Source organism: Pseudoalteromonas phenolica (assembly GCF_005876835.1).
GTDB classification, from domain to species: domain Bacteria; phylum Pseudomonadota; class Gammaproteobacteria; order Enterobacterales; family Alteromonadaceae; genus Pseudoalteromonas; species Pseudoalteromonas phenolica_B.
Genome location: NZ_PPSW01000003.1, coordinates 1 through 103,978 on the forward strand (window position 1 = coordinate 1; position 103,978 = coordinate 103,978).

Below are 103,978 nucleotides of genomic sequence, written 5' to 3' on the forward strand. Positions count from 1 at the left end.
GAGCTATACTCGCGTTCCATGTTGCTTTTTAATCCAGCTTAATAACACAAAAGTTTGCCTTTAACTTTTATTAGCTGAGTTATACTCGCATTTAATTGATTCTAAAATCAATGGTGCCCGGGGCCGGACTTGAACCGGCACGTCATTACTGACGAGGGATTTTAAATCCCTTGTGTCTACCAATTCCACCACCCGGGCATCGGGCTGCTTACGCATGTGGAGTGTTGAGAAATGGAGGCGGAACCCGGAGTCGAACCGAGGTAGACGGATTTGCAATCCGCTGCATGGCCACTCTGCCATTCCGCCGACGTATAAAAGATTGGAGCGAGTAACGAGGTTCGAACTCGTGACCTCGACCTTGGCAAGGTCGCGCTCTACCAGCTGAGCTATACTCGCATTCCAAAGTAAGTTATTCACTCACTTCTTTTATCGTTTTGAGGCATGCTGCCCTCTCAACACGGACGCATTCTACAGATCTTTAATAATGCGTCAATATAAAAAATGAATGTTTTTAATCGTTTGCTCAATTTTTATCTAAACTGCTGCCTATATAGCCGTAAAATATCAAGATTTAATCAATTCAGACTTTGCCGCATTCAAATATGCCAGCATTGACGTCACAGTTAATAGCGTTGCAATCGCCAAAAGGGCATAACTTAACATGGTCATCCAAGGCGCATGTTGCCAAATCAAACCAATAATGGCTAACATTTGTGCAGCAGTTTTAAACTTACCCATATTACTCACTGCTACATTGCCACGTTTACCTTGCTCGGCCATCCACTCTCTTAGTGCTGATATCACAATTTCGCGGCTTATAATGATAAGCGCAGCCAAAGTAATAAAAATGTTTTGATAGTGAGTGGCTAAAACAACGAGAGCCACACTGACCATAACTTTATCTGCAACAGGATCTAAGAACGCCCCAAAAGGCGTTGATTGATCGAGTTTTCGTGCCAAGTAGCCATCAAGAATATCGGTTACCGATGCTAGCCAGAAAATAAAGGCGGCAGCAAAAAAAGCCCATGAGTAAGGCAAATAAAACACCACTGCAAAAACAGGGATAAGTAACAATCTAAATGTTGTTAAGGTATTAGGAATATTCCACATAACTACTTTGTGTATCTTTTTTTATAGTGTTGCATGATCAATTAGGCTTTGTCATGCAAATGATTAAATATCTTTTCAGCCATATCTTGGCTGATCCCAGGCACTTGATTTAACTGCGCTATAGTAGCCGATTTTACACCTTGCATACCACCTAAGTATTTTAACAAGGCTTGTCGACGTTTCTGCCCTACTCCTTCTATTTCTTCTAACAGAGATTGAGTTCGCTGTTTTTGCCGTTTATTTCTATGTCCTGCTATGGCAAAACGGTGTGATTCGTCACGTATATGCTGAATTAGATGTAAAGCAGGTGAATCAGAATCCAGATTCACGGTTCGTCTGCCGCCATCTATGAGTAAAGTCTCAAGACCGGGCTTTCGGCTTGTGCCTTTCGCAACACCAACTAATAATGGCATTTTGCTGTGCGGCCAATCTTCAAAAAATGCTTCTGCTTTATTAAGCTGACCCTTACCACCATCTATAAAAATAACGTCTGGAATTTTTTCTTCATCTTTTAACTTGCCATAGCGCTTATTCAAGGCAAATGCCATTGCAGCATAGTCATCACCAGGTGTGATCCCCGTGACGTTGTAGCGACGATATTCTTTATTATTTGGTCCACTACCATCAAATACCACACATGAAGCAATGGTATTTTCACCCATAGTATGACTGATATCGAAACATTCCATGCGATTGATATCGCTAAGTTGTAATGCTTCTTTTAATAACGCATAGCGTTTAGTAATCGAATCTTGCGCGTTTTGTTTTACAACAATGCTATTTAAAGCGTTTTTATTTGCAAGTGCGAGGTACTGCGCACGTTCAGAACGCACCGATGCCTTTAACTCCACTTTTTTATCAGCCAGTTGCGATAGCGCATTGATGAGTTCGATTTGCTCTTGTAGTTCAAAAGGCAATACGATTTCTTTTGGGATCTGTCGTTGTGTACCCGCGCCTACATAGTATTGTCCAATAAATGACGTGACAATTTCGTCTTGCTGCGAGTCTTTAGGTACCTTAGGGAAATAAGTTTTACTACCCAATACTTTATGGTCTCGCACCATTAATAGGTGAATGGCACAAATGCCGTTTTGCTGCTGGAAACCAACTATGTCTATTTCGCCTAGGTTACCGGCCACAAACTGCTGCTCTTGCATTTGTCTTAAAATTGCAATTTGATCTCGTACTTTTGCGGCGAGTTCAAAATTCAAGGCCATACTGGCCTGCTCCATCTTTTCAACTAAGGTTGCGATAACTTGATGTGATTTACCTGATAAGAATTGTTTTACCAGTTCAACCTGCTCTTTATATTCACCATCAGAGACTTTTCCCACACAAGGCGCAGAACAACGCTTTAATTGGTATTGCAGACATGGACGACTGCGGGCACGGTAATACGCATCTTCACATTGGCGCACGGGGAAAATCTTTTGCATTAAGCGCAGACTTTCAGACACGGCTGCACTGCTCGGGTAAGGGCCAAAGTAATCCCCTTTTTGTTTTCGGCTTCCTCGGTGAAAAGCTAATCTGGGATGTTTATGCCCGCTTAAGAAAATATAAGGATAAGATTTATCATCTCTCAATAAGATGTTGTATCTAGGTTGATACTGTTTAATGAGGTTGTTTTCGAGAAGAAGTGCTTCGGTTTCAGTATTGGTGAGCGTTACCTCTATATTGGCAATGTTACTTACCAGTACTCGGGTTTTAGCGTCGGGAATGTTGCTTCGAAAGTAACTCGAAACACGTTTTTTTAAGTTTTTCGCCTTACCAACATAAATAACCTGATGCTGCGCATCGTACATACGATAAACACCAGGTTCTGTAGATAATGTTTTTAAAAAGGCTTTTGAATCAAATACTGCCATTAAAAATGATTAGTTCGATGTGTCTATATCGATCATTTTATGGCGAATGGCCAAATGTGTCAGCTCTACATCACCGCCAACATTTAATTTTTCAAACATTCGATAACGATAGCTGTTCACTGTTTTCGAACTTAAGTTAAGTCTGTCTGCAATATCTTGTGCTTTTTCACCTTTGGTGATCATCAGCATGATTTGCAGTTCACGTTCAGACAAAGACTGAAATGGGTTCTCATCATTACGACCACTAAACTGCGCAAGCGCAATTTGTTGAGCAATTTCAGGCGCGATATATCGCTGCCCTGAATTTACAGCACGAATGGCATTGATCATTTCGTCAGAGCCCGTCCCTTTGGTCAAGTAGCCCTGTGCACCCACTTGCATCACTTTGCTTGGGAACGGATCTTCACAATGAACCGTTAATACAATTACCTTAATATCAGGGTTGTATCGACAAATCTTTTTCGTCGCCTCAAGACCGCCAATCCCCGGCATATTCATGTCCATTAATACAATATCAGGGTTATTGTCACGGCAAAATTTAACTGCCTCTTCACCCGTTTTAGCTTCGCCGATGACTTTAAAGCCACGAACATCATCGAGAATTCGTTTGATGCCGGTTCTAACTAACTCATGATCATCAACTAATAACACATTAATCAATGGCACACCCTCACAGAAAATTTGGTAATCGCAATCACTAAAAATAGCAGTTCGAGGTTAACACATAATTATGTAAAAAATAACGATTAAACTTTTGTATTAGTTAAAAAACCATACTAAAGAACCAAAAAAGGCCAGAATGTGACTCCTGACCTTTTGGTATTCAAAAACAAATAATTGTTAGGTTATTTACTCTGCTCTGAGAACTTATTTACCCATAAGGCAATCACACCATCACCGGTGACATTACAAGCTGTACCAAAGCTATCTTGAGCAAGGTAGAGTGCAATCATAAGTGCAACTGCTCCCTCTGAGAAACCAAGCATTGAAGTCAGTAAACCCAGAGCCGACATTACCGCTCCACCCGGCGCGCCAGGCGCCGCGATCATCACCACACCTAACATAAAGATAAATGGCAAAATACTGGTAATACTTGGCATTGACATTTCTGGTGACAGTAACATCACCGCCATTGCACAAGTCACGATCGTAATTGTTGAGCCAGATAAATGAATCGTCGCGCACAGGGGCACAGAGAAGTTAGCAACCTCATCTTTTACGCCATTGGCCTTACTCGCTCGTAAAGATACAGGAATTGTCGCAGCACTAGACATAGTACCTATCGCAGTAAAATAGGCTGGTAACATGTTTTTGACTAATTCAATTGGGCTACGCTTTAACAAAATACCCGAACCAATAAATAAAACAGATAACCACAACCAGTGCATCACAACTGCAGCAACTAAAACAATACCAAACGTGCTCAAAGTATCAGCCACTGTGCCTGCAACCGCCATTTCAGCGAATACACCCGCAATGTAAAAAGGAAGAGCAGGAATAATTACTTTTGCCAGCAAGGCATCAATAACGTCACGGCCTTGATCAACCACATTCTGTAAGTCTTTCAATGCCAGTTGACTAATACCAATACCAAATATGAATGCAGCTGCCAGCGCAGTCATTACGCCCATCAAAGGTGGGATTTCAATATTAATAAAGCTTTTCAGCTCAGTCGCCTGAACGGCTTGGTAAGTCGTTGTACCTTCGAAAAATGGCACAAATGCGTTTACCAACAAAAAGGCTAAGGTGCCCGCTAAAATAGTTGAGCCATAAGCAAAGCCGACTGTTTTACCTAAAAGATGTCCTGCACCTTTAGGTAAACCTGCGATACCTGAGGCAATAAAAAACAAGATAATTAAAGGAATGGTAAAACTGATTAATTGACCTACAATCACTTTAAATGTGTAAAGTAGCTCTACTAGCGGTAAAGGTAGATATGAGCCCACCACAATACCTGCGGCGATACCGGCAAGTAACTTCAAAATTAACGACATAAATTATCCCTGATAAAAACGATGCGCCGTTTTAACATGTTTTACAACGAATTTGTTATAAATTCGTTATTCTTCATCACTATTACCAAATTAGGTACATTCTGTACGCACTTAACTTAAAAATAAGTGCCTCTAACGATTATGTATTGTTAACAAACCTCGAGTGCTATTTAATTTATGCTAATTTCTGGTGTTACAAATTACCGCAATAATGTTAAAAACTTCTCTGTCGATTATCAGTGCAGCATTACTCGCTGCTTCTAGTCAATCAATTGCTTCTGAGTCACTGCCTTTTGTTAACGCTAAGGCTGAAATAGATGGCAAACTTGACGAAGCCGTTTGGCAACAAGCTAAAAAAATAACCATTAACAATGTTACATGGCCGCAAGAAAACATTGCGAGTCCAATTGAAACAACGGCTTACGTATTTGAAAATGGTACCTCATTATTCATTGCTTTCGATGCAAAAGACCCGAACCCTGAACTTATCCGCGCCTTCTATCGAGACCGTGACAGTGCATGGAATGATGACCTTGTTGGTATCAAAATTGATTCATTTAACAATAGCTTGAGTGCTTATCAATTATTTATTAACCCGCTCGGCGTACAACAAGACTCTATCGAAAATGAACTAACGAAAAGCGAAAATAGCTCTTGGAATGGTATTTGGGATAGCGCTGGGACCATCCATGAGGGTGGTTATTACGTGGAGGTTGAAATTCCTTTAAGGGTTTTGAACTTTGATGACAGTATAGATACAAAAACCATGGCGATGGAGTTTTTAAGGTTCTACCCACGAGACCAACGTCTTCGTATTTCGAGTATGCAAATTGAACATGCCAATAATTGTTGGATCTGCCAAATGCCTGAATACACAGGCTTTGAGCAAGCCAAACAAGGCAACAATTTTGCACTTATTCCCTCTCTGGTTGCCGGTAAAGAACAAACACGTGATATTGATGGTAATGAAGCTGGAGAATGGATTGATGACGATAATGTCGAGCCAAGCTTAGATGTAAAGTGGGCTATCACCCCTGATATGACACTTAATGCGACTCTAAATCCTGATTTTTCTCAAGTAGAAGCCGATACAGGCCAGTTGAGTGTTAACAATAGCTTTAGTTTATTCTTTCCTGAGAAGCGGGCTTTCTTTTTAGATAATGCAGACTACTTCTCGTCACATTTAAACCTTATTCACACTAGAAACATTGCTGCACCTGATTATGGCATGAAGTTTACCAGTAATAAGCAAGGTCATACTGTCGGTGCCTTCATCGCTAACGATGAAAAGCTAAATGTGATGATCCCGGGTAACTTAGGCTCTCGCGTTGTTTCATTTGACCAAAAAAGCGAGAACTTAGCATTAAGGTACCGCTATGACTTTAATAATACGTTATCTGTCGGTACCACAACAACGGCAAGGCAAAGTGATGATTATAGTAACCAAGTTGTTAGCTTAGACAGCAAGTATAAGCTTACCAATAACGATATTTTCAAAGCTCAAGTGTTACTTTCTGATACCGACTATACGCAAGCTTTTGTTGATGAACTCTGTAATGGTGAACAAGGTGACTGTCAAAAGCCATCTCAACCAGAATGCAAAATCAATTCTGATTGTGACTTAAATGAAAGTACATTGCGTGTGCTTAATAAAGAAGATACTAAAGGGCTGGGTTACTTATTAAATTATGAGCATAACGAAAAGCATTGGCGTGCTTTTACCAGCTATCAATACCGAGATAAAGGCCTGCGTTCTGATTTAGGTTTTATGTCACAAATCGACTTCAATAAGTTTTTGGCCGGTTATGAGTATCGCTGGTATGGCGATGAAAACACTTGGTGGAACCGTGCTAATTGGTACACGGATTGGGACATTACGCATAACGACAATGACGAGTTGTTAGAGAAAGAAGTACAAACTAACTTCTCTATAAATGGTCCACTGCAAAGTCATATTAATACAGGTGTAGAACACAGAAAACGCACTGGTCTTCGCCATAATGAAGCGAGTCTTGCCATTGACGGAAACACAGACTTGTTCACCGAAAACAACCTGTGGACCTATATGGAAATGAAGCCGGTATCTGGTGTCTTTACCAGCCTTAATATTAGCACTGGTAACAAAGTTGACCTTGCTAACAACCGTCTAGGTGAACAGTTCAGGGTACGTCCTGTCATTAATTTGAATTTAGGCAAGCATTTTGAACTGCGATTCAGACATACTTATCAAACATTAGAAGCTGATGGGGCTGATGTATTCACTGCCAATTTGACTGATGTACGAATGACCTATCAGTTTAATTTAAATAGCTATTTAAGATTAGCTGTGATTAAAACAGACATTGAACGCAACCCAAGTAATTACATTGACTCGGTTGATGCCACTTATAAAGGATTAAGCACACAGCTACTTTATTCTTATAAGTTAAACCCTCAAACCGTGTTCTTTGCCGGCTTCTCTGATAGTGGCTATCAAGATGATGAATTAAAAGAAATTACAAAGGATTCAAAGACTTTCTTTATGAAGTTTAGCTATGCTTGGTTAATGTAATGTAAAGCATATAAAACAAACTTTTTATACTTTTCGGCTATAAGCATATTTGATATATCTTATAGCCAATCTTTCCTTCTGTTTTTGCCCGACCTCAGTAAAGTGAACACTAATTAAATCTAGATCATGAAAGAGAACACAATGTCTAAAATCTTTGCAGATAATAGCCTAACTATTGGCAACACTCCGATCGTTAAATTAAACCGTGTAACGGGTGGTAACGTTTTCGCTAAAGTTGAAGCACGTAACCCAAGCTTCAGTGTTAAGTGTCGTATTGGCGCTTCAATGATCTGGGAAGCTGAAAAAGCAGGCACTTTAACTGAAGGCAAAGAAATCATCGAGCCAACATCTGGTAACACAGGTATCGCACTTGCGTTTGTTGCCGCATCTCGTGGTTATAAATTAACCCTAACTATGCCAAACACAATGAGCCTTGAGCGTCGTAAGCTACTTAAAGCGTTAGGTGCTAACTTAGTTCTGACTGAAGGCGCTAAAGGCATGAAAGGTGCTATCGAAAAAGCGAATGAGATCCTAGCGAGCGATCCAGAAAAATACGTATTACTTCAGCAATTCGAGAACCCAGCTAACCCGAAAATTCACTTCGAAACGACAGGTCCTGAGATTTTTGAAGCGATGGAAGGTAAAGTTGACTTCTTCGTTGCTGGTGTTGGTACGGGTGGTACAATTTCTGGTACTACACGTTACCTTAAGCAAGAAAAAGGTCTTGATGTAAAAGCTATCGCGGTTGAGCCTGTTGATTCTCCAGTTATCACGCAAACACTTGCAGGTGAAGAAGTTAAGCCTGGTCCTCACAAAATCCAAGGTATTGGTGCTGGTTTCATCCCAGGTAACCTTGACCTAGAACTTATTGATGGTACTGAGCTAGTTTCAAATGAAGATGCAATTGAAATGGCACACCAACTAATGCGTGATGAAGGTATCCTAGTGGGTATTTCTTCAGGTGCTGCTGTTGTTGCAGCTAAACGCCTTGCTGAGAAGCCTGAGAACGCTGATAAAAACATTGTTGTTATTTTACCAAGTGCAACAGAGCGTTACCTATCAAGCCCTCTATTTGCAGACAAGTTCAGCGATCAAGAATTAGTTCAGTAATTCAATTGCTGACTTTTTGACACATAGGAAAGCCGACAATTGTCGGCTTTCTTTGTTTTTGCCTTTGCGTTTTCATCTGGGCTTCCTAAACTTAGAATTAAGTTTTTATCAAACTAACGCCTTCATGCGACTATTTATTTTTATACTTCTCCTTTTTAGTGCCAATGCTGTTGCCGGCATGAATGTTGGCTACTTCAAAGATAACATCTATCAAGTTATTCAAGGCAAAACATACAAAAATGGCTTGTTGTTTAATGCTAATGACTCAGAACCTGTTCACATCGTAACACTTGATTGGCCGCCTTATATTGGTAACCAACTATGTAATAAAGGCTGGGTGTTTCAATTTACCGTCGCTTTACTTATTGAGAGAGGTTACAGTGTTTATATCGAGTTTTTACCTTGGGCTAGGGCTGTAAGAGCCGCTGAGCTCGGCAAAGCTGATATTCTCATGCCTGAGTACTACATTGAAGATTCAGCCCCTTCAGACACTGTTGAGGGCAAAACTAGGCGTGAACTTCTCGCGCTTTCAAACCCCTTCCCCGGCGGGGAGATTGGTTTTTTAAAACGCAAAGGCGATGCTGATAGGTTTACCGGAAACTTACTGTCACTTAAAGGGCAAAAAATTGGAGTTGTCAGAGGGTATCAAAATACCCCTGAATTTGATGCCATGATGGACAACAATGAGTTTACTATAATTGAAGCTGTCGACGACTTACAACTGGTCAAGTTATTGGTTGGCAAACGTGTTGACCTAATCATTGGCGACCCCAAAGTGCTTAAATTCACCGTCAGTTACTCTGAACTTCCACGACCAGAAAAAGCGACCCTGTTAAGGAATATAGAACGTGAAACCCATTCGCTTCAGTACAATAACCTCTATTTTGCATTGAGCAAGCAATCTTCTCGCTGGCGAACATTGCTGGGCGACATCAATAAAAGCCTATATCAATTCAACAACAGTGGTGAAACAGAGCGGATCGTCGATATGGGGATCACTGAATGTTACTAAATTCCATATTTGCTGACATTTAGTTCGATTAAAGCTGTCTTTAAGTACTTTTTTATAAAATTTTATTTAACTTTAACTATTCATTATTTAAACTAAACAAAATTTCAGTTTAATAGGAATAGTATGAAAAACTTTCTCGTTATTTTTTCACTGATCTCACTTTTATTCGCAACTAGCTTCGATGCTGAAGCACGTAAGAAGTTCGGTAAAAAGAAATCAGGAAAAACGCACAGCACTTCAACTACTCAGCAAAAACAACAAGTTGATACAAAAAGCCTTCCTGCCAAAACAGCTGGCAAGTCAAGTAAGAAAGGCATTATGGCCGGTGTACTTGGTGGTTTATTAGCTGGTGGTTTAATTGCAGCCATGATGGGTGATGATTTTGAAGGCTTCCAGTTCTTAGAAATGATCCTGCTAGCGATTGCAGCATTTGTTATTTTCAAGCTAATTAAAGGCATGATGGCAAAGCGCCAGCAGCCACAAATGGCAGGTGGACCTCAGTTTGGTCAGCAGCAACAATTCCAACAGCAGCCGCAGCAGTTCCAATCGCAGCAGCCTCTTCAGTCTTCGGGTGGTTTCGGACAGCAAAATGATGTGCCATTTAACCTGCCTAAAGATTTCGATGTTAACGGCTTCTTACAAGGCGCACGTGACCACTACCACACAGTACAACAAGCGTGGAATGACAAAGACTACAACAAAATGGCTGAGTACCTAAGCCCAGCATTAGTTGAAGAGTTTAAAGCTGAACGTGAACAACATGACAGTGTTGCAACTGAAGTAATGTTTGTTGATGCACAACTTGTTCGTGCAGACACGAACCCACATGTTTGGGAAGTGAGCATTATGTTTAAAGGTAAATACCGTGACCTTGGTGACAATCAAGAAGAGCCAATTCATGAGATTTGGCACTTAGAGCGCCAAACTCAAGGTGATGCACCTTGGTTGATCGTTGGTGTTGAAGACCTGATTGATTAATTTATCAAAATTCTAAAAGCGCCTCTTAATGAGGCGTTTTTTTATGCCTGAATTTTAGGTCTGTTCTAGTCATTCAACTCTTATAGCTCGTTATTCTATGTTCTAGCTTTTAGCTTTTAGCTTTTAAAAAATAAAAAACCCCAGCTTACGCTAGGGTTTTCTTTATAAATCAGGTGAGACTAGATCAGCTATTCTTTGCTTGTTCCCACTTCTACACGTGTCTTCAACTTCTGCCCAGGGCGGAAAGTTACAACACGACGCGCAGAGATTGGAATATCTTCTCCAGTTTTAGGATTACGTCCTGGTCTCTCTTTTTTGTCTCTTAGATCAAAGTTGCCAAAACCAGAAAGCTTTACCTGCTCTCCTTTTTCCAGCGCTGAGCGGATTTCTTCAAAAAACGCTTCAACTATGTCTTTGGCATCCTTTTTGTTCATCCCCAATTTTTCAAATAGGTGTTCAGCTATGTCTGCTTTAGTAAGCGCCATATCTAGTCCCTCAACGATGCATTAAATTTGTTGGCAAGTTCTGCCACCACGTTTTCTACAAGCGTATTGATATCATTCTCTTCGAGCGTTTTATCAGCAGCTTGCAATGTAAGAGCTATCGCTAGGCTCTTAAAGCCTGGCTCAATACCTTTGCCCTTGTACACATCGAATAAGTTTAGGTCAACTAATTGATTTCCGCCAACTTTCTCAATGCTATTTAAAATATCGCCTATTTTTACGTCATCCGCAACTAAAATAGCAATATCTCTGCGATTTGATGGGAATTTTGACACGCTAACCGCTTCTGGCAGCTTACGAGCAACTAATGCATCTGCTTCAATTTCAAATACAAACGCCGCATTATTTAAACCAAGGGACTTTTGAAGCTGAGGGTGTACAGCACCAATAAAACCAACTTTCTTGTCATCAAGGTAAATTGCAGCAGATTGACCTGGGTGAAGACCATCATTTGCTTCAGCTTTAAACGAGAAACGACTTACGTCATTTGTTAAAGCGATAAGCGCTTCTACATCGCCTTTAGCGTCAAAGAAATCAACAGGCTTAGACTCAATTGACCAATGCTCGTTATGGGTATTACCGTAAATGATACCACCAAGAACCGCGATTTGGCTCACACCGTTTTCTGCAGTCTCATCTTTTAAGAACTTTAAGCCATGCTCAAAGAAGCGTAAACGTGATTGCTGACGGTTTTGGTTATATACAACCGTATTGATTAAACCTGTCAGTAAGCTTACACGCATTGCCGACATTTCAATCGAAATTGGGTGCGGTAAGACTAACGCGTCACTTTGCGGGTGAAGTTGCTGCTGTACTTTAGGGTCAACGAAGCTGTAAGTAATCGCTTCTTGGTAGCCACGCGCAACGAGCTCATTTCTGAATTTAGCAACCGGAAGCTTAGCTTCTTGGTGCGTCGTCATCTTAAGCGCTGCAGTCGGTGCTACATTTGGAATGTTGTTATAACCAAATACACGCGCCACTTCTTCGATTAGGTCTTCTTCGATGCTGATATCGAAACGGTAGCTTGGCACTTTTGCGTTCCAAGTGTCGTTTGCAAATTCAACCGTTAGACCTAAGCGAGTTAGGATATCTGTTACCTTAGCATCTTCAATGTGATAACCGATAACACGGTCTAAACGCTCACGACGAAGTGTTACTGACTTCTCAGCAGGCAAGTCTGCTTCAGATACTGCTTCAACAACTGGACCCGCTTCACCACCTACAATCTCAAGAAGTAACGCTGTTGCGCGTTCCATAGCATCGCGTTGCAGTTTAGGGTCAACACCACGTTCATAACGGTGTGATGCATCTGTGTGTAAGCCATAGCTACGCGCTTGACCTGCAATCGCCAGTGGTGCGAAGAATGCACTTTCAAGTAAGATGTCTTGCGTACCTTCTTTAACACCTGAGCCTTCGCCACCAAAAATACCTGCCATTGCTAGCGCTTTATTATCATCCGCGATAAGTAACGTTGAAGGCTTAAGTTTTGCCGTATTACCGTCAAGTAACACTAGCTCTTCATTTTCGTTTGCGTTACGAACCTTAATACCACCTTCAATAGCTGCTAAATCAAATGCATGCATTGGGTGACCAAGCTCAAGTAACACATAGTTTGTAACGTCAACAACTGGGTCGATTGAACGTACGCCAGAACGACGAAGTTTTTCAACCATCCAAAGCGGTGTTGTCGCTTCAAGGTTAATACCTTTAATGATACGGCCTAAGTAACGAGGACAAGCTTGGCTGTTCACTAGCTCAATATTAACCGTATCTTCAATTGTTGGCTCAACAGCTGCAATCTCAACTTCTGTCACGTCTTGGCTGTTCAATACACCCACTTCACGTGCAAGACCTTTAATGCCTAAACAGTCACTGCGGTTTGCTGTTAGGTCAACGTCGATTGTCACGTCATCAAGGTTAAAGTATTCACGAATACATTGGCCAATTGGTGCGTCTGCTGGCAGTTCTAAAATACCTTCAGAGCTTTCAGCCATGCCTAGCTCTTCAAATGCACACAACATACCATGAGAAGGTTGACCTCGAAGCTTTGCCTTTTTAATTTTGAAGTCACCCGGTAATACCGCACCAACTTTAGCAACTGCAACTTTTAGGCCTTGGCGACAGTTTGCTGCACCACACACGATGTCTAGCAGCTCGTCTTCACCTACATTGATTTTTGTTACGCGTAATTTGTCAGCATCAGGGTGTTGACCACACTCAACCACTTCACCAATCACAACGCCACTGAAGTCTCCGGCAACGGCATCCACACCATCAACTTCAAGGCCAGCCATTGAAAGTTGTTCAGAAAGAGCCTCGGTATCGATAGCTGGATTTACCCACTCACGTAACCACTTTTCACTAAATTTCATATTTCTTTCGCTCTTATCTGAATTGGTTTAGGAATTTCATGTCATTTTCGAAGAACGCACGTAAGTCGTTCACACCGTAGCGAAGCATAGTTAAACGCTCAACGCCCATGCCGAATGCAAAGCCAGTGTATTTTTCTGGGTCGATGCCAACAGACTTGAGTACGTTTGGATGCACCATGCCGCAGCCTAATACTTCTAACCATTTACCGTTTTTACCTTTTACATCTACTTCAGCTGAAGGCTCTGTAAATGGGAAGTAAGAAGGACGGAAACGGATTTCCATGTCTTCTTCAAAGAAGTTGCGTAAGAAGTCGTGCAAAATACCTTTCAGTTCAGTAAAGCTCACATCAGTATCAACCATTAGGCCTTCAACTTGGTGGAACATTGGCGTGTGTGTTTGGTCGTAGTCGTTACGGTAAACACGGCCAGGAGAGATAATACGAAGCGGTGGCTGTTCAGTTTCCATAGTACGGATCTGTACACCACTTGTTTGCGTACGTAAAACTAACTTAGGATTAAAGTAGAAAGTATCGTGATCAGCTCGTGCTGGGTGATGCTCAGGAATATTTAGTGCATCAAAGTTGTGGAAGTCGTCTTCAACTTCAGGACCAGATTTAACAGCAAAACCTAACTCGCCAAAGAAAGTTTCAATTCTTTCAATTGTACGAGTTACTGGGTGAATGCCACCTGTCGGCATTACTCGACCTGGTAAAGTCACATCAATTGTTTCTGCAGCCAGTTTCTTTTCAAGCTCAGCAGCAACCAGTGCTTCTCTCTTTTCGTTGATTGCGTCTTGTACTTGCGTTTTAGCTTTGTTGATCACTGCACCCGCGTCTTTACGCTCTTCTGGTGCTAATTTACCTAAAGTCTTTAAAAGACCTGTGATCTCACCTTTTTTACCAAGGTATTTTACGCGTACATCTTCAAGATGCGCAATTTCGCTCGCGCTCGAAACGGCTTCAAGCGCTTCGGCTAAGATATTCTCTAAGTTCATTTTCTACCTGATCTTTATTGAGGTAATTTGCTGTTTATTAATCGACAATGATAACTGAAAGCAAGGGCTGGATTCTAGCCCTTCTACAGTTTTAAAGTGGCTTTTATGAAAGGAATTGTGAGTTTTCTTTGTGCAGCCATGGATGCATGATCGAGTCTGTCTAAAATATCGAGTAAAGTGCGCATATCACGGCTTAATCTGGTTAGTAAAAAGCGCGCACATTCATCGGTTAACTCAAGACCGCGCATGTTAGCGCGTTTAACTAATGCTTCTGCTTTATCATCATCACTCATAGAGCGAATTTGGAAAGTTGTGCCCCACTTTAGACGAGACTCTAAATCAGGTAAATTGATATGTAGCATGTCTGGCAGTAAATCTGCCGTGACCACTAAACACTTACCTTTTTCATTAAAACGATTGAAAAAGTTAAATAGCGCTTTTTCCCACACATCAACACCAGCAACTAAATGCACGTCATCTATACACAGTACATCTAAAGACTCCAGGCCATCGAGTACTTCAGGGCCAAAACTGATCACTTCTCTAAGACTCAACAACATAGTCGATAAGCCTAACTCTTGTGCCGCAATGCAAGTAGCATAGAGTAAGTGAGATTTTCCTGAATCAGCTAAGCCACATAGATAAGTAAAATGAAAATCTTCATTGCGATTTTCTAATGTCGCCTTTAAGTGGTTCACCTCAAGAGACTCTTCCCCACCAAAATAGGCACTGAATGTTTCATCATCAGGTAAAGTTACTGGCAAAGCCATTTGCATTGGCTCTAGTTGCATTATTCGCCTACCCATGAATACTTGAGGTTGTGGCTATCTTCAAGTTGATAAAAAGCTCTTGGGTCTACAAACGGTGTAAAGCTTTGTTCAAGTTTAATCGCTTTAACTAAGTCTGTGACATCAGAGGTGTGCTCAACTAAAAACTTTACCGCATCGTTCGTGCGTTCGATGACGTCAACTTCAACAACGGTACTGATACTAATAAGCTGCCTTCTCGCCTGCTCTATGGTCACAAAGTCAGAGAGTTTATCGACTGTCAGTACTGAGCTTGCTGATGCGTAAGTTTTATTTGGATCAATAGCAAACTGCTTAACCAAAGCATCAGAAAAATTATTAACCATTTGAATCAGTACCTGCTGCTTGTCGCCTACCAATTGATTCGATTCAAATAATTCAGCATCGGTATAGCGCCACTCAAGTTGCCAGAAATCACTGGCTTCTGGTTTGAACATTCTCGCTGTGATCACGCGCTCTGCTTGATAACGCATCGACGCAATCTCAACCGGTTCTGAAAAATTCCCCCACACTTCAGCTATACCGACTTTGCTTCTATCTTCTAAATCCATTAGTGGCACAACCACTGGGACGCCCCAATCCTGGGACGTATCATAAATAAGACGTTCTAACTGAGGGTAGCTTTCTTGGGTCACGAAATCTCGACGAAAGCCATCTTCAATCGCAAGCCAAATGGCAATCTTTGGTCGCCTATTACCCCATAAAGGTAGATTGGCATCTTGCACTAACTCTTCTACTTTTTGCGCTTCGAATTTTACTTTTATCTGTAGTTCACCATCACGCGTTTCTAGATACTCATACTTCAACATATAATCAGAAATTGAGCGCATTGCTTGGCGGATTAAAGGGTGTGAATTTACTTCAGACTTACCTGTGAGCTTTTTGATCACATTATTAAGCGCCGCTTTACTGGCATCTACGCGACTGGCACGCGTTTTATCATCGATATAGAGCGTACTCTCATAAAGGTCTAAAACCTCTATCGCCTTAACTAGGCTTGGAGAGAGTAAACAACATAGAAGTAACAGTCTTAGGATCATATCAAGATATTTAAAAAACGTTTGAGTTTGATCCTAAAGCAACTAAAAGATAAAGCAAGTTAAACCTATTGCTCATGACTCATGGCAAAGTGAACTTGGTTTTTGCCTTTGTTTTTAGCTGCATACAAAGATTGATCAGCTTGATGAAGTAAATTTTCAGCGGTAAATTGCTGAGTGTAATTCCCTGCCACACCAATGCTACAGCCACAATTAACGACTTGTTCAGACTCTAATTGTATCGGCTGTTGAATACTACGTAGTAATCGCTGACAAAGCTGTTCAAGCACACCAAAGTGTAACGGCTCCATCAGTAAGACCACAAATTCATCCCCACCAATTCTGGCAACCAAGTCATACCCTCTCACTTCACTGGTCAGCCTTTGTGCAACGGTTCTTAACACTAAGTCACCACTTTTATGACCAAACTCATCGTTTATTGGTTTAAAGTCATCTAAATCTAGATACAACACATATACTTCAATTTTGTTTCGTTCAGATTTAGAGGCTAACCGTGACAGCTCTTTGAATAGGTATTTCCGATTCGCCAAGTTTGTGAGGTTGTCATGTAGTGATTCATATTCTAGTTGTGATTGCAGCTTTTCGCTTTTCTCGACCTCATGCTGCAAGTCTTCTAAGCTTTGCTGAAGCTCTTGTGTTCTGGCTGCAACATGCTTTTCTAATTCGGCTTGGTAATCTTGCAAGGTTTGATTGGCTTCGAGCAACGCTTGTTGGTTATTAAATGCATCTAGCGCAGAAGAGATGACATGACTAATGGTGTAAAGTACATCAACAATAACACCAGAGTATTCATCATTACGACGGTAGGATTGAATTATGAAGGCGCCGAGAAAGTGATTTCTATTTTTCAGTGGAAAGCAAAGCCACTGTTGAGGAATTGTGCCTAGCACTTGTAATGTGCCAGCATCAATTAACTGCTGTATTTCTACATCAGTAAAATTACAGATTGTCTTTTGCTCTAACGCATAGGCTGTAAGTGTCTTTTTAATTTGTTCAAACTTAATATCTTCTAAATCTTCTGCCCGAATATCGTCTTTGACATCATGAAAGTACGGAAAAGACAGCTCACCATTATTTTTGAATAACACTACATAGAAGTTATCTGCGTAAGTCACTTTTTGTAAAATACAATGGATGTCGAGTAGAAATCTCTGAATTGAGTCACTGGTATTTAAGCATGCAACAATATCAGTCATGCTATCTATGACATTGTTATCACTGGTAATGGTTAATTTGGCCATTTATATCCCTTGCATACTCATCTGGGCTACCCTAGATAAGTATAGTCCGTTAAGCTACGCGTCGTATTTAACTTAACTTAGAACATTTAACTGATTTTTCAAACCAACCTGAGACTTTATTCGTTTAATGAGGTCTGTCACAAAGTTGATTAGGAGCAATGATGGAATTTTTACATACTATGGTGCGCGTTAAAGACCTAGACGCATCACTCGCATTCTACAGTGATCTATTAGGCCTTCATGAAGTGAAACGTTATGACAGTGAGGCTGGCAGGTTTACGTTAGTTTATTTAGCAGCACCTGGCCAGCTTGAAACGGCTAAGCAAACGTTTAGCCCCACAATTGAGCTAACTTACAATTGGGATACTGAAGAATATACAGGCGGCAGAAATTTCGGGCATTTAGCATTTGCAGTTGAGAATATTTATGCGCTTTGTCAAAAACTCATGGATGCAGGTGTCACCATAAATCGCCCACCTCGTTGCGGCCATATGGCATTTGTTAAATCACCGGATGGTATTTCTATTGAGCTTTTACAAAAAGGTGACTCTCTACCACCCCAACAGCCATGGGTAGATATGGAAAATACAGGTACCTGGTAACTTCAACACAATTGAAGGGGTTAACTGATCCCTTCAATTGTATCTGTCTTACCTAGCACCTGAATTGACAGTAAATCTTCTTTGCATGCATCAAGTGGGTCCTCATTCAAGACAAGGTAACTTTGAAAATCTCCCTCACTCCCTGAAGCCTCAGTGCTAAAGGCTTGCATACTGGTAATTTGTTCTTTGTCCCACTTTTGGGCTTTCATCTGCGAGAAAAGCTCTCTAAAAGGAGATAAAGGCTCAATTGGATACTCTGGGGCCATTTTAACCTTATAGTTTTCTTTATTAGTTGCCTGTTCAACACTTTCTATTTTTACTGGCGATAAGTTGTCTTGGTAAAAATCAATAATCGCTCTAGAAAATGTGTGTGTGTCATTCACCAATATCGAGCTGAACCCTGCTTCTTCACTTTTACATAAAGTATCATCTATGGTTGAGAGTATATGAGATACTTGCAGCAGTAACTGCTCTTCTGGGAGAATATCAATTAGCCACAGTAGTTGCTTATCAAACAACCCCCCTTGTTCATCTAATTGATTCTTAAACGCAGCAAAATCCGTATAGGGTGAATCCCCTCTCTTTTTTAACCCATTAAAAACCAAATCAGCACAGATATCATTAATATAAGCTATCGGTAAATGTGCATCCAAAATACAAATTGGTCGACATATATCCAAGCTATCCATGATTTGTTGTATTGCTGGCTGATTGCCTGAAATAGGTATTAAGTTCGAATGTAGTCCATAACCAAGTAACCACTCTTTTTCAGATAAGCTTTTATCTAGATAAAGTAATGCCCTAGTAATATAACTGTCATTATAGTTTGGCATTTCTTTAAGCCATTCAATATGAAAACCAAATGGACCAAAGTTAAACCATTGCAGCAACAATGAAGCTGTCACTAAATTCATATTCGTTTTTTGAAAACTAGGGATCACTGTTTGGTTTGGTGCCAGCTCAATAAAAGTGGCATTCATATTATGCTTATTTAAATGAGACTGTATTTCTTCCAGCGAAGTAAACCAATGTTCATTTTTATCATTTAACAGCAGAGCTTCATAAAGGGCATCAGTGCCATCACATGCTTTGTAGAACTTTCCTCCATAAAACACTCTCTGACTAGGTTGTTGTGTCTCTTGAGGTTGCTCTCTAAACTCATGATAATGGAATTGAGTCAGAGAATTTACAGAAATCAGTGCTGAAACTTTGTCGAGTAATGCATCAAAAAACGCATGCTGCAAATCAAATTGAAGACGGGCATTTACAACCATAATAACACTCCTTCCTTGTTGGTATACAAACTCTAATACTTCATGCAAAATTTGCAATTACACGATATTACAGGCGTAAAAAAACCAAGCGAATGCTTGGCTTTTTAAAGTATGTAGAGCAAGAAGTAACTGAAGTTAGATATACTCAACTTCAATAATTTCGAATTCAACGTCACCGTTTGGTGTTTTGATAGTTACTGCATCATCTAATTCTTTACCAATTAAGCCACGCGCAATCGGTGAATTAAACGAGATAAGATTGCTCTTGATGTCTGCTTCATCATCACCAACAATTCTGTAAGTTGTCTCTTCGTCTGTATCACAATTCACGATTGTCACTGTTGAGCCGAAAATAACTTTGCCGTTATTTTGCATCTTAGTAACGTCAATGATTTGTACAGTCGACAGTTTTGCTTCAATTTCTTGAATACGACCTTCACAGAAACCCTGCTCTTCACGAGCAGCATGGTATTCCGCGTTTTCTTTTAAGTCACCGTGTTCACGGGCTTCCGCAATGTCAGCCACGATTTTAGGACGACGAACTGTTTTTAATTCGTTTAGCTCTTCACGTAGTAGTTGCTCACCACGTACTGTCATCGGAGTTTGTTGCATTGTCATTCTTTCCCAGAAGTACAGAAGTAAAAGCCCGGTAAAACCGGGCTTTAATATTTCAATTAATTGACTAAGTCTATATCACGATGCATAGACTAGGCAATGCTTCGACAATTAATTTACGCGCTTGTGTAGCTCTTGTACTGAAGAAACCGTTGCACGGTCATCAGCAGCGTTAGCTTTACAGTTAGCAAATGCTGCATTAAGCGTTGTTGTGTAGTTCACTTTGCCTTGTAGTGCACCACGACGAAGTACTTTTGAGTCTTCGATTGCTTGACGACCTTCCGTCGTGTTTACAATGTAGCTGTACTCACCGTTCTTAATACGGTCAAGAATATGAGGACGACCTTCAAACACCTTGTTTACGCGACGAACTTCAATACCAGCATCTTCAAGTGCTTTTGCTGTACCGCCAGTTGCATCAAGCTCAAAGTCAAGTTCACGCATCTTACGAGCAAGCTCAACAATACGCTTTTTGTCACCGTTGCGAACTGACAGTAATGCACGACCAGCACGAGGTAATACGTTACCCGCACCAAGCTGCGCTTTAGCAAATGCTTCTGCGAATGTGTCACCCACACCCATTACTTCACCTGTTGAACGCATCTCAGGACCACGCATTGGGTCAACGCCAGGGAACTTAGCGAACGGAAGTACAACTTCTTTTACGCTGTAGTATGGAGGAATGATTTCTTTCGTCACGCCTTGACTTGCAAGAGACTGACCCGCCATACAACGTGCAGCTACTTTTGCAAGTGCAACGCCTGTTGCTTTTGACACAAATGGTACTGTACGCGCAGCACGAGGGTTCACCTCGATTAAGTATACTTCGCCATCTTTAACAGCAAATTGTGTATTCATTAAGCCAACAACGCCAAGCTCTAATGCCATACGTGTTACTTGGTCACGCATACGGTCTTGGATCTCAGGGCTTAATGAGTAAGCTGGTAGTGAACATGCTGAGTCACCTGAGTGAACACCTGCTTGCTCGATGTGCTCCATGATACCGCCGATGATCACTTGCTCACCGTCACAGATTGCATCTACGTCGATTTCGATAGCATCATCTAGGAAGCGGTCAAGTAGAACTGGCGCTTCGTTTGATGCTTGAACTGCTTCTGTCATATAACGGCGTAAATCGTCTTCGTCATATACGATTTCCATCGCACGACCACCAAGTACGTATGAAGGACGTACAACAAGTGGGAAGCCGATTTCTTGAGACTTAGCGACCGCTTCTTCTAGTGAAGTAACCGTTGCATTCTCAGGCTGAAGTAGGTCTAAACGCTCAACCATTTGCTGGAAACGCTCACGGTCTTCAGCACGGTCGATTGCATCTGGAGAAGTACCAATGATTGGCACACCATTCGCTTCTAGCTCACGCGCAAGTTTAAGTGGCGTTTGACCACCGTACTGCACGATAACACCTTTTGGCTTTTCAACACGTACGATTTCTAATACGTCTTCTAGCGTGATTGGCTCGAAGAATAAACGGTCTGATGTGTCGTAGTCGGTAGAAACTGTCTCAGGGTTACAGTTAACCATGATAGTCTCATAACCGTCTTCACGCATTGCAAGGGCTGCGTGTACACAACAGTAATCGAATTCGATACCTTGACCGATACGGTTAGGGCCACCGCCGATAACCATGATCTTGTCTTTGTCAGACGGGTTCGCTTCACACTCTTCATCGTATGATGAGTACATGTAAGCTGTGTCTGAGCTAAATTCTGCCGCACACGTATCTACGCGCTTGTAAACAGGAAGAACTTCTAGCGTATGACGCTTCTTACGTACTTCAGACTCGCTTACACCTAGTAGTTCTGCGATGCGTGCATCCGCAAAACCTTTACGCTTTAAGCGGCGTAAGAAATCTTTGTTAAGACCAGCCATACCGCCTTCAGCGATTTTTGCTTCATCTTTGATGATGTCTTCGATTTGAACTAGGTACCAACGGTCGATCTTCGTTAGCTCAAACACATCTTCAACGCTCATACCGTGACGCATTGCATCTGCAACGTACCAAATACGCTCTGCACCTGGTTCACGTAATTCACGAACGATTTTTTCTTTCGCGCTAGGGTCATCTAATGCAACAACTGGGTTGAAACCTGTTGCACCAACTTCTAAGCCACGAAGTGCTTTGTGGAGTGATTCTTGCTGGTTACGGCCGATTGCCATCACTTCACCTACCGACTTCATCTGAGTCGTTAGACGGTCGTTAGAGCCTGCGAATTTTTCGAAGTTGAAACGAGGGATCTTAGTTACAACATAGTCGATTGACGGCTCAAACGATGCAGGTGTTGCGCCACCAGTGATGTCGTTTTGAAGCTCGTCTAGCGTGTAACCAACCGCTAATTTTGCAGCGATTTTCGCAATTGGGAAACCAGTTGCTTTTGAAGCAAGTGCAGATGAACGAGATACACGTGGGTTCATCTCAATGATAACCATACGGCCATCATCAGGGTTTACACCAAACTGTACGTTTGAACCACCTGTTTCAACACCAATTTCACGAAGAACCGCCATCGATGCGTTACGCATTAGCTGGTATTCTTTGTCAGTTAGTGTTTGTGCTGGTGCTACTGTGATTGAGTCACCTGTGTGAACACCCATTGGGTCAAAGTTTTCGATAGAACATACGATGATACAGTTGTCGTTTTTGTCACGAACAACTTCCATCTCGTACTCTTTCCAGCCTAGTAAGCTTTCATCAATAAGAAGCTCGCTTGTAGGTGAAAGGTCAAGACCACGGGTACAAATTTCTTCGAATTCTTCCATGTTGTACGCAACACCACCACCGGTACCACCCATGGTGAAAGAAGGACGAATAATACATGGGAAGCCAATACGCGTTAGTGTGTCACGTGCTTCATCTATTGTGTGTGCAATTTCTGCACGAGGACACTCAAGGCCAATTGCCTTCATTGCCGCGTCAAAACGCTCACGGTTTTCTGCTTTGTCGATTGCATCTGCTGTTGCACCGATTAGCTCAACGCCGTGCTTTGCAAGTACGCCGTGCTTGTCTAAGTCAAGTGCACAGTTAAGCGCAGTTTGACCACCCATAGTAGGAAGGACTGCATCTGGCTTTTCTTTTTCAATGATACGCTCAACAACTTCCCAGTGAATTGGCTCGATGTATGTTGCATCAGCCATTTCTGGGTCAGTCATGATAGTTGCAGGGTTTGAGTTTACTAGGATAACTCGGTAACCCTCTTCTCTAAGTGCTTTACAAGCTTGCGCGCCTGAGTAGTCAAACTCACACGCCTGACCGATAACGATCGGGCCTGCACCTAAAATTAGAATACTTTGTATGTCGGTACGTTTTGGCATGGTTACTCCGCTCTAATTACGCTTTACGTGCTTGCATTAGTTCAATGAAATGGTCGAACAGTGGCGCAGCGTCGTGAGGACCTGGGCTCGCTTCTGGGTGACCTTGGAAGCTAAATGCTGGCTTATCAGTACGGTGAATACCTTGTAATGTGCCATCGAATAACGATACGTGAGTAGCACGTAAGTTTTCTGGTAGGCTTGCTTCATCCGCTGCGAAACCGTGGTTTTGCGCAGTGATCATCACAACATTACGGTCTAGGTCTTTAACCGGGTGGTTACCACCGTGGTGACCAAACTTCATCTTCACCGTTTGCGCGCCTGAAGCTAGGGCTAAAAGCTGGTGACCTAAACAGATACCAAAAATTGGCGTGTCTGTTTCAAGGAAAGTTTTGATTGCTTCGATAGCGTAAGTACACGGCTCTGGATCACCTGGGCCATTTGAAAGGAAGATACCATCTGGGTTTAATGCTAACACGTCTGCAGCGGAGGTTTCTGCAGGAACAACTGTTAGTTTACAACCACGGTCTACTAGCATACGAAGGATGTTTTTCTTCACACCGAAGTCATAAGCAACAACGTGGAATTTTGCATCTTCATCTGCAAGTGTTTTAAAGCCCTCGCCAAGCGTCCAGCTTGTCTCGTTCCATGTGTACTGCTCTTTTGTACACACAACTTTGGCTAAATCCATACCTTTTAGGCCCGGGAAAGCTTGTGCAGCTTCTAGTGCCTTTTGCTCGTCAATATCACCAGCGATGATACAACCGTTTTGCGCGCCTTTGTCACGTAAAATACGCGTTAACTTACGTGTATCGATATCTGCGATACCTAAAATATTGCGCTGCTTTAAGTAATCATCTAGTGATTGCTCGTTACGGAAGTTACTAGCAAGCAAAGGTAAGTCACGAATTACTAGGCCTTTCGCCCAGATTTTGTTCGCTTCTTCATCTTCGCTATTAGTACCCGTATTACCGATATGTGGGTAAGTCAGAGTTACGATCTGTTCTGCGTACGATGGATCAGTCAAAATTTCCTGATAACCAGTCATCGAAGTGTTGAATACAACTTCACCAACTGACATACCGTCAGCACCGATAGCTGTACCGCGGAACACTGTGCCGTCTTCTAGGACTAACAGAGCGGATTTAGTCAAGTTAACCTCCTAATGGTAAAAAACGGGACCCAGCCAACAAAGCCAGAATACCCGTTTAAAAAGCGCTTGGTAACACGCCACTTATGAAAATTTGGCAAATTCCAGGTATTTTAGATGAAAACTTGAGAAAGGTCTATGATAAAACCTTAAAAAATTAAAAATATCCCCTTTAACTGTTTTTTTACTTGAAACGGTTAAAAAAGTAACTTTTCTATCTAAATCCTAGCACATCTTGCATAGTATAAAGTCCAACTGGCTTGTCTTTTAACCAAGCTGCAGCCCTTACAGCGCCTTTAGCAAAGGTCATTTTAGAGCTTGCTTTGTGGGTTAATTCAAGTCTTTCGCCTTCTGCAGCAAAATAAGCCGTATGTTCACCTACTATGTCACCGCCACGCATCACTGAATAGCCAATCTCTTTTTGAGATTTTTCATTTTCGTCTTGACTACGATCAAAGATAGCAACTTCATCATGCTCCCAGCCTTTGGCCTGGGCAATCGCTTCACCAATCATTAAAGCAGTACCCGATGGGGCATCGATTTTATGCCTGTGGTGCAACTCAAACACTTCAATATCTACGTCATCGCTCAGCGTTTTTGCAGCTTGTTTTACAAGGTTTTCTAATAAGTTGATGCCCACAGAGAAATTACGAGAGAACACGATTGGAATATGTTTCGCCGCTTGTTCAAGCTCTGTCATATCTTCAGTGGTTAAACCTGTTGTGCCAATAACTAAAGGCGTTTTACACTCTAGCGCTGTTGCTAAATGCTTTTTCATACCCGCAGGTAAAGTAAAATCAATTGCTACATCAACGTCTTCGGCAATCACAGCTTCTGTTGAGAAAGCAACGTCCGTTTCACCCTGATTAATAAAATGCTGCACTTTCGTGCCAATTAAATCATGTTGGTCACGTACATAAGCCGCTGCGAGTGAAGTATTACCGGAAATTAGCGCTGCTTCACACAACACTTTGCCCATTCGGCCATTGGCACCAAAAATTGCGATGTTAGTCATATTCATCCCCATTCAAATTTTCTGTGTTTATACAGAGTTTGTAGTCATAAATCATCTTTAAAAATTTCATATGCCATGCAATTAAGTTGTTTCAGCTTGTTTTGGATATACATTGCGGATAAATCGACGAACAATAAAACTAAATGCAATAAACAAGGCTGTACAAACCAATGTATAAGGCAGAGTAAGAGAAAAGTTCACAAACACAGCCCCTAGTGCATAACCTAAAGTGTGTGTGGTAGTAATGTAGTTGGTATATTGTTTACCTGCTTTTGCCACAATGACATTGGTATACGCCAAGGTTGCACTATTAAGCGCTACGAAGATCAAAGAGACTGTGATACACATAACCACTATATGGTGTGCCATACTGCTCGCCCCAGCCATGACAAATGCAACGGCTAAACTCAGTACCAGTAAACGTTCTGAATCTACTTTTTGTTTTTTAATAAAATAAATCTGATTAATGGTACTTAGACAGGCTGTGATAGCTAAGTTAATTGCCACCCATTGACTGACCTGTGCGCTATTATCAGGAATGAAGCGTGTAAGCACCTGAACCAAGCTAAACTGACCAAAACACAAACTAAACGCGCAGATAAATGCCACAACAAGCAACCCCCAATGCTGGTGTGGTGAGCCGCTTACTTTTTCTTTGCTTTTGCCTTTTGACAAACTTGGGGTAATCAAAAGCACGTATAAACCTAGTAATAAAGGCAGTGCAAACACCCAGGTCGGTGAAACCATTAGGAGTCCGATACAAGCTAAAGGCGTCAAACATCTTGCCAGCGTTCCCCCTAGACTCACCTTAGCAAGTGCGCCAATTGTGTTTTGTGGATACAGCATCAAGGCACTGATCTGCAACTGCGGCACAATTCCACTACTAAAAAGACCGTGCACAATACGACTGACTATAAATATCCCTAACATGACTTCCACTGACAGCCAGTCATACTCGAGCCATAAAAACAGCAGAATAAGATTACTTAATAAGAAGCCTGCAGTTGTCAATTTAACCACATATGAGACGCCTTTTTTGGCCATAGTTTTGGCCCAATAGACACTGGAGAATAAAAACAGGAAAGACCCTGCAGCCTGCCAATTAACCAAGGTTTCATAAGGCACCGACATGATGTCGGCTAGTAAAGGTAGTACCACCAACGCAATTTGCTGGCTGACACCAAGCAAACCGCCCCCGACAACTAGCCATGAAATCTGTTTATTCATTATGTTCTTAACTTAGGGTCAAATTTTTGTTGACACGATAATGCAAACCGTTATCATTCGCAACCAGTTTTATAACCCAAGGATTGAAACGGTGTTAAATAAAAGCTTTAGTTGGTCGAGTTTTGCCAACGCCTATTTACGAGAAAATACCAATTGGGCGCACACCCAATTTCAGCAGCATCCTGCTATTACGATTTCGCTTGATGATCATCATGATATCTTGCTACCCATTCATTATTTTTCAGAAGTTGGCATCCATCATTTTACTGGAGAGATCCTATTAAAAGATGCTCAGTCTGCTTCAATTGAAACCATCTCATTTGAAAAAGCCCTGCATTTACTGCTGCCTCATGCCGATAAAATTGCAGCCTTCTCGCGCCCTCAAATTGAACAGTTCAGTACACAGGTATTGCAAAGCCAAAAGTTTATTGAGGCCTCATTGCAAAATCACCCAAATATCTCGCACTTAACAACTGGCCCTTTGAATTTTATTGAAGCTGAGCAAGGACTGCTCGCTGGACATAACTTTCATCCGGCAGCCAAGAGTCGCCAGCAATTAGCACATGACGAATGGGCCAAATATAGCCCTGAGTTTGGCGCAAAATTTCAGTTGGTTTGGTTGCAGGTATCTCGCACTGTGTTAGTGGGCGATGCTGAGGGTCTATCACTTGAAAGTTATTTAGACACCCTTGTGACACAAAGCGCACCTAAATTAGCTGAAAACGTAAACAACGATTTTGCTGTCATTCCTATGCATCCATGGCAATGGCAATACCTGCAAGGTCTAAGCAGTATTCAAACTCTGCTCAGCGATAAGTTAATCTGTGAATTAGGTGAACATGGCCTTGCCTGGTCAGCGACATCATCTGTGCGTGCTATCTGCCAGCCCGAAGTAGACTACCAGCTGAAATACTCTTTAAATATTAAGCTGACTAATTCAGTCAGAACGCTATCAGTCAAAGAGTGCAAACGTGGTCTAAGGGTTTTTGATGCCTGCCAAACTGACTCCTTTAAAGACTGGCAGTCACACTACCCTGAATTTGTGGTAATGCAAGAACCGGCTTGGTGCGCACTGAGCTTTAATGATGAGGTGATCGAGGAAAGCATTTTCTTATTTAGAGAGAACCAACAACTTAACCAAAATAGCGAGAGCTTAGTGCTTGCTACGCTTGGTCAGCTTCCTATTGATGATGAAAATCACTTGTTACTCGAGCAACTCAAATGCGTTAGCAAGAATTATCAAGTGACTTTAGAAGAAGCCGCTGAGCTGTGGTTTAAAGATTTCAGTCAAAAAGTCATCTTGCCTCTGTGCGACCTGCAAGCCAATTTAGGCCTGGTTTGTCTGGCTCATCAGCAAAATATAGTCATTGAATTTGCGCAAGGGTTACCAAACAAAACCTTTATTCGTGATTGCCAAGGGTTTGGTTTTTCTGAACTTGGGATCAAGCAATTCTCTGCCCAGTGTAAAGACATTCACAGTGATATTGAGCACCACTGGAGCCAAGCACAGATCACCCGATACTTTCCTTACTATGTGATTATCAATAGCGGCTATGCCGTGATTGCCGCTTTGAGCCAACTAGGCTTTAAAGATGAACATACTTGGTGCCAACAGTTGCATTCAACGTTATCGGGTATTTTAAGCACAGCTAAAGACAAGCAATGTTTACAACAAATTCTCGAGCAAGCCGCTTTCCAGTGCAAAGGTAATTTCTATTGCTATCTCACCGGTGATAACGAGAACACCATAGAAGATCCTGCTGTGATTTATTTCGACATGGCAAATTTACTGGCCCAGACTCAGCAATAGGTGCATTGAGATGTTATTAGAACACAGTTTCCCGCTCGAAAAGTCTGAGTCGGGTGTAATTAGTCACGCTCAAAAACTCGTCTTACAAGGTGAAATTACCTTTGGCCATTGCTTTGTGGCGCAATTCGATGAGCGAATTAATAACTTAGAGCAGCTGTTATTTTTAATCGATGGTGTGTTTTACCACCACCCGAGTATTCAACATATTCAGTTGCCAACGTCTCAATGGCATGCTTCACAAGCTTGGCAAGGGTTGATTGACGCATTCGACAGTGAAAGCTTTTCTCGCTTTGAGTTTTACGCAAACCCCATTAATGGTTTAAAAGTTCAAACAAGAGCCCTATTTACAGAGCGCTATGAAGATAGAGCTTGCCCTACTCGCCCAGTAAATTTAAGTGGTGAGGTGTATCGCCGCTTTAATCACGATATTGGCAAATTCATCAGTTTTAAAGTAGCCGATCCCCTTGCTGATTTAGATGTATTCCACACCTGGATGCACAACCCAAGAGTCAGCAAATTTTGGGAGCAAGACTGGTCAAAAGAAAAACTGCAAAGTTATTTAGCTAACAAACTTCATACCCCTTTTAACTTGCCATTAATCGGCTACTTCGACGACCAAGCTTTTGGCTATTTTGAGGTGTACTGGGCAGGTGAAGACAGAATTGCACCTTATTATTCATGGCAAGCCCACGACAGAGGTTTGCACTTATTGGTCGGTAATGAAGCTTTTAGAGGCAGCCGTTACTTTAAGGCTTGGTGCACTGCTATCAGTCACTTCATATTTTTAGATTGGCCACAGACACAAAAAATTGTGCTCGAGCCAAGACATGATAATCAAAGACTGCTTAATCAAATTACAAAACTGGGATTCATAAAGGAATATGAATTCGAGTTTCCACATAAGCGCGCTGCGCTTGTTTCAATAGAAAAAGTTAAATTCTACAAGGAGAATTTTCAATGTTAGATCTTGCTGGGATCGGAATTGGTCCATTTAATTTAAGTATTGCTGCCCTACTCAACGAAACCACTGAGCTAGAGTATCGCTTCTTTGATAACAAAGCTGAATTTGCTTGGCACCCAGGGTTGCTCCTACCGGAAGCACATATGCAAACTTGTTACCTCAAAGACCTAGTTACTGCGGTTGTACCGACTAGTCGTGTTGGTTTTCTCTCCTATTTGGTAGATAAAAAACGCTTCTATCGTTTTTTATCTACTGATATAAGCATGATCAGCCGTACCGAGTTTTCAGATTACATGGCATGGGCGGCAAGCAAATTACAAAATCTGAATTTTAATGAAGGTGTACAAAGCATTCATTACCACCAAGATCACTTTGTTATCACCACGGAACAAGGTGAGTATCAAGCTAAGAACATTTGTCTTGGTACTGGTAAAAAACCACATGTGCCTGAAGAGTTTAAGGCCCAACTTGGTACTAAAGTGTTTCACGCTTGCGAGATCATGGGCAAAGAGCTCGATTTAACCAACAAGCGCGTTGCAGTGATTGGTGGTGGTCAAACCGGTGCTGACATAGTGCTTAATGCTTTGCAGCATTATTGGGGTAAGCCACAAGAATTATTTTGGATCTCTCGCAGACCGAACTACCAGCCATTAGATGAAGCCACTTTTACCAATGAGTTCTTCACACCACAATATACTGAGTGCTTCTTCGAACTTCCAGAGTTGAGTAAAAAGCGTGAAGTAAAAGCACAAAAGCTGGCCAGTGATGGCATCACAACAGAATGTTTAAAACAGATTTACCAATATTTGTATCAGCATTTCGAAGTAAATGATGAACGTAAATGGGTGCATTTATTACCGAATCGTACCGCTCAACAATTAACGCCTCATAACGATGGCTATGCGGTGCAATGCTATAACTCATTAAATCAAAGCGAAGAAGTGCTTGATGCCGATTATGTCATCTTAGCCACAGGGTTTGAGTCAGTGCTGCCTCACTATCTTGAGCCATTAAAACCTCTATTACATTTAAGTAAAGATGGCGGATTACAACTAGACCGCCACTTTAACGTGCTATGGCAACATCAAGCTGGTAACCAGATCTATGCCGTAAACGCGGGCTTAAGCAGTCATGGTATTGCCGAACCTCAGCTCAGCCTAATGGCATGGCGTAGCGCCAAAATTATTAATCATTTAGCAGGGAAAAATGTGTTTGATTTAAGTGAAACGCAGAATTTCATTGATTGGACACTGCCCGAATCCACCCAACCTTTAACCTTAACTACAGCAGTTTAATAAACATGGATATGAAAAAAACGACCTTAACTCTCATCGCTTCTAGCCTTTTATGTGCGCTTAACTCTAATGCGGTACTTGCGGATGACGCCCAAGCTACCCATGATCATGAGCGTATCTTAGTTACCGCTAACCGTACTGAGCAAAAAATCTCTGACATTGCAGGCACAGTGTGGCTGGTCGATCTTGAAGAACTTCAATCACAAATCAATTCAGGCCATGACTTCAAAACCTCGTTGGCGCAATTGATCCCAAGCTTAGACTTAGCAAGTACGACAAGAACCAACTATGGCCAAAATATGCGTGGCAGAAAGATGGTCGTGATGATCGACGGTGTGTCGCTGAACTCTTCACGCGGTATTAGTCGTCATCTTGATGCCATTGACCCATTTAATATCTCTCGTATTGAAGTACTTTCTGGTACCACCGCAATCTACGGTGGCGGTAGTACCGGTGGTGTTATCAACATCATCACTAAGCAAGGTAATGAAGATAATGCTCTAAAAGTAGGTATTCACTCAGGTTTTGCTGGCAGCGATGACTTTGATACATCAATTGCAGGCGCCTATGGTTATGCAAACGCCCAAACCAAAGCCCGTGTGTCACTTGCTTATACTAAAGTGAATGCACTATACGATGGCGACGGCGACGCGATTGTTATGGACACCACACAAAGTGGCTTGCAATACACTGATAGCTTAGATTTGATGGCATCCATATCCCATAAATTTACTGACTCACAAACTGTATCAGCCATGGTGCAAAAGTATAATAATGAAAGTGATGGCGAACATGGCTTGTATTTTGGACCACAGGCCAATGCGTTGCTTGGTGATATGACAGGCGTAGAGATCCGCAAAGGGTTAGACTCTGCACACACGCCAAAAACTGACCGTACTTTAATCAATCTTAACTATGTTAACAGCGACTTTTTCTCACAGACGCTTAATATTCAAGCATTTGCTCGTGAAGAAATTTTTGATTTCTATCCTCGCCCACGTTTAAGCAACGGTAAGATTGCGAATTTCTCAAGCTCAGAACAAAACACCGATGCATCTGGTTTCAAATTTGTGTTATCAGGTCAGGCTGACAAATTAAGTTTCGCTTATGGCTTTGATTACGACACTGAAGAGTTTGATGCATTACAGACGTATTACGACACTGACATTGCACAAAACTCTGGTGGTCTTGTAATGAAGTCTATTTATGCCGTAGACCGTTACCCGGGTTTTGAAGTTGATGCCAGTGCTTTATTTGCGCAACTTCAATATCAAGCGTTAGACAACCTAGCAGTTTCGGCCGGTTATCGTCGTCAAAATATGGATAACACAGTTCATGACTTTGTCGGTACCAGTGCAGCAATTAAAGTGACAACAGGTGCTGTGTCTTCTGCTGAGGCCATAAAAGGCGGTAGTACAGATTATAGTGTTAACTTGTTCAACTTTGGCTTAGTGTATGACCTAAATGACAGCCAGCAAATTTGGTTCAATTCAGCCGAAGCCTTTGAATTACCTAATGTAGCTAAATTCTATGGCAAAGGAAGTTATGAGCAAAAAGATGGCGCAAACAGCCTAACCTTAGTAGAAGGTACAGTAGTTGACGTAAACAACTCTGCACTTGCTGGAATTAAAACTGACTCAATGGAACTAGGCTGGCGTTTTAGTGAAGGCGCTTTCAGCGCACAAATTGCAGCTTACTACAGCAGCTCAGATCATAAGATTTCTTATGACAAGAAAACATTACTTATTTCAGTAACAGACTCAAAAACTCGTACTCAAGGTATCGAAGCGCAGCTTGACTACGATATTAACGCCGCTTGGCGAGCGGGTATTTCAACGCACTTAATTTCTTCAGAAGCACAAGATAAAGAAGGTGATTGGAAAAAAGTTGGCGTAACTCAAGCTTCGAGCTCTAAATTTACTAGTTATTTAGCTTGGCAAGGTAACGATTTAAACGTGCGCTTACAAAGCAAAACCATGCTTGATTTAGAAGACGATGCTGAGGGTGAAATCGATGGTTACACCTTATTTGATTTAACCGCCGACTACCCACTGGCTAATGGTAAAGTGCAGTTTGCTGTTAACAACTTGTTCGGCAAAACTTACACGACACAATGGGGTAAACGTGCAATTTACTTCTATAGCCCGAAGTATGGCCCAGAGAGCTTATATGACCATAAAGGCCGTGGCAGAAGCTTTGCTCTGACGTACCAATATAATTTCTAAGCATAAATTTTCTCTATTTTAATGAAAGAAAGAGATAAAAGCCGCACTCTGCGGCTTTTTTCATGGATTAAGTTTGACAAAACATCTAGCCATCTATACATTCACACATCCTTTTTTATCGCTTGAATTATGCACGCAATTGTGTGAACAATGGTTGCATAATAAAAATAACTAATTCTTAATATGAGGTTTACATGCAGGCGTCTGTAAACAAGGTAGCAGCCAAGTTGTCGCTACTGCCTTTACTAACCTTTGTGGCACTCTTTTTAGGTGCAGGCTTATACCTACAATCGCAAGGCGTAGATTATGCGTTTTACCAGTTGCCTGCGCCTGTAGCAATTTTACCAGCTATCGTTATCGCATTTTGGGTTAACCGAAAACCCATCAATGACAGTGTTGAAACCTTTATAAAAGGTGCTGGTCATTCAAACATCATAACCATGTGTTTAATTTACCTACTAGCAGGTGCGTTTTCTGCTGTTGCGGGCGCAACCGGTGGTGTTGATGCGGTTGTAAATGCCGGTTTATCGCTTATTCCACCTTCAATGTTACTACCAGGTCTATTTTTAATTGCTGCCGTAGTTTCAACGGCGATGGGCACATCAATGGGTACCATAGGTGCTATCGGTCCGATTGCGTATGCCGTATCACTGAAAACAGGTATCGACCCAGCGCTTATGGCGGGTACCATAGTTTCAGGTGCAATGTTTGGTGATAACTTATCGATTATTTCTGACACTACCATTGCTGCAACGCGTACGCAGGGCTGTGAAATGAAAGATAAGTTTAAAGAAAACTTAAAGATTGCCATCCCTGCAGCTATTTTGACTATCGCCCTACTGACTTTCTTAACCCCTGAGCCACAAGCAGTAGAGACCAAAGACTTTGATTGGTTGTTAGTTCTGCCTTATGCGTTTATTTTAGTACTTGCTGTTGCCGGTCTAAATGTATTCGTGGTGCTATTTAGTGGTATTATCTTCGCGGCAGCGATGGGCTTCACAGCCAACTATGAAGTCGGCAGTTTTGCGAAAGACGTTTATAAAGGCTTCAGCGATATGCAAGAGATTTTCTTGCTGTCTATGTTCATTGGCGGTCTGTCTGAGTTTATCCGTGTGAATGGCGGTCTTGATTATCTGGCGCATAAAATCCAAGGTTTGACTGCATTTATCGCGAAGTTTCACCGCAAGGTAGCTGATCAATTAGGCATTGCTGCACTGGTACTGACCTCTAACCTGTGTATTGCTAACAATACTGTGAGTATTATTGTTGCAGGCCCAGTGGCTAAGAAGTTAGCTGAAGACGGTAAAATATCAGCGAAACGCTCAGCAAGCTTACTCGATATTTTTGCCTGTGTAATGCAAGGCTCGTTACCTTATGGTGCACAAGCATTATTACTTGGCGCGACCTTCAAGATCAGTCCGTGGGATGTCTCAACATCATCATTCTACTGCTTTATTTTGGCATTCACCGCTATCACAGTGATCTGCTTGCGCAGAAATAAAGCATAAAGACCAATAAAAACCACTTTTCTTGATTTATAGCCCCAATTTCTCTGGGGCTATTTTATGCTTTCGATTTTAAACTAATCATTTTTTACTGAGTCTCGTATCTTGAAGTGATTTGGGTCTATAATTCGCCATATCCACTCTCTGCGAATAATTTATCATGAATCAAAACATCCGCTTATTAGCCTCTCTCGCACTATGTAGTTCTTTTTCTGCTACTGCAGCGAATTGGAACGATACGCAATTTCACTTTAACTCTGGCGATGTCAAAAACCCCTTTAGTAAGCAAAGTGCGCAAACGCAAATTTATTCAGTGCAACATGCATCGGGTTATGACTATGGCGATAACTTCTTTTTTATCGACTTTACTAAAGATGATTTAGATGATGGCTTTAATAACAACGACTTTTATGGCGAGTGGTATTCTAGCTTCTTAATGCCAAAAACGTGGCAACCAAGTGCGAATTCAGCAATGCAAAGTGCCAGCTTTGTGGCGGGTATCAATGTATCTGGTGATGCTAAAGTCATTAAGTATTTACCGGGCGTTAAGTTAAACTGGAAGGCATCGGGATTTGATTTTCTTTCAACGACTTTGACGGCATACATTGATGACAGTGAAGGCGTTGCAAAAGGCGGCGCGCCAACTCAAAGTGACAGCTGGATGCTCGATGTTGCTTGGGGTATGCCTTTTTATATTGCTGAACATAAGTTTTATTTTACCGGTCACGTGGAATACATTGCCAGCCGTGAAGATGAATTTGGCAATGATGTAAAAGGTTGGATCTTAGCTCAGCCTGCTGTGCGCTGGGATATCGGCCATGCTTTAATGGGCAAAGAAAAACAGCTTATGCTTGGTGTTGAGTGGCAATGGTGGCGTAACAAACTTGGTAAAGATATCACTGAGTCTTCACCGCAACTCCATGTTGTTTGGCATTTCTAATTTTTGATTTCTAATTTACGAAGATGTGGGGCAAGTAGCCCCGCATATTTACATTGGGTATTAAAATACACGCCTACTTGTACTTCTATCAAGGGTGTTTTTGCAAAAGCAAGCTGAGCATATTCTTTATTGGTCTTTTGCTTTTCCAAAAAACTCAAATTATCTGTAAATGCAAAATCAACCCGCCCCTTTAGCAACAAGTTAATACCCTGATCGACTGTCTCAACTGATACAATAACCGCACCAGCCTGTTTCAACTGCCCTTGCATACCTTCAGTAATGGTTGCTCGTAACATGGCTAAGCGTTTCTGTTTAAAGTATTTAAAATTTTGCCAAGTAACCTGCTGTTGTTTGCTAATAAAACCGAGCAAAACTTTATCTTCACTGAGGGGGATGCGTTCAATAAATTCACTCGGCGCTGGCGGATAAAAACTTAGACACCAACCAGATTTAGTCAGCTCAGTTTGCGCTCTTGCAGGTGGTAGAAATCGAGGACGTAACTTAATAAGTTTTAGGTTTGCTAATTTTCTTTCTAAAAGCTCATAGGTGATACCATGGCTTGGCTCTGACTGCGAAATAAAGGGCGGATAATCAATCGCTATCACATCTACTTTATGCACACTTGCAAAGCTCTTAACAGTCAATATGCAGCTAATAACAATTAAAATCCAATAAAACATAAACCTTCCTTCATTCTCTATTTAACCTTAGCACATAGCTAATACTAGGTAGGTACAAACTTAGTATTATTGCCACAAAAAAACGCGCCTATTGGCGCGTTTTTTATAGCTCTTAAACTTTAACCTGGGTAGGTGTAGCTTGATTGCAGACCTAGTGGAATACCAAGACCCCAGTAAGCCAATAAGAACAAGCTCCAACCAATTAAGAAAGCTATAGAGTAAGGTAGCATCATCGCAATCAATGTACCGATACCTGTGTCTTTCACATACTTCTGACAGTATACAACCACCAACGGGAAGTAAGGCATCAGTGGTGTAATGATATTTGAGCTTGAATCACCAACACGGTAAGCCGCTTGGCTTAAGTCTGGTGAAATACCAAGTTGCATTAACATAGGCACAAAGATTGGACCTAATAACGCCCACTTTGCCGAGCTTGAGCCAACAAATAAGTTAACAAAAGCGGTTAAGAAAATAATACCAACCACTGTGATGTAGCTTGGTAAAGCAAGTGCTTTAAGTACTTCCGCACCTTCAATTGCCAATAATGCACCAAGGTTTGACTGGCTGAACGCCGCAATAAATAACGCACAGAAAAACGCCATAACAATGTAATAAGCCATACTGCCCATTGCTTTACTCATTGCATCAATCATGTCTTTCGATGACTTGAAAGTACCTACCATGAAACCAAAAATGGCACCAGGGATCCAAAATAGTAAGAAGATAAGTGGCACAATTGATTGCATAAGCGGAGCACTAAAGTCAGTCAGTGACCCATTAGGGCTGCGAAGTGCTGAGTCTTCACCGCTTGATGCATAGGCTAATAATGCAAGGCCTGCAATCATCACAGAAGACGCAACCAAGAATGCTTTACGCTCTTTAGAAGTGACTTCATCAAAAGAAGGGAGGTTATCAGTGTCGCCATCTACTTTTGTTGATTGTAAACGTGGCTCAATGATTTTATCAGTAATGTACCAACCTAGTAGGATGATAAATACGCTCGACGCTGAGGTAAAGAACCAGTTATTTAACGGGTTTACCGCAATCGTTGGGTCGATGATTTGCGCAGAGCTTTGTGTGAAACTTTGTAGTAATGGGTCAATACCTGATGGTACGAAGTTGGCACTGAAGCCACCACTTACACCTGCAAATGCCGCAGCAATACCCGCTAGAGGGTGACGGCCCATGGCATAGTAAATTACACCCGCAATTGGAATAACCAATACATAACCTGCATCAGTGGCTGTGTGGCTCACAATCGCGATTAAAATAATTGACGGTGTTAGTAATGCCTGCGGCGTACGCTTAAGCATCATTTTTAAACCAGCATTAATATAACCTGAGTGCTCAGCAACACCCACACCTAACATAGCCACTAGTACTACACCTAATGGTGCGAAGCCTGTGAAAGTTTTAACCATTGAGGCTAAGAAACCTGCCAGTGCATCACCGCTTAACAGGTTGTGTACAACGATTGCTTCACCAGTACGCGGATCGATTGCATCGAAAGTCGTACTTGAAAATAACCAAGAGAGTAACCATATAAGTAACATGGCAGATAAAAAGATAATGGCTGGATCTGGCAGTTTATTACCCACCCGCTCAATGCCATTAAGAAACTTGGCCACAGCACCGGTTGGCTGAGCCGTATTCGCTTGTTGAGTCATGCTTTCTTCCAATAAAACAAAATTACTTAACCTTAACTTAGATTACTACTATCAAGCAAGATAACGTCCCCAAAGGCCATACGATCCGCTTAGTTAATAACCATAAAATTATTTTTTTGCGTTATCGCAATAATTAAGAATAAAAATTCCACTACAATTAGCACAAATCATTAAAGGGATCCGACTTACCATGATAGATATTGATGATTCAGTGCTTAAAGACATTAAATCTGGTTTTAATCTACCACCTAAACCAGAACTACTGACTCAGCTTCAGCAAACGCTCAAAGATCCAGAGCCTGATTTGAATGACATCGCAAATTTAATCTCAACCGATGTAGCAACATCAGCGGCGGTATTAAAGGTCATTAACTCACCAAGCTATGGCCTTGCGAGAACCATTACTGATATTCGCCAAGCGGTGATGTTCCTAGGTTTAAATAGTATCGCCACGCTCGTGAGCGGTTTCTTACTAAAACAAGCGTTCGACCAAAAAAGTTGTTGTATAAAACTAGAACGCTTTTGGGATACAGCGACAGAAATTGCTGATGTCGCAACATTAATTGGCAAGAAAATAAAATCTAAAGTGCCTACCGAAAACCTGCATATGTTAGGTTTATTCCATGACGCTGGTATTCCAGCGCTTGCAGTAAAATATAACAACTATGTAAAAGTACTCGGTGCAGCAAACCGAGATTATGATAAAAACTTAGTGCAACACGAAGAAGAAGCCTATAAAACCAACCATGCGGTGATCGGGTACTTCTTAGCGAGCAGTTGGCACCTACCAAAGAGTACTTGCCAGCTTATTTTACGCCATCACGATGCCGAATATTTCACTGAAAAGCACACAGACGAAGAGCACATGACCCTCGCGACGCTAAAGATGGCCGAAAACCTTGTGCATACGCAGAAACGCTTTATTGCCGATCCTGATTGGCCTTTTATTAAAGACAAAGTGCTTAATGCACTTGAACTAGAAGAGGATGATTACCAAGACATCAAAGAAGATGTTGAAGATTATTTTCAAGAGAAGTTTGGTTAGTTTTTAAAAGCTAATTATTTCAATGTTTAGAGCTGACAACTCAGTTAGCTCTACTCTTATCCTTGCCATATATTAAATTCATTTAACCAGAACTTTAGTTGTTTTATCCCAACAAGGTTTCCTACTACCACAAAAATATGTATATTGTATTCAATATTTATTATTGAGCAGATAACAATGAAAATAACTGCACTTGCATTAGCGACCAGTGTCGCACTTGGCCTTGTTGGCTGTAATACCCTTGATACCAAAAACACATCAGATGAATCAAAAACGCCTATTGTCGTCGTAAGTGATGAAGCTCAAGCTGTGGTGCAAAACATTGTTAACGCCGAGCTTGATACTTTATGGAGCACTCAATTTGATCATCATCAAGCAGGTTTGTTGCTTGCTGTCTCAGAAGCCATTCGTGAAGAAGTAAAACTATATGGCTTAACAAGCCAAAAATTAGAGCGCTTAACCTATTACCTTCGCATTTTTAGCAGCTTTGGCCCTGCTAAAGACTGGCAAGCTGGCACTGCTGAATCATTAAACAAAGCTTTACTTGCCATTGCTGAGCATAGTGACTTTTACACCATCGACGAGACGGTTGCTCGCATTCATGAAAACTACGCCACTGCGCTATTTCGCTTGTACTTTAATGAGGCGCTACAAAATAAAACTGCCAAGCACATTCAACCACTCAGCCAACTAATTACGCTTTATGGTGAAAGTGCGTTACCTCAAGGCAATACATCAAAAGGCAAAGCCGTCGATTACGCGATGTGGGAAGTACTTAGAGCCGCTTCGGTACTGCCTTATGAAGCAAGACGTAAAAATAAAGAAGCATTTTCGGCTGCCGTTCAACAACAAAGCCTTTTAAAAACCGTATTAGTTAATTTTATTAGCAGCAAAAATGCAGTACGAGAGGGAGATGACTGGCCTAAGCAACATGCACTATGGGCATTGGCACAGCATTACAACTTATATGTCACGCAATATTGGAACGAATACTACGCCTTAGACGAAGAAGCCCAAAAGAGCTTAAACGATGATAAAACCAGCTTGCCTGTTGAAGCGGAACTAGAGCAGCTCGACAACCAAGTTTGGCAAGCACTTAGCAAAGACAGCACGCTTTCAGAGATTGAAAAGCAAACCCTTTACAGCATTCCGTATGTGGTGACATCGTTTAGAGGTAAGTCAGAGTGCAGTGAAGCACCGTTAGAAGGTCGTTGTATTGAACCTAAAATTGCCGATGTATTACCGATTAAGCACGAGTGCTCAAAAAGTGCTTACATCTTAGCGCAAGCGATGAGCAAAAAAGAGTTGAATGATTCATGCCAGCGCTTAAACGAGCAAGTTGATACCTTCCATGAGAAACTGGCAACGCAACGCCAACCGGTCGCGAATGATTTCAACGACCAGCTTCGTATCGTTATTTTTGATAACCACGCCGAGTACAACCGCTGGGGCCAACTTATCTTTGATATTCACACTGACAACGGCGGTATGTATATCGAAGGCACAACCCAAGACCCTGATAACATAGCAACTTTCTATACTTTTGAGCACTTCTGGGTGCGCCCTAAGTTTGCGATATGGAATCTAAATCACGAGTTTGTGCATTATTTAGATGGCCGCTTCAATAAATACGACACGTTTAACCACTTCCCAAGCAATATGGTTTGGTGGTCTGAGGGCTTAGCCGAATATATTGCTGAAGGCGACAATAATCCGCGCGCATTTAAAAAAGCGTTTGAGCTTGATGAGAAAGACTGGCCAAGCCTACAAGAGGTGTTCGACACGGAATATAAAGATGGGCAAGACCGCGTCTATAAATGGGGTTATTTAGCGGTGCGCTTTATGTTTGAAAAGCACCGTGAAGATTATTTAAAGCTGGCGCACTTCTTACGCACCGATTTCTTCGATGGCTATAAAAAACTGCTAGATGAGTCTGGTGAAAAATATGGTGCTGAATTTAAAACTTGGTTGCAAGCACACAAAGCCGAGCAAACAAAGGACGAAGCGAAAACAGATCAGAAAAAGCCGCGTCAGTTTTATCGCTATACATACAAAGACTACTTACAACCTAAGCATTTAGCTGAAGACAAAGCACATATGCATTGGCAGTACTGGCACGAAAATGCGCTAAAAGCTGAGCAGAAAGATTAAGCAATTTCCCTTTGAGTTAACATTGTTCATTACAGTGTATTCAAGGCCATCTTCGCAAGTAGATGGCCTTTTTTACTTTTTAAAGCACCCAGCTCAATAATTGCTTAGTGAAATAAAAACCAGCACCTATAAAGCCTATATTTATCTGAGCTCTAACAAACCAAGGTAATGCGCCATATCTCAGTTTTACGGCTTCACTCAGAACGACAGTTAGCCCCATGAAAGTAAACCACGCCGTCAGCAAAATACTGCTTTGTAGCTTGACCAGCATAATGGCCAAATCGTGTAAAAAACCACTGACGAAGAAAGTCGTAACGACCGCAATTGACTTGCCAAAGAAACGTTTAATTGGCTGATAAACAAATTGAGACAAGTAGTAGCCCCACACTGGATTCCAATATTGCCAGAACTGAGCAAAAGAGCCTGCGCCGAGAGAGCGAGATAACATGTTTTTTAATGAGTCAGCATGGCCTAAGGGGACGCCATTACGAAGTTTTACAAACTGCGCCAAGGTGATTTTAGTTGCCATCATTTAGTCCCTACTAAGCTCTATTACTGACTCTACCCTATCGCAAAAACAAAAAACCGCGAAATAATCGCGGTTTTTTATTTTAATCTGACAGTTAAAACTCAGATCAAGCTAAGGCTTTAACCTGCTCCCAGATATTAACAACGTGAGTTTTGTCATCATCTGTTAGCTCGCCATTACGATACGCTTTGACTAAGCTTTTTTCGATTTGCTCATTTAGTTCTTCAGGTGTTAAATCTTCACCTTCAACCTGTGCGTAACCGACAGCTAAATCAAAGTGACCACGTAGGTAACCTCCAGCGAATAATTCATCGTCACTGGCTCTATCTACTAAATCATCAAAAAACTGCTGCGCTGACTCTACGTATTGTTGAAATAACATCTTATCTCCTAGTTTAATTCTTCATGGCCAACGGCATACATCACATGGTCGTTATAGCCTGTGATCACTTTAATGTAACCACTTAATTCTTTATCTAATGCTTCATCACCTGTATCGGCGATAAGCGGTCTGCCATTTAGCGCTTGCAGCTTGGTCTTTGTAGCAATGACCATAATATTCTCTTTGCCAATTTTGCGAATAAGCGCAGGGCTTAATTGTTGGTTACCACGACCAAAAATGTGACCTTGCCCACCAATTAGGGTTATCACTAACTTAGTTGGCATTTTTTCAGCCGCAGCCAATAAATTTGCAGCGATCATGTCTTGACCAATCAACTCATGATCACAGATAAGATCTACGCCTAGTAAGGTATTCTCAAGGCCGAGTTCTTCCATAACCGCTGCAACTGTTGAGCCTGAGCCCATAATATATTGCTCGTCATCTTCCATCTCGCTGATCGCGTAAGCAGCAATATCGGCAAGGACTAATTCATCGCTTTCTTTGCCACCATTTTTAACGCTTTGCACATAGCGCAACTCGCTAGGTACTTGCATTTCACCGTAGCGTTTCGCTTTTACTGTACCTTGACGAAATGCCTCTTCGTCAATGTCCATGACGTCGGCTTCACCTAAGGTGACAAGCTCGCCTTTTACAAGCATATCAACGACTCGGCCAGCTGCTTTTGGTGTAATTGCATATACGCCAGAGTGAATTTTACAGCCAGCAGGTACACCTAAAACAGGAATTGAGTCATCGACCGCAGCACAAATATTGCGTGCAGTGCCATCGCCCCCTGCGAATAGGATCATATCAACCCCTTCGGCTAACAGCGCTTTCGCCGCGGCTTCAGTGTCTTCAGGGGTTGTCGGAGTGGCACTTTGATAAGCCACATACGTCTCAAAGCCCATTTCTTTAGCCAGTCGCTCGCCCATTTCACCATTGACGGTATAAACATGGATGTTTGCTTGGTTTTCTTTTAGTTGTTCAAGGGCTAATGCCGTTCGAGCATTGGCTTTGGGCTCAGCACCTAATGCCATCGCCTTGGCTGCGGTATCACTGCCATCACTGCCTTTTAGCGCTACACTGCCACCCAATCCGGCAACTGGGTTAATGATCAATCCTAGTTTAAACTGCATCTAAAAACTCCTCTGGGCACTGCCAATCAAACTGCGCTTCAGTTAACGGCCATGGGGTTTTATAAAAGTCACTCAGTGCTTTTAATAATTGTTCGGTACGAATGTTAAAGCCCTTTTCTAATAGCTCGAACACTTGTGCCTGTACGCGCTTTTGAAAGCTAAAACGACAGGTTTGCTCACCATTTAAATTGTCGACCGACACATTAAAATCAAACCCGGCTGCTGCGCTTAACGCCCACTCAATAGCCTGCGGTTTGATTTCTACTTTTTCAAACTCATGTTGTTGCTCTGCACTTCGACCATCAGGACAATACCAATACCCATAATCTTCAAGCTCGCGACGACGCTCTCCTGCCACTAACCAATGAGCGATTTCGTGCAGCGCACTGGCATAAAAGCCATGGGCAAAAACCACTTGGTTGTATGGGATGTCGGCATTTTCAGGGAGGTAAATCGGCTCATGCTCACCTTTTATCAAGCGCGTGTTGTACGCTTCAGAGAATAGGCCATCAAAGATTTGCGTCAGATCTGAAATGTGATGCGATATTGGGTTTGTCATTGGGTGTATCAAAGGGGCTAGAAGTCCAAAATGCTGGTGTCGATAATTGCGCCGCATTGTAAGGTTTTTTACCGTGAAAGTAAAAGTAGACTGGTAAGCCTCACTCATTTCTGCTGATACGAAAAAAGGCGTCTGACGGCGCCTTTAGATTCAAAACAATGTAGGGAAATAACTGTTTGTATAACTTAGTTATCTTGTTATTAAGCTGGCTTTTCTGTCGCCTTTAAGTTGTCATCTGTGCTAGATTCATCAACTTTTACAGCCTCCGGCTCAGCTTCAACTTTTTCTTCTTCAGTCTTAACAGCTTCAGTTGGCGTTTCGATAACGTCTTCTGCTTCAGCAACCACTTCAAGTTCAGGCTTAGCAGTCTCTGCTGGCACTAAGCACTCAGCGGGCGTGAATACTGGGTTGTCGTTCGCGAACGTTGCTAACTGTGAACACAGGTTTTCAATACCCATCTTGTTCATGTAAGTGAAAGGGCCACCTAAGAATGGAGGGAAACCAATACCAAAGATTGCGCCGATATCACCATCGCGCTCGTTAGCAATAATGCCTTCATCTAAACAGCGTGCTGCTTCATTTAGCATTAAAGACACACAGCGATCTGCGATTTCTTTCTTATTCAAACGTGGGCTTGGCGTTACACCAAGGAGCTCGTATACAGACTCATCAACTTTCTTGCCTTTTTTGTCGTACTTGTAGAAACCACGACCTGTCTTACGACCTAAACGTTTGCTCTCGATTAAACGATTAAACGCATCGGGTGCTTTGAAGCGATCGCCCAGCTCTTTTTCAAGAATTGGTGCAATCTTAGAACCGATGTCGATACCTACTTCATCAAGCAGTGCCAATGGACCAACAGGGAAGCCAAATTCAACCAGTGCGGCATCAATCTTCTCGATTGGCTCACCTGCAAGCAATAGATTCGCTGCTTCATTCACGTAAGGCGCTAAAATACGGTTTACGTAGAAACCTGCTTTGTCTTTTACCACGATAGGGGTTTTGCCTTGCTTACGGGCAAATTGAACCGTACGCGCAATAGTTTGCTCAGATGTGCCGTCATGAGGAATGATCTCAACCAATGGCATTTTTTCTACTGGTGAGAAGTAATGTAAGCCAATGATGTTCTCTGGGCGTTCTGCTTTTTCAGCAATTTGCGCAATCGGCAGTGACGACGTGTTACTAGCAAAAATAGTTTCTGCTGAACAGTTTTGTTCAATTTCAGCCACCATACTTTGCTTAAGGTTTAAGTCTTCAAACACCGCTTCAATCACCATATCAACGTGCTTAAAACCTGAGTAATCAGTCGAGCCCGTAATGCGGTTCATGGTTTGCTGTACGTCGGCATGAGACATAATGCGACGCTTCTGACGCTTAGATAAAATCTTGTAGCTGTAGTTAAGTGCATTGCTCACACCTTGCTGCGCTACATCTTTTACGCGCACTAAGGCTTTCGCTTTAACCGCACTTACATGAGCAATACCTGCGCCCATTAAACCGCCACCAAGTACCGCTGTACGCTTCACCTTTGCGACATCGTCTTGGTAGTCTTTTTTCATTTCAGTGGTCGCGAAGAAAATACCACGTAGTGACTTTGACACCTCGGTCATTACTAAGTCAGCAAACCCTTCTGCTTCTGTTTTGTATGCTTTCATTGGATCAAGCTCAACAGAGGCACGCACAGCTTTGATGATGTTAATCGGTGCAGGGTAATGTCCGCCCGTTTTCTTTAACACACCTTCTTCTGCTTTTTTGAAGATGATGTTACGACCAAATGGGTTTGACTCAAGCGCCCAGCTTAATTTATCTAACTTAGGCTGAGATGGTTTTGCTTTGCCTTTTGTAGCAAACTTGGTCGCCACATCAAGCAGAATGCTCTGTGGTACGCAGTCATTCACAAGGCCTGCTTTTTTAGCTTGCTTAGCACGTACTTGCTTACCTGTAAGCATCCATTCTAGCGACTTTTGAATACCCACTAGTTTTGGTAAACGTTGTGTGCCACCACCACCTGGTAATAAACCAAGCTGTACTTCTGGTAAACCTAGTTTTGTGATATCGCTATCTGTACATACACGGTAATCACAGGCAAGGGCAAACTCTAGACCACCGCCTAATGCTGCACCATGGATTGCAGCAACCGTCGGGTATGCTTGATTTGCCATAGTGAAGAAAGCTTGCTGACACATTTCAGATAGCTCTAACGCATCATTACGCGTTTTTGCACTATCTAGCATTTTGATATCAGCACCTGCGATAAAGTTATCTTTTTTACCACTGATGAACACCATACCTGTAATGTTATCATCACGGCCTTGCTTTAAGATTGCCGATAGGTCATCAGCAAAACTTGCACGCAAGGTATTCATTTTCTCATCGGCAACATCAATGGTTACAACTGCAACCTTGCTATCCGTTAGCTCATAACTAAATACTGACATTATGCACTCTCCAATACGAAGGCCGCACCAAGACCACCTGCAGCACATGCAGTTGTCAGTGCTAACCCGCCACCACGGCGTTTTAATTCATTTAAGCTCTGTGTGATAAGACGTGCGCCAGTCGCTGCAAATGGGTGACCATAAGCCAGTGAACCACCGTTAACGTTAAACTTATCCATATCAATTTCACCGATCGCTTTCGAGCGACCCAGTTTTTCTTGCGCAAACTTATCACTGCCAAACATCTTCATGTTCGCAAGTGCTTGCGCAGCAAATGCTTCGTGCATTTCAATTAAATCTAAATCTTGCAAGGTGATCCCCGCTCTGTCTAACGCGATAGGCGTTGAGTGCGCTGGACCCATTAGCATATCTTCGTGTACGCCGATTGCTGAGAAACCAAAACTACGAACATAACCCAGAATTTCATAACCAAGCGCCTTGGCTTTGCTTTCACTCATCATCAATACTGCTGCCGCGCCATCTGTTAATGGTGTTGCGTTTGCGGCAGTTACAGAGCCATGTTGTCTATCGAACACAGGACGAGGCTTTGAATAACCTTCAATGGTTGAGTTATGACGAATGTTGTTATCTTGTTCGATGAAAGACTTATAAGGTGGTACATGTGCCGCCATCACTTCATCTGCAAGTAGGCCATCATTCCAAGCTTTACTCGCTAATGAGTGTGAACGGTGTGCTAATGCGTCTTGATCCGCACGGCTAATACCATGGGTTTTAGCCATCTGTTCAGCCGTTTGCCCCATAGATAAACCAGTTGAATACTCAGCCACAGCTGGCGGTACAGGTAATAAATCTTTAAGACGAAGTTTGCTGAAGATTTTAAGGCGCTGGCCTAATGTACGCGCTTTGTTTAAATCAACTAAGCTGCCAGCTAGCTTTTTACTTACACCAATTGGCAATACAGAAGAAGAATCTGCACCACCTGCAATACCAACATGGGCGTTACCCGCCACAATAGACTCTGCGACGTTAGCAATGGCTTGAAAGCTGGTAGCACACGCTCTAGATACTGAGTAGGCATCTACCGATACTGGCATACCTGTACCTAATACGATTTCACGCGCGATGTTTGGCGCTTCAGGCATTTGTACTACTTGACCAAAAACCAATTGGTCAATTTCATTTTTATCAAAGTTAAGACGCTCAAGCATCTCATTAACGACAAGTTTGCCTAGGTCTAGCGCTGGAACATGGTGGAATGCTGTTGCCTGCTTGGCAAATGGGGTACGAAGACCGCTGACAATCGCGATTCTATCGCCTTTTCTTGTTTTTAGTATGTTTTGTTCAGACATTGAATTTGCTCTCCCGCTGACAGGTCTGACCTGTTGAATTTACATCGATTCTAAACAACCAACAAAAATATGCCAATAAAAATTTTAATTCGGCTATTAATTCAGCACCAAACTCAACCCTAGATGTTTTTTTAACCAGACGCAAAATATCTTTACAAAACAAGGGAACTATTTGATTTAGCGCAGTCTAAACAATATCGTACTCTTTCCTTCAAATTTTGTGTTTATTAATAACAAACACTTGAGAAGTAACGATAGAATCCTTATAAATTAAGCAAAAAATTTTGTCAGCAAAGGACAAACCATGGCAGTAAATGAATTCTCAGCTCTGAAAAAATATTTAGATACGCAGATTATTGGTCAACCAGAACTGACCCAAGCGCTACTTATTGCGATGCTTGCAGACGGCCACCTATTGGTTGAAGGCCCGCCGGGACTTGCAAAAACACGTGCTGTTAACGCCCTCGCTAAAGGCATAGAAGGCACATTCCAACGTGTGCAATTTACCCCAGACTTATTACCAGCGGATGTCACAGGTACTGACATTTATCGTCAGCAAACCAATGAATTCGTTTTCGAAAGTGGCCCGCTATTTCACAACCTTATCTTAGCCGACGAAATTAATCGTGCACCAGCCAAAGTGCAATCAGCGCTGTTAGAAGCTATGGCTGAACGACAAGTGACGGTTGGTAAGAACACCTATCCGCTGTCAGATCTGTTCATGGTTATGGCCACGCAAAACCCGCTGGAGCAAGAAGGTACATACCCGCTGCCGGAAGCACAATTAGACCGTTTCTTATTGCATTTAAACATCGACTACCCGGGCGCTGAAAACGAACTTGCCATCCTACGTTTAACCCGAGGCGAAGCGTTAGAAGAGCATCAAGCTGATTTCACCGCCATAAGTCAAAACACCTTATTTGAAGCACGTAAGAAAGTGTTATCGATGCATCTTGCTGAGCCGCTAGAGCAGTATCTTGTTCAACTGATCATAGCAACTCGTGAAGCTGCAAAACTTGATGAGCAACTGGGTCGTTGGATTGAGTTTGGTGCCAGCCCGCGAGCCACTATCGCCCTTGATAAATGTGCCCGCGCACACGCATGGTTACATGAACGTGATTTTGTGACGCCAGATGATATTCAAGCTGTACTGCATAATGTATTGCGTCACCGCATTATTTTAAGTTACGAAGCCCAGGCTGATGGTATCAGTAAAGATCAAGTGATCAGCCGTATTCTTGAACTTGTCCCAGTGCCATAATGATGCAACAAGCCGTATTCGATACCGCACAGTGGTTAACTCAGTGCCACAGTAATGGCGCTGAGCTCGACTTAAAAGAATTGCTTCACTACAAATCTAAAGCACACCTTTTGTCGTTAAAACCGAAAAAGCGCATTCAAAGCAGCCAAGCAGGCCAATACCTTGCGCCACATAAAGGCCGCGGGATGGAGTTTGCTGAAGTTCGCCAATATCAATATGGTGACGATATTCGTGCCATCGACTGGCGAGTAACGGCCCGTACAGGCATTACTCACACTAAGCTCTATCAAGAAGAAAAAGAGCGACCGGTGTTTGTGTTTACCGATTTATCAAACAGTATGTTGTTCGGCTCGCAGCTTTTACTGAAATCTGTGCAAGCGGCACATTTAAGTGCGCTTGTGGCTTGGTCTGCATGTCAACGTGGTGACCGTTTAGGCGGCATTGTCTTTAGTGAATACGCCCATCATGAATTAAAACCCACAGCGCGCGACAAAGGCGTACTGTCGTTAAGCCATCAATTAGTCGATATTCACAAACACGCCTTTGCTAATCGTGAACAAAACGCTGAGAATCGGTTTTCCGATAACTTAAAACGCCTAACGCACTTAGCCAAACCGGGCAGTTTAATTTATCTCATCTCTGACTTTAATCACCTACAAGAGGCCGATTTCAAACAGCTTGAACGTCTGGCGCGCCACTGTGAACTGATTGGTTGTCAGATAAGTGATCCGTTCGAACATCAGCTGCCTGCCTACCAAGATGCCATCAAGGTTGATGCCGAAGGCCAATCTTGGACGTTGCCATTAATGAATAAACAATTTAGAGACAAGTTTGCCGAGCAAACTGCGCAAGTGTTTAACCAGCGCTTTCAACGATTACAACGCACAGGCATGAGCATGTTGAACTTTTCAGCAGCCCACCCTATTGAACAGCAAGTAGTGAGACTTTAACCGATGCAAGCTTCACCACTCGACGCACTTCATGATGTTTTACCGCCAGAGCAAGTAGCTTGGTGGCCATTGTCGCTGCCGACTTGGGCGGTGATAATCACCTCTCTCATTTTACTTATCGCTCTTGGCATGTGGCTTTATAAGCGCCAACAATTTTTAAAAGCCAAAAAAGCCGCCATTGAGCTGGCTAAGCAACAAAGTGATGATGCGCAGCAACTGCATATAATCTTAAAACGCCTCGTAAAACATTATTACGGTGCGCCATTGACTTCATTGCCTACCAAAAAGTGGCAAAGCATTTTAAATAAACTCAGTGGTGAAGATATTTCTGAGCAGGCGTTACACAGCTTATATGGCCCAAAGAACAACCCTGAATTAGCTAAGCAACTCTTTAACGCCATCAAAAATCTAAAACTCAAGGAGGCCATTTATGTTTGAATTTAGCTGGCCTTGGGCGTTTTTACTGTTACCCCTGCCTTGGATTTTAAGGCGATTTACCGTAAGTACAGAGCAAGCCAAACAAAGGCTGCGTATGCCTATGTTTGCTCAGTTTTCTAAACTGGCGCCTAGTCTCAAAGAGTCAAAACAAAAAACCAACTGGTTCGAAGCCCTAGTTTGGGTATGTTTGGTGACTTCTGCGGCTAACCCACAATACTTAGACGACCCTGTTACTTTACCTAATGAAGGTCGCGATATTATGCTCGCCGTGGATTTGTCAGGTTCTATGACTGAGCAAGATATGGAGTATCAAGGACGTTATGTAGATAGGTTATCCGTGGTAAAAGCGGTTTTAGGTGACTTTATAGAGCAGCGTCAGGGCGATCGCCTTGGTTTGATTTTATTCGCCGATACCGCCTTTTTACAAACTCCTCTTACTCGTGACTTAGATACGGTGAGTCAAATGCTCAGCGAATCACAAATAGGCCTTGTGGGTCGTGCCACTGCAATCGGTGATGCTTTGGGTCTAGCCGTAAAACGCTTTAATCAAAAGCAAGACAGTAACCGTATTCTCATATTGCTGACCGATGGTCAGAATACCGCGGGCAACCTTGAACCTGATGAAGCGCTTATTTTAGCGCGTGAAGAAGGCATTAAAGTTTACACCGTTGGCGTTGGCTCGGATGGTCGAGGCGGCTTTAGTCTATTTGGCATGGGCGGGATTGGCGGCAGCAGCATTGACGAAACCACATTAAATAAAATTGCCACCGAAACTGGCGGCTTATATTTTAGAGCAAAAGATGTCGCAGGGCTTCAGCAAATCTATCAAGAGCTAGATAAACTAGAGCCAATCAGTGACGAAAACGAAACTTTCAGACCGCAAATCGCCTTGTTCTTTTGGCCTCTAGCAGCGGCGCTGGCATTACTCATGCTTAATCAACTGTACGTTAATCTTGCCCGACTATTTTCACGTTCTGGTAAGGAGGCTTAATGATGGAATTTGAATTTTTAAGACCCCTACTGTTACTTTTGATTATCCCTTGGGCCATTTTAACCACGGTACAAGTGCTAAATAAAAGCCGTAGCAATAAATCAGGATTAATTGCGCCTCATTTAGCCCATGCGATACTAACCGAAGGTAAAGCAAGCAAACAAACAAACCCGTGGCTGCTGGCGCTATTTACTTTGCTATGCATTATTTTTATTGCAGGCCCTAGCTTTGAAAAACAAGAAGTGCCTGTTTTTAAGTCAAAACAAGCGCGTGTGGTTGTGATGGACATGTCTTATTCGATGTTCTCCACCGACATTAAACCCGACCGACTCACCCAAGCGCGTTTTAAAGCACTCGACATGGTCGAGCTGTTTAAAGAAGGCGAAACCGCATTGGTTGCCTACGCAGGTGATGCCTTTACCGTGTCTCCACTGACTTCTGACGCCAGTACATTAAGCAATTTAATTCCGAGCCTTAGCCCTGAGATTATGCCTAGCAAAGGTTCAAATGTGTATGCAGGTATCGACCAAGCTATGCAACTGTTGTCTCAGGCCGGTTACTTACAAGGCGAGATTATTTTAATTACTGACGGGCTTGATCAGAATGATGTCGACGAAGTCCGAGAAGCCATGCAAAGCAGTAAGTTTACATTAAGCATTTATGCCATTGGCACCGCACAAGGTGCGCCGATAGCCTTGCCTGAAGGCGGATTTATGAAAGGTCGCAGCGGTGAAATAGTCATTCCGAGGTTGAATGTGGCGCCCCTTAGAAACCTTGCTGCTATCAGTGGTGGTCAATTTTCAGCTTACACACCCGGTGCTGAAGATATTCAATTATTTGCGCCAACGGCAAGCTCCAGCGAGGCAGATCAAAACGATGAAGAAAACAAAATACTTTGGCGCATTGATGCGGGTAAATATGGCTTAATTTTATTGATCCCATTGGCATTATTACTTCTGCGTAAATCAGCCTTGGTATTATGTGCAATGTTCTTTATGCTGCCTCTGTCTCAACCTGTTTATGCAGCAGATTGGCAGTCATGGTTTAAAAATACCGACCAAAATGCCTTATCAGCATATCAATCTAAAGAGTTTGAAAAAGCGGCTGTCGCTGATAACCATGATTTAAAAGGCGCTGCACTTTATAAACAAGGCCAGTATGAGCAAGCCGCCGCCGCATTAAAGAACAGCCCTTCGGCCATTGGTCAGTACAATTATGGTAATGCCCTTGCCCAACTTGGCAAACTGGATGAAGCCATTGCCGCTTATGAGCAAGCGCTAAAGCAGAATCCTGATTTTGACCAAGCCAAAGAAAACAAGGCCCTGTTAGAGCAAATGAAGCAACAACAAGAGCAGCAACAACAGAATCAATCTCAAGATGGAGAGAGTGATCAAGAACAGCAATCAGGCGAGCAATCAGATCAACAAGGTCAATCAAACAAGTCTGAGCAAGGTCAACAAGACCAGCAGCAAGGCGAACAATCTGAACAAGATGCCGAACAACAAAGCTCGGGCCAGCAAAACTCAGAACAGCAAAATAAGCCTGACATGCAAGCAGACGCACAACAGCAGCAAAATCAAGCTGAGCAAAAAGACGGCGAGCAATCTGAGCAACAAGCCCAACCTCAGCCGCAAGAAGCCACAGAAAATAATGAACAACAAGGTCAGCAGCAAATGATGCAATCGGCTCAAGCTAAGCCAATGACCCCTGAAGAAAAAGAAAAAGCGCAGCAGTTAAACCAGTTACTCAGGAAAGTACCTGACGACCCTGCCATTCTATTACGAAACAAAATGCGCTTAGAGGCCCAAAAAAGAGCCCAACAACGTCGCCTTGGAGGATCTAAACAATCATGGTAACCCGTTTTTATATTGCCTGTGTATTTTTACTGTTTAGCACAGCGAGCGTCGCTTTTGACAAGTTAACCGCATCGGTCGACAGAAACCCTGTTTTGGTGGGTGAATATTTTACGCTGACTATTTCAGCCGATGGCCGTGTATCTGGTCAGCAGCCTGATACCAGTGCCTTGGCGAGACAATTTGTGATGGGCCCAATTAATACCGGCTCAAGTACCCGCATCATCAATGGTCAGGCGAGTAGTGAAACCACTTGGCAAATGCAACTCATGTCGCGTAAAGCGGGCGACATTACGATCCCTGCTTTCACTGTTTCTGGTAAAAGTAGCGACCCAATCAAACTAAAAGTGGTTGCACGCAGTAACGATGCCGATGAACAAAAAGACATCTTTATCAAAACCGAATTAAAACCAAGCAAGCTGTTTGTTCAACAAGCTGGTCTTTACACGGTCAAACTTTATTTAGGTAAAGACCTATTAGACGGGCAACTGTCAGCGCCCGCTATGGAAGACGCGCAAGTTACACTTCTTGGTAAGCAAAAAGAAGACTATGAAGTGCTTGATGGCCGTCGTTATATGGTCATTAGCCGAGAGTATCTACTACAACCTCAAAAAAGTGGTGAATATACTATCGAGCCGCCCATTTTTAATGGTCAAGTAAGAGAAAATTATCGCCGTATGTCGGTCTCTGCCATGGGCAAAGCTGAAACAATTGATGTGCAACCCGTACCTGAAGATTACAATGGGGCGTGGTTACCTAGTGAGTTAGTCAATTTAAGTGAAGAGTTTCAGCCTATCTCTGATGAAGTGGTGGTTGGCACACCCATCACGCGTACTATCACCCTGACCGCATTAGGCGTGACCAAAGAGCAATTGCCTGAAATTCGCCTGCCAGAAGTTGATGGCTTTAGAAGTTACCCTGATGAGAGCGAGCGTAACCAACTTGCACGTGATGGTCGAGTGATCTCACAACTTGTGAGCTCTTATGCGCTGGTGCCACAAACCCCAGGCACTTACACCCTACCTGAAGTAAAACTGCCTTGGTTTAATACAGTGATTAACCGTGTGCAATATGCGACCTTGCCAGCTCGTACACTGACCGTTATTGCCGATCCGAATCAAACTGCGCCAGCTATACCAAACATGACGGCACCATTGCAAAATCAACAGGCAATTGAACCAACTATTGTTGAAGTCCCCGTTGAAAAGACATTGCTTGATTGGGGCATTTTGGTATCGGGCTATGTGCTTTGGGTATTCACTTTAATTTTTGTTTGGCTTGGTTTTATCGATCGAAAAAAACCAGCGATTGAAACTGAAACCAATGACACATTTAAGCCAAGAATGAGTTTGAGCTTGCTAACACAAGCGGCTAAAGCGAACGATAAAACGCGATTTTATCAGTTATTGAGTGAGTTTGTTACTACTGAGCTCACTACAACCTCTTTTAGCCAGTGGCTAAAAGAGTTAGATAACGCTGAGCTAAAAGCAGAAATTGTAAACTTACAAGCAGCCCTTTATAGTGAAGGGACGGCTTCTGCAAATCTTGAGAAAATTGCTAAGCTAATATCTCAAATTGAGAAAAACCAAGCAGATCAGAAACGTAGCTCTCTACAACCTCTGTACTGAAAATTTTTATGAAAAGTGTGTAAGAAAAACTTACTTGCTAAGGTCTATTGGGTATGACCAAAAAACAACAACGCTACGAAGAGTTGGTTAAGCAGTATCAGACGGAGCTTTATCGCTTTGCCTACTGGCTTAGCAAAGATCCGACTGTAGCAGAAGACTTAGTACAAGAGACGTTTTTGCGTGCGTGGCGAGCTTTAGATTCTTTACAGGATGAAAAAGCAGTCAAACCTTGGTTATTAACCATAGTGCGTCGCGAAAATGCTAGACGATTTGAACGTAAACAATTCGATTATGCTGATGTCGACAACGACACCATAGTCGATAACCAAAGCACCACATTAGATTCAGAAATGGAACAAACTGTGATCCAAAGACAAATAAGTCAGCTCTCAATTGAATATAGAGAGCCGTTACTTTTACAAGTTGTCATGGGGTGCTCTGGTGATGAAATAGCTGAGATTTTAGAGCTGAACAAAAACACTGTAATGACGCGTCTTTATCGCGCACGCAACCAATTGAAAGAGGCATTAATGTCTCAACCACAGACCATGACGGGGGCCACAAACTGATGGATGAATTAGAATTTCGTCGTCGCGCATTTGCCGATCCCAACGATCCAGAAGTCATTGCGTTTGCACAGCAGAACCCTGAACATCAAAAGCTGCTAGATGAGCTAATGATGTTAGACGACAAAATAAACCTAGCACTTGATATACCCGTGCCACCAGATCTCACCGAAAAGCTGATGACACAAACCAAAGACGCGCCAGCAAGCAATGTGACGCAAGGCTGGTTTGGCCGTTTTAACAAGCCTTTTGCGACCGCGGCATCAATCACATTAGCGGTCAGCTTATACTTCTTGAGTGTGGGTGGCTCGAATGACCTACAAGCTGGCGAACATGCGTTGGCGCATGTTTATTATGAAGTAAAAGCGTTAGAGCGTGAGAAAGATGTAGGTTTACAAGCGGTCAATGAGAAGCTTGCCATGTTAGGTGCTAAATTTGAGTCTTTACCTGGCAAGGTAACCTATGCGACTTTTTGTCACTTTAAAGGTCAGCGCAGTTTACACTTAATATTCCAGTCAGATCACGGCCCTGTTACTGTGTTTGTTGTTCCTCACTCAGGTGACATTCAAGATAAGCAGTTGGGTGATTTTAACGATGCGCGTTTTGCCGGTGTGATCTCAAGTGAAGATAAAGCCAACATGATCTTGGTTGCTGACAGAAATTCACCGGTCAACGACTATCAAGAGGACGTACAACAAGCGCTCCGCTGGTTATAGGCTTCATACAAAAACAAAAAAAGGCGCATGATGCGCCTTTTTACTTTTATCAATTTATAAACAGTATCTAGCAAATAAACTCGCAACTGTTGCAGCCGTTGGCTTACCATGCTGCCAATCACCGCCTTCAACACCAGAACCTGCAATGTCCATGTGCACATAAGGTAATGGTTGCTCTGAGTCTAAGCCGTGTTTATCTAGACCACCCACTAGCGCTAAGAACGCCATTGGGAATTGGTGGCCTCGTGCTGTAACCGCTGATGGTGCATTGTTACTTGAAAGTACATCATCGGCCAACGTGCGCGGCTGAACAAAGTCGTAATCTTCACGACGGCTGCGATTTACTTCTGCAGCATCTGCCCATAAGTCACCTAAGTCAGCAATCTGACGAGATACATTCGCTGCACGTGCAGGACCATTCTCAACAAACGCACTGTAAGGACCCACAGCGCGAGCAGCGTGACCCGTTAATGTTGCAACAGTAAATAGCTCTGGGTTTACTTCATTCTTCGCAAGGTCTTTCACTTCACTCAGTAGATCACCCATTGCTAGACGGCCTTCTGCATCAGTGTTACCGATGCGAACGCGTAACCCTTCACGACATGTGATGATTTCATCTGGTACGAAACAATCAGAGCCAATTGAGTTACGAACAACCGCTAAATAAGCGATTACTTTAACGCCTTTAGGTTGGTAATCAGCAACCGCTTTCATGAAACCTGCCACCGATGCTGCACCGCCTTTGTCACGGCTCATACCTGCCATGAAGCCACCGACTTTAAGGTCTGCACCACCTGTGTCATACACTAAGCCTTTACCTACGAACAGTAAGGTTCTTTCAACGCTTCCTTCAGGCTCATAGGTCATTTTCACAACACGAGGATGATGGCGCTCTACCGCATAAGATGCGCGCGCAACGGTCGCTAACATTGGATAGTCTGTGTTGATTGTGTCAATGCTGTCGATCACTTCAACATCGACCACTGAGTCTTTTAACAGCTCAACACAGTAATCAGCAAATTTAGGTGGTGCCATACGCTCTGGCTCAGTACCACATAAATCTCTTGCCGCATACTGGCCTGCTGCAATGGCATTTAACTGCTTAACTTGCTCTTCGCTAGCGCCCGCTAAAAATACCTGCTTAACTGGCTCAATGCTCTCACCGTGATATTCTCTTGCTTCAAGAGGTTGCCATAATGCTTGGCACATACCTAAAAACGCGACTTCTAAAGCTTGCGTGTAACGTGCATCATCAGCAATAGAGGCAAGCTGTAACACAGGCTGAGTAACACCTGCCGCTTTAGCTTCGGTGATAGCACTTTTAGCTGCTTCGAAGATACGACGTACATCATCATAATCACGTGTTAATGGCCCAGTTGGTGCCACAATAAGACGTTTGCCCGGTAAGTTTTCTGCAAATAGTAATGATGCTTTTTGTTTAATGCGCGCATCAATTGCCAGTGCAGGTGCAACAATTTCATTTAGTTCTGCTTGACCTAAATCTTCAACATTGCCGGTGATCACAATGACAGCGTCTGCGTCAGTTGGAAGATTACCGTTAAAAGCAATCGCGAGAGGGAAAGACATAAAAAAGGCCCTTTTTGTTATTCAATTAGGGCCAATTATCGGTTATTTACTTTACTATTTCTAGCAATTGAGATTAATTCGCAGTTTCGCCTTCATCGCTGCTTTTATTCCGCTTGTGTTTGCCTATTACCGACCAAGCTTCAAGCATCACCAAGACACTGACTACTAAAACAATTAAGTCTAAGACCACCAACAACCAGTTGCCTTTCTCGTAGTATTCTACCAGCTTAATTAAGCCCGCGAAGAAAGCCATCAAGATCACAAATACCATAGGAATAAGCGTATATTTAGCCGGTCGACCTAGTTTGATTAAGTACACAGACAGTACGAGTAAAGTTAGACTTGCTAAGATTTGGTTGGTTGAGCCAAATAGCGGCCATAGCACCATGCCACCCGTACCCGATGCACCACCGGCACCGAATGCAAGCAGTAAACAGCACGCAACAGCAACAAAGGTTGTGACTAAGCCATTCTTAAGCACACCAATGTTATAAATATCGCCCCACTCTTGGATGATATATCGCTGTAAGCGCACGCCAGAGTCCATAGTCGTACCGGCAAATAGCACTACCATTACTGCCAGTAAGGTCGCTGCAATTTCAGCAGAGAAGCCCCACCCTTCACTGATAAGGTTTGATCCACCCGTAATAAAGGCGCTCACACTTCCCGCCCCCAAATGGCTATAAATTTCGTGCCACTCTTCTGGTGACACCGCTAACATAACACCGCTTACGGCAACTAATGTGATCAGTGCTAAACAGCCTTCACCTACCGCACCCAAGTAACCAACAAAACGGCCATCTGTTTCTTTATCAAGCTGTTTAGAACTCGTACCAGACGACACAATGCCATGGAAGCCTGATACCGCTCCACACGCGATGGTGACAAACAACAGCGGAATAATACTCGGCGTATCGATGGCGGTTTGTGTATTGAATGCAGGTGCGGTGATATCTGGCATCACCACAAATACGGCGCCATAAAGTAACACTAAACCCACTAACAACTGCATGCCATTAATAAAGTCACGAGGCTGTAATAACATCCAAACAGGTAACAGTGATGCAACTGCCGCATAGATGAATAAAATCACTATCCAGTTCGCTTTGTCAGTTAAGCCAAACATTTCTGTTGGTAATGACACCGGCATTTCTGCCCCCATGAAAATCGTTGCATAAAGTACTGCAACACCAATCACGCACAGTGGAATAAGCGGGATCTGACGCTTTAATAACTGGCCGATAATGAGTGCGACAACTATAGCCGCCCAAGCAGGCACGACTGCACTCGGGTTTGCCACTAATGAGTTGGCGATAACCACACCAAATACCGCGTTAACCATAAGCAGCAACAAGAACACCACAATCATGAACAACACGCGTGTACGTTTACCTATCACGCTTTCAGATAGTGCGCCCATTGACTTACCTTTATGGCGTGTACTTGCCCAAAGTGCGCCCATGTCATGCACACCCGCAAAGAAAATAGTACCAAATACCACCCAAAGAACAGCAGGCACCCACCCCCAATATACTGCAATCGCAGGCCCAACAATCGGGGCGGCCCCTGCCACAGAGGTAAAGTGATGCCCCCAAAGTACCAGTTTATTGGTTGGCACATAATCAACCCCATCGTTAAGCTCGTGGGCTGGGGTAACAAAGTTATCGTCCATTTTAAAAATCTTCGTGGCGATGAACTTAGAATAGACAAACCAGCCAAATAGCATGCCGGCAATACCAAATAATACAATCAAAATAGACTGCATCAGATACTCCTTTTCTCAGTTATTATGAATACCAATCTTCAATAATACTTAATCATTTTTAGGGATTAAAACTGACGCTAGCTACGTTAAAAATTTCTTATTTAGAACAACTAAATCGCAAAATTTTCGCCTTGCCTACATGGATGTAGGTACCTCAGCGGTAGCAGGACGCGTCAGCGGTGCTATCGACCAGTTTTTCTTGCCTAGAAATAGCTTACTTAATTAAGAAGACTGGTATTTTTACGCTCCTTCACCTTAACACGAAATTTACAATTTCAAATTAAGATTTTAGTCACCCCATAAGTTATAGGGTTATTGTATTTCAAACATTGAATTAATCATTCAAGGGAATAACAACTTTTACGTCAGAGTGAAATTGTTCATTACCGCTTAAAAAATCTTGTTCATTGAAGATAGATACAAATTAAAATGTTACAATATAACAAAACCACCAAACCAAAGTATACAGAGAGCTACTCGCTTTCTTATCAACGATTATTACCAAGAAAAGTGAAAGATTATGGCGATTACTATCATCACAAATGCTGTGATTATTAATGAAGGAAAAACATTCAACGGCAGCGTAGCTATTGAGCAAGACCGTTTTATTTACATTGGTAAAACCATGCCTGAATACACCGATGCACTCATTATTGATGCGAAAGGTAAGTACTTAATACCCGGTGTGATTGACGGTCAAGTTCACTTTAGAGATCCAGGTGTAACACACAAAGCCGATATGGAAAGCGAATCAAAAGCCGCCGTAGCAGGTGGTGTTACTTCCTATATTGATATGCCAAATTCTCGTCCAAACGTATTGAACCATGAAGTTTGGCAAGCTAAAAACGCGTTAGCTGCAACCAAATCTCTGGCGAATTATGACTTTTATATGGGCCTGAATAACGATAATGTTGACGTGCTACTAGACACAGATACCACTGGCTACTCTTGTTTATCTGACGACGGTTTGTACTTTGCAGGCCCTGGAAACTTGCTTGCTGACAGTGAAGAAACCTTAGATAAGATTTTTTCAAAGAGTAAGAACATCATTGCTATCCATGCTGAAATCGAAGGTATTATTCACAAGAACGAACAAAAGTTTAAAGCTGAATATGGCGAAGACGTACCTGTTAAATTTCACCCTATTATTCGCTCTGAAGAAGCGTGTGTTAAAGCAACCGAACGTGCAATTCGCTTAGCCACGAAACACAATGCACGTTTACACGTTTTACACCTGACCACAGCGAAAGAAGCGGCGATGTTCCGCAATGATATTCCACTTGAAGAAAAGCGCATCACAACTGAAGCCAGTGTGCATCACTTATGGTTTAACGACAGCGATTACGAAGAAAAAGGAACCTTAATTAAGTGGAACCCTGCCATCAAAACTGAGCAAGACCGTTTAGGGCTTATTGCTGCGATTAACGATGACCGCATCGATATCATTACCACTGATCATGCACCACATACTTTAGAAGAAAAACAAAATACGTACTTCAAAGCAATGTCGGGCGGCCCATTTGTGCAGCACTCATTGGTTGTCATGATTGAGCTTCATCTACAAGGTTATCTTACTCTTGAGAAGATAGTTGAAAAGATGTGCCATAACCCTGCACTGCTTTATGGTTTTAAAGACCGAGGCTATATTCGTCCAGGTTATAAAGCCGATTTTACACTTGTAGATATGGACTCGCCTTGGACTGTGTCTAAAGACAATATCTTATATAAATGTGGTTGGAGTCCAGTTGAAGGCCAAACTTTTAAAGCGCAAGTGAAACAAACTTATGTGAACGGCCATAAGGTATTTGATAACGGCGAATTCGATACCAGTAAAAAAGGGGAACAACTAGAACTCCTGCCATGGGAAGAGCGCATTTACGTAAAAAGTGCTTAAGGTATTCGTTTCTTAAAAACCTAACTATTGCCGCCAAAGCTGATATTATCCTTGGCGGCAATTTTTTTGCTTCACTCCACTCACCTGTTTAAACTAACCAGAGCCAAATCACATTTAAACTAATATGAAATTTTACCTGGATGTTCACTTATTCGGCGCACTGGCCCTAACAAAAAATAAAGGGGACCCCAATAAAACAGAGTACAGAAAATGCTTTAACAGCGGCTATTCTCTCACTCTAGAAGACAATAATCTCACTCGCCTATTTTTAAATTTTGCTGACGGCTTTCATGCTTTTAAGCCATATACTAATGGCATTTTTTTCCGCGAACACACTTTTTATTTTGATGAAGACACAAGAGTGGAAGACATAGAAGCAATTTTCGGAAACGCAGTAGATGGCTTTAAAGATGCCATAGAGATCAGCCGCACATTTATTGTTAGCGGTCTAGAAATAGAGTTTAGTTGGTACCATGACAACGAGGGTACAGCCTTAACCTACATGATAATTCAACACGACAACGGTTTTTATCACGGTAGCTGCCCTGCTGCTAACTAGAACCTGCAGCTAACTAGAAAATAAGTGCATTTGGTTATGGCTTGTTTCTTTAGCCGATAACCCCACCTGAATGCCAATCAATCGAACGGCTTTGTGACCTTGATGCCGTTCAAGTAAATCCGTTAATAATTGGCAAAATAAAGCACTGTCTAACTTATCAAACTGGCATTCTTTACTAACTAGTTGAAAGTCGAAATATTTCACTTTGACTCCCAGTTTTATGATGTGTTGCTCGTCTAGATATTTACTGGCTCGAATTTTGAGCTCGGGTAATAATTGTTTGATAATACGCATTTTCAATACATCAATATCAGCAGTATCTTTTTCAAAAGTGGTTTCAACCCCCACTGACTTACGCACTCTGTCAGTTTCAACGCGGCGCTCATCAATCCCATGACAACGACGCCATAACATATCGCCTAGTTTGCCAAACTTTTGTTTTAATAATGTTTCATCGGCATTTTTGATATCGCGACCAAACTCAAAGCCATGGGCAAGCAATTTTTGCATTGTCACCTTACCTACACCGGGGATTTTTTTAAGTGGTAGATCTTCAATAAATGCATCCACTTTATCAGGGGTGATCACAAATTGGCCGTTTGGTTTATTTTCATCGCTGGCAATTTTCGCCAAAAACTTAATCGGCGCCACCCCAGCTGAGGCAGTTAAACCCGTTTCTTTAAAGATATCATCACGAATTTGTTGAGCAATTAAAGTTGCGCTGCCTTTGCATTGGATGCAGTCCGTCACATCAAGATAAGCTTCATCTAAAGACAAGGGTTCAATTAAATCGGTATAACGGGCAAAAATGGCTCTGATCTGCTGCGAGATTTCTTTATAGAGTGACATTCTCCCAGGCACGATGCGCAAATGCGGGCACAGCTTTTTAGCCTGATAATTCGACATAGCAGCACGTACACCATATTCACGAGCAATATAGTTCGATGTCGCCAAAACCCCACGGTTGCTATTGCCGCCAATCGCCATTGGCACTTTAGCCAACTCAGGATTGTCCCTCATCTCGACTGCTGCATAAAAGCAGTCCTTTATGCAACACTTATCTTAACTACCATTTTTGTACGTATAGTACTAAGATAATCAATATAAAAGTTAAGAGCAATAAATGAAAAAAGTTAAATATAAAAATATCACTATTGATGGAGAGCTATTCGAAGAGTTACATGTTTTTTATGATAACGAAGGTAATTTAGTTGTCTTACCTTTACTATTTTCAATAGATTTAGCCCGCACAGGAACAGTCTTCTCTTTCAAAAAAATATCAACCAGAAGTCGGTTTAAGAACTCTGAGTTTGAAGAAAAAACTATCCTAACTCGACATGACGTGTCTAGTAACACCGAAACTACTTACCTAGGTCACATACTAAAGTATCTAGAATATTGTGAATCAAATTCTTTACCTTATGACGAATTAGAACATTGCACGGAATTAGCAGACAATGAAGATATTAGCTTATTTCTCAATCATGAGTACCCTGATCAAATATCTACATACACAACATTAAAAGGTATGAAGTCAGCTATCACTGCCTACTACAACTTCCTTACTTATTTAGGAATAACAAATCAACGCTCAATTAGAATAAAAAAAGAAGTAAGAAAGAAACTGCTAAATAAAGAAGCTAATAACTTTCAAATCAAATACATTAATTCAAATTCTATAAATGAGCTATTGTTTGCTTCGAAAAGCAAAGCTGACAATCTAATCATCCAATGTGGTTATAGATTAGGTTTAAGAGCTAAAGAATGTGCAGGTTTGATGCTACATGGTAAAGGCGGGCTTAATGACCTTATCAAACAGTACCGACGAGAAGAAGATGATACCTCTCGTTACCCTGTTAGAACTGAGTATTTTGAATATCAATTGAGATCAAAATATACAAAAGGTGGCAAATCAAGGTTTTTGTACATTCCACGAAAAATGATGAGAGACATTGAACTATACAAAGAAACAGAGCGCGCAGACATTCTTGCTTTAAGCAAGTCCCCCGAACCAGACACTTTACTTTTGAATGCTTCGAATGGTCATTTAGGTAAGGCGATATCCACAAAGCATGCAAGTACTGTATTCAGACACTTAAAACAAATAATTTCAAGCTTAAAAGAGTATCACTCGTTCCATTGCTTACGTCATACATTTGCAACTTTACTATACGACAAGAAAATTAAGGAAGGTAATGGTAAAAATGACGCACTAAGAGAAGTTGCGAATGCTTTAGGGCATTCACTGGATCGACATGGTAATGCATACAAAAACTCAACTCGCTATATCATCATGCGAGATTATATGAACATTGTGGAGAAAGCATCATGATTGAGAATTTAGAAGAAAATCCACATATTTTCTCAGTGTCAGAGGTCGCTGCAAATGATGAAATAAATTATATTGATGTTATTAGAAAAGCGGGCAAAGAAGGTTTCAAGGCACTATTACCAAACAAACCAGAAATAGTAGATCCTCGTCCAAGACGAATTGCTATTTTTGACAATTTAGGAAACAAACACTTTCTTGGGCCTAACGAAAAGATTTTCAATTCATTTTCTGAAGCTATTTTTCTAGCAATCGCAGATGGGATGATATCTGATTACTTTGATGAGCTAGCAAAAACACGATCTCATGTCAGAAGTGTACGAGACTTTCTGATTTGGCTAAATACCTATGTAATTGACCCGCTTGCTCGATATGACGTTCTAAGTCAATACGAGGCATACTGTATAAATGAACGCAATCTCTTGCCTCAGTCTACCGGGCTAGACAAATTAATTTCCATAATTAAACATGGTTTAGGCTCATTGCATCTATCAGATGAGCAATACTATTACTTGAGAATGCTACTAAGCAACACAACTTTAAGTGAAGCAGAAGGCAGAATACAGGTCACTTTAAGCTCATGGTTTAGCTTACCTTGGATAAGACCAATTATGGGCGAACAATCTTACTTAAAATTAGAGAGCGCCAAGATTTTAATGGATAGCTTTAAAATAACCGTAGGTACTGTTCTTCAACTACTTTTATCTGCAAAACATGAGGTCAATTCTATCCTAACTTTTAAATCAATGAATGGATATTCATTGATTGACACTTCGAACCTTGATATTTCACAGGTAGAAACAATAGAAAAAGACAAACTGTTTAATGAAGTCACAACGCATTCGAGAAGAAAGTACTCAAGTAACCTATTTTGGCTGGTTCATAAGCACTATGAATTCTGTAAGCCGAAAGAGAAAGATGGATCTACAACTTATAGAATTCTTAAGTTAGACACATTCAATAAAGCGATGTTTTCAAAGCTTGAACAAAAGCTTTCAGCTTCACCATTAACTCAGCCACCATTACAGTATTCAGAAAATAATATTCAACAAAAACAGAATTTTAATTGTCCACTGCTTTTTAATCCAAACCATTTGCAGACTACCAATCCTTTAGAAGAACTTCTTGCTGCATGGATAATATCAACATTATGTATACAGCCTAGTGATGTCAGCAACGGAAAGATTGGGCAGTTTATTCGCGAGTATAATAACTCAGGAAGCCTGATTTCTATTTTCAGTCAATCGTACAAGCCCAGAAGTGATACTATACATAGTCACCCCATTTTAGATGGTCAATTAGTCGAATCTAAAGCATTAGAAAGTTATTTTACAAGTGTAGAAAAGTCGAGAGAGAACTTATTTTCTAATAATAATATTCCTTCTATTAGATATATAACACGAAATAATGAAGGTGATGCAAAACCTAGTTATGCCGCATTACTTACCCGTATTTTGGATGACAAAATTATAAACAAGCTAATTATCGATGAACATCAAAAAAGAAACATCGACCCAATATTCTTAAAGGCTTACCTTGCTCTTGATAAGTCAAAAGCTCCAGTTTTTGATTCTTTCTATTATAATCACAGAGATGAAATTGACGACTATAGAAAAGTATATAATCAGAAATATCATGACACCGTACCTGTTTCGCTTTTTAAACTCTCTCATATCAAGAATTCATCAGTTCATAGTCGGTATGATAAATACCGAGAAGGAGACCTCATAAACCAAAATGCCCATAATGCAAGAGTTGAAAAACTAAGCTACATAGGAGAAAACAACAAAGATGCCGTCAATCAAAGAGGTCGCGTATCGAGACTAGTAATGAATGACATATCTGAGAACCTTTATAAACCTAGCATCGACAAGGTATTGAAGAAGGCTCGTGATATGCAGCTACAAACATCGCTACGAAAAGCTTCTCAAGATGATACATATAAAATAAACACACTAGGTGTTGCTATTGATGCTGAGGTTGAAGATGACCGATTTGGAGAGCACATAGTTGTAGAAACTCAAGAATCTGCCCTTAATATGATCCACTATCTCAGCCAAGTGCAGAAGTTTGGTTCTTTACTCGCTAAGCGAAATCTACCTTTTTTTGAATCAGAAGTATTACCGAGGACATTATGGATAGAAGATACACTTCAACGTTTTTCGGATAAGTCTCTTCTTTCAGCAATGTATAAAAAGCACAAAGAGCTAGAAAGCAAGCTGCCCAACCTATTTGAAAATGAGTTACAAGGAGGAGTAGCTTAATGAAAGCACAATATCCAATGACTCATCATTCTCCAGCGATTGCAGGGTTAGATTATGAGGAATTACAAGCACAACTTTCTGCTCGATTAAATAGCTTTAATAATGAGTTCTTGAGCCTAGAGTGGAACTTTGAATCTGAGAGGCAAAAATTAACTTTTAACTTTTCATCTCTCTATCAGCTATTGAAAAGCTCCACTACTTTTAGATATCAAGCTGAGGAAGCCATCATTGCGATTAAGGTTTATTGGTTGGAAGCATCACAAGGCTTTACTAGCATAGAATCTTATAGAGCCTCGTTCAATGGACTTTGTCTGTTGGCACACTTCTTAGTCGAAAATAACACTAAGATTATTAATAAACAAAATCTTGTACACTATATTGAGTATTTATTGACCCACACTTATGACAAGGGGCGGATACTCAAAACGCTCAATTTCAAATCTTATGCTATTTACAGAGTTTACGCCTCACTAAATGACATTAAACAGTCTACTTTAGCTAGAAGTGATTTTTCGCTAGTTCACTCAAGTGTTAATGCTAAAGGTATTACCCACGCTGAGAAGCAAGTTATCGAAAATCTCTCTTCTGGTGAAATATCTTTGAAAGATTGGAAGGCAGGGAAGTCTTTCAACTATTTGAAATTAGACTATGGCAAGTATTACATAGAACACTGTGCTTCATTTTTCAATAAACATTATGCTTTGGCTAGAGCACTCTATGACACTTTTCAAGATTCAGGAGAGTTAGTGGAGGAAGCAGGCTGGCCTGTAAAACCGGATACAAAAGCCTATGTAAGTCTATGTTTATTAAATTTACCTCCTGAAGAAATAGCCCAAAAGCGAGGCACTAATCTCGAAAAAACTAAAGCTTTGAAATCGATGGTTGAAGCTCGTTTTCAAGCTTATTTTACCAAATATAATAACCTGATGAGTCGGTTGGATAGAGATAACAGAGTAAGTTTTTTTGCTCATCTTGATATAAAAGACTTAACTGAGAGCCAAGTTGATAAGTTACATTTCATTTGTGATCACCTCGTATACGAAGAGAATCACGAAAAAATAAAATATTGGATCGATGAGATGGATAATGACGATCTCAATTACGATAAGGTCATTTCCTCATATACGGAAACAATCAAATGTATAGGTTTGAATAAAAAGCCTCAGCTTCCCGTTAAAGATTTCTACATAGAAATAGGTCTAGATGAGCCTACAGGATCAAAGAACGGCTATATAATCCAATTTTATAGAAAAGTCTTAGCGGCAGGTTTCACTGATATAGCCTCTAACCTCGGCTGGAGAGAAAGCGAGTTTGGCTTTAACTTTAATGCAATAAAAGTTGAAGACAATCTAGACTTCATAGATCAAGAGCGCTTCCCTAACCGTTACATGGTTAACTGGGTAATACCAAAGACACACGGAGATAAACTGCTAAACCGTGAAATCACATATAGCGCTTTCTCAAAAATTAGATTAATGAGGGACTTTCTTAGTAGTGAGAATCACTTACCATGCCTTTACGCTGTTGAAAGCTCAAACAAAAAGCCTAGTGCTTCAGCCACTCCATTACAAAGAGCTGTTCAATCTATGTGGGTACATTTTGCAACTTACTATGAACCTTTCAATATAATTGAGCAAATAGAGATGTTGGAAGCTCTTAAGAAAAAAACTAAAGATGGTGAATGTTTATCTCATCACGATTTCAAAAAGCTCAAAGAGTTGGAGAAAAAGTATATCGATGAAAAGTGGGAACAGTTTGATCAAGATCCTATGCTGAAAAAAGCAAGAGCTAGAGTAAGAAAGGAGCTGCCAGTAGTCGCATTCCACTTAATGAGCAATGACTGTAAAGCAAAAAACAACTGGGTCATAAGGTATAGAGATCGCACACTTTCCTCTGAATTAATGTCAATTCTTGATGAAAACTTTAGTGAAGAAACTAAGTCATTCATCAGCCAAATTACCGATAAACCTGTTGCGACACTGACAAAGCAGCTTTCAAGTGAATTGGTTGCTGATTGTATCTACCCTACCCCACATGCCTTAAGGCACATGTGGGCAGAAGCTGTCTATAGAAGATTTGATGGTGATGTAGGCTGGATGATAAGAAGCCAATTTAAGCATATTAGTCCGTCTATGTGGTTGGCATATGTAGCTGATAAAGCTAATGGACCAATCAATGACAAAGCAAAGATCGATGTTATAAACTCAGTAGTAAAATCGTTCATAGAGAAAAAAGGTCAAGGTTATGCCGGAAAGTTATCTAGCTATTTAAGACGCGCATTTAAGAAAACCAAGGTTGTTAACTTGAAAAGCTTTGAAGCAGAGTTGAACCAATTTATTTCATCCGAGTTTGTATCTATTAAGGCTAGTCCGTGGGGATACTGCTTGCTTAAGAGACGAAATCAAGCAAGAGCTAAGTGCGCAGAAAATGGCATACCTAGAAGGGAAAAAGCTGCTCCTAAATATTGTTTGGGTTGTAGCAACAACCTGACCCAGCATACGAACATTGACTATATATACTTTGCAATTATGAAAGATGTAGCTTTGCTAAATGATAGTGAATCAATTCCAAAAGCATTTCTGAAGGAATCATTTGAGCTGGTTCACAATGCTTTTAAGCATATAAAAAGCCTCGATCCCAAGCACAAGATATTGGATACATTAACACTGATTATTGCTAAAAGGGCTTCTTTCGTATGCTAAATTACTTTGAAGAAAAAACAGACGAAAAACCTGACTGGGTCTCAGACCAGAATTGTTCTCATAAGATATATCAGGCTTTTTTAACTCTTAAAGAAGAAAAAAGGGAATATATTAGCAGGCATCGTTTAAAAGGAGATTTCAAAAAGAAAAAATCTTACACATTTTCTATGAGAGAGGCGTCTAAAAAAGCAGGGATTAAACATACTAATGTTACCAGCTTGAGGCGCTTTGATGATATAAAAGTGTTTTTCGAGGAACTTAATCTTCAACTGACTAAAGAAAAAGAAGAAAGGGTTAAAAAATTTCAAGGAAGATCTCGTGGTAAATATGAATCATCCAAGAGCGAGTTGATTGAAGAAATTGTTAAGGTTAAGGAAGAATATAGAGGCTTGGAAAAAAAGGATGCTGAAGCACAAATTAATGTATTGATATCAAAAATGAAACCTGATGTTAAGAGGTTGCTATTTAGCTAATATACTTTAACTAGTAAGCCTTTTAGGCACATGCAGTTTCAGCAATAGCGATATTTGTCGCCTCTCCTACCGACATTGAAAAATGTAACTTGTTACGTCAATATTTGAGCATCATATAGAAAGTCTTACTATATGATGCTCTTAATTAAGAGTGGCTACAACTAATACCAAACACACAATAAAGGCTTTAGGCATTTTGCGAAACACAATGAATACATTGATTTGGATATTTAGATGTATCTCTTGAGCCTTTACAATTATTATCTAATTCATTAAACATCCAATTATTAAGCCAAATTGATTACCCTTGAGTTAGCTACTAACTACATTTTTTAAATTATACTCCAACTGAGAAACAACTGATTCTTGCGCTACCCCCCATTGCTGAGATAAATACTCGACAACACTCATAACATCGGATGGGAACTGTATTCTCCCGGCAACTTTTGCAAATGGGCCGTCCGTTTCAAGTAGTATTTTGTCGTTAGGTATCCACGAAATGATTTTTTTAGCTCGGCTAGAGTGAATCATTGCTGGACCAACCGAAAAAAAACAACCAAGCTCTAAAGCTCTTGCTAGTTGTTTTTTTGAGCCTAAAAACCAGTGTAGGATAGGTTTTCCAGCGTCAGGATATTGAGTTAGGCAATCTAATGTTTCTTCAATCGCGTTAAGAGAATGAATCGTTAATACTTTACCCTTACGAGACTGGCATTTATTGAGAATATGTTTGAATATAAACAACTGATCTTCTATGTGCTCAGCATAACCTTTTGAACCATCTAGTCCAATTTCTCCAATATATCTAGTTCTATCAACTAGCTTATCGAATAATGCTAATTCATTTTTTCTTAGATGAGCAAGTTGAGGGTGCAGCCCCAAAGCCGTTTTACAGTGTTTAATACCACTTGTTAACTGGACAGTACCTTCAAAAGCTGAAGGCACCGTAGTTACTGATAGCACGTAATAATTACTGCTTTTTATGTCGTTCAATACCTCTTGATGATCTGGATATAAATCAACATGGCAATGAAGATCCATCATGATGATTTATCCGCTTGGAGAAATAATTCAACCTCTGCTAATCCTCGCTTGATCGTTGATTCTAATTTTTCTCGTATATGTTTATCTTGCGGTATCGGCCCCGACATTCGTAGCCAAGAACGATAATTATCTGTCTGCTTCAACCGAATAATGGCAGTTTGAACTGCTTGAAGATCATCACGAGTATCTTTTTCTTTGATAAGCCCTTTCAACCGCTTCGTCTTGTATGGTGCATCATGTGTAAAACCAGCATGAAAAACTGACGCTCTTCGAATAAGACAAGGTACACAATGCCCACACTGTTTATGTTCTCTGTGCCAATGACTGCATGAAACACTCAGAGGAACTGCTTTTCTAATTGCGTCTTGATCAACACATTCCGCTAACATTTCACCTTTAGTTTTGAATTGATAGGGGTTTACAAATTTGACATGAAACCCAGTGTCTCTAAGCAAAGACTCAAGCCTGCTTAGAAAATTAGGATGAGTTGTTCTAGTACTATGGCTACCAATCCGTCTTCTGGTTAGCGGTGGATTTATTGAGATATAGCCATTCTCAGGGACGACAATAGTTTCAATACTGCTATCGCAATTAGCATTTCTTAAGGCAGATACACCAAGTACCGCCATAGCTAGGAAGTTGAAGCTTCTTCCCCTCATGCTAATGTCAGTTTTACCTTCTAAATGCTTAATAATATGGGGAGACATTGAATAGGACAATTCGCCGAATGGCGGGGATAATAATTGCTTAATATCTTCCTGTTTCGCACCATCACCACGATAGGCATGACTAACCAAAAGTGGTTTTAAGTCTGACTCTCCATTTAAAATGTCAATTGCACCAACTGCGCTATCAAGGCCACCAGAAAAAAGGCAGACTGAGTTGAGTCCAATTAATGATTTTGCTTTTGCTTTCGCTTGCTCACTTGTTTTAGGAGCTGGCATTGCCATAGTTGTTTTTTCAAAAGTAAACTGCCATTGATCGCCTGTAAGAAAGTTGAGCAAAGAACTTAGTTCAGGCTCTACAAAATTCCACATATATTCATCGGTAACAGGAACATGCAAATGCATTTTCCTAGCCCATGCATTTTCTGCATTATCCCTCAATTCAAACGTATCAGCGGCGGTAACGGCAGTTGCAATTGTTATCAGATCTACTGCATCAGCATCTACATTCAATCCTAAGTCACGAACTGTTTGTAGTAATTGTTTTGACACTAAGCTGTGCTTAGTGATGTCATTTTGATGCGTATGGAACATCTGGACAGGATGACAATCATCAGAAAAATCAGGCAAGTTAGCTGGGTCATGATTAAAATAAAAATTAGTCATCAAAGCTCTCCCACTCATCAACTGTCATGGCAATAGCATCGGCTTGAATTTTAGTAATATTTTCCTTACTGATAGTACTGGGGTTGCCATTAGTTACTTTATCTAACTGTTCTTGTGTGATCACTTTTATTAATTCCCTTAATTCAACTTCCATTTGATGATGCTTGCTTGCTGGCTCAACATGAAACCAAGCTCTGCCCATGCCTTCTACGACATCTTGAAATATGAGATCAGTTAAATAACAGCCAATTGCTTCTTGGATAACTTCGTCGGTAAAACTGTTAGGATCAAATTCTTCAGTATCGGGTAGTGCTTCTTCCAACGCGTAGTCTAACGCCACTCTAACAGCATCCGAATCGGCATTATCAGGCGCTAAATGGCTAGCAATTTTGTCAATTGCTTGGTCAGTCGATAGCCCAGTTAGATCACCTAAAGATAAGCTTTGATTATTAACCGTTACGGTGTCGCCACGCATGACACCAAGCAATCCAGAACCCGCAGTTATGCCGCTTGCTAGTCTCCGGCTTGTGCTTTTACCTCCGCCAGAGCCTTTTCTAGAGTAATTTTTTAATGAACGCCTTAGATCTGAGGTTGAGCCACCTGTTTGTGCATATTTACCAAATGCTCTTCTGGCACTGGCAAACCTATTTGGAGGCAGTGTTGCTGTGGGTGAACCACCGATTTCTTGTTGAACCTTGTCATTGTCAATATCATTGCTATTGTCATTCTGATCATCAGCTTGATTATTATCAGAGCCAGTTTGATCATCCCCATCAGTACCTGATGCAGGTTCTATTGTGACGGGATCTCCTTGCTCTGCCCAAGATGGAATTAGCGGACTCTTATTATTCGGTCCTGTTGACGATGCGGACGTACCCATATTACTTAGTTCCCTCTAATTCTTTTAAAATTGGATTAAGCCATCTTTGACGGGGCAAGCTTTTTAAAAATGTAAGAAGACTTAAGCAACATTTTTCATCCTGCTTGGCAAGTAGTACCGCTCCATAAATGCCTGTTGGTCTTTCGGTCCAATCACCAATCAACTTAAAGTTTTCAATCAAACCATCCATGACTGACATATATTCTTCCTTCGGTGTTGTGGTAATAGCTGTAGAGTTAACGCCACTGACCCTAACCTTTTGCTTCATTAATTCTTCTACAAGTTTTTGAGCGGCTCCAGACATTACCGCATTTACAGCGCCCATTGGAATGCTTTCTCGACTCAGATATGCCGCTGGAGTCAAATCCATCTCAGTAAACATTGGAGGTAATTTTGACCATTTATCAATAAAAGCTAGGTCTAGCTTCCACTCTTCAGGTAACTTAATTTCGTCAAATTCAACTTCTGAATTTTCGAGATCCGCCAATACTTTTGGGAATCCCTTTTCCTTATCAATTAATTCATAAAGCTTATTGGTAGCCTGAGTGCCTAAGCACCTCTCAAAAATGACCAGCTTAGTGATAGTTTTTTCATCAAGCTGCATTCCTCGACGGTGAGCGGTTTTCTTTCTCATCTTCACTTGATTGAGTAATCGCTTAACAATGCGAGGGTTGCCGTTAATGTTTGTGGATTCAGCTAATAGTGGAGCTAACTGTTCTGCAACTACAAATTTACTTCTGAGTTCTGAATGCTTTTCAATCGCTTGATCTTGAAGTAGCTCGTCAACGGTAATTTGTGGTTGTTTCCACGACAGCCTTAGTGATTCTTCAAGGGCGCATCTTATCGTTTCTAACTGAGTATCGGTAACGCCGTGATCTTGGGCGGTGAGCATCATTAAATATGCCCTTATTTCAAGAACGCCGGGTCTTGGTACATGCACAGGAATTTGAATAAGCTTGTCTAAATAATCAGTTTGATGTCGTTGAGATGCACCTTTGTGATATTCAGGTACTGCCAAGCGGATCATGTCTTCATCGGCAGCAATAACAAATGCGGTATTTGGTAAAAATAGAAATAGTCTGATAGCCTCAAGGGTTGAAATGGCATTAAATGGAGAACAGCGATCTAAATTATCGACATAGACAATAAGAGGCTTATCAAACTCCTTTAACAGATCTGAATATGCTTTTCGGAATTCTTTAATTTCTTTTGGTGGTGAGAATGATTTCTTATCTTTGATTAGACCTTTGTTTTTCTTAGCGACATCTTTAGCACCATCTACAGCATCTTTAATATCACCAACATCAAGTTCACCATCTTCGCCACCACTGAATAGCCCCATGATCTTCTGTATACCACCCATAGTTGGTATACCCGCTAATGCTGCACCACCATCCATTAGCAGCCCCATCAGTCTGATCTTATCTATTCGTCCAGCAAACTCTTTTGCTTTTGCACTTAGGTTTTTATCGTCTGCTGCTTTTTTAACTAAAGTAGATGCGATTGTTTCTAATAGTGCTGCTTTAGCATCATCGTATCCTTGGAATGTCCATGCATCAAAATGTACTTGGATATATTCTTGTTCATCAGTTTCCAAAGATGCTTTGGTAAGTTCAAGAATGGTAGATTTTCCTGCGCCCCAATCCCCAAAGACACCAATGCTAATAGGCATTAATTCCTTTTCAGTTATAAGATCTTTAATCGACTCAGCCGTTTCATTAAAATTTAAGAAATCAATTTTTGATTCTTTATCAGACCACATAACATCTCCTTTTATTTATTATTTCTTTTGTTCCACTCTTTCTAAAGTACGGTGAACTGTAGGGCGGCTAACAGAATATTTTTTTGCTAATGCTGAGATCGATTCACCGTTTAATTTATCTTTATATAATTCTTTCGCTTGTTTGTCTGACAATGCAGGCAACCTGCCCATGTGTTTGCCTTTAGCTTTTGCTTCTTCACGGCCTTCTGCGGTTCTGGCTTTTATAAGATCCCGCTCAAGTTGAGCGAATACCCCACATAGGTTGATCATGGCGGTGGCAAATGGATTGTCATTTTTAGTATTGAGAGAACCGTCGATGATATTTAAACACGCTCCTTTTTTATGGATACTTTCAATAGCTTCGAGAATAGTCTTTAATGATCGGCCAAGCCGATCAAGGCGAGTAACAATTACTTCATCGCCTTCTCGTATAAAATCTATGAGATCTTTTAACTTCTCATCATTTTTAATCGAAGCACCACTTTGCTTCCCTTGAAATACTTTCTCACAACCATAACGGTCCAACTTGGACAGTTGAACTTGTAAATCTTGTTCTTGAGTCGAAACTCGTGCAAAACCAACTTTCATATGTACGAAACCTATACCTTTCGTACACCATAACAATTACATGAACGAAAGTCCATTTGATAATTTCGTACATGAACGAAATAAAACGATGACTTTCTATCATAAATTCTAGTTGTTTACTCTAACATACTAAAAGTTTATAGAGCCATATTCATAATTTCTTTGTACCCTTCTATTGCTTTATTTCTAACTTGTATAGTGGCTTCAGTAGCAACTCCTGCTTTTGATCTTGCAATCATAACCTCTGCTAAACTAATGTCTGTTGTCCCTAACTCGAATTCTTTTGTCGCTTTACCTGCTTTTTGATGCAATTCATTTACATTGTCAATCGCCTTAATAAGTAGATTAGAGAACTCATTATTATTAGTTTTTTGTTCCTCTAAGCTTGATTTATAAACAGATGAGTTTTGGAGCTGGCTAATTAAAGTGTTTTCAATATGAAGCATAAACATACTCTTCGTCAATTAATTGTCTCTCACTAATGCTGCAAATTGAGTGCCAAACAAAATTAATTTCACCTTACAATTCAACAACTAAGGTGTGATTAAGACACACCTTAGACTTCATATTTAAAACTGAAAAAAGTTTTTCATTCTTGCTTAGCGTCATTCAATTAATGATTGATCAAACGGGTTCGCTGTTGTGAATTAAATTATTTCCACCAATCTAAATGTGACTACTATTTCGAATTCAGGTTATTGTAAACCTTTGCTATAACCCCTCCCGTTACACCTGCAAATAACACCCAAAAGAATCCACCAATAAATACTCCTATAAAGGACAACTGTCAGCCCAGAATTTTCCAGTCAATATGCAACGTGTCGCCCGTCATACTAGGCATCATATCAGGCAGCACCATTACCATTATTGAACAAACCAAACAATGCCAAAGGCGGCTGCACAAGCCAACGCTAAAGCTTTTTCGTTAAGTTTCATCATCACTCTCCTGTGGTGGCTTTCGCCACCACTTTATTACTTTTCAAGCTCTACCATATCTTTCGCAGCAATGTCACCTGATAGTAATTTCACCGTCGCGAAGTGATCATTTACGATCTTAGTAATTTGTACCGTTCCTACTTTTTCAATAGTGTACGGATCATCACCTTCACTGGGCGCAATAACATTATGAAATCGAATAACATTGTATTTTTGTCCAACCTCTGCGCCATGTTTAGCACCAATACAAATCAGAGTTCTATCCGTAGATTGCTCAACGACTTGGCCCCTCATCATATTTTTATGATAAAACGCAGTATTGGAACAACCCGCTAAAAAGATACCGAACACAAATAACAGAAGGATTTTAATATTTGATGTTTTCATCATTTTTTCCTCATCTAACTTATTAACTGAGCAAGCTCTTTGGAAGCTTACTTATTTTTCCGACTTGCACCCGGAGGAACTTTGTGACAACTCCACGGTTTATGAGCAGCGTTGTCTTTAACATTCTGATCAACAAATTTGTAGTAGCTTTCTTTGGTATGTGTCCACCAATCATCATGAACATCGGCACCATGCTTGCGAATAACTTCTTCAATACCATCAAGGTCAATATTGGTAGCGTCATAAGCAAGGTGAATCTCACCTTCCTTGATGTTGTAACTCACTTCATCAATACCAAATATTTCATCAATTTCAGCTATTAATTGATCACAATTCTCATCTGTAACATTGCTTAGCTTTAAGTTTCGAACAACTAAGTTTTGCTCTCTAACGCCTACTCTATGATCTAAATCACTCATAATTTATCTCCTAATGTTTGTGTGAATGTTGTTGATTGCTATCTTTCATTTCTGCCATTTTGTGTTTGATTTGTGGCATCATGTTTTCCATCATTTCCAGATGATGTTCAGCCATCTTGATTTGCTTATGCATTGGCATTGCTTCCATGTTTTTGTGCATGAATTGCATCATCTTCATCATTGAGTGGTGATGTTCAGCCATCATCTGCTTTTGCTTTTCAGGATCTTTTTCAGCTTTGATGGCATGGACTTCCTTTTTCATTTCCATCATTTTTGTATGCATTTTGCCCATATCTTCATGCGACATTGCCATGCCTTGATGCATATCCGATTTTTCCGCACCTTCATGTTTGTGCTCATTGTTTTGAGCAAATAAACTTGTGGCCGCCAATAGTGAACTGACAAATAAAATTGATTTACCTAACTTTTTCATGATTTTTACCTTCTATGTTCTTATTAAAATTTGGAATCCAACTTGGTGTCGATTCCATATACCTGTGGTACTCAGAGCCAAACTCAGCAATCGCTTGTGCCTCCTCACGTTTCGCAAGTTTGACGTAAACAACGACTAAGATTGGAAACATCGCAAGTGTTGGAATGGTCGGCCACTGTAATAGAAAGCCGAACATGATTAGAATGAAAGCTACATATTGTGGGTGGCGACACCTTGCATACCACCCGGTAGTAGCCAAATGGTGGTGTTTTTGCGCGTGATGCAATACGTTCCATGCTGATGACAACATAAAGAAACCTGCAACAATGAACGCCATACTCGCTATATGAAATGGGTCCCAATGGGCATCACCTTCGAAACCAAAGAAAGTGTGTAATAAGTGCCCACTTTCATGCGCAAAGAAATTTACTTCTGGATAGGTCTCCGTCAGCCACCCCGACAGAAAATAGATAGTTAAAGGAAAGCCATACATTTCAGTAAATAGGGCAACAATAAAGGCAGAGAACGCGCCTAGACTTCGCCAATCAGTTGATGTTTTTGGTTTGACAAAACTAAAGGCAAAAAAAATAAAAATTGCAGAGTTCAGTATCACCATTGACCACAAGCCATAATCATATGTCTCATTCATCACTGTTCTCCTTTTTATGTGATTCCTTTCGTCCTTCCTCTAACCCTTGTATGTAGCCATCGCGATAGGCTGCATTTTTATCCGTGAGTTCTTGAAAGCTCTCTTCCTTTTTTTCATCAGGCGCATGTGAATGATCGTGACCATGTTTACCATGACTGCCATGCATAAATACGTGCATCAAGGGGCATAGCAATAAAATCAAATAGGGAAGAAATTGCAGAACATGGTGACCATGCTCAAAGATTAAAAAATAGGTAGCTGCGGCAATAAGCGCTAATGCAGTCCAACCTGTGGGTGTTGACCAAAATTTAGGGTGCTCATTTTTCATATTTCCCTCCTAAATAACCTTTAATACACCGCGATACATTTGCATCTGACAATGAAACTCATGCTCTCCCGGTGATAAGTTCGATAAGGTAATTTGAGTAATTTCATTTAATTTAAGCTGCTCGCTTATCTCCAATGATGGAATAAGCATGGTTTCAGCGCAGGGTGATTGATCTTTGCGTATAAACTTCAGAGTGACAGGTTGACTAGCAGACACTTGAATTGAGGATGGGGAATACACACCATCCCTCACTTCAATGAGTACTTCATTACCTTGAACGATTGTTTTATTGGGTTTATATAGCCAAAACCACCAAATGATCAGTACGATTAACATTAAGCCTAATAAGTTAATTATCATCATCGTGTTTCTCCTTAATGCTTACTTTCTATGAGTTTTGGGCTTTAAAAAAACGAAGTCGATTTGCATTTGACACTACAGTCAGTGACGAAAACGCCATTGCAGCACCTGCAATTACAGGGCTAAGCAGAATGCCAAAGAAGGGATATAGAATCCCCGCAGCAAAAGGAATCCCGGCTACGTTATAGACAAACGCGCCAAACAAGTTTTGTTTGATATTTCGTAAAGTGGCTTTGCTTACCGCTATGGCATCAGCAAGGCCATGAAGTGAGCCACGCATGAGGGTAATGTCAGCACTTTCGATAGCTACATCAGTCCCTGTGCCTATGGCGAAGCCAACATCAGCTAACGCTAGAGCAGGAGCATCGTTGATGCCATCACCTGTCATACCAACAGTTTCGCCGCTGCCTTGTAGCTCTTTAACTTTGTTAGCTTTGTCTTCTGGCAGCACCTCAGCAAGAAATTCGCTAATACCCGCTTTTTTGGCAACAGCGGCGGCGGTTTCCTTGTTATCACCTGTTAACATGATGACGCGTATACCATTAGCCTGAAGCCGTTTGATAGCAGAGATTGAGTCTGACTTAATGGGATCTGCGACAGCAATGATTGCGGCAAGTTCACCATCTACAGCAAAGTACATAGGTGTTTTGGCTTCTTTGGCTAAAGACTGGGCTTTTCCAACAAAGCCTGTGAGGTCTATGCCTTTTAACTTCATTAGTTTATCGTTACCAAAAAGCAGGACTTTATTGTTACAGTTTGCTTCTACACCAAAACCCGTAATGGCATTAAACGATTCAATTTTTAGTAACTCAATATCCTTATCTAACGCACTTTCAACAATCGCTTGCGCTAAAGGGTGCTCTGAGCCGCTTTCTAAACTTGCTGCAAGCTGTAGTACGTCTTTTTCGTCAGTAGCTTTTGCTAAAACAATATCGGTTACCTTAGGTGCCCCTTCAGTAATAGTGCCCGTTTTATCTAAAATCATGGCTGTGATTTTAGAGGCGGTTTGTAACGCTTCTCCATTTCGTATAAGCACTCCGGCTTCTGCTGCTTTTCCTACTCCGACCATGACAGACATGGGTGTTGCCAAGCCTAAAGCACACGGGCAGGCAATAATAAGCACAGTAGTTGCTGATACGATAGCAAAAGCAATTGCTGGCTCAGGGCCAAAGTTAAGCCATGCTAACGCACTTAACACCGAGATGATCATGACTACAGGAACGAAATAGGCGGAAATAACATCGGCCAAGCGGCCAATCGGCGGTTTTGAATTTTGCGCTCGTTTCACCATATTGATGATCTGTGCAAGCGCCGTGTCTTTACCAACGCGTGTCGCTCTAAATAAAATCATGCCTGATTTGTTCAAAGTACCAGCGACAACCTCATCTTCTTCGGCTTTTTCAACAGGCATAGGTTCGCCTGTCAGCATGGACTCATCAATAGAGGTGTGTCCTTCCAATACAACGCCATCTACGGGAATTTTTTCACCCGGCTTTACTTTCACAACATCATGAAGCAAAACCTGTTCGATACCTATCTGAACCTCTTTATTATCACGAACTACAGTTGCCGTTTTGGCCTGCAAGCCGATAAGACGTTTAATGGCCTCAGAGGTTTTACCTCTGGCTTTTATTTCTAATGCTAGACCTAAATCAATTAAGCCAATGATCATGGCGGTAGCTTCAAAATAGACATGTCGTGCCATCAATGGAACGGCGTCAGGTGCAAACACGACAACCATCGAATACACCCAAGCTGTACCTGTTCCTAAAGCTATTAGAGTGTCCATATTAGCGGAGTGGTTTTTAAAGCTTTTCCAAGCGCCAATATAAAAATGCTTACCTGAAAAATACATAACACCAAAAGTTAAAATGCCTACAACCAGCCAAGACATGCGTTCAAGGTTTGTTTCAACCGTCATTTCTCCAACCACAATGCTGTAGATCATCAAAGGAACGCCGAGTGAAAGAGCAATAAACGTATCGCGCATTAGCTTTTTGTAATATGCCCAGTCCGCCGCCTCTTTCTCGTCAAGCGCATCTGTTGCTGAGCTATCATCAATTGGCTTCGCGTTATACCCCACTGACTCAACAGCTTTGATCAATTCTTCTGTTTTAGCTGTCCCAGAAACTGTTACAGTCCTATCAGCAAAATTCATTTCCGCACTGACGACTCCAAGCGTTGCCTTTAACGCCCCTTCAATTTTGCCTACACAGCTAGCACACCCAGCTCCTTCTATGATGAGCTGTTGGTTATGTGATACTTTCTCCAACGTATTCTCCTTACTTTTACATGAAGAAGATTGAGCTTTTGCCTGACAGCAACAGCCTGATTCAGTTTTTATATTTGTTTTAGTAGCCACCATTTTTCCTCCTATGCCGTTTTAATTTGCTCAAAGTTTTCGATGAGATGACAAACCATGTTTGCAGTCGGTGCTTTGTCTTCCATTTCTTCCCATTGAGAAAGAGCCAAAGACATTTTTCCTCGAAGTGCCAACATTGCTTGAAACTGTTTTTCTGTTTCTTCAAGCCGCTCTTTGATCAGACTTCTGACTAATGGGCACGCACTTTTACCATCTTCAGATTCATTAAGAATTTGCTTGATATCAGCAACGGAAAAACCAAGGTTTCTGGCACTTAAAATGAACTTAAGTCTCGATACCTCTTTATTCGAGTAAGACTTATAGCCGTTCACTGACTTAGCAGGTTTTAACAGTCCCAATCGCGTGTAATAGCGCACCGTATCAGCAGTCGTTCCAAGACTTTTTGCCAGCTCTGTTACTTTCATATTTACTCCTTAGTTTTTCGCCTAAGTTTGCACTTTCACCTACAGCTTAGACCTGTGTCTAAGACACAGGTCAAGCGTTTCCTGATGATTTAATGTACTCCGCTATTGCTTTTATCTGTTGCTCGTTTAGCGGCATTTTAGGCATAGGTGAAGATGAGTTATTAAACTGAGGGTTTTGAAGCTTATTGATAAAGAAGCCGATCCCTTTGTTTTTAATCGTTTCATCTAACGCTGGGCCAACTGTGCCACCATCACCTTTAAATGAATGGCAACCTTGGCAACCAAATTGAGTAAATAATTGCTTTCCATCAGGCGCTATGGGGGTTTCTGGCGCTATTTTTTTTGCCAAAGGTACGCTTTGGCTAGTTAGCTCCAAAAACTCAAGAACAGCTTGCGTTTCTTTACCTGTTAAATGCGCCTTTTCTCGCATATGCGGCATAATGACTTTCCATTCTGGAATTGAGAATTCATGAACAGCGCGAGCGTTATGGCATCTTGCACAGTTGTTATTGATCACTTCTGCACCGGAAATTTTCTCTTGTGCATAAGAACTAAAAGCAGACAAAAGATATAAGCTGGCAACCAATAATATTTGAATAATTGATTTCATCTAGGTATCCCCTTAAAAGCCATAGCTGTATTGGATAGCGAAGCGCTTGTCGTCTTCCCCATCGTGAACAGTTGTATCTTCGTATGTCGCCTTAATGACTGCTCGACTGTCTAACCAGTAATTAATGCCATAAGCCCAACGCTCTGCTTCGTTAATTTTATTGGTCTCAGCATATTCAACGACGAAATCGGTTCCTTGTAATACATTGAACATTTTTCCTGCCATAAAAGTTGCTTGGAGATACCAGCCATTGCGGTCAAATGTGATCACTTTGTTTTCTTCATGTTCATCTTCTTCAAGGGCATCGGTTGCAGTTTTGATGTATTCCCCTCTGACGATGTAATGATTACCAATCCAGTTAATATCAAAACCAGTTGCTGTAAATCCTAGCTTTTCATCATCATCATATTTTGCCGTGTAATAAGAAGCGCCAACCTCAATACCCGGAAGAAAGGCATACGCAATACGACCCCCAAATGCTTTGTCAGAGTTGTTATCCGCACTCGTTGCTTCAAACGCTAGTTCAGGAAGTTCCATAGCATGATCATCAACTTCTTCATGCTCGCCTTCCCCTTCAGCATGATCACCTTCTTCATCGCCATGTGTAGCCTCGGCAGCTAGTCCATTGGTCACATATGCGTCAAAAAATATTTTTTGGTTTTTACCCAACGGAATAATGTGTTGAATGCCAACGCCAATATCACTCATCACCGGTAACAAACCTTGCATAGGTTGATAACCACCATGACCACCTAACCCGCCATAAATACCGGGAGAAAATGCTGAGCGATTTATCCAACTAGGGTGTTGATTCGGTCCATACTGGCCGAATGGGAGTAGAAATTTACCTGCGGTAAAAGTCGTTGTATCAGAAAGAAAATAATGAAGATCAGCGTATTCAAGCTCAATTTCAGTTTCCCCATTTTCATCAACTGAGATTTCAGTTTCAGCTTCTATATGCATTTTGTCACTGAGACTAAACAAGAATATAGGTACAAATCGTGCGCTGAATGCACTAGTATCCATCAATTTACTTTCTTCGTATTTTACGTCTCCATACCCCGCTAACGCGAAGCGACTATTATTTTGTTGTTCATTCGCTAAGAGTTGCCCACTCACAACAGCGGTAGCTATTGCAAATGGCAATAATTTGAGCATGTTCATCATGCCTCCCAAAAATATTGTGCTAATAGTTCAAAACAGTTGATTGTTTAAACCAATGAATAAGTCGTTCTATTTTTGATGGGACTGGCGAAAAAAAGGCGCACTGATCCCGTGATTAGCCAATAATTGGGGGACGATAAGGTAAGAGGTGAATGCCAGAGACTGGCGGGAGTATTTGTTGGATAATTAATTCAAGGTGAATATTGCGGCTACTATCTTCTTCATCCTGCACAAGATAGGCATTTAAATGAAAGCTTGCACAAAATCCACCTTCACAACAAGCACAGTCACCAGCTTTACATTTTTCACAGTCTTCATCAGCATGATTGTGGGTAGCTTCTACTGAATTTTCATCGTGATGGTGATTATTGTCATTCATTAATTGATGATGCATATTTTTAGCGGATTGCATAATATGCGTGGCAGAAGAATCATTATGATGTTCTTCACAATTCATAGGTTCAGCAATAACTAAGCCATGCTGCGTAAGCAACATAGTTAGCATTACTATTTTAAACCACCTGAAAAGCCTTAACATGCTGATTCCTTCTTTACCATCATAAACTTTAACAACTTGTGAAAATAACTCTATGATCCTGATCAAATTTTAAACCAAAACTTATATTTACATTTTTAGCTCACCAAATAGATTTAAAATCTCTGGGTTGTCTAATTTAAACTGATGGGATTGAAGCCAAGCATAAGCATCATCATAAGAAACAAAGACTCTGCGCTCATAACCCGGTTCTGAATATGGGATCATTTTTTCCAACTGTTCAGCTTTAAGTGCACTAGGCTTGTACACATGACAATCTTTAATACAGCCATTTTTAATGAACCAAGCACAGTGCTCCGCAACTATCGGCTCTATTCCGGGCACACCCAACTCCCATTCATCAAAAAATGATAAAATGGCCCACTGTTCGCCTATCAGTGGAGACGTTTTTTGCCTAAATTCTTTAACATACTGAATAATGGCTTCTTCATTCCATGCACCTCCAAACCACTGCACGACTATATTATTACTAACAGTGATTTTCCATTTGCCATGGACACTAAACATACACGCTCCCTTGAACATTGATTTAACAACCCATTTAGATTTATGTAACCCACTCTATGAACCTAAAACCAGCAAAAAGTAAAGGTTGGTGAAGCAAGTAAATTAACAAAGAATGCCGACTTAGCAATGTTACAAAAGTAGGCATTTGATATTGATTTACCAAAGGCATACCAAAAGTTTTGAAATGCGCAGCCCAAATACCAAGCAAAGGCAAAGCTAGCCAAGGAATCGGGGTAACTAAGTCACTAGGGTATTTTGAAATGTAACCTTGAATATAGTTAAAAGGCCAATTCCAAGGTGTTTCTATTGCAAGATATGAAGTCATTACAAATAATGACAAGAACAGTGCAAGTTTGGGCTTGTTCACCAGCCATACTAATAAAACCGTTGCGACCGCGATAAAATGTAAAATTCCAAAGTAAATCCAATGTTCAGGCAAGGTAAACAATGAGGATAATGTCACTAGTAACGCTGCACTAGATACCTTCGCCATTCGCCAACTTAACTTCTTCGCTGATATACCTCCTTGATAGGAATAAACCAGACTGGCACCAACTGAAAACAAAAACAGGCTTACAATTAATGCTCTAAACTCTTTCCAGAAAATGCCATTCGGTATGTCTGTTGTGACATAGCCAAAATGGTTTAAATCCCAGACAAAATGAAAAGCTACCATCAATATAATTGCAGTAGCTCTCATCGAGTCGATATAATTATTTCTTCGCACGATTTTTACTAGATGAATGGGTGTGAAGCACCTTCCATTCACCGTCTACTTTTTTAAATAGAAACGTTTGGAAGCCTGTTTTATCGAAGGTTTTTCCTGACTTCCTCACCTCGCCTTTTACTGCTGTATCTGCAAGTGCCCAAGCAAACTCATTTTCAATATGAATTTGGATATTGGAAAAATCCAAATTCAAGAAAACCAACGCATCTTTTTCAGGTTCAACATGATGCTCAACTAAATCGTTAAGTCCGACATTTTGACCGCCTGATTCAAAATACCTTGCCCCTTTAAAGTCATGAAAATGCGTGCGAAAAGGCTTACCATCGCCGTTTTCCCAGCCATATTTAATTTGATGAATGATATAAGTAATTTGCTTTTCATCATCTATGTGGCTTTTATCATGCGCATTTGAAAAAAATGCCAGCATACTCAGAATGCTAATTAATATATACTTAGTCACTTGTTAGTCTCCGTTGTTTGACCAATAAATTAACGTGACCAATGAATGTGCTTGATCTTCCATTCACCGTTTTGTTTTTCCAGAACCATCGTTTCCATGCCTTGATAATCGCGCTCTTTACCTTTGTAAGTACCTTTAGTATGACTGCGCAAAGCAGATATAGCGGTATTTCCAAGAATAGTTACTTGATGTTCAAGTGGTTCACTCTTCATAGAAGCAAGATATTTCATATCCGACAGCATATGGTGATGAGCATATTCATCAGCACTTCTTTCAACGCGGCCACCCTCGTAGATGGTCACATCATCAGCCAACTGTGCTCTTGCTTGTTCCTTGTTGCCCGTTTCTAGTGCTTGATGAAATGCCAAAACAACTTTTGCAGCAGGGGTATCTATACCTTTAAACAAACCTTTGACTTTGTTCTTATCACCATGAGCGTTTGCTGCGAAACTAAACGTCATTAATAAAACGAGTAATATATTTATTGTTTTCATTTTCATTCTCTCTTTTAGGTTTCAATTTGCAGGGCCAACAACGCTAGTAAGCCCAGCCGTTACAGATAAAATGGCAAAAGCGACTACCATTTCTTTAGAAATAGATTTAGATAGTGCTTCTCTGCCATCGTTATTTTTAAGATGTGGGACAAGTTTTAATTTATGCTTAGCTGCGATGCCCAATATCGAAGTCACGAGAGCTAATTTAAGTAGCAGAGTTTGCCCATAGCTTGAACTAAACAGTTCTTCAACATTTCCGACTAATTGATAAGCTAACCAAAGGCCTGCAATTAACAATAGACTCACGGCGATACTTGCTTGCCTTCCAAACGTGTCCATCAATGTGTAAAGCTGCTCATAGCTCTGTTCATGGCAAGCTTGTTTAAGCGGAAACAACGCTCCGAACCACCAAGCCATAACAAGCACATGGAGCATCAGCAATACTTTTTCGAACACGCCTAGCTCAGATACATGGCCTACTAAGGTAAAGGTGTATGCAAGTAAAAATAAACTAGATACCAAACTGCCTTGTTTTAGGTAATTATTCAGTAATACTGATTTGAGTTTGAACGGTGATATTAATACCAATATTGCTATCATTACCCCTATGGTTCGAAGCAAAGTTCCATCACCAATAGAAGAGTCCCACATAATACCTAACATATCAGGGTCGAATGCACCTTGAATGCCTTCTTCTGCCATTGCACCAGTACTGGCAAAGAACCAAACACCATTAGCAATCAAAGCGACGATGATCGAAGCCCTCATCCATTTAAGGTTTGCTGTCAATGAATTGTTATGACATTCATTGCGCTCAAAAATTGGCCTGAAAAATGTATAACCAGCAATACAGGCAAAGCCAACGTAAAATACAATTTTTGACAGCACAGTGACTGTATTCCAGATATACATTTCCATAGCAATCACTCCATTAGATTAATGAACCATAAAGCCAAAGCTATCTTTCATTTTGTGCCCATCTTTACCTAAGAAAGTAACATCAACAACATAGTTAGCAGGTGCAAGTTTCGGTAGTTTCCACGTAAATTCGGTATTGGCCTCTTTAGTAGGTTTGAAGCCGAACTTAACCTTTTCACCTTTTTTATTTTTCAATGTAATTTTGACTACACGAACTTCTTTGCTAAATGCCAATGTTAACTTTTCTGGAGTCTTCATTAGCATTGCATTATCAGCAGGCACGCTTTTTTCAAGATGCACATGCGCGAAAACCGCACTACTAAAAACAACGCTGATTACGGTTAAAAGTTTAATTAATGTTTTCATATTTACCTCTATTTAATTTATGTACTAACGACTAAATTTGTCTTTGAAAATTTGATTACTGGGTATACCAACATCAGTAATTATTTGTTCCACTTCACTCATCATTGCTTCTGGGCCGCACAAGTAAAATTCTGTATACAGGAATTTTACGTTTTGGCTCAAATACGGCAGAAGTACTTGCTGTACATAGCCAGAATGCCCTTGCCATTGTTCTGAAGGGTTAGAAAGTGTGGGAATATAAGAAAAGTTTTTATGCTGCTCACTCAATGAGTTCAACTCATCGCAATAGAGCAAATCATCTTCAGTTCGCGCACCATAGATGAGAGTCAAATCACTTTCGTCTTGACGTTTTTTCAACTGTTCAAAAATGATCGCTCTGAGTGGAGCAAGTCCTGAACCAGCGCCAATAAAGATGCGAGGAACCTTTTTATCTGAAGTCGCGTAAAAGTCAGAAAAAGGACCTTTTGCGATTATCGTTTCACCAACTTCGAGTGACCCTAAATAGCTTGAACCTATACCTGCATTATAACCATCCTTAGCCGTTTGCCAGCGGATGTTGAAGGTTAGCTCATCTGTTTCTTGATCAAAGTTAACCAAGGAGTAATGGCGAGTTACGCCGTCATGTGAAAACTTTCCATGAGAATAACTTTCCCAGTATTTTTCAAAGTTCTCTGGCATATCATCTGGCCGTAGGCTATTCACCCCTGCTGGCACGTCAAATTGCATATATGCACCAGCTTTAAATGCCAATTGTTTGCCTGATTTCAGCTTAAATTTCACTTCCTTGATAAAAGGAGTAATGAAATTAGTCGCAACCACAACTAGCTCATGATTTTCAATATTGAGGTCAGTATTAACTTCAATCGAACTAATTTCAGAGAATCTATGCTGACATCCAAGCCGAAAGCCTTCCTTAAGTTGCTCCTGAGATAAATGTTCCCGTTCAGGTAGTGTGATTGGTAATTTAGTTGAACTTAAGAACACGCATTTGCCACATGTACCACCGCCACCACAACTTGACGATAGGTATACACGTGAACTAGCAAGCCCTTCTAATACAGTAGAGCTGCCAACTGCTGAAATGTCAGTAATTGTATTTTCATTGGAAAAAGTCACAGCCACTTTTTGCCTGTTAGTGCCCCAACCTAGCTTCAGTAAACCACTTCGATACTGTTGTATCAGCCAAGTAACACCAGTAATTGAAAGGAATAGCGTTGCGAAAGCAAATGCAATGATCACCCAATGGTTAAATCCCCCAGAATTGCCATAGTCCATAAAGTGGAGCTTCATCATCAGATCTTTCAATCTGAAATCATCATTTGCATGGCGAAGTACTTGACCTGTAATACTATCTAAATAAATAGTTGTATTGTTCTCATCCTCAACGGCAACTTGCCACATAGGATTTTGCTGCCTTACGTGATCAGAAAACGGAGGTTGAGATAACACTGGAGTAGTTAGCTTGCCCTCACCTGAATAGGAGTTTTTTGCCAAAGTTAGTACTTGTTCTTCAGACAGGTTAAATGGCTTTCCTGTTATAGCATCAAATAGCTTTGAGTGGCTTTCTTGGTAGCTATGCTGGCCCTTATCGAACACAAAATGATAGTAAGGCTGATGTAAAATCCATATAAGGTTTACTTCCTGCGGAGACTCACTAGTAATATCTTCAATAGGGAATAGGTCAAAGCCTGTAATGCTACCTTCATGATGAGAATGAACTCTAAGTTCATTACCACTGGCTTTTCTATGATCCATCAAATTGAAGTAAAGGCCCGTACCCAACCAAATAAGCAGTTGTAAACCAACCACTAAAGAAAGCCATTTGTGTATCGATGTATTTAACTTAAATAGTCGCATCAAATGACCTCCTTTTTAGTTGAGGTGAACACTCGAAAATACGTCAAAACAGCTCCCGCAATCGTGGCCATTAGACCTAAAGTTGCGACCAAGAACAAAAACCAGTTTGATACATTTTCGCCGTCATCGTAATCCATAATGTGAAAGCGCCACATCCAATCAAACAATCGCCAGTAATCATGACGCTTAGCAACAAGTGCTCCTGTTTGTTGACTTATATAAAATGTCGGTGTAGCGAATTGCTCAAACGTCACTCTCCAAACAGGTAAATGCCTTGGGGACAACTCAGCAGGCAAGTTTGTCGCTGACTTAATCAACATTATATTGTCGATCTCATGATTCTGCGCATAGTGATATTGCGCGATTTCTTTAGCCTTGATTTCATCTACTATGGCTTGAACAACCCCAGTTTCAGCATCAATTACTACTTTCCCATGTTCTCCATTAATAAAAGAATACAAAGGACGGCCCATGCTTTGAATAAGCCTGACTTGCCTAGCTTCAGGGTAATCAACAACAAGTTCTGCAATGGAATAATCCACACTTTCTAAATCAATTTTGGCTTCCTCGCTCTTAGCCAAGGTTTCGCCGTGTATATAGTGAATATCCATAGTCACCATATACACGCCTGTAATAGACCAGAAGAGGAATTGTATTCCGACAAATGCCATTAGCCATTTGTGATATTTTCTAGCCGCGCTAAGCATTATTCTCTGACTCCACGTTAGAAAGCTCTTTGTTAAAGGCATTTACTTCAGGCTTTTTAACGATTGAGTAAATCGCAGGAAGTACAATAAGCGTTAGCAGCACAGCACTTGTCATTCCGCCTACCATAGGTGCAGCAATACGACTCATAACCTCAGAACCTGTACCTGTACCATATAAAATAGGCATTAGACCGATAATAATTGTGGCAACAGTCATCATTACTGGACGAACTCGTAAGCCAGCACCGTGCAATAATGCATCTTGATATGCATCATCTGAGATGGGTTCTGCTCGCTCAACCGCTTTTTCCTTCAGCTCAGCAAGCGCCTGATTGAGATATACCAACATTATCACGCCTATCTCAACGGCTACACCAGCCAGAGCTATAAAGCCCACTCCAACGGCTACTGAGAAATTAAACCCTTCTAGATACATCAGCCATAAGCCACCAATCATTGCCATAGGCAAGGTAACGATAATGATAGCCACCTCACTAAACGCTCTGAAATTTAAGTAAAGCAGAATAACAATAATGGCTAGTGTTAAAGGCAATACATAAGTGAGCTTTTCTTTCGCTCTTTCCATATATTCGTATTGTCCGGCCCAAGTAATCGAATAACCTGCTGGTAATGTCAGGTTATTCGCTAAGTGTTCCTTAGCATTTTCAACATAAGTACCAACATCAACGCCATCAATATCAATGAAAGTCCAGCCATTGATTCTGGCATTCTCACTCTTAATACCCGGTGGACCATTCTCTACTCGAATATCTGCAACATCACCTAGCGCAATGCGTTGACCATTTGGTGTTACAACAGGTAGTTGTGATAGCTGCTCAGGAGAGTCCCGATAATCTTGTGGATAGCGTAAGTTAACGGGATAGCGTTCTTGCCCTTCTATCGTTTGCGTCACATTCATACCGCCTATTGCAGTAGAAACCACTTGTTGGACATCTTCAATATTTAGCCCAAAGCGACTTGCCTTATCTCGTGAAATATCAACCTTGATATATCGTCCACCTGCAACACGCTCAGAGTAAACTGACGCTGTGCCTGTCACTTTTGGCAAGAGTTGTTCTATTTGTTGGCCGATATCCTGAATAACATCAAGCTCTGGTCCAGCGACTTTAATACCCACAGGCGTTTTTATACCTGTAGCTAACATGTCAATGCGGGTTTTGATTGGCATAACCCAAGCATTGGTTAAGCCCGGAAATTTAACTAATTTATCAAACTCAGCTTTTAATGATTCTGTAGTCACACCTTCTCGCCACTGATCTTGCGGCTTCAATTGAATAAAGGTTTCAATCATGGTTAGAGGCGCAGGGTCCGTAGCGGTTTCAGCTCGTCCTACTTTACCAAATACATTTTCAACCTCTGGAACCGTGCGGATAAGCTTGTCTGTTTGCTGCAATAACTCTCTAGCTTTACCAATAGAAATACCGGGATAAGTAGTAGGCATATACATGAGATCGCCTTCATCCAACGGAGGAATGAATTCACTACCAATTTTATCGACAGGCCAAAAACCAACGATAGTCACTAATACTGCTGCTACTATTGTCGATTTTGGAAACTTCATGACTTGCTTCAAAACAGGCATGTAAATAGCAATCAATAATCGGTTTAACGGGTTTTTCTTTTCAGAAACAACCTTGCCTCGAATAAAGTAGCCCATCAAAACAGGCACCAATGTTATCGCCAAACCTGCTGATGCCGCCATTGCATAGGTTTTAGTATAGGCAAGCGGTGAGAACATTCTGCCTTCTTGCGCTTCCAAGATAAACACTGGTAAGAATGAGACAGTTATGATCAGCAAGCTAAAAAATAATGCAGGTCCGACTTCACTCGCAGCCTTGGCTACAATTTGCCAACGGTTTTCATCTGTTAATGGTGTTTTCTCCATATGCTTATGCATATTTTCAATCATCACTATTGCACCATCAGTCATCGCACCAATCGCGATAGCGATACCGCCTAATGACATAATGTTGGCATTGATGCCTTGCATATACATGATGATAAACGACACCAAAATACCCAATGGTAGAGTAACAACAGCAACAATTGATGAGCGAAGATGAAACAGGAAAGCAACACAGACAATAGCAACAACAGCAAGCTCTTCAAGCAACTTGCTCCAAAGATTGTCAACTGCACGATCTATTAACTTCGATCTGTCATAGACAGGAACAATTTCTACACCTTCAGGTAAAGATGATTTGAGCGACTCAAGCTTTTCTTTTACCCCATTTATGGTTTGTTGAGCGTTTTCACCAAAGCGCATGACAACAACCCCACCAACAACTTCGCCTTCACCATTAAGTTCTGCGATACCACGGCGCATTTGAGGACCAAGGTTAACGTTGGCAACATCACCAATACGCAACGGCGTGCCTTTTTCGTTAATACCAAGTGGTATTTTCTCTATATCACTGACAGATTGAATATACCCTGTAGCAGTAACCATATATTCAGCTTCCGCCATTTCAATAACTGATGCACCAGTTTCTTTGTTCCCTTTTTGTAAAGCTATTTGTATTAAACTTAAAGGAATACCGTAAGCTCTCAATTTGTCAGGATCTACTTGCACTTGATACTGCTTAACCATGCCCCCAACGGCTGCAACCTCTGAAACGCCAGCAACAGTTTGCAGTTCATACTTTAAAAACCAATCTTGAATACTTCTTAATTGGCTTAGGTCATGATTACCTGACTTATCTGTTAAAGCATAGATGTACACCCAGCCCACACCTGTTGCGTCAGGACCTAATTGAGGCTTTGCTGAATCAGGAAGGCTTGATGCGACTTGGCTTAAGTATTCAAGCACTCTGCTTCTAGCCCAATATAAATCAGTATCATCATCAAAAATGATATAGACGTAGGAATCACCAAAAAATGAATAACCACGAACAGTTTGTGCTCCCGGTACAGACAACATCGCTGTAGTCAGTGGGAAAGTCACTTGATCTTGAACAACCTGTGGCGCTTGTCCCGGATAGCTCGTCTTAATAATGACTTGTACATCTGAAAGATCTGGAATTGCATCTACAGGCGTTTTTTGTAAAGAATACAAACCGCCAAAAGCAATAATTAAGGTAACCAGCAATACAAAGAAACGATTGCCGATTGACCATCTAATAATTGATTCAATCATCATTTACTCCCAGCTTAATGATTCGAGTGATCAACTACAGGCTTATTTTCTTTGCCGTGTTGTTCGCCTGATTCAAGGGAGATTTCAGTGATCACTAAGTCATCTCTTACCTCAAAGGTGAAAGTGACAATATCACCAACATTGAAATCAACCATTTCTATATTGTCCGCGACGATAAAATCCATCGTCGCAGCAGGTCTATCCCATTTCTCTATTGGGCCTCTGCTAATATTTAGAATCCGTGTATCAATATCAATCGCATTGATCAAACCTGATACGGTTGCTGATGATACTTCTTCACTCATATCAACAGGCTCACTCATGATATGAATTCCAGTAATTTCATATCCACCATCTTCGGTTTTACTCACTTCAAAGTGCAAAGATTGACCAGACTTTAATGAGTCAATATCGACTTTTTCAGCCACAGTAAAATCCATAACCATCTCCGGCCAATCCCAAGCTTCAGCAGGACCATGAGTAATGTTAACCATGCGATGACCCGCCATAACGCTGTTGATTTCGCCTTCCATCCAAACAGAGTTAGGCACTTCATCATGAGTCATTCGTTTGAAATCAGAATTTTTGCTTGATTCTGAATCAATCAGGAATTGAGCTGATGTCACCACAACATCATCCTCATTAAGACCCTCTAAGATTTCGATACTATCCATATCAACCCGGCCAATTGTCACTTCGATAGACTTAAATTGCCCATCCCCCAAAGCAAGCACAACTCTGTCTTGTTTGCCTGTACGAATGACAGCTTCTTTAGGTACGAGTATGGTGCTTTCAGCTTGATTGGCGTGAATAGATACTTGTGCAAACATGTTCGGTTTTAATTGATAGTCTGAGTTATCAAATCTCAGTCGCACTCGGAGTGTGCGTGTTTTACTGTTCAATGTTGGATAGACATAATCAACGACACCAGCCCTGTCCTCACCGGGTAAATAATCCAGAGTCATTGATACTGGCAGACCTTTTTTAATCAGGGCGGCATGCCGTTCAAACACCTCTGCTTCAACCCACACTTGATCTAGTTGACCAATGCTTAGAATAGTATTACCCGGTTTGACGTAGAAGCCTTCTCTAACTTTCAGGTCATCAACAACACCCGCCTGAGGGGAGTAAAAGGTGATGGTTTGCTGTACCTTTCGTGTCTTTTCTAGCTTTTGAATGAAGTCTGATGAAAGCTGTAATGCTTTAAGGCGATCTTTCGCCGCCGAAATTAAGGAACTATTATTACGCTTTAAAGCTATCAACAGTTCTTCTTGCGCGTTAACTAACTGAGGAGAATACAGCGTATAAAGAGGCTGACCTTTTTCTACAGGGTTACCTGCTGCTTTGATGTAAAGTTTTTCAATCCAACCATCAACACGTGGGTGGATATGAATTAGCTTATCTTCATCATATTGAACGTAACCTACTGTTGAGATTTCAGTATGCATATTTTTCAGTTCAACAGGTGCAGTGCGAACCCCAAGGTTATTCACTACATGAGGCGCAATTTTTACTGCTCCGGGACCAAAGTCATCGCCAGATGACTCTTCCTCATACACAGGAATTAAATCCATCCCCATAGGCGACTTACCGGGCTTGTCCCGGCGGTAATTAGAATCCATCGGTGCGACCCAATACAGCGGTTTTTTCTCTGTTGATGTCGCTTCATCAGTATTACTGTTTGAATCTGTACCTTGATATAAACTCAATGCCCCTGCACCCAATGCAGCTCCAATTATGACTGCAATAATTGTTTTCGTATTCGTTGACATTATTTTTCTCCAAATTCCTGATTGGATAAGTGCTGAGTTTGCAGTGGCTTATGTTCAGCATTTGATTTAGATTGCGTAAAGAAATAGTTGATGCGAGCAACTGTTTTAAGTGCATCAACATCAATTCTTAAAGCTGATATTCTGGCATTTAATTCGGCAATTCTTGCTCGAACAACTTCGGCAAAATCGCCATCATCATTGGTGTAAGCCGTCAAAGAAGCTTCCGCTTGGTCATGAGTTTGTTTAAGGAGTTGTTCTTGATAGATAGATTGTCTATCAGATAAACGCTTAAGCTGTCTAAGCTCCTTTTCCACCGCACTGATCATTTGTTTTGTCAGCAATAACTTCTCGGTTTTAACCGCTTCTGATTCAGCAATAGAAGCTGCAACTTGCTTATCTTGTCTATTCTCAGTGAACAACGGTAAGTCAAATGTTACGCCAACAGAAAATAAGTCAGCTCGGCTATCACCAGAAGGCATATTGTCACGATATGCATAGCTTGCATTGACACCCCATTGTGGCTCATATTGCTGTTTAGCTAATTCGACACCTTTTTCTGAAGCTTTGCGTTTCACATCAATTGCAAGTATGGCTGGATGATTCGCAAGTTCCTGAGCCAATATATTCCTTGAGTAGTTAGATGCTTTAAGGACGGTTGGATTCTTCAATCGAATCGAGGGCAATTCTTTTGATACACTAAACTCAAGAGGTAGAGCGTCAAAATTAAATGATTCATTCAAACGTTCTGCATCGTAAATATGAAGCCACTCATTGAGACGAGCGATTGTCATTTCTAGTTTCTGCTTTTGCGAAGTTAATCTGTCATCTAACTGCACAATTTCCAACTGAGCACGAATAACATCTTGCTGTCTGGTTTTACCAACAACGTTTGAGTAACTAGCTTTAGCCACTTCCGCCATCTGCTCAAAAAGCGCCCAATCCGCTTCAATCAAATTAATAGTCTGTTGTGCTAAGTAAGCATCTAGCCAAAGTTGTGACACTTGGCTTTTCAACTTCGCTTTACGATCCTCGCGTAGCAGGGGAAATTTCGTAGACTCAATTTTTAACTGGTCTTGTTTGATCTCTAGGCTATCTCCTCTCGGAAACATTTGAGAGACGCCAACCTTTAGCTGCGTCATTCCTTCCTGATCTAAGTCCCAAGTATCTGTTGGTAAATTCATTATCCCAAGCGATACTTTCGGATCAGGCATAGTACCTGAAGCGATACTTCTATTTTCAACCGCACTTTGTTTCAATCGGCTACCATGAAGCCAAGGATCATTTTGCTGAGCTAAGGTTATTGCTTGTTCAAGTGACACTACTTTCTCAGCTTGAGCTGAGAATACAGATAAGCCGAGTAATAGTGCAGTTGAAAGTGAAGTAAGGTTTAAAACGTTCAATTTCATTAAAGTTGCTCCTCGTATGTCCTAACTTTTGCATAGACTTCGCTCGTTCCATCTTTAAATAGAATTAACACGTTATATGGCATAAAACGGTCGTCAACTTCCATACCGGGAGAGCCAACTGGCATTGCTGGAACTGAAAGCCCAATCGCATTGGGATGTTCTTCTGATAAAAACTGCTGAATAAATTTAGCAGGTACATGACCTTCAAAGGCAAACCCGTTTCTGCTAACTGCCGTGTGGCAGGAACGGTAATTAGGCTTAATACCATACTTAGTTTTGATGTTGCTGATGTTTCGAAAATCTTTGGAATGCGCAACGATACCTTCATCTTCAATATGAGCTATCCATTTTTTACAACACCCACAAGTAGGGGTTTTATAAACGATTAACTCCAAAGGTGATACGGTGTGATTGCTTACATGGTTATATTCATTAGCATTTGCAAACGTAGGTAAAAGCAGCATCACGACTGCTATTTTTAAATACATATTGATCATTTTGCCCCCAGACTTCGCTGGAAAATATCTATAGCGCTACGACGCTATATTGAATAACAGAAAAATTAATTACATGTGCGCAAAATTTGGGCGCACTAATCCTGTATTAGGCAAAAATCGGTGGACGATAAAGAGAGGTTGAAATTGAATGAGGTTGATTAAATAGCAGATCAGCTACAGATTCACTCAATAATTGAATATCTGTCGAGTAAACGCTGGAATTTAGGACAGTCGTAGATGAGCAAGCATTTGCAGGACAAACACATTCAACATCACAACAATCTTCTGATTGACCACTACTGCTTTTATTCATATCACCATGATTCATTCCTTCATGATGACTCATCTTGGAATGTTCCATGTTCATGTGTGACTCGTGAGAACTTGATGACATTTCGCAAGACATAGCAGAATACGCAAATACTTGCCCAACAAAGGCAATCAGCATAAGCGTCATTACTAAGACTTTTGAAAATGCTCTTGACATAAAATTCTCACAAAAATATACACTCTTTATACTAATACAAATTATTGAAGAAGTAAATTGATGTCATGTGAGCATTTGTGAATATTTGATATTCATCAATTTTTTCAATGGGGTACATGTAGCATTCATAATCTCATTTGACGGTTAGTAGTCAAAAGTTATACCAGTGCACATGGTTGATACATCTCTAATTCTGACTCGTTTATCTTGTAAATGCATATACATCCCCGTCAAAGGTATTGATATACAGCGAAGGAGTATGCTCGCTTATTGATAAACAATACGTCTTTAGTGACATAAATTTAATGTCTCGTAGACTCAAAATGGTCACGTTAGGTGCTCACTATACTAGCGACAAATCTCTATTGTTAGTTGAGAGAGATTTTGCCGGGGAACTCAAATCTGTTCGTGTGGGTAAGAAAATAACTATTAATTAGCCTGTATCAATAATCAAGGTGAGTTAAAAAAGAGTCTTTTATACATCACTTTAGCTATCTAATGACTTAATTATCCCACACCCTTCAATGGTATTATCAGAATTACACGTACTAGCCATTTGTTGTAATTCGATTTTTAAGGCTTTTAATTCTTTTATGCGTTTATTAACTAAATCTAATTGCTGTTTAATCAGTTCATTTACACTTGAACAACTTTCTTCTGGTTTATTTTTTAGGTCGATAAGACGTTTGATATCAATCAGAGAGATATCGAGACTGCGACAATGTTTTACGAATTCTAATTGCTTCAAAGCGGTAACGTCATACAATCTGAAGTTACCTTCTGTCCGCTCAGGCTCAGAAAGTAAGCCTTCTCTTTCATAGTATCTGATCGTTTGTATAGAACAACCGGATGTTTTCGATAATTCACCTATTTTCATAATATTTTCTTTTAAACCTGACCCTATAGTTACTATAGGTTTTACACTTGAATTATACAAGTAAGGCGGAGTTAAAAAATGAGCGGTTGTGGCTGTGAAGTAGAATTAAAAGATGACCAACAAAAAACAGTGCTTTATTGGCTTTTAGCTATAAATGCCACGATGTTTGTATGAAATTGGTTTAGGTTGGTTATCTGAATCAACCGCATTAATTGCTGATTCGTTAGATATGCTAGCTGATGCTATCGTCTATGCCATTGCCTTATATGCCGTGGGGAAGTCAATCCAACATAAAGCTAATGCAGCATTAGTAAGTGGTTATTTCCAATTGGGGTTAGGGGGTCTAATTCTTCTCGATATAGCTAGGAGACTAGTTGGAGAAAGTGAGCCTCATTCTTGGTTTATGATTGGAGTTGGTTCTGTGGCTTTAATCGCTAATGTCATTTGTTTGATGCTTATACGAAAACACAACAATGATGAAGTGCATATGAGGGCTAGCTGGATATTTTCAGCTAATGATGTGATCGCAAACCTTGGTGTCGTACTTGCTGGCATACTTGTCATGGTGCTAGAACAACGCTGGCCTGATATTGTTATTGGTAGCATCATTTCAATGTTAATTCTTCGAGGTGCTTACATGATATTAACGGATGCCAAACAAGAATTAGTATCGGCTCAATATACATCTGAAGTATCAGATAAAAATAAACAATCAACCTGCTGCAATTCAAAGTAAGGAAGCTCTTATGAATCAAGAATATCTTAAAAAAACTGAGATAGTTAATTTTGAACACCCCACTATCCAATCATTAATAACAGAGCGAAAATGGCATGAACTTGATGACTACAACAAGATTGGCACTGCTTATCAGTTTGTAAAAGACGAAATACTATTTGGCTATAACGAAAGCGACGATATTTCCGCAAGTGAAGTTTTATCTGACGGATACGGGCAATGTAACACTAAGGGCAACCTTTTAATGGCCTTATTACGTGGATTAAGAATTCAGTGCCGATTTCACGGGTTTACAATAGATCAGCAATTACAAAAAGGAGCTATTCCTACCTATGTCTTTTGGTTAGCGCCCAAATACATTATTCACAGTTGGGTTGAATTTTACTTTGAAGGACGTTGGATCAACTTAGAGGGCTTTATTTTAGACAATCAATATCTCACTTCAATACAGCAAAAGTTTAATCAAATAAAAGACAATTTCTGTGGTTATGGTGTTGCAACAAAATGTTTTTCATCACCAGATACAGATTGGCGCGGAACCGACACATATATTCAAAAAGAAGGGATTCACGACGACTTTGGACTTTATAATTCCCCTGATGAGTTTTATCTTGAAAAAGGCACTAATTTGTCTGGAGTCAAACGCTGGATGTATCAAAAAGTGATCCGCCACCTAATAAATTTCAATGTCACTAATCTAAGAAAAAATAAAGCGCTGGAGGTACAAAATGCATAGTCATAGTCATAGTCATAGTCATCAACATGGAACAGACGACAGGATTGGTTGGGCATTTTTTCTGAATGTTACCTTTACGATCATCGAATTTATTGGTGGTTGGCTCACCAACAGTACCGCTATTATGGCTGATGCGGTGCATGACTTAGGAGATAGTTTATCGATTGGCTTTGCATGGATATTAAGTCGTTTTTCAAACAAAGCAGCGCCAGATAAATACAGCTATGGTTACCGCCGACTTACACTGTTCGGGGCATTGGTAAATGGCGTTGTATTAGTAATTGGCTCAATTTGGGTGTTGTTTGAAGCAATTCCAAGGCTAACCAACCCTGAAATGCCTGTAGTTGAAGGAATGTTAGGGCTTGCGATACTCGGTGTTGCCGTAAATGGGTATGCCGTATTCAAATTAAAAGCTGGGGAAACTTTAAATGAAAAAGTACTAACTTGGCACTTACTGGAAGATGTTCTGGGTTGGGTCGCCGTTCTAATTGTTTCAATTGTGTTGTTATTTGTAGAACTGCCAATACTAGACCCACTGCTATCAATTGGTTTTACATTATTTATTTTATTTAATGTTTTCAGAAATCTAAAATCTACACTTGTTTTGTTTCTTCAAGCCGCACCGGATGAACAAACTCAACAAAGTATCAAACAATCTCTTATTAAATTACCTGAAGTTAATGACGTTCACCATATGCACTTTTGGTCATTAGATGGAGAGAGTCATGTATTAACGGCGCACTTAGAGTTAGCTCAAGATTTAGATATAGATAAACTTATCGAGCTTAAACAAGAAGTATCGACAGAGCTTTCATCATATAATTTGTCACATACAACAATTGAATTTGAATTCCCTAATGAAAATTGTCGAGATAAAATATCTAAACTTTAAGCTTTCCGTCCTTTAGCCTTAAAAAAGCAGCTTAATTTTAATAGAGAATTAAGCTGCTAGGATTTACTTATATATCATTTGAAAGTTGCTTATTGCTATCTGAGCCATGTACCCATTGGTATAATACTGGTAATACAAACAGAGTTAAAATGGTCGAAGATATAATGCCTCCAATGACCACAGTAGCAAGTGGACGTTGCACCTCTGCACCAATGCCTGTGTTTAAAGCCATTGGTATAAAACCTAAACTTGCCACTAGGGCTGTCATCAATATTGGTCTAAGACGAACAATAGCTCCCTCTACAATAGCTAAATAAAGATCGCCTTTTTCGTGCCATAAATCGCGAATAAAAGCCAACATAACTAAGCCGTTTAATACAGCGACTCCTGACAGTGCAATAAAGCCAACACCTGCTGAAATTGAAAGTGGCATATCTCGTAAATAGAGCGAAAATACCCCACCAGTTAAAGCCAAAGGCACACCACTAAAAATGATCAAAGCATCTTTAATCGAACCAAAAGCAATAACTAAAATACCCAATATAACAACCAATGTAATAGGCACAACTAGACTCAATCGTTTACTTGCCGACTCAAGTTGTTCGAATGTACCTCCATAATCAAGCCAATAGCCTGCTGGGACTTCACCCTCGCTACTTATTTTGGCCTTTACTTCTTTCACAAAGCTTCCTAAGTCCCTGCCACGAACATTGACGGTAACTACAACTCTGCGCTTTCCATTTTCTCGGCTAATTTGTGCTGGCAATGACTCCGACTTAAGTAATGCAACTTCTTCAAGAGGTACATAATTACCGTTGCCAAGTGGAAGTGGTAGTGACTTCAACCCTTCAATATCCATTCTGATTAATTCAGGGAGGCGCACCACTAATTCAAATCTGCGATCACCTTCATATATAATCCCGGCTGACTCACCTCCTATTGCAGCGGCTACCCAATCTTGAAGCTGAGTTACATTTAACCCGTACCTTCCTAAAGATTCTCTTTTAGGAAGAATGGATAACGAAGGTATTCCTGTAACTTGCTCCATACGTGCATCGGCAGCTCCATCAACTGTTTTGACAATATTGAGTATATCGTTAGCAGTAAATAACAATTGCTCCAAATCATCCCCGAATACCTTTATACCTAGATCTGCTCGAACACCAGAAATCAACTCATTAAAACGCATCTGAATTGGTTGAGTAAACTCATAATTATTTCCGGGAATACTTTTTAATGCTTCTTCCATTTCTTCAACAAGTTCACTCTTCGCCTTTGTTGGTTCGCTCCACTCATTCCGAGGTTTTAAGATGACAAAAATATCAGCAATGCTCGGTGGCATTGGATCTGTCGCCACTTCAGGCGTCCCTATTCGAGAAAAGACTTTATCAACTTCAGTAAAAGCTTTTATTCTCTGTTCTAATACTTCCTGCATTTCAACAGACTGCTCTAGACTGGTTGATGGTATTCTTAAAGCCTGCACGGTTATATCGCCTTCATTTAACTGCGGGACAAACTCTGTACCCAGCGTTGTCGCTATCCACAGGCTATACCCCATTAAAGCAATTGATATTGATACAATGACCCAGCGAAATTTTAATGCCAGAATTAATAGTGGCTTGTACACAGATTTTGTTGAACTGATCACAACACTTTCTTTTTCACTAATCTTACCTTTCATAAACACTGCGACAGCAGCAGGCACGATAGTAACTGATAAGATCATTGCAGAAATTAAAGCCATGACTACTGTTGCTGCCATTGGGTGGAACATCTTGCCTTCTACACCTGTGAGCGTGAAAATCGGTATATAAACTACTGTGATAATGGCAACACCAAATAAGCTGGGTCGTATAACTTCAGAGGTCGCTTCGAAAACGGTATTGAGTCGTTCTCTTAAATCTTGCCTATGCCCATTGTGTTGAGCTTCAGCAAGACGACGAACTGAGTTTTCGACGATGATGACGGCACCATCGACGATTAAGCCAAAATCTAATGCGCCTAAACTCATCAAGTTTGCAGAGACGCCTGTTTTTACCATTCCCGTTATTGTCATCAACATTGATAAAGGTATTACCGCCGCAGTAATAAGGGCAGCACGTAAATTCCCCAATAATAAAAATAGAACTACAACGACTAAAAGTGCCCCTTCTACAAGGTTTTTTGTCACTGTTGCAATTGCTTTATCAACGAGCGTTGTTCGATTATAAACAGGCTCTGCAATTACACCTTTAGGGAGGGATGTTTGAATTTGTTTAAGCTTCTTTTCAACTTCCAAAGCAACTGTGCGAGAATTTTCGCCAATCAACATCATAGTGGTGCCCAAAACGGTTTCAATACCATTTTGAGTTGCGGCCCCAGTTCTAAGCTCTTTACCAATGGCGACACTGGCAACATCGCTAATTTTTACTGGAACGCCATTATCTTTTTTAACAACAACATTGAGAATTTCATCAATCTTAGCAAGTTGACCTACAGAACGAACAAGCACTTGTTCTCCGTTTTGCTCTATATAACCCGCTCCACGATTATCGTTACTATTTCGCAACGCGTTAGACAAGTCTTCAAAGCTTATTTGATGATATAACAACTTCTCTGGGCTTGGAGTGATATGATATTGCTTGTTATATCCTCCAATACTATTGACTTCAATGACCCCTTTAACTTGGGCCAATTGAGGCTTTATGATCCAGTCTTGTATTTCTCTTAATGCTATGGCCGTATATTCTTTACCATTAGGCATTCTTGCATCAGGTAAAGCTTGCACGGTATACATAAAAATTTCGCCAAGTCCTGTCGAAATTGGCCCCATTTCCGGCTCCAATCCATTAGGGAGAACACTTTTAATCGCCCCTAATCTGGCATTGATTAAATTTCTTGCGAAGTAAATGTCTGTCCCTTCCTCAAAGATGACAGTTACTTGAGACAAGCCATATCTTGACAGAGATCGAGTGTGAGAAAGCTTTGGCAACCCAGCCAATGCTGTTTCTATCGGAAACGTTATCCGTTGTTCAGCCTCTAAAGGAGAATAACCGGGGGCAGACGTGTTAATTTGTACTTGCACGTTGGTAATGTCAGGAACTGCATCAATAGGGAGTTTTTGATAGCTCCATAAGCCAACACTAACAATGACAAACAGCATACTTAATATTAGATAGCGCCTATTTATAGTTAGACGCAGAATTGATTCAATCATCTTACGTCTCCTAATCGTCGTCTTCTACTTCAGATTTTAAAATATCCGCTTTAATCAAAAAGCTATTTTTACTTACATACTCAGAACCTTGTACAAGTCCATCGATAACTTCTATGTAATTTTTGTCTGAACGGCCCAATATTAACGGCGTAAATTCGTATTCTTCACCTTCTTTAACAAATACACCTAGCTGCCCACCTAGTTCTTGTAATGCAAGCTTTTCGATTGCTAAGTCAACGTCGAATTGATTTGTCGTAATATATCCTTTTAACAGTTGGCCTGAAGAAAGGTTAAATTTTGTATTATCTAAAAGTGCTCGAACAAAGACGAATGGCTGATCTTTAGTTGGAATAATATTGGTTACTGTTGAGGTGATTGCCTCCCCATTAAATTCAATTTCGATTTCTTGACCGACCTCAACTTTATTAAAATGAGTAGCAAAAACTCTAAATTCCGCCCACAGCGTATCGACATTGGCTATTTCAAATAAAATTCGTTGTTGTGTTGTTGCTCCAACATGAACTGCTTTAATTAAACAG

Annotated in this window: 89 protein-coding genes, 3 tRNA genes and 1 pseudogene; 30 read left to right on the forward strand and 63 right to left on the reverse strand. The window is 41.0% G+C overall.

Annotated features, from left to right (window positions below; genetic code table 11):
* Positions 1-111 precede the first annotated feature (111 nt).
* The 7 genes from C1E24_RS01305 to C1E24_RS01335 all read right to left on the reverse strand — a co-directional run bounded on the left by C1E24_RS01305 (position 112) and on the right by C1E24_RS01335 (position 4,969).
* Positions 112-198, reverse strand: a tRNA-Leu gene (locus tag C1E24_RS01305).
* A 34-nt stretch (positions 199-232) separates the two neighbouring features.
* Positions 233-306, reverse strand: a tRNA-Cys gene (locus tag C1E24_RS01310).
* A 14-nt stretch (positions 307-320) separates the two neighbouring features.
* Positions 321-396 (reverse strand) — tRNA-Gly (locus C1E24_RS01315).
* Positions 397-564: 168 nt separating this feature from the next.
* Positions 565-1,110, reverse strand: coding sequence for a CDP-diacylglycerol--glycerol-3-phosphate 3-phosphatidyltransferase (gene pgsA / locus C1E24_RS01320; RefSeq protein WP_138478031.1), 546 nt, complete (start codon positions 1,108-1,110; stop codon positions 565-567).
* A 41-nt stretch (positions 1,111-1,151) separates the two neighbouring features.
* Positions 1,152-2,975, reverse strand: a complete 1,824-nt coding sequence (gene uvrC, locus C1E24_RS01325; protein ID WP_138478033.1) for an excinuclease ABC subunit UvrC — start codon at positions 2,973-2,975, stop codon at positions 1,152-1,154.
* Between the two features lie 9 nt (positions 2,976-2,984).
* Positions 2,985-3,635: a UvrY/SirA/GacA family response regulator transcription factor gene (gene uvrY / locus C1E24_RS01330; RefSeq protein ID WP_058030543.1), complete on the reverse strand. Its 651-nt coding sequence runs from the start codon at positions 3,633-3,635 to the stop codon at positions 2,985-2,987.
* A 185-nt stretch (positions 3,636-3,820) separates the two neighbouring features.
* Positions 3,821-4,969, reverse strand: a complete 1,149-nt coding sequence (locus tag C1E24_RS01335) for a dicarboxylate/amino acid:cation symporter (RefSeq protein WP_138478035.1) — start codon at positions 4,967-4,969, stop codon at positions 3,821-3,823.
* 211 nt (positions 4,970-5,180) lie between these two features.
* Between C1E24_RS01335 and C1E24_RS01340 the strand changes: the two genes are divergently transcribed.
* From C1E24_RS01340 to C1E24_RS01355, 4 genes are all read left to right on the forward strand, one after another.
* Positions 5,181-7,520 (forward strand): carbohydrate binding family 9 domain-containing protein, encoded by a 2,340-nt coding sequence (locus C1E24_RS01340; protein WP_138478037.1) that lies wholly within the window; start codon positions 5,181-5,183, stop codon positions 7,518-7,520.
* A 141-nt stretch (positions 7,521-7,661) separates the two neighbouring features.
* A complete protein-coding gene (gene cysK / locus C1E24_RS01345) occupies positions 7,662-8,630 on the forward strand; it encodes a cysteine synthase A (protein ID WP_130256988.1) in 969 nt (322 codons plus the stop codon).
* 124 nt (positions 8,631-8,754) lie between these two features.
* On the forward strand, positions 8,755-9,642 hold the full coding sequence (locus tag C1E24_RS01350; protein ID WP_138478039.1) for a substrate-binding periplasmic protein: 888 nt from the start codon (positions 8,755-8,757) through the stop codon (positions 9,640-9,642).
* A gap of 123 nt (positions 9,643-9,765) precedes the next feature.
* Positions 9,766-10,620, forward strand: coding sequence for a Tim44 domain-containing protein (locus C1E24_RS01355; protein WP_138478041.1), 855 nt, complete (start codon positions 9,766-9,768; stop codon positions 10,618-10,620).
* 188 nt (positions 10,621-10,808) lie between these two features.
* Here C1E24_RS01355 and ihfA read toward each other — a convergent pair whose 3' ends face one another.
* The 6 genes from ihfA to C1E24_RS01385 all read right to left on the reverse strand — a co-directional run bounded on the left by ihfA (position 10,809) and on the right by C1E24_RS01385 (position 17,594).
* Complete coding sequence (gene ihfA, locus C1E24_RS01360; RefSeq protein WP_058030549.1) at positions 10,809-11,105, reverse strand: integration host factor subunit alpha; 297 nt, start codon at positions 11,103-11,105, stop codon at positions 10,809-10,811.
* A 2-nt stretch (positions 11,106-11,107) separates the two neighbouring features.
* On the reverse strand, positions 11,108-13,495 hold the full coding sequence (gene pheT, locus C1E24_RS01365; RefSeq protein WP_138478043.1) for a phenylalanine--tRNA ligase subunit beta: 2,388 nt from the start codon (positions 13,493-13,495) through the stop codon (positions 11,108-11,110).
* A 13-nt stretch (positions 13,496-13,508) separates the two neighbouring features.
* Positions 13,509-14,489 (reverse strand): phenylalanine--tRNA ligase subunit alpha, encoded by a 981-nt coding sequence (gene pheS / locus C1E24_RS01370; RefSeq protein WP_058030551.1) that lies wholly within the window; start codon positions 14,487-14,489, stop codon positions 13,509-13,511.
* A gap of 83 nt (positions 14,490-14,572) precedes the next feature.
* Complete coding sequence (gene hda, locus C1E24_RS01375; RefSeq protein WP_171040717.1) at positions 14,573-15,283, reverse strand: DnaA inactivator Hda; 711 nt, start codon at positions 15,281-15,283, stop codon at positions 14,573-14,575.
* The gene (locus tag C1E24_RS01380) at positions 15,280-16,335 is read right to left on the reverse strand and encodes a DUF2066 domain-containing protein (protein WP_138478045.1); all 1,056 of its coding nucleotides are present in this window, start codon (positions 16,333-16,335) and stop codon (positions 15,280-15,282) included. The genes hda and C1E24_RS01380 overlap by 4 nt, the downstream gene beginning before the upstream one ends.
* A gap of 65 nt (positions 16,336-16,400) precedes the next feature.
* On the reverse strand, positions 16,401-17,594 hold the full coding sequence (locus C1E24_RS01385) for a sensor domain-containing diguanylate cyclase (RefSeq protein ID WP_138478047.1): 1,194 nt from the start codon (positions 17,592-17,594) through the stop codon (positions 16,401-16,403).
* Between the two features lie 161 nt (positions 17,595-17,755).
* Here C1E24_RS01385 and C1E24_RS01390 point away from each other — a divergent pair, with 161 nt between their 5' ends.
* Positions 17,756-18,196: a VOC family protein gene (locus C1E24_RS01390; protein WP_138478168.1), complete on the forward strand. Its 441-nt coding sequence runs from the start codon at positions 17,756-17,758 to the stop codon at positions 18,194-18,196.
* A 20-nt stretch (positions 18,197-18,216) separates the two neighbouring features.
* Here the strand turns inward: C1E24_RS01390 and C1E24_RS01395 are convergent, their stop codons facing one another.
* The 6 genes from C1E24_RS01395 to C1E24_RS01420 all read right to left on the reverse strand — a co-directional run bounded on the left by C1E24_RS01395 (position 18,217) and on the right by C1E24_RS01420 (position 26,804).
* Complete coding sequence (locus tag C1E24_RS01395; protein WP_138478049.1) at positions 18,217-19,470, reverse strand: hypothetical protein; 1,254 nt, start codon at positions 19,468-19,470, stop codon at positions 18,217-18,219.
* A gap of 135 nt (positions 19,471-19,605) precedes the next feature.
* A complete protein-coding gene (gene greA, locus C1E24_RS01400; protein WP_130256981.1) occupies positions 19,606-20,082 on the reverse strand; it encodes a transcription elongation factor GreA in 477 nt (158 codons plus the stop codon).
* A gap of 114 nt (positions 20,083-20,196) precedes the next feature.
* The gene (gene carB, locus C1E24_RS01405) at positions 20,197-23,415 is read right to left on the reverse strand and encodes a carbamoyl-phosphate synthase large subunit (protein WP_138478051.1); all 3,219 of its coding nucleotides are present in this window, start codon (positions 23,413-23,415) and stop codon (positions 20,197-20,199) included.
* A 16-nt stretch (positions 23,416-23,431) separates the two neighbouring features.
* Positions 23,432-24,565: a glutamine-hydrolyzing carbamoyl-phosphate synthase small subunit gene (carA, locus tag C1E24_RS01410; RefSeq protein ID WP_058030558.1), complete on the reverse strand. Its 1,134-nt coding sequence runs from the start codon at positions 24,563-24,565 to the stop codon at positions 23,432-23,434.
* Between the two features lie 211 nt (positions 24,566-24,776).
* A complete protein-coding gene (gene dapB, locus C1E24_RS01415; protein ID WP_431188309.1) occupies positions 24,777-25,583 on the reverse strand; it encodes a 4-hydroxy-tetrahydrodipicolinate reductase in 807 nt (268 codons plus the stop codon).
* Between the two features lie 75 nt (positions 25,584-25,658).
* Entirely contained in the window at positions 25,659-26,804 is a 1,146-nt protein-coding gene (locus C1E24_RS01420; RefSeq protein ID WP_138478055.1) for a hypothetical protein, read from the reverse strand.
* Positions 26,805-26,844: 40 nt separating this feature from the next.
* On the opposite strand from C1E24_RS01420, the gene C1E24_RS01425 reads away from it, so the two are divergent.
* From C1E24_RS01425 to C1E24_RS01450, 6 genes are all read left to right on the forward strand, one after another.
* The gene (locus tag C1E24_RS01425; protein WP_138478057.1) at positions 26,845-28,614 is read left to right on the forward strand and encodes an IucA/IucC family protein; all 1,770 of its coding nucleotides are present in this window, start codon (positions 26,845-26,847) and stop codon (positions 28,612-28,614) included.
* 10 nt (positions 28,615-28,624) lie between these two features.
* Complete coding sequence (locus C1E24_RS01430) at positions 28,625-29,578, forward strand: GNAT family N-acetyltransferase (RefSeq protein ID WP_138478059.1); 954 nt, start codon at positions 28,625-28,627, stop codon at positions 29,576-29,578.
* Positions 29,572-30,870: a lysine N(6)-hydroxylase/L-ornithine N(5)-oxygenase family protein gene (locus tag C1E24_RS01435; protein WP_138478061.1), complete on the forward strand. Its 1,299-nt coding sequence runs from the start codon at positions 29,572-29,574 to the stop codon at positions 30,868-30,870. The genes C1E24_RS01430 and C1E24_RS01435 overlap by 7 nt, the downstream gene beginning before the upstream one ends.
* Before the next feature lie 5 nt (positions 30,871-30,875).
* The gene (locus C1E24_RS01440; RefSeq protein WP_138478062.1) at positions 30,876-33,095 is read left to right on the forward strand and encodes a TonB-dependent receptor; all 2,220 of its coding nucleotides are present in this window, start codon (positions 30,876-30,878) and stop codon (positions 33,093-33,095) included.
* A gap of 194 nt (positions 33,096-33,289) precedes the next feature.
* Positions 33,290-34,603 (forward strand): Na+/H+ antiporter NhaC family protein, encoded by a 1,314-nt coding sequence (locus C1E24_RS01445; protein WP_138478064.1) that lies wholly within the window; start codon positions 33,290-33,292, stop codon positions 34,601-34,603.
* A gap of 157 nt (positions 34,604-34,760) precedes the next feature.
* Positions 34,761-35,540, forward strand: a complete 780-nt coding sequence (locus C1E24_RS01450) for a nucleoside-binding protein (protein ID WP_138478066.1) — start codon at positions 34,761-34,763, stop codon at positions 35,538-35,540.
* On the opposite strand, the gene C1E24_RS01455 is transcribed toward C1E24_RS01450, so the two are convergent.
* Both C1E24_RS01455 and C1E24_RS01460 read right to left on the reverse strand, forming a co-directional pair.
* A complete protein-coding gene (locus C1E24_RS01455) occupies positions 35,537-36,220 on the reverse strand; it encodes a transporter substrate-binding domain-containing protein (protein WP_138478068.1) in 684 nt (227 codons plus the stop codon). The genes C1E24_RS01450 and C1E24_RS01455 overlap by 4 nt on opposite strands.
* 119 nt (positions 36,221-36,339) lie before the next feature.
* Positions 36,340-37,890 carry an AbgT family transporter gene (locus C1E24_RS01460; RefSeq protein WP_138478070.1) on the reverse strand — a complete coding sequence of 517 codons (1,551 nt, stop codon included), beginning with the start codon at positions 37,888-37,890 and terminating at the stop codon, positions 36,340-36,342.
* Positions 37,891-38,080: 190 nt separating this feature from the next.
* On the opposite strand from C1E24_RS01460, the gene C1E24_RS01465 reads away from it, so the two are divergent.
* Both C1E24_RS01465 and C1E24_RS01470 read left to right on the forward strand, forming a co-directional pair.
* The gene (locus C1E24_RS01465; protein WP_138478072.1) at positions 38,081-38,935 is read left to right on the forward strand and encodes an HDOD domain-containing protein; all 855 of its coding nucleotides are present in this window, start codon (positions 38,081-38,083) and stop codon (positions 38,933-38,935) included.
* A gap of 177 nt (positions 38,936-39,112) precedes the next feature.
* A complete protein-coding gene (locus tag C1E24_RS01470) occupies positions 39,113-41,086 on the forward strand; it encodes a collagenase (RefSeq protein WP_138478074.1) in 1,974 nt (657 codons plus the stop codon).
* Positions 41,087-41,165: 79 nt separating this feature from the next.
* Here the strand turns inward: C1E24_RS01470 and C1E24_RS01475 are convergent, their stop codons facing one another.
* The 6 genes from C1E24_RS01475 to fadI all read right to left on the reverse strand — a co-directional run bounded on the left by C1E24_RS01475 (position 41,166) and on the right by fadI (position 47,440).
* Complete coding sequence (locus C1E24_RS01475; protein ID WP_346765661.1) at positions 41,166-41,618, reverse strand: MBOAT family O-acyltransferase; 453 nt, start codon at positions 41,616-41,618, stop codon at positions 41,166-41,168.
* 103 nt (positions 41,619-41,721) lie between these two features.
* Complete coding sequence (locus C1E24_RS01480) at positions 41,722-41,997, reverse strand: YfcL family protein (protein WP_138478076.1); 276 nt, start codon at positions 41,995-41,997, stop codon at positions 41,722-41,724.
* A gap of 8 nt (positions 41,998-42,005) precedes the next feature.
* Positions 42,006-43,133 (reverse strand): ATP-NAD kinase family protein, encoded by a 1,128-nt coding sequence (locus C1E24_RS01485; protein ID WP_138478078.1) that lies wholly within the window; start codon positions 43,131-43,133, stop codon positions 42,006-42,008.
* Complete coding sequence (locus C1E24_RS01490; protein WP_138478080.1) at positions 43,123-43,692, reverse strand: elongation factor P hydroxylase; 570 nt, start codon at positions 43,690-43,692, stop codon at positions 43,123-43,125. The genes C1E24_RS01485 and C1E24_RS01490 overlap by 11 nt, the downstream gene beginning before the upstream one ends.
* Before the next feature lie 200 nt (positions 43,693-43,892).
* Positions 43,893-46,130, reverse strand: a complete 2,238-nt coding sequence (fadJ, locus tag C1E24_RS01495; protein WP_138478082.1) for a fatty acid oxidation complex subunit alpha FadJ — start codon at positions 46,128-46,130, stop codon at positions 43,893-43,895.
* Complete coding sequence (fadI, locus tag C1E24_RS01500; RefSeq protein ID WP_138478084.1) at positions 46,130-47,440, reverse strand: acetyl-CoA C-acyltransferase FadI; 1,311 nt, start codon at positions 47,438-47,440, stop codon at positions 46,130-46,132. The genes fadJ and fadI overlap by 1 nt, the downstream gene beginning before the upstream one ends.
* A gap of 304 nt (positions 47,441-47,744) precedes the next feature.
* Between fadI and C1E24_RS01505 the strand changes: the two genes are divergently transcribed.
* From C1E24_RS01505 to C1E24_RS01540, 8 genes are read left to right on the forward strand one after another with little or no spacing between them, the layout of a single operon-like run.
* Positions 47,745-48,701, forward strand: coding sequence for an AAA family ATPase (locus tag C1E24_RS01505; protein ID WP_130255485.1), 957 nt, complete (start codon positions 47,745-47,747; stop codon positions 48,699-48,701).
* A 2-nt stretch (positions 48,702-48,703) separates the two neighbouring features.
* Complete coding sequence (locus C1E24_RS01510) at positions 48,704-49,651, forward strand: DUF58 domain-containing protein (protein ID WP_138478172.1); 948 nt, start codon at positions 48,704-48,706, stop codon at positions 49,649-49,651.
* 3 nt (positions 49,652-49,654) lie between these two features.
* Positions 49,655-50,089 carry a DUF4381 domain-containing protein gene (locus tag C1E24_RS01515; protein ID WP_138478086.1) on the forward strand — a complete coding sequence of 145 codons (435 nt, stop codon included), beginning with the start codon at positions 49,655-49,657 and terminating at the stop codon, positions 50,087-50,089.
* Positions 50,082-51,080 carry a vWA domain-containing protein gene (locus tag C1E24_RS01520; RefSeq protein WP_138478088.1) on the forward strand — a complete coding sequence of 333 codons (999 nt, stop codon included), beginning with the start codon at positions 50,082-50,084 and terminating at the stop codon, positions 51,078-51,080. The genes C1E24_RS01515 and C1E24_RS01520 overlap by 8 nt, the downstream gene beginning before the upstream one ends.
* A 2-nt stretch (positions 51,081-51,082) precedes the next feature.
* The gene (locus C1E24_RS01525) at positions 51,083-52,936 is read left to right on the forward strand and encodes a vWA domain-containing protein (protein ID WP_138478174.1); all 1,854 of its coding nucleotides are present in this window, start codon (positions 51,083-51,085) and stop codon (positions 52,934-52,936) included.
* Positions 52,930-54,561 (forward strand): BatD family protein, encoded by a 1,632-nt coding sequence (locus C1E24_RS01530; RefSeq protein WP_138478090.1) that lies wholly within the window; start codon positions 52,930-52,932, stop codon positions 54,559-54,561. The genes C1E24_RS01525 and C1E24_RS01530 overlap by 7 nt, the downstream gene beginning before the upstream one ends.
* 53 nt (positions 54,562-54,614) lie before the next feature.
* The gene (locus tag C1E24_RS01535; RefSeq protein ID WP_058030590.1) at positions 54,615-55,130 is read left to right on the forward strand and encodes a sigma-70 family RNA polymerase sigma factor; all 516 of its coding nucleotides are present in this window, start codon (positions 54,615-54,617) and stop codon (positions 55,128-55,130) included.
* A complete protein-coding gene (locus C1E24_RS01540) occupies positions 55,130-55,843 on the forward strand; it encodes a DUF3379 family protein (RefSeq protein WP_138478092.1) in 714 nt (237 codons plus the stop codon). The genes C1E24_RS01535 and C1E24_RS01540 overlap by 1 nt, the downstream gene beginning before the upstream one ends.
* A 54-nt stretch (positions 55,844-55,897) precedes the next feature.
* Here the strand turns inward: C1E24_RS01540 and C1E24_RS01545 are convergent, their stop codons facing one another.
* Together C1E24_RS01545 and C1E24_RS01550 are read right to left on the reverse strand one after the other, a co-directional pair.
* Entirely contained in the window at positions 55,898-57,430 is a 1,533-nt protein-coding gene (locus C1E24_RS01545) for a M17 family metallopeptidase (protein ID WP_138478094.1), read from the reverse strand.
* A gap of 73 nt (positions 57,431-57,503) precedes the next feature.
* Positions 57,504-59,195, reverse strand: coding sequence for a carbon starvation CstA family protein (locus C1E24_RS01550; RefSeq protein WP_138478096.1), 1,692 nt, complete (start codon positions 59,193-59,195; stop codon positions 57,504-57,506).
* 520 nt (positions 59,196-59,715) lie between these two features.
* Here C1E24_RS01550 and C1E24_RS01555 point away from each other — a divergent pair.
* Together C1E24_RS01555 and C1E24_RS01560 are read left to right on the forward strand one after the other, a co-directional pair.
* Positions 59,716-61,089: a dihydroorotase gene (locus tag C1E24_RS01555; protein WP_138478098.1), complete on the forward strand. Its 1,374-nt coding sequence runs from the start codon at positions 59,716-59,718 to the stop codon at positions 61,087-61,089.
* 124 nt (positions 61,090-61,213) lie between these two features.
* Entirely contained in the window at positions 61,214-61,648 is a 435-nt protein-coding gene (locus C1E24_RS01560) for a hypothetical protein (protein ID WP_138478100.1), read from the forward strand.
* Positions 61,649-61,657: 9 nt separating this feature from the next.
* Here C1E24_RS01560 and dinB read toward each other — a convergent pair whose 3' ends face one another.
* Complete coding sequence (dinB, locus tag C1E24_RS01565; RefSeq protein ID WP_276609821.1) at positions 61,658-62,698, reverse strand: DNA polymerase IV; 1,041 nt, start codon at positions 62,696-62,698, stop codon at positions 61,658-61,660.
* A 73-nt stretch (positions 62,699-62,771) separates the two neighbouring features.
* Between dinB and C1E24_RS01570 the strand changes: the two genes are divergently transcribed.
* Genes C1E24_RS01570 through C1E24_RS01585 form a run of 4 tightly spaced genes read left to right on the forward strand, consistent with a single transcriptional unit; the run spans position 62,772 to position 69,416 of the window.
* The gene (locus tag C1E24_RS01570) at positions 62,772-63,980 is read left to right on the forward strand and encodes a tyrosine-type recombinase/integrase (protein WP_138478104.1); all 1,209 of its coding nucleotides are present in this window, start codon (positions 62,772-62,774) and stop codon (positions 63,978-63,980) included.
* A complete protein-coding gene (locus tag C1E24_RS01575) occupies positions 63,977-66,241 on the forward strand; it encodes a hypothetical protein (protein ID WP_138478106.1) in 2,265 nt (754 codons plus the stop codon). Before C1E24_RS01570 ends, C1E24_RS01575 begins: the two co-directional genes overlap by 4 nt.
* On the forward strand, positions 66,241-68,943 hold the full coding sequence (locus C1E24_RS01580) for a hypothetical protein (RefSeq protein WP_138478108.1): 2,703 nt from the start codon (positions 66,241-66,243) through the stop codon (positions 68,941-68,943). The genes C1E24_RS01575 and C1E24_RS01580 overlap by 1 nt, the downstream gene beginning before the upstream one ends.
* Positions 68,937-69,416, forward strand: coding sequence for a hypothetical protein (locus tag C1E24_RS01585; RefSeq protein ID WP_138478110.1), 480 nt, complete (start codon positions 68,937-68,939; stop codon positions 69,414-69,416). Before C1E24_RS01580 ends, C1E24_RS01585 begins: the two co-directional genes overlap by 7 nt.
* 312 nt (positions 69,417-69,728) lie before the next feature.
* Here C1E24_RS01585 and qatD read toward each other — a convergent pair whose 3' ends face one another.
* The 31 genes from qatD to cadR all read right to left on the reverse strand — a co-directional run bounded on the left by qatD (position 69,729) and on the right by cadR (position 97,879).
* Positions 69,729-70,457 carry a Qat anti-phage system TatD family nuclease QatD gene (qatD, locus tag C1E24_RS01590; protein ID WP_138478112.1) on the reverse strand — a complete coding sequence of 243 codons (729 nt, stop codon included), beginning with the start codon at positions 70,455-70,457 and terminating at the stop codon, positions 69,729-69,731.
* A complete protein-coding gene (qatC, locus tag C1E24_RS01595) occupies positions 70,454-71,788 on the reverse strand; it encodes a Qat anti-phage system QueC-like protein QatC (RefSeq protein WP_138478114.1) in 1,335 nt (444 codons plus the stop codon). The genes qatD and qatC overlap by 4 nt, the downstream gene beginning before the upstream one ends.
* A complete protein-coding gene (locus C1E24_RS01600) occupies positions 71,781-72,668 on the reverse strand; it encodes a hypothetical protein (RefSeq protein ID WP_138478116.1) in 888 nt (295 codons plus the stop codon). The genes qatC and C1E24_RS01600 overlap by 8 nt, the downstream gene beginning before the upstream one ends.
* Before the next feature lies 1 nt (position 72,669).
* Positions 72,670-74,430: a KAP family P-loop NTPase fold protein gene (locus C1E24_RS01605; RefSeq protein ID WP_138478118.1), complete on the reverse strand. Its 1,761-nt coding sequence runs from the start codon at positions 74,428-74,430 to the stop codon at positions 72,670-72,672.
* A gap of 18 nt (positions 74,431-74,448) precedes the next feature.
* Positions 74,449-75,018: a recombinase family protein gene (locus C1E24_RS01610; RefSeq protein ID WP_138478120.1), complete on the reverse strand. Its 570-nt coding sequence runs from the start codon at positions 75,016-75,018 to the stop codon at positions 74,449-74,451.
* A gap of 137 nt (positions 75,019-75,155) precedes the next feature.
* Positions 75,156-75,464: a flagellar hook-basal body complex protein FliE gene (gene fliE, locus C1E24_RS01615; protein WP_157813456.1), complete on the reverse strand. Its 309-nt coding sequence runs from the start codon at positions 75,462-75,464 to the stop codon at positions 75,156-75,158.
* A gap of 526 nt (positions 75,465-75,990) precedes the next feature.
* Entirely contained in the window at positions 75,991-76,344 is a 354-nt protein-coding gene (locus tag C1E24_RS01620) for a hypothetical protein (RefSeq protein WP_240721913.1), read from the reverse strand.
* Between the two features lie 44 nt (positions 76,345-76,388).
* The gene (locus tag C1E24_RS01625; protein ID WP_138478122.1) at positions 76,389-76,760 is read right to left on the reverse strand and encodes a cation transporter; all 372 of its coding nucleotides are present in this window, start codon (positions 76,758-76,760) and stop codon (positions 76,389-76,391) included.
* Positions 76,761-76,770: 10 nt separating this feature from the next.
* A complete protein-coding gene (locus C1E24_RS01630) occupies positions 76,771-77,193 on the reverse strand; it encodes a hypothetical protein (RefSeq protein WP_138478124.1) in 423 nt (140 codons plus the stop codon).
* Entirely contained in the window at positions 77,177-77,842 is a 666-nt protein-coding gene (locus C1E24_RS01635; RefSeq protein ID WP_138478126.1) for a methyltransferase family protein, read from the reverse strand. Before C1E24_RS01635 ends, C1E24_RS01630 begins: the two co-directional genes overlap by 17 nt.
* Positions 77,835-78,170, reverse strand: a complete 336-nt coding sequence (locus C1E24_RS01640; protein WP_138478128.1) for a DUF2933 domain-containing protein — start codon at positions 78,168-78,170, stop codon at positions 77,835-77,837. The genes C1E24_RS01635 and C1E24_RS01640 overlap by 8 nt, the downstream gene beginning before the upstream one ends.
* Before the next feature lie 9 nt (positions 78,171-78,179).
* On the reverse strand, positions 78,180-78,533 hold the full coding sequence (locus C1E24_RS01645; RefSeq protein WP_138478130.1) for a cupredoxin domain-containing protein: 354 nt from the start codon (positions 78,531-78,533) through the stop codon (positions 78,180-78,182).
* Between the two features lie 25 nt (positions 78,534-78,558).
* Positions 78,559-80,802: a heavy metal translocating P-type ATPase gene (locus C1E24_RS01650; protein ID WP_138478132.1), complete on the reverse strand. Its 2,244-nt coding sequence runs from the start codon at positions 80,800-80,802 to the stop codon at positions 78,559-78,561.
* A gap of 101 nt (positions 80,803-80,903) precedes the next feature.
* Positions 80,904-81,317 carry a MerR family transcriptional regulator gene (locus C1E24_RS01655; RefSeq protein ID WP_138478134.1) on the reverse strand — a complete coding sequence of 138 codons (414 nt, stop codon included), beginning with the start codon at positions 81,315-81,317 and terminating at the stop codon, positions 80,904-80,906.
* 70 nt (positions 81,318-81,387) lie between these two features.
* Complete coding sequence (locus tag C1E24_RS01660) at positions 81,388-81,927, reverse strand: cytochrome c (RefSeq protein ID WP_138478136.1); 540 nt, start codon at positions 81,925-81,927, stop codon at positions 81,388-81,390.
* 12 nt (positions 81,928-81,939) lie between these two features.
* Complete coding sequence (locus C1E24_RS01665) at positions 81,940-83,085, reverse strand: porin (protein ID WP_240721914.1); 1,146 nt, start codon at positions 83,083-83,085, stop codon at positions 81,940-81,942.
* A gap of 121 nt (positions 83,086-83,206) precedes the next feature.
* Positions 83,207-83,695: a hypothetical protein gene (locus C1E24_RS01670; protein WP_240721915.1), complete on the reverse strand. Its 489-nt coding sequence runs from the start codon at positions 83,693-83,695 to the stop codon at positions 83,207-83,209.
* Between the two features lie 21 nt (positions 83,696-83,716).
* On the reverse strand, positions 83,717-84,154 hold the full coding sequence (locus C1E24_RS01675; protein WP_138478138.1) for a hypothetical protein: 438 nt from the start codon (positions 84,152-84,154) through the stop codon (positions 83,717-83,719).
* Between the two features lie 40 nt (positions 84,155-84,194).
* On the reverse strand, positions 84,195-84,881 hold the full coding sequence (locus tag C1E24_RS01680) for a heparan-alpha-glucosaminide N-acetyltransferase (RefSeq protein WP_240721916.1): 687 nt from the start codon (positions 84,879-84,881) through the stop codon (positions 84,195-84,197).
* Entirely contained in the window at positions 84,868-85,341 is a 474-nt protein-coding gene (locus C1E24_RS01685) for a YybH family protein (RefSeq protein ID WP_138478140.1), read from the reverse strand. The genes C1E24_RS01680 and C1E24_RS01685 overlap by 14 nt, the downstream gene beginning before the upstream one ends.
* A 29-nt stretch (positions 85,342-85,370) precedes the next feature.
* The gene (locus tag C1E24_RS01690) at positions 85,371-85,841 is read right to left on the reverse strand and encodes a YybH family protein (RefSeq protein ID WP_138478142.1); all 471 of its coding nucleotides are present in this window, start codon (positions 85,839-85,841) and stop codon (positions 85,371-85,373) included.
* A 15-nt stretch (positions 85,842-85,856) separates the two neighbouring features.
* Positions 85,857-86,753 (reverse strand): copper resistance D family protein, encoded by an 897-nt coding sequence (locus C1E24_RS01695; RefSeq protein WP_138478144.1) that lies wholly within the window; start codon positions 86,751-86,753, stop codon positions 85,857-85,859.
* A gap of 18 nt (positions 86,754-86,771) precedes the next feature.
* Positions 86,772-87,119 carry a copper resistance CopC family protein gene (locus C1E24_RS01700; protein ID WP_138478145.1) on the reverse strand — a complete coding sequence of 116 codons (348 nt, stop codon included), beginning with the start codon at positions 87,117-87,119 and terminating at the stop codon, positions 86,772-86,774.
* Positions 87,120-87,143: 24 nt separating this feature from the next.
* Complete coding sequence (locus C1E24_RS01705) at positions 87,144-88,976, reverse strand: 2Fe-2S iron-sulfur cluster-binding protein (RefSeq protein ID WP_138478146.1); 1,833 nt, start codon at positions 88,974-88,976, stop codon at positions 87,144-87,146.
* Positions 88,976-89,596: a PepSY domain-containing protein gene (locus C1E24_RS01710; RefSeq protein WP_240721917.1), complete on the reverse strand. Its 621-nt coding sequence runs from the start codon at positions 89,594-89,596 to the stop codon at positions 88,976-88,978. Before C1E24_RS01710 ends, C1E24_RS01705 begins: the two co-directional genes overlap by 1 nt.
* Before the next feature lie 79 nt (positions 89,597-89,675).
* Positions 89,676-92,840 (reverse strand): efflux RND transporter permease subunit, encoded by a 3,165-nt coding sequence (locus C1E24_RS01715; protein ID WP_138478183.1) that lies wholly within the window; start codon positions 92,838-92,840, stop codon positions 89,676-89,678.
* A gap of 14 nt (positions 92,841-92,854) precedes the next feature.
* Complete coding sequence (locus C1E24_RS01720; RefSeq protein WP_138478149.1) at positions 92,855-94,612, reverse strand: efflux RND transporter periplasmic adaptor subunit; 1,758 nt, start codon at positions 94,610-94,612, stop codon at positions 92,855-92,857.
* Positions 94,612-96,018 carry a TolC family protein gene (locus C1E24_RS01725; RefSeq protein WP_138478151.1) on the reverse strand — a complete coding sequence of 469 codons (1,407 nt, stop codon included), beginning with the start codon at positions 96,016-96,018 and terminating at the stop codon, positions 94,612-94,614. Before C1E24_RS01725 ends, C1E24_RS01720 begins: the two co-directional genes overlap by 1 nt.
* Complete coding sequence (locus C1E24_RS01730; RefSeq protein ID WP_138478153.1) at positions 96,018-96,515, reverse strand: DUF411 domain-containing protein; 498 nt, start codon at positions 96,513-96,515, stop codon at positions 96,018-96,020. The genes C1E24_RS01725 and C1E24_RS01730 overlap by 1 nt, the downstream gene beginning before the upstream one ends.
* Positions 96,516-96,621: 106 nt before the next feature.
* Positions 96,622-97,002 carry a hypothetical protein gene (locus C1E24_RS01735; protein WP_138478155.1) on the reverse strand — a complete coding sequence of 127 codons (381 nt, stop codon included), beginning with the start codon at positions 97,000-97,002 and terminating at the stop codon, positions 96,622-96,624.
* Between the two features lie 487 nt (positions 97,003-97,489).
* Positions 97,490-97,879: a Cd(II)/Pb(II)-responsive transcriptional regulator gene (gene cadR, locus C1E24_RS01740; protein WP_138478157.1), complete on the reverse strand. Its 390-nt coding sequence runs from the start codon at positions 97,877-97,879 to the stop codon at positions 97,490-97,492.
* Positions 97,880-97,957: 78 nt separating this feature from the next.
* On the opposite strand from cadR, the pseudogene C1E24_RS01745 reads away from it, so the two are divergent.
* The 3 genes and pseudogenes from C1E24_RS01745 to C1E24_RS01755 all read left to right on the forward strand — a co-directional run bounded on the left by C1E24_RS01745 (position 97,958) and on the right by C1E24_RS01755 (position 100,243).
* A pseudogene (locus C1E24_RS01745) lies at positions 97,958-98,615 on the forward strand (cation transporter).
* A 10-nt stretch (positions 98,616-98,625) separates the two neighbouring features.
* On the forward strand, positions 98,626-99,351 hold the full coding sequence (locus tag C1E24_RS01750; protein WP_138478159.1) for a transglutaminase-like domain-containing protein: 726 nt from the start codon (positions 98,626-98,628) through the stop codon (positions 99,349-99,351).
* The gene (locus C1E24_RS01755; protein ID WP_138478161.1) at positions 99,344-100,243 is read left to right on the forward strand and encodes a cation diffusion facilitator family transporter; all 900 of its coding nucleotides are present in this window, start codon (positions 99,344-99,346) and stop codon (positions 100,241-100,243) included. The genes C1E24_RS01750 and C1E24_RS01755 overlap by 8 nt, the downstream gene beginning before the upstream one ends.
* 67 nt (positions 100,244-100,310) lie before the next feature.
* Here C1E24_RS01755 and C1E24_RS01760 read toward each other — a convergent pair whose 3' ends face one another.
* Together C1E24_RS01760 and C1E24_RS01765 are read right to left on the reverse strand one after the other, a co-directional pair.
* Entirely contained in the window at positions 100,311-103,439 is a 3,129-nt protein-coding gene (locus tag C1E24_RS01760; RefSeq protein WP_138478163.1) for an efflux RND transporter permease subunit, read from the reverse strand.
* A gap of 10 nt (positions 103,440-103,449) precedes the next feature.
* On the reverse strand, positions 103,450-103,978 hold a 529-nt coding region (locus tag C1E24_RS01765; protein ID WP_138478165.1), incomplete at its 5' end, for an efflux RND transporter periplasmic adaptor subunit.

Excerpts from the sequence above, each read along its gene's own strand:
- C1E24_RS01515 (WP_138478086.1), top strand. The coding sequence starts at position 49,655 with ATGCAAGCTTCACCACTCGACGCACTTCATGATGTTTTACCGCCAGAG.
- C1E24_RS01545 (WP_138478094.1), bottom strand. The coding sequence starts at position 57,430 with ATGTCTTTCCCTCTCGCGATTGCTTTTAACGGTAATCTTCCAACTGAC.
- C1E24_RS01340 (WP_138478037.1), top strand. The coding sequence starts at position 5,181 with ATGTTAAAAACTTCTCTGTCGATTATCAGTGCAGCATTACTCGCTGCT.
- C1E24_RS01440 (WP_138478062.1), top strand. The coding sequence starts at position 30,876 with ATGGATATGAAAAAAACGACCTTAACTCTCATCGCTTCTAGCCTTTTA.
- C1E24_RS01505 (WP_130255485.1), top strand. The coding sequence starts at position 47,745 with ATGGCAGTAAATGAATTCTCAGCTCTGAAAAAATATTTAGATACGCAG.
- C1E24_RS01635 (WP_138478126.1), bottom strand. The coding sequence starts at position 77,842 with ATGAATGAGACATATGATTATGGCTTGTGGTCAATGGTGATACTGAAC.
- C1E24_RS01485 (WP_138478078.1), bottom strand. The coding sequence starts at position 43,133 with ATGCAGTTTAAACTAGGATTGATCATTAACCCAGTTGCCGGATTGGGT.
- C1E24_RS01510 (WP_138478172.1), top strand. The coding sequence starts at position 48,704 with ATGCAACAAGCCGTATTCGATACCGCACAGTGGTTAACTCAGTGCCAC.
- qatD (WP_138478112.1), bottom strand. The coding sequence starts at position 70,457 with ATGATGGATCTTCATTGCCATGTTGATTTATATCCAGATCATCAAGAG.
- C1E24_RS01520 (WP_138478088.1), top strand. The coding sequence starts at position 50,082 with ATGTTTGAATTTAGCTGGCCTTGGGCGTTTTTACTGTTACCCCTGCCT.
- C1E24_RS01585 (WP_138478110.1), top strand. The coding sequence starts at position 68,937 with ATGCTAAATTACTTTGAAGAAAAAACAGACGAAAAACCTGACTGGGTC.
- uvrC (WP_138478033.1), bottom strand. The coding sequence starts at position 2,975 with ATGGCAGTATTTGATTCAAAAGCCTTTTTAAAAACATTATCTACAGAA.
- C1E24_RS01690 (WP_138478142.1), bottom strand. The coding sequence starts at position 85,841 with ATGAAAATGAAAACAATAAATATATTACTCGTTTTATTAATGACGTTT.
- fliE (WP_157813456.1), bottom strand. The coding sequence starts at position 75,464 with ATGCTTCATATTGAAAACACTTTAATTAGCCAGCTCCAAAACTCATCT.
- dapB (WP_431188309.1), bottom strand. The coding sequence starts at position 25,583 with ATGAATATGACTAACATCGCAATTTTTGGTGCCAATGGCCGAATGGGC.
- C1E24_RS01395 (WP_138478049.1), bottom strand. The coding sequence starts at position 19,470 with ATGGTTGTAAATGCCCGTCTTCAATTTGATTTGCAGCATGCGTTTTTT.
- C1E24_RS01480 (WP_138478076.1), bottom strand. The coding sequence starts at position 41,997 with ATGTTATTTCAACAATACGTAGAGTCAGCGCAGCAGTTTTTTGATGAT.
- C1E24_RS01460 (WP_138478070.1), bottom strand. The coding sequence starts at position 37,890 with ATGACTCAACAAGCGAATACGGCTCAGCCAACCGGTGCTGTGGCCAAG.
- carB (WP_138478051.1), bottom strand. The coding sequence starts at position 23,415 with ATGCCAAAACGTACCGACATACAAAGTATTCTAATTTTAGGTGCAGGC.
- C1E24_RS01470 (WP_138478074.1), top strand. The coding sequence starts at position 39,113 with ATGAAAATAACTGCACTTGCATTAGCGACCAGTGTCGCACTTGGCCTT.
- fadI (WP_138478084.1), bottom strand. The coding sequence starts at position 47,440 with ATGTCTGAACAAAACATACTAAAAACAAGAAAAGGCGATAGAATCGCG.
- cadR (WP_138478157.1), bottom strand. The coding sequence starts at position 97,879 with ATGAAAATAGGTGAATTATCGAAAACATCCGGTTGTTCTATACAAACG.
- C1E24_RS01475 (WP_346765661.1), bottom strand. The coding sequence starts at position 41,618 with ATGATGGCAACTAAAATCACCTTGGCGCAGTTTGTAAAACTTCGTAAT.
- pheT (WP_138478043.1), bottom strand. The coding sequence starts at position 13,495 with ATGAAATTTAGTGAAAAGTGGTTACGTGAGTGGGTAAATCCAGCTATC.
- C1E24_RS01450 (WP_138478066.1), top strand. The coding sequence starts at position 34,761 with ATGAATCAAAACATCCGCTTATTAGCCTCTCTCGCACTATGTAGTTCT.
- C1E24_RS01555 (WP_138478098.1), top strand. The coding sequence starts at position 59,716 with ATGGCGATTACTATCATCACAAATGCTGTGATTATTAATGAAGGAAAA.
- C1E24_RS01420 (WP_138478055.1), bottom strand. The coding sequence starts at position 26,804 with ATGAATAAACAGATTTCATGGCTAGTTGTCGGGGGCGGTTTGCTTGGT.
- C1E24_RS01730 (WP_138478153.1), bottom strand. The coding sequence starts at position 96,515 with ATGATCAATATGTATTTAAAAATAGCAGTCGTGATGCTGCTTTTACCT.
- C1E24_RS01675 (WP_138478138.1), bottom strand. The coding sequence starts at position 84,154 with ATGTTTAGTGTCCATGGCAAATGGAAAATCACTGTTAGTAATAATATA.
- C1E24_RS01580 (WP_138478108.1), top strand. The coding sequence starts at position 66,241 with ATGAAAGCACAATATCCAATGACTCATCATTCTCCAGCGATTGCAGGG.
- C1E24_RS01705 (WP_138478146.1), bottom strand. The coding sequence starts at position 88,976 with ATGCGACTATTTAAGTTAAATACATCGATACACAAATGGCTTTCTTTA.
- C1E24_RS01755 (WP_138478161.1), top strand. The coding sequence starts at position 99,344 with ATGCATAGTCATAGTCATAGTCATAGTCATCAACATGGAACAGACGAC.
- C1E24_RS01390 (WP_138478168.1), top strand. The coding sequence starts at position 17,756 with ATGGAATTTTTACATACTATGGTGCGCGTTAAAGACCTAGACGCATCA.
- C1E24_RS01600 (WP_138478116.1), bottom strand. The coding sequence starts at position 72,668 with ATGGGTACGTCCGCATCGTCAACAGGACCGAATAATAAGAGTCCGCTA.
- C1E24_RS01640 (WP_138478128.1), bottom strand. The coding sequence starts at position 78,170 with ATGAAAAATGAGCACCCTAAATTTTGGTCAACACCCACAGGTTGGACT.
- qatC (WP_138478114.1), bottom strand. The coding sequence starts at position 71,788 with ATGACTAATTTTTATTTTAATCATGACCCAGCTAACTTGCCTGATTTT.
- C1E24_RS01610 (WP_138478120.1), bottom strand. The coding sequence starts at position 75,018 with ATGAAAGTTGGTTTTGCACGAGTTTCGACTCAAGAACAAGATTTACAA.
- C1E24_RS01430 (WP_138478059.1), top strand. The coding sequence starts at position 28,625 with ATGTTATTAGAACACAGTTTCCCGCTCGAAAAGTCTGAGTCGGGTGTA.
- C1E24_RS01570 (WP_138478104.1), top strand. The coding sequence starts at position 62,772 with ATGAAAAAAGTTAAATATAAAAATATCACTATTGATGGAGAGCTATTC.
- C1E24_RS01735 (WP_138478155.1), bottom strand. The coding sequence starts at position 97,002 with ATGTCAAGAGCATTTTCAAAAGTCTTAGTAATGACGCTTATGCTGATT.
- C1E24_RS01715 (WP_138478183.1), bottom strand. The coding sequence starts at position 92,840 with ATGATTGAATCAATTATTAGATGGTCAATCGGCAATCGTTTCTTTGTA.
- C1E24_RS01760 (WP_138478163.1), bottom strand. The coding sequence starts at position 103,439 with ATGATTGAATCAATTCTGCGTCTAACTATAAATAGGCGCTATCTAATA.
- C1E24_RS01455 (WP_138478068.1), bottom strand. The coding sequence starts at position 36,220 with ATGTTTTATTGGATTTTAATTGTTATTAGCTGCATATTGACTGTTAAG.
- C1E24_RS01490 (WP_138478080.1), bottom strand. The coding sequence starts at position 43,692 with ATGACAAACCCAATATCGCATCACATTTCAGATCTGACGCAAATCTTT.
- C1E24_RS01350 (WP_138478039.1), top strand. The coding sequence starts at position 8,755 with ATGCGACTATTTATTTTTATACTTCTCCTTTTTAGTGCCAATGCTGTT.
- C1E24_RS01620 (WP_240721913.1), bottom strand. The coding sequence starts at position 76,344 with ATGATGAAAACATCAAATATTAAAATCCTTCTGTTATTTGTGTTCGGT.
- pheS (WP_058030551.1), bottom strand. The coding sequence starts at position 14,489 with ATGAACTTAGAGAATATCTTAGCCGAAGCGCTTGAAGCCGTTTCGAGC.
- C1E24_RS01725 (WP_138478151.1), bottom strand. The coding sequence starts at position 96,018 with ATGAAATTGAACGTTTTAAACCTTACTTCACTTTCAACTGCACTATTA.
- C1E24_RS01355 (WP_138478041.1), top strand. The coding sequence starts at position 9,766 with ATGAAAAACTTTCTCGTTATTTTTTCACTGATCTCACTTTTATTCGCA.
- C1E24_RS01630 (WP_138478124.1), bottom strand. The coding sequence starts at position 77,193 with ATGAAAAAGTTAGGTAAATCAATTTTATTTGTCAGTTCACTATTGGCG.
- C1E24_RS01525 (WP_138478174.1), top strand. The coding sequence starts at position 51,083 with ATGGAATTTGAATTTTTAAGACCCCTACTGTTACTTTTGATTATCCCT.
- greA (WP_130256981.1), bottom strand. The coding sequence starts at position 20,082 with ATGCAACAAACTCCGATGACAGTACGTGGTGAGCAACTACTACGTGAA.
- C1E24_RS01425 (WP_138478057.1), top strand. The coding sequence starts at position 26,845 with ATGCAAACCGTTATCATTCGCAACCAGTTTTATAACCCAAGGATTGAA.
- C1E24_RS01695 (WP_138478144.1), bottom strand. The coding sequence starts at position 86,753 with ATGGAAATGTATATCTGGAATACAGTCACTGTGCTGTCAAAAATTGTA.
- C1E24_RS01605 (WP_138478118.1), bottom strand. The coding sequence starts at position 74,430 with ATGTGGTCTGATAAAGAATCAAAAATTGATTTCTTAAATTTTAATGAA.
- ihfA (WP_058030549.1), bottom strand. The coding sequence starts at position 11,105 with ATGGCGCTTACTAAAGCAGACATAGCTGAACACCTATTTGAAAAATTG.
- C1E24_RS01465 (WP_138478072.1), top strand. The coding sequence starts at position 38,081 with ATGATAGATATTGATGATTCAGTGCTTAAAGACATTAAATCTGGTTTT.
- C1E24_RS01710 (WP_240721917.1), bottom strand. The coding sequence starts at position 89,596 with ATGGTGACTATGGATATTCACTATATACACGGCGAAACCTTGGCTAAG.
- C1E24_RS01575 (WP_138478106.1), top strand. The coding sequence starts at position 63,977 with ATGATTGAGAATTTAGAAGAAAATCCACATATTTTCTCAGTGTCAGAG.
- C1E24_RS01720 (WP_138478149.1), bottom strand. The coding sequence starts at position 94,612 with ATGTCAACGAATACGAAAACAATTATTGCAGTCATAATTGGAGCTGCA.
- C1E24_RS01560 (WP_138478100.1), top strand. The coding sequence starts at position 61,214 with ATGAAATTTTACCTGGATGTTCACTTATTCGGCGCACTGGCCCTAACA.
- C1E24_RS01645 (WP_138478130.1), bottom strand. The coding sequence starts at position 78,533 with ATGATGATAATTAACTTATTAGGCTTAATGTTAATCGTACTGATCATT.
- C1E24_RS01445 (WP_138478064.1), top strand. The coding sequence starts at position 33,290 with ATGCAGGCGTCTGTAAACAAGGTAGCAGCCAAGTTGTCGCTACTGCCT.
- C1E24_RS01435 (WP_138478061.1), top strand. The coding sequence starts at position 29,572 with ATGTTAGATCTTGCTGGGATCGGAATTGGTCCATTTAATTTAAGTATT.
- C1E24_RS01665 (WP_240721914.1), bottom strand. The coding sequence starts at position 83,085 with ATGCTCAAATTATTGCCATTTGCAATAGCTACCGCTGTTGTGAGTGGG.
- C1E24_RS01335 (WP_138478035.1), bottom strand. The coding sequence starts at position 4,969 with ATGTCGTTAATTTTGAAGTTACTTGCCGGTATCGCCGCAGGTATTGTG.
- C1E24_RS01535 (WP_058030590.1), top strand. The coding sequence starts at position 54,615 with ATGACCAAAAAACAACAACGCTACGAAGAGTTGGTTAAGCAGTATCAG.
- C1E24_RS01700 (WP_138478145.1), bottom strand. The coding sequence starts at position 87,119 with ATGAAAACATTAATTAAACTTTTAACCGTAATCAGCGTTGTTTTTAGT.
- C1E24_RS01530 (WP_138478090.1), top strand. The coding sequence starts at position 52,930 with ATGGTAACCCGTTTTTATATTGCCTGTGTATTTTTACTGTTTAGCACA.
- C1E24_RS01540 (WP_138478092.1), top strand. The coding sequence starts at position 55,130 with ATGGATGAATTAGAATTTCGTCGTCGCGCATTTGCCGATCCCAACGAT.
- C1E24_RS01655 (WP_138478134.1), bottom strand. The coding sequence starts at position 81,317 with ATGAAAGTAACAGAGCTGGCAAAAAGTCTTGGAACGACTGCTGATACG.
- C1E24_RS01750 (WP_138478159.1), top strand. The coding sequence starts at position 98,626 with ATGAATCAAGAATATCTTAAAAAAACTGAGATAGTTAATTTTGAACAC.
- C1E24_RS01660 (WP_138478136.1), bottom strand. The coding sequence starts at position 81,927 with ATGAAATCAATTATTCAAATATTATTGGTTGCCAGCTTATATCTTTTG.
- C1E24_RS01625 (WP_138478122.1), bottom strand. The coding sequence starts at position 76,760 with ATGAGTGATTTAGATCATAGAGTAGGCGTTAGAGAGCAAAACTTAGTT.
- pgsA (WP_138478031.1), bottom strand. The coding sequence starts at position 1,110 with ATGTGGAATATTCCTAATACCTTAACAACATTTAGATTGTTACTTATC.
- fadJ (WP_138478082.1), bottom strand. The coding sequence starts at position 46,130 with ATGTCAGTATTTAGTTATGAGCTAACGGATAGCAAGGTTGCAGTTGTA.
- cysK (WP_130256988.1), top strand. The coding sequence starts at position 7,662 with ATGTCTAAAATCTTTGCAGATAATAGCCTAACTATTGGCAACACTCCG.
- C1E24_RS01385 (WP_138478047.1), bottom strand. The coding sequence starts at position 17,594 with ATGGCCAAATTAACCATTACCAGTGATAACAATGTCATAGATAGCATG.
- C1E24_RS01380 (WP_138478045.1), bottom strand. The coding sequence starts at position 16,335 with ATGATCCTAAGACTGTTACTTCTATGTTGTTTACTCTCTCCAAGCCTA.
- C1E24_RS01550 (WP_138478096.1), bottom strand. The coding sequence starts at position 59,195 with ATGCAGTCTATTTTGATTGTATTATTTGGTATTGCCGGCATGCTATTT.